The 103,516-nt window shown below is 67.6% G+C and carries 111 protein-coding genes, 1 tRNA gene and 6 pseudogenes (1 of these 118 cut by a window edge); 81 read left to right on the top strand and 37 right to left on the bottom strand.

What is annotated here, in order from left to right:
- The 14 genes from DSD19_RS05090 to DSD19_RS05025 form a co-directional block, all read left to right on the top strand.
- Positions 1-277, top strand: a 277-nt coding sequence (locus tag DSD19_RS05090; RefSeq protein ID WP_133260358.1) for a biotin/lipoyl-containing protein, incomplete at its 5' end; no start/stop codon positions are given.
- 13 nt (positions 278-290) lie between these two features.
- Positions 291-1,439: a sodium ion-translocating decarboxylase subunit beta gene (locus DSD19_RS05085; protein ID WP_207802416.1), complete on the top strand. Its 1,149-nt coding sequence runs from the start codon at positions 291-293 to the stop codon at positions 1,437-1,439.
- Between the two features lie 218 nt (positions 1,440-1,657).
- A complete protein-coding gene (locus DSD19_RS05080) occupies positions 1,658-3,253 on the top strand; it encodes an ABC transporter substrate-binding protein (RefSeq protein ID WP_113668756.1) in 1,596 nt (531 codons plus the stop codon).
- A 112-nt stretch (positions 3,254-3,365) separates the two neighbouring features.
- Positions 3,366-4,373 (top strand): ABC transporter permease subunit, encoded by a 1,008-nt coding sequence (locus tag DSD19_RS05075; RefSeq protein WP_075785931.1) that lies wholly within the window; start codon positions 3,366-3,368, stop codon positions 4,371-4,373.
- Between the two features lies 1 nt (position 4,374).
- The gene (locus tag DSD19_RS05070) at positions 4,375-5,280 is read left to right on the top strand and encodes an ABC transporter permease subunit (RefSeq protein ID WP_075785930.1); all 906 of its coding nucleotides are present in this window, start codon (positions 4,375-4,377) and stop codon (positions 5,278-5,280) included.
- A 4-nt stretch (positions 5,281-5,284) separates the two neighbouring features.
- Positions 5,285-6,265 (top strand): ABC transporter ATP-binding protein, encoded by a 981-nt coding sequence (locus DSD19_RS05065; protein ID WP_075785929.1) that lies wholly within the window; start codon positions 5,285-5,287, stop codon positions 6,263-6,265.
- Positions 6,262-7,221 carry an ABC transporter ATP-binding protein gene (locus tag DSD19_RS05060; RefSeq protein WP_113668755.1) on the top strand — a complete coding sequence of 320 codons (960 nt, stop codon included), beginning with the start codon at positions 6,262-6,264 and terminating at the stop codon, positions 7,219-7,221. Before DSD19_RS05065 ends, DSD19_RS05060 begins: the two co-directional genes overlap by 4 nt.
- A 212-nt stretch (positions 7,222-7,433) precedes the next feature.
- Positions 7,434-8,630, top strand: coding sequence for a Tm-1-like ATP-binding domain-containing protein (locus tag DSD19_RS05055; RefSeq protein WP_113668754.1), 1,197 nt, complete (start codon positions 7,434-7,436; stop codon positions 8,628-8,630).
- The gene (locus DSD19_RS05050; RefSeq protein ID WP_113668753.1) at positions 8,630-9,463 is read left to right on the top strand and encodes a phosphoenolpyruvate hydrolase family protein; all 834 of its coding nucleotides are present in this window, start codon (positions 8,630-8,632) and stop codon (positions 9,461-9,463) included. Before DSD19_RS05055 ends, DSD19_RS05050 begins: the two co-directional genes overlap by 1 nt.
- A 14-nt stretch (positions 9,464-9,477) precedes the next feature.
- Positions 9,478-9,915 (top strand): SRPBCC family protein, encoded by a 438-nt coding sequence (locus tag DSD19_RS05045; RefSeq protein ID WP_113668752.1) that lies wholly within the window; start codon positions 9,478-9,480, stop codon positions 9,913-9,915.
- Positions 9,916-10,327: 412 nt separating this feature from the next.
- On the top strand, positions 10,328-12,082 hold the full coding sequence (locus DSD19_RS05040; RefSeq protein WP_113668751.1) for an alkaline phosphatase: 1,755 nt from the start codon (positions 10,328-10,330) through the stop codon (positions 12,080-12,082).
- A gap of 75 nt (positions 12,083-12,157) precedes the next feature.
- On the top strand, positions 12,158-12,625 hold the full coding sequence (locus tag DSD19_RS05035) for a hypothetical protein (RefSeq protein WP_113668750.1): 468 nt from the start codon (positions 12,158-12,160) through the stop codon (positions 12,623-12,625).
- 6 nt (positions 12,626-12,631) lie between these two features.
- Positions 12,632-13,321, top strand: coding sequence for an ABC transporter ATP-binding protein (locus tag DSD19_RS05030; RefSeq protein ID WP_113668749.1), 690 nt, complete (start codon positions 12,632-12,634; stop codon positions 13,319-13,321).
- Entirely contained in the window at positions 13,318-14,691 is a 1,374-nt protein-coding gene (locus DSD19_RS05025) for an FtsX-like permease family protein (RefSeq protein WP_113668748.1), read from the top strand. Before DSD19_RS05030 ends, DSD19_RS05025 begins: the two co-directional genes overlap by 4 nt.
- Positions 14,692-14,749: 58 nt before the next feature.
- Here the strand turns inward: DSD19_RS05025 and DSD19_RS05020 are convergent, their stop codons facing one another.
- Positions 14,750-15,082 carry a hypothetical protein gene (locus DSD19_RS05020; protein WP_075785920.1) on the bottom strand — a complete coding sequence of 111 codons (333 nt, stop codon included), beginning with the start codon at positions 15,080-15,082 and terminating at the stop codon, positions 14,750-14,752.
- Between the two features lie 290 nt (positions 15,083-15,372).
- On the opposite strand from DSD19_RS05020, the gene DSD19_RS22210 reads away from it, so the two are divergent.
- The 6 genes and pseudogenes from DSD19_RS22210 (at position 15,373) to DSD19_RS04990 (ending at position 18,953) form a co-directional block, all read left to right on the top strand.
- Positions 15,373-15,840 (top strand): calcium-binding protein, encoded by a 468-nt coding sequence (locus DSD19_RS22210; RefSeq protein ID WP_243627696.1) that lies wholly within the window; start codon positions 15,373-15,375, stop codon positions 15,838-15,840.
- A pseudogene (locus DSD19_RS22715) lies at positions 15,828-15,878 on the top strand (hypothetical protein); the annotation flags it as partial. The gene DSD19_RS22210 and the pseudogene DSD19_RS22715, both read left to right, overlap by 13 nt.
- Before the next feature lie 61 nt (positions 15,879-15,939).
- On the top strand, positions 15,940-16,314 hold the full coding sequence (locus DSD19_RS05005; RefSeq protein WP_113668746.1) for a Hint domain-containing protein: 375 nt from the start codon (positions 15,940-15,942) through the stop codon (positions 16,312-16,314).
- 370 nt (positions 16,315-16,684) lie between these two features.
- Positions 16,685-17,506: a cyclase family protein gene (locus tag DSD19_RS05000; protein WP_113668745.1), complete on the top strand. Its 822-nt coding sequence runs from the start codon at positions 16,685-16,687 to the stop codon at positions 17,504-17,506.
- 67 nt (positions 17,507-17,573) lie between these two features.
- Positions 17,574-17,978 (top strand): carboxymuconolactone decarboxylase family protein, encoded by a 405-nt coding sequence (locus DSD19_RS04995; RefSeq protein ID WP_113668744.1) that lies wholly within the window; start codon positions 17,574-17,576, stop codon positions 17,976-17,978.
- Positions 17,979-17,981: 3 nt separating this feature from the next.
- Positions 17,982-18,953 carry a quinone oxidoreductase gene (locus tag DSD19_RS04990; RefSeq protein WP_113668743.1) on the top strand — a complete coding sequence of 324 codons (972 nt, stop codon included), beginning with the start codon at positions 17,982-17,984 and terminating at the stop codon, positions 18,951-18,953.
- A gap of 22 nt (positions 18,954-18,975) precedes the next feature.
- Here DSD19_RS04990 and DSD19_RS04985 read toward each other — a convergent pair whose 3' ends face one another.
- The 3 genes from DSD19_RS04985 to DSD19_RS04975 all read right to left on the bottom strand — a co-directional run bounded on the left by DSD19_RS04985 (position 18,976) and on the right by DSD19_RS04975 (position 21,699).
- The gene (locus tag DSD19_RS04985) at positions 18,976-19,683 is read right to left on the bottom strand and encodes an RlmE family RNA methyltransferase (RefSeq protein WP_113668742.1); all 708 of its coding nucleotides are present in this window, start codon (positions 19,681-19,683) and stop codon (positions 18,976-18,978) included.
- Between the two features lie 79 nt (positions 19,684-19,762).
- Positions 19,763-20,875 (bottom strand): Ppx/GppA phosphatase family protein, encoded by a 1,113-nt coding sequence (locus DSD19_RS04980; RefSeq protein WP_113668741.1) that lies wholly within the window; start codon positions 20,873-20,875, stop codon positions 19,763-19,765.
- Positions 20,876-21,033: 158 nt separating this feature from the next.
- Positions 21,034-21,699 carry a hypothetical protein gene (locus DSD19_RS04975; RefSeq protein ID WP_113668740.1) on the bottom strand — a complete coding sequence of 222 codons (666 nt, stop codon included), beginning with the start codon at positions 21,697-21,699 and terminating at the stop codon, positions 21,034-21,036.
- Positions 21,700-22,203: 504 nt separating this feature from the next.
- Here DSD19_RS04975 and DSD19_RS04970 point away from each other — a divergent pair.
- The 5 genes from DSD19_RS04970 to DSD19_RS04950 all read left to right on the top strand — a co-directional run bounded on the left by DSD19_RS04970 (position 22,204) and on the right by DSD19_RS04950 (position 26,812).
- The gene (locus DSD19_RS04970) at positions 22,204-22,506 is read left to right on the top strand and encodes a virulence factor (protein WP_113668739.1); all 303 of its coding nucleotides are present in this window, start codon (positions 22,204-22,206) and stop codon (positions 22,504-22,506) included.
- A 20-nt stretch (positions 22,507-22,526) separates the two neighbouring features.
- A complete protein-coding gene (locus DSD19_RS04965) occupies positions 22,527-23,456 on the top strand; it encodes a methylenetetrahydrofolate reductase (RefSeq protein ID WP_243627691.1) in 930 nt (309 codons plus the stop codon).
- A gap of 8 nt (positions 23,457-23,464) precedes the next feature.
- On the top strand, positions 23,465-24,415 hold the full coding sequence (locus DSD19_RS04960) for a methyltetrahydrofolate cobalamin methyltransferase (RefSeq protein ID WP_113668737.1): 951 nt from the start codon (positions 23,465-23,467) through the stop codon (positions 24,413-24,415).
- 63 nt (positions 24,416-24,478) lie between these two features.
- Positions 24,479-24,709 carry an N-(5'-phosphoribosyl)anthranilate isomerase gene (locus DSD19_RS04955; protein WP_075785909.1) on the top strand — a complete coding sequence of 77 codons (231 nt, stop codon included), beginning with the start codon at positions 24,479-24,481 and terminating at the stop codon, positions 24,707-24,709.
- A gap of 60 nt (positions 24,710-24,769) precedes the next feature.
- The gene (locus DSD19_RS04950; protein WP_113668736.1) at positions 24,770-26,812 is read left to right on the top strand and encodes an ASKHA domain-containing protein; all 2,043 of its coding nucleotides are present in this window, start codon (positions 24,770-24,772) and stop codon (positions 26,810-26,812) included.
- A gap of 158 nt (positions 26,813-26,970) precedes the next feature.
- Here the strand turns inward: DSD19_RS04950 and DSD19_RS22205 are convergent, their stop codons facing one another.
- Positions 26,971-27,591: an alpha/beta fold hydrolase gene (locus DSD19_RS22205; protein WP_243627688.1), complete on the bottom strand. Its 621-nt coding sequence runs from the start codon at positions 27,589-27,591 to the stop codon at positions 26,971-26,973.
- Positions 27,588-28,322, bottom strand: a complete 735-nt coding sequence (locus DSD19_RS22200) for a hypothetical protein (protein WP_243627685.1) — start codon at positions 28,320-28,322, stop codon at positions 27,588-27,590. The genes DSD19_RS22205 and DSD19_RS22200 overlap by 4 nt, the downstream gene beginning before the upstream one ends.
- Positions 28,323-29,090: 768 nt before the next feature.
- Between DSD19_RS22200 and DSD19_RS04940 the strand changes: the two genes are divergently transcribed.
- On the top strand, positions 29,091-29,846 hold the full coding sequence (locus DSD19_RS04940) for an SDR family NAD(P)-dependent oxidoreductase (RefSeq protein ID WP_113668735.1): 756 nt from the start codon (positions 29,091-29,093) through the stop codon (positions 29,844-29,846).
- Positions 29,843-30,454, top strand: a complete 612-nt coding sequence (locus DSD19_RS04935) for a hypothetical protein (RefSeq protein ID WP_113668734.1) — start codon at positions 29,843-29,845, stop codon at positions 30,452-30,454. Before DSD19_RS04940 ends, DSD19_RS04935 begins: the two co-directional genes overlap by 4 nt.
- Here the strand turns inward: DSD19_RS04935 and DSD19_RS04930 are convergent.
- Complete coding sequence (locus tag DSD19_RS04930) at positions 30,451-32,283, bottom strand: ABC-F family ATP-binding cassette domain-containing protein (RefSeq protein WP_113668733.1); 1,833 nt, start codon at positions 32,281-32,283, stop codon at positions 30,451-30,453. The two genes, DSD19_RS04935 and DSD19_RS04930, sit on opposite strands and share 4 nt — an antisense overlap.
- A gap of 159 nt (positions 32,284-32,442) precedes the next feature.
- Positions 32,443-33,189, bottom strand: coding sequence for a GNAT family N-acetyltransferase (locus tag DSD19_RS04925; RefSeq protein ID WP_108027673.1), 747 nt, complete (start codon positions 33,187-33,189; stop codon positions 32,443-32,445).
- 108 nt (positions 33,190-33,297) lie between these two features.
- Between DSD19_RS04925 and msrB the strand changes: the two genes are divergently transcribed.
- A complete protein-coding gene (gene msrB / locus DSD19_RS04920) occupies positions 33,298-33,723 on the top strand; it encodes a peptide-methionine (R)-S-oxide reductase MsrB (protein ID WP_075785903.1) in 426 nt (141 codons plus the stop codon).
- 62 nt (positions 33,724-33,785) lie between these two features.
- Here msrB and DSD19_RS04915 read toward each other — a convergent pair whose 3' ends face one another.
- The gene (locus DSD19_RS04915) at positions 33,786-34,232 is read right to left on the bottom strand and encodes an outer membrane protein assembly factor BamE (protein WP_243627683.1); all 447 of its coding nucleotides are present in this window, start codon (positions 34,230-34,232) and stop codon (positions 33,786-33,788) included.
- Positions 34,233-34,333: 101 nt separating this feature from the next.
- Between DSD19_RS04915 and DSD19_RS04910 the strand changes: the two genes are divergently transcribed.
- The 16 genes and pseudogenes from DSD19_RS04910 to DSD19_RS04830 all read left to right on the top strand — a co-directional run.
- Complete coding sequence (locus DSD19_RS04910) at positions 34,334-34,942, top strand: DUF177 domain-containing protein (RefSeq protein WP_243627681.1); 609 nt, start codon at positions 34,334-34,336, stop codon at positions 34,940-34,942.
- A 319-nt stretch (positions 34,943-35,261) separates the two neighbouring features.
- Positions 35,262-35,471: a 50S ribosomal protein L32 gene (rpmF, locus tag DSD19_RS04905; protein WP_075785900.1), complete on the top strand. Its 210-nt coding sequence runs from the start codon at positions 35,262-35,264 to the stop codon at positions 35,469-35,471.
- Between the two features lie 27 nt (positions 35,472-35,498).
- Positions 35,499-36,602 (top strand): phosphate acyltransferase PlsX, encoded by a 1,104-nt coding sequence (plsX, locus tag DSD19_RS04900; RefSeq protein ID WP_075785899.1) that lies wholly within the window; start codon positions 35,499-35,501, stop codon positions 36,600-36,602.
- A 2-nt stretch (positions 36,603-36,604) separates the two neighbouring features.
- Entirely contained in the window at positions 36,605-37,576 is a 972-nt protein-coding gene (locus DSD19_RS04895; RefSeq protein WP_113668730.1) for a beta-ketoacyl-ACP synthase III, read from the top strand.
- Between the two features lie 125 nt (positions 37,577-37,701).
- Positions 37,702-38,004 (top strand): integration host factor subunit alpha, encoded by a 303-nt coding sequence (gene ihfA, locus DSD19_RS04890; protein WP_075787578.1) that lies wholly within the window; start codon positions 37,702-37,704, stop codon positions 38,002-38,004.
- A gap of 6 nt (positions 38,005-38,010) precedes the next feature.
- A complete protein-coding gene (locus DSD19_RS22195) occupies positions 38,011-39,042 on the top strand; it encodes a MerR family transcriptional regulator (RefSeq protein WP_243627679.1) in 1,032 nt (343 codons plus the stop codon).
- Between the two features lie 65 nt (positions 39,043-39,107).
- A tRNA-Pro gene (locus tag DSD19_RS04880) sits at positions 39,108-39,183 on the top strand.
- 80 nt (positions 39,184-39,263) lie between these two features.
- A complete protein-coding gene (locus DSD19_RS04875; protein ID WP_113668729.1) occupies positions 39,264-40,346 on the top strand; it encodes a 2'-deoxycytidine 5'-triphosphate deaminase in 1,083 nt (360 codons plus the stop codon).
- Positions 40,347-40,541: 195 nt separating this feature from the next.
- Positions 40,542-42,017, top strand: coding sequence for a nitrogenase iron-molybdenum cofactor biosynthesis protein NifE (gene nifE, locus DSD19_RS04870; RefSeq protein ID WP_113668728.1), 1,476 nt, complete (start codon positions 40,542-40,544; stop codon positions 42,015-42,017).
- A gap of 1 nt (position 42,018) precedes the next feature.
- Positions 42,019-43,413 carry a nitrogenase iron-molybdenum cofactor biosynthesis protein NifN gene (nifN, locus tag DSD19_RS04865; protein ID WP_113668727.1) on the top strand — a complete coding sequence of 465 codons (1,395 nt, stop codon included), beginning with the start codon at positions 42,019-42,021 and terminating at the stop codon, positions 43,411-43,413.
- A gap of 13 nt (positions 43,414-43,426) precedes the next feature.
- On the top strand, positions 43,427-43,870 hold the full coding sequence (gene nifX, locus DSD19_RS04860; RefSeq protein WP_165828044.1) for a nitrogen fixation protein NifX: 444 nt from the start codon (positions 43,427-43,429) through the stop codon (positions 43,868-43,870).
- A complete protein-coding gene (locus DSD19_RS04855; RefSeq protein WP_075785892.1) occupies positions 43,867-44,340 on the top strand; it encodes a NifX-associated nitrogen fixation protein in 474 nt (157 codons plus the stop codon). The genes nifX and DSD19_RS04855 overlap by 4 nt, the downstream gene beginning before the upstream one ends.
- An 88-nt stretch (positions 44,341-44,428) precedes the next feature.
- Positions 44,429-44,638 carry a CCE_0567 family metalloprotein gene (locus tag DSD19_RS04850; RefSeq protein ID WP_075785891.1) on the top strand — a complete coding sequence of 70 codons (210 nt, stop codon included), beginning with the start codon at positions 44,429-44,431 and terminating at the stop codon, positions 44,636-44,638.
- Positions 44,639-44,641: 3 nt separating this feature from the next.
- Complete coding sequence (gene fdxB, locus DSD19_RS04845; protein WP_081382118.1) at positions 44,642-44,935, top strand: ferredoxin III, nif-specific; 294 nt, start codon at positions 44,642-44,644, stop codon at positions 44,933-44,935.
- A gap of 367 nt (positions 44,936-45,302) precedes the next feature.
- Positions 45,303-46,144, top strand: a pseudogene (locus DSD19_RS04835) (IS3 family transposase); the annotation flags it as partial.
- Positions 46,132-46,527: pseudogene (locus DSD19_RS04830) on the top strand (integrase core domain-containing protein); the annotation flags it as partial. The pseudogenes DSD19_RS04835 and DSD19_RS04830, both read left to right, overlap by 13 nt.
- Before the next feature lie 594 nt (positions 46,528-47,121).
- On the opposite strand, the gene DSD19_RS04820 reads toward DSD19_RS04830, so the two are convergent.
- The 3 genes from DSD19_RS04820 to DSD19_RS04810 form a co-directional block, all read right to left on the bottom strand.
- A complete protein-coding gene (locus DSD19_RS04820) occupies positions 47,122-51,882 on the bottom strand; it encodes a hypothetical protein (RefSeq protein ID WP_113668723.1) in 4,761 nt (1,586 codons plus the stop codon).
- 12 nt (positions 51,883-51,894) lie between these two features.
- A complete protein-coding gene (locus DSD19_RS04815; RefSeq protein ID WP_207802415.1) occupies positions 51,895-56,277 on the bottom strand; it encodes a hypothetical protein in 4,383 nt (1,460 codons plus the stop codon).
- Between the two features lie 523 nt (positions 56,278-56,800).
- Positions 56,801-57,082, bottom strand: a complete 282-nt coding sequence (locus tag DSD19_RS04810) for a hypothetical protein (protein WP_133260357.1) — start codon at positions 57,080-57,082, stop codon at positions 56,801-56,803.
- A 423-nt stretch (positions 57,083-57,505) separates the two neighbouring features.
- On the opposite strand from DSD19_RS04810, the gene DSD19_RS04805 reads away from it, so the two are divergent.
- Positions 57,506-58,924, top strand: coding sequence for a TrkH family potassium uptake protein (locus DSD19_RS04805; protein WP_113668721.1), 1,419 nt, complete (start codon positions 57,506-57,508; stop codon positions 58,922-58,924).
- Positions 58,925-58,932: 8 nt separating this feature from the next.
- Here DSD19_RS04805 and DSD19_RS04800 read toward each other — a convergent pair whose 3' ends face one another.
- Together DSD19_RS04800 and ilvD are read right to left on the bottom strand one after the other, a co-directional pair.
- The gene (locus DSD19_RS04800) at positions 58,933-59,928 is read right to left on the bottom strand and encodes an NAD(P)H-binding protein (protein WP_113668720.1); all 996 of its coding nucleotides are present in this window, start codon (positions 59,926-59,928) and stop codon (positions 58,933-58,935) included.
- A 92-nt stretch (positions 59,929-60,020) separates the two neighbouring features.
- Positions 60,021-61,859 (bottom strand): dihydroxy-acid dehydratase, encoded by a 1,839-nt coding sequence (ilvD, locus tag DSD19_RS04795; RefSeq protein WP_113668719.1) that lies wholly within the window; start codon positions 61,857-61,859, stop codon positions 60,021-60,023.
- A gap of 105 nt (positions 61,860-61,964) precedes the next feature.
- Here ilvD and DSD19_RS04790 point away from each other — a divergent pair, with 105 nt between their 5' ends.
- Complete coding sequence (locus DSD19_RS04790; RefSeq protein ID WP_075785884.1) at positions 61,965-62,354, top strand: VOC family protein; 390 nt, start codon at positions 61,965-61,967, stop codon at positions 62,352-62,354.
- Here the strand turns inward: DSD19_RS04790 and DSD19_RS04785 are convergent.
- Positions 62,351-63,190: a quinolinate phosphoribosyl transferase gene (locus DSD19_RS04785; RefSeq protein WP_113668718.1), complete on the bottom strand. Its 840-nt coding sequence runs from the start codon at positions 63,188-63,190 to the stop codon at positions 62,351-62,353. The genes DSD19_RS04790 and DSD19_RS04785 overlap by 4 nt on opposite strands.
- 536 nt (positions 63,191-63,726) lie before the next feature.
- On the opposite strand from DSD19_RS04785, the gene DSD19_RS04780 reads away from it, so the two are divergent.
- The 5 genes and pseudogenes from DSD19_RS04780 to DSD19_RS04760 form a co-directional block, all read left to right on the top strand.
- Positions 63,727-66,330 (top strand): transporter substrate-binding domain-containing protein, encoded by a 2,604-nt coding sequence (locus DSD19_RS04780; protein WP_165828042.1) that lies wholly within the window; start codon positions 63,727-63,729, stop codon positions 66,328-66,330.
- Positions 66,278-66,652 carry a response regulator gene (locus tag DSD19_RS04775; RefSeq protein ID WP_075785881.1) on the top strand — a complete coding sequence of 125 codons (375 nt, stop codon included), beginning with the start codon at positions 66,278-66,280 and terminating at the stop codon, positions 66,650-66,652. The genes DSD19_RS04780 and DSD19_RS04775 overlap by 53 nt, the downstream gene beginning before the upstream one ends.
- A 642-nt stretch (positions 66,653-67,294) precedes the next feature.
- Positions 67,295-67,498 carry a hypothetical protein gene (locus tag DSD19_RS04770; RefSeq protein WP_113668716.1) on the top strand — a complete coding sequence of 68 codons (204 nt, stop codon included), beginning with the start codon at positions 67,295-67,297 and terminating at the stop codon, positions 67,496-67,498.
- Positions 67,499-67,501: 3 nt separating this feature from the next.
- Positions 67,502-67,599 (top strand): annotated as a pseudogene (locus tag DSD19_RS22710) (IS5/IS1182 family transposase); the annotation flags it as partial.
- 30 nt (positions 67,600-67,629) lie between these two features.
- Positions 67,630-68,648, top strand: a pseudogene (locus tag DSD19_RS04760) (IS3 family transposase); the annotation flags it as partial.
- Here DSD19_RS04760 and DSD19_RS04755 read toward each other — a convergent pair.
- The 16 genes and pseudogenes from DSD19_RS04755 to DSD19_RS04685 all read right to left on the bottom strand — a co-directional run.
- Positions 68,614-68,967: pseudogene (locus tag DSD19_RS04755) on the bottom strand (tyrosine-type recombinase/integrase); the annotation flags it as partial. The pseudogenes DSD19_RS04760 and DSD19_RS04755 sit on opposite strands and share 35 nt — an antisense overlap.
- Positions 68,968-69,758: 791 nt before the next feature.
- Positions 69,759-69,950, bottom strand: coding sequence for a helix-turn-helix domain-containing protein (locus DSD19_RS04750; protein WP_113668712.1), 192 nt, complete (start codon positions 69,948-69,950; stop codon positions 69,759-69,761).
- The gene (locus DSD19_RS04745; RefSeq protein WP_113668711.1) at positions 69,947-70,789 is read right to left on the bottom strand and encodes a DNA adenine methylase; all 843 of its coding nucleotides are present in this window, start codon (positions 70,787-70,789) and stop codon (positions 69,947-69,949) included. The genes DSD19_RS04750 and DSD19_RS04745 overlap by 4 nt, the downstream gene beginning before the upstream one ends.
- Positions 70,782-70,955, bottom strand: a complete 174-nt coding sequence (locus DSD19_RS21640) for a hypothetical protein (RefSeq protein WP_165828041.1) — start codon at positions 70,953-70,955, stop codon at positions 70,782-70,784. Before DSD19_RS21640 ends, DSD19_RS04745 begins: the two co-directional genes overlap by 8 nt.
- A 166-nt stretch (positions 70,956-71,121) precedes the next feature.
- Entirely contained in the window at positions 71,122-71,442 is a 321-nt protein-coding gene (locus DSD19_RS04740; protein WP_113668710.1) for a hypothetical protein, read from the bottom strand.
- Positions 71,435-71,686, bottom strand: coding sequence for a hypothetical protein (locus tag DSD19_RS04735; protein WP_113668709.1), 252 nt, complete (start codon positions 71,684-71,686; stop codon positions 71,435-71,437). Before DSD19_RS04735 ends, DSD19_RS04740 begins: the two co-directional genes overlap by 8 nt.
- The gene (locus tag DSD19_RS04730; protein WP_133260356.1) at positions 71,679-72,242 is read right to left on the bottom strand and encodes a hypothetical protein; all 564 of its coding nucleotides are present in this window, start codon (positions 72,240-72,242) and stop codon (positions 71,679-71,681) included. The genes DSD19_RS04735 and DSD19_RS04730 overlap by 8 nt, the downstream gene beginning before the upstream one ends.
- Before the next feature lie 213 nt (positions 72,243-72,455).
- Positions 72,456-73,448, bottom strand: coding sequence for a DUF2303 family protein (locus DSD19_RS04725; RefSeq protein ID WP_113668707.1), 993 nt, complete (start codon positions 73,446-73,448; stop codon positions 72,456-72,458).
- A gap of 26 nt (positions 73,449-73,474) precedes the next feature.
- Complete coding sequence (locus tag DSD19_RS04720) at positions 73,475-73,837, bottom strand: hypothetical protein (protein ID WP_113668706.1); 363 nt, start codon at positions 73,835-73,837, stop codon at positions 73,475-73,477.
- Between the two features lie 86 nt (positions 73,838-73,923).
- Positions 73,924-74,976, bottom strand: a complete 1,053-nt coding sequence (locus DSD19_RS04715; RefSeq protein ID WP_113668705.1) for a transcriptional regulator — start codon at positions 74,974-74,976, stop codon at positions 73,924-73,926.
- A gap of 8 nt (positions 74,977-74,984) precedes the next feature.
- Entirely contained in the window at positions 74,985-75,953 is a 969-nt protein-coding gene (locus tag DSD19_RS04710) for a YqaJ viral recombinase family protein (RefSeq protein WP_113668704.1), read from the bottom strand.
- Positions 75,950-76,144: a hypothetical protein gene (locus DSD19_RS04705; RefSeq protein ID WP_113668703.1), complete on the bottom strand. Its 195-nt coding sequence runs from the start codon at positions 76,142-76,144 to the stop codon at positions 75,950-75,952. The genes DSD19_RS04710 and DSD19_RS04705 overlap by 4 nt, the downstream gene beginning before the upstream one ends.
- 100 nt (positions 76,145-76,244) lie before the next feature.
- Complete coding sequence (locus DSD19_RS22705; protein WP_371412530.1) at positions 76,245-76,544, bottom strand: helix-turn-helix domain-containing protein; 300 nt, start codon at positions 76,542-76,544, stop codon at positions 76,245-76,247.
- Positions 76,544-76,783 (bottom strand): hypothetical protein, encoded by a 240-nt coding sequence (locus DSD19_RS04695; RefSeq protein WP_113668701.1) that lies wholly within the window; start codon positions 76,781-76,783, stop codon positions 76,544-76,546. The genes DSD19_RS22705 and DSD19_RS04695 overlap by 1 nt, the downstream gene beginning before the upstream one ends.
- Positions 76,780-77,058 (bottom strand): hypothetical protein, encoded by a 279-nt coding sequence (locus DSD19_RS04690; RefSeq protein ID WP_113668700.1) that lies wholly within the window; start codon positions 77,056-77,058, stop codon positions 76,780-76,782. Before DSD19_RS04690 ends, DSD19_RS04695 begins: the two co-directional genes overlap by 4 nt.
- Before the next feature lie 335 nt (positions 77,059-77,393).
- On the bottom strand, positions 77,394-77,702 hold the full coding sequence (locus DSD19_RS04685; RefSeq protein WP_113668699.1) for a helix-turn-helix domain-containing protein: 309 nt from the start codon (positions 77,700-77,702) through the stop codon (positions 77,394-77,396).
- A gap of 157 nt (positions 77,703-77,859) precedes the next feature.
- On the opposite strand from DSD19_RS04685, the gene DSD19_RS04680 reads away from it, so the two are divergent.
- The 7 genes from DSD19_RS04680 to DSD19_RS04650 are packed head-to-tail and all read left to right on the top strand — an operon-like array spanning position 77,860 to position 81,390.
- A complete protein-coding gene (locus DSD19_RS04680) occupies positions 77,860-78,057 on the top strand; it encodes a helix-turn-helix transcriptional regulator (protein WP_207802414.1) in 198 nt (65 codons plus the stop codon).
- Positions 78,030-78,497, top strand: a complete 468-nt coding sequence (ssb, locus tag DSD19_RS04675) for a single-stranded DNA-binding protein (protein ID WP_113668697.1) — start codon at positions 78,030-78,032, stop codon at positions 78,495-78,497. Before DSD19_RS04680 ends, ssb begins: the two co-directional genes overlap by 28 nt.
- Positions 78,497-79,081 carry a hypothetical protein gene (locus tag DSD19_RS04670; protein ID WP_113668696.1) on the top strand — a complete coding sequence of 195 codons (585 nt, stop codon included), beginning with the start codon at positions 78,497-78,499 and terminating at the stop codon, positions 79,079-79,081. Before ssb ends, DSD19_RS04670 begins: the two co-directional genes overlap by 1 nt.
- A 12-nt stretch (positions 79,082-79,093) precedes the next feature.
- A complete protein-coding gene (locus DSD19_RS04665) occupies positions 79,094-79,519 on the top strand; it encodes a DUF1064 domain-containing protein (RefSeq protein ID WP_113668695.1) in 426 nt (141 codons plus the stop codon).
- A gap of 3 nt (positions 79,520-79,522) precedes the next feature.
- Complete coding sequence (locus DSD19_RS04660; protein WP_113668694.1) at positions 79,523-80,347, top strand: DUF1376 domain-containing protein; 825 nt, start codon at positions 79,523-79,525, stop codon at positions 80,345-80,347.
- Positions 80,348-80,393: 46 nt separating this feature from the next.
- Positions 80,394-80,753 carry a hypothetical protein gene (locus DSD19_RS04655; protein ID WP_113668693.1) on the top strand — a complete coding sequence of 120 codons (360 nt, stop codon included), beginning with the start codon at positions 80,394-80,396 and terminating at the stop codon, positions 80,751-80,753.
- Positions 80,746-81,390 (top strand): hypothetical protein, encoded by a 645-nt coding sequence (locus DSD19_RS04650; RefSeq protein ID WP_113668692.1) that lies wholly within the window; start codon positions 80,746-80,748, stop codon positions 81,388-81,390. Before DSD19_RS04655 ends, DSD19_RS04650 begins: the two co-directional genes overlap by 8 nt.
- An 85-nt stretch (positions 81,391-81,475) precedes the next feature.
- Here the strand turns inward: DSD19_RS04650 and DSD19_RS21635 are convergent, their stop codons facing one another.
- From DSD19_RS21635 to DSD19_RS04625, 6 genes are all read right to left on the bottom strand, one after another.
- On the bottom strand, positions 81,476-81,643 hold the full coding sequence (locus tag DSD19_RS21635) for a hypothetical protein (protein WP_165828040.1): 168 nt from the start codon (positions 81,641-81,643) through the stop codon (positions 81,476-81,478).
- The gene (locus tag DSD19_RS04645; protein WP_113668691.1) at positions 81,643-81,972 is read right to left on the bottom strand and encodes a hypothetical protein; all 330 of its coding nucleotides are present in this window, start codon (positions 81,970-81,972) and stop codon (positions 81,643-81,645) included. The genes DSD19_RS21635 and DSD19_RS04645 overlap by 1 nt, the downstream gene beginning before the upstream one ends.
- A complete protein-coding gene (locus DSD19_RS04640; RefSeq protein WP_113668690.1) occupies positions 81,965-83,545 on the bottom strand; it encodes a DNA cytosine methyltransferase in 1,581 nt (526 codons plus the stop codon). Before DSD19_RS04640 ends, DSD19_RS04645 begins: the two co-directional genes overlap by 8 nt.
- Before the next feature lie 2 nt (positions 83,546-83,547).
- The gene (locus tag DSD19_RS04635) at positions 83,548-83,730 is read right to left on the bottom strand and encodes a hypothetical protein (RefSeq protein WP_113668689.1); all 183 of its coding nucleotides are present in this window, start codon (positions 83,728-83,730) and stop codon (positions 83,548-83,550) included.
- The gene (locus DSD19_RS04630) at positions 83,727-83,987 is read right to left on the bottom strand and encodes a hypothetical protein (RefSeq protein ID WP_113668688.1); all 261 of its coding nucleotides are present in this window, start codon (positions 83,985-83,987) and stop codon (positions 83,727-83,729) included. The genes DSD19_RS04635 and DSD19_RS04630 overlap by 4 nt, the downstream gene beginning before the upstream one ends.
- A gap of 135 nt (positions 83,988-84,122) precedes the next feature.
- Entirely contained in the window at positions 84,123-84,611 is a 489-nt protein-coding gene (locus tag DSD19_RS04625; RefSeq protein WP_113668687.1) for a hypothetical protein, read from the bottom strand.
- Positions 84,612-84,698: 87 nt separating this feature from the next.
- Between DSD19_RS04625 and DSD19_RS21355 the strand changes: the two genes are divergently transcribed.
- The 23 genes from DSD19_RS21355 to DSD19_RS04520 form a co-directional block, all read left to right on the top strand.
- A complete protein-coding gene (locus DSD19_RS21355) occupies positions 84,699-85,031 on the top strand; it encodes a hypothetical protein (protein ID WP_133260355.1) in 333 nt (110 codons plus the stop codon).
- A 129-nt stretch (positions 85,032-85,160) separates the two neighbouring features.
- The gene (locus DSD19_RS04620; RefSeq protein ID WP_113668686.1) at positions 85,161-86,006 is read left to right on the top strand and encodes a terminase small subunit; all 846 of its coding nucleotides are present in this window, start codon (positions 85,161-85,163) and stop codon (positions 86,004-86,006) included.
- On the top strand, positions 86,003-86,179 hold the full coding sequence (locus DSD19_RS21630; protein ID WP_165828039.1) for a hypothetical protein: 177 nt from the start codon (positions 86,003-86,005) through the stop codon (positions 86,177-86,179). The genes DSD19_RS04620 and DSD19_RS21630 overlap by 4 nt, the downstream gene beginning before the upstream one ends.
- Positions 86,179-87,909 (top strand): terminase, encoded by a 1,731-nt coding sequence (locus DSD19_RS04615; RefSeq protein WP_113668685.1) that lies wholly within the window; start codon positions 86,179-86,181, stop codon positions 87,907-87,909. The genes DSD19_RS21630 and DSD19_RS04615 overlap by 1 nt, the downstream gene beginning before the upstream one ends.
- A 124-nt stretch (positions 87,910-88,033) precedes the next feature.
- Positions 88,034-88,459, top strand: a complete 426-nt coding sequence (locus tag DSD19_RS04610) for a hypothetical protein (protein ID WP_113668684.1) — start codon at positions 88,034-88,036, stop codon at positions 88,457-88,459.
- Positions 88,452-90,746: a hypothetical protein gene (locus DSD19_RS04605; RefSeq protein ID WP_113668683.1), complete on the top strand. Its 2,295-nt coding sequence runs from the start codon at positions 88,452-88,454 to the stop codon at positions 90,744-90,746. Before DSD19_RS04610 ends, DSD19_RS04605 begins: the two co-directional genes overlap by 8 nt.
- A complete protein-coding gene (locus DSD19_RS04600; RefSeq protein ID WP_113668682.1) occupies positions 90,743-90,946 on the top strand; it encodes a hypothetical protein in 204 nt (67 codons plus the stop codon). Before DSD19_RS04605 ends, DSD19_RS04600 begins: the two co-directional genes overlap by 4 nt.
- A 132-nt stretch (positions 90,947-91,078) precedes the next feature.
- On the top strand, positions 91,079-91,534 hold the full coding sequence (locus DSD19_RS04595) for a hypothetical protein (RefSeq protein ID WP_113668681.1): 456 nt from the start codon (positions 91,079-91,081) through the stop codon (positions 91,532-91,534).
- Positions 91,527-92,186, top strand: coding sequence for a Gp49 family protein (locus tag DSD19_RS22010; protein ID WP_207802413.1), 660 nt, complete (start codon positions 91,527-91,529; stop codon positions 92,184-92,186). The genes DSD19_RS04595 and DSD19_RS22010 overlap by 8 nt, the downstream gene beginning before the upstream one ends.
- Positions 92,187-92,226: 40 nt before the next feature.
- Positions 92,227-93,135 (top strand): hypothetical protein, encoded by a 909-nt coding sequence (locus DSD19_RS04585; protein ID WP_113668680.1) that lies wholly within the window; start codon positions 92,227-92,229, stop codon positions 93,133-93,135.
- A 12-nt stretch (positions 93,136-93,147) separates the two neighbouring features.
- Positions 93,148-93,342, top strand: coding sequence for a carbon storage regulator (locus tag DSD19_RS04580; RefSeq protein WP_113668679.1), 195 nt, complete (start codon positions 93,148-93,150; stop codon positions 93,340-93,342).
- 81 nt (positions 93,343-93,423) lie between these two features.
- Entirely contained in the window at positions 93,424-94,533 is a 1,110-nt protein-coding gene (locus tag DSD19_RS04575) for a N4-gp56 family major capsid protein (RefSeq protein WP_113668678.1), read from the top strand.
- 72 nt (positions 94,534-94,605) lie between these two features.
- Positions 94,606-95,061 carry a hypothetical protein gene (locus DSD19_RS04570; RefSeq protein ID WP_113668677.1) on the top strand — a complete coding sequence of 152 codons (456 nt, stop codon included), beginning with the start codon at positions 94,606-94,608 and terminating at the stop codon, positions 95,059-95,061.
- Between the two features lie 76 nt (positions 95,062-95,137).
- Positions 95,138-95,566 carry a hypothetical protein gene (locus tag DSD19_RS04565; protein WP_133260354.1) on the top strand — a complete coding sequence of 143 codons (429 nt, stop codon included), beginning with the start codon at positions 95,138-95,140 and terminating at the stop codon, positions 95,564-95,566.
- Positions 95,567-95,572: 6 nt separating this feature from the next.
- Positions 95,573-96,247, top strand: a complete 675-nt coding sequence (locus DSD19_RS04560; protein WP_113668675.1) for a DUF6682 family protein — start codon at positions 95,573-95,575, stop codon at positions 96,245-96,247.
- 9 nt (positions 96,248-96,256) lie between these two features.
- On the top strand, positions 96,257-96,919 hold the full coding sequence (locus DSD19_RS04555; protein ID WP_113668674.1) for a hypothetical protein: 663 nt from the start codon (positions 96,257-96,259) through the stop codon (positions 96,917-96,919).
- A 7-nt stretch (positions 96,920-96,926) separates the two neighbouring features.
- Complete coding sequence (locus DSD19_RS04550; protein WP_113668673.1) at positions 96,927-98,642, top strand: hypothetical protein; 1,716 nt, start codon at positions 96,927-96,929, stop codon at positions 98,640-98,642.
- On the top strand, positions 98,639-98,875 hold the full coding sequence (locus DSD19_RS04545) for a hypothetical protein (protein ID WP_113668672.1): 237 nt from the start codon (positions 98,639-98,641) through the stop codon (positions 98,873-98,875). The genes DSD19_RS04550 and DSD19_RS04545 overlap by 4 nt, the downstream gene beginning before the upstream one ends.
- Positions 98,876-98,889: 14 nt before the next feature.
- A complete protein-coding gene (locus DSD19_RS04540) occupies positions 98,890-99,849 on the top strand; it encodes a hypothetical protein (RefSeq protein WP_113668671.1) in 960 nt (319 codons plus the stop codon).
- 104 nt (positions 99,850-99,953) lie between these two features.
- On the top strand, positions 99,954-100,436 hold the full coding sequence (locus tag DSD19_RS04535; protein WP_113668777.1) for a hypothetical protein: 483 nt from the start codon (positions 99,954-99,956) through the stop codon (positions 100,434-100,436).
- The gene (locus DSD19_RS04530; RefSeq protein ID WP_113668670.1) at positions 100,433-101,461 is read left to right on the top strand and encodes a tail fiber domain-containing protein; all 1,029 of its coding nucleotides are present in this window, start codon (positions 100,433-100,435) and stop codon (positions 101,459-101,461) included. Before DSD19_RS04535 ends, DSD19_RS04530 begins: the two co-directional genes overlap by 4 nt.
- Positions 101,458-102,162 carry a phage tail tip lysozyme gene (locus DSD19_RS04525; protein WP_133260353.1) on the top strand — a complete coding sequence of 235 codons (705 nt, stop codon included), beginning with the start codon at positions 101,458-101,460 and terminating at the stop codon, positions 102,160-102,162. Before DSD19_RS04530 ends, DSD19_RS04525 begins: the two co-directional genes overlap by 4 nt.
- A 9-nt stretch (positions 102,163-102,171) precedes the next feature.
- Positions 102,172-103,516, top strand: the 5' portion of a protein-coding gene (locus tag DSD19_RS04520) for a hypothetical protein (protein WP_113668668.1). 413 nt of this gene lie beyond the right edge of the window; only the first 1,345 of its 1,758 coding nucleotides appear in the window; it begins with the start codon at positions 102,172-102,174; the stop codon falls past the right edge of the window.

The raw sequence follows: 103,516 nt of genomic DNA, 5'->3' as shown, positions 1-103,516 counted from the left end.
CCCCGCAGCCGCCCCGCGCGCGACCGCCCCGGCCGCCGCCGCCGCCCCCGCAGCCCCGGCCGAGCCCGGCGCGGTGCTGAGCCCGCTGGCGGGCACCACGGTCAGCGTCGCGGTGTCGGTCGGCCAGAGCGTCGCCGCGGGCGATCCGCTGCTGGTGCTGGAGGCGATGAAGATGAACACCGATATCCGCGCGCCGCAGGCCGGGACCGTCAGCGCGCTTCACGTGGCCCCCGGCGCGACCGTGACCGAGGGGCAGGTCCTGCTGGTGCTGTCCTGAGGAGGCGCGTCCGATGCAGCCCGATCCGCTGAGCGCCCGGCTCGAAAGCCTTGTCGGCATGACCGCCCTGCCCGATGTCACCTGGCAGATGGCGGTGATGTGGCTGATCGTGGCGGGGCTGTTCTACCTCGCCATCTTCCGCAAGTTCGAGCCGCTGCTGCTGGTGCCCATCGCCTTCGGCGCCCTGCTGGCGAACCTGCCGACCGAGGGGCTGGTGAACCCGCCCGGCGACGGCGTGGCGGGGGGGCTGTTCCATTACATCTCGCTCGGCGTCGATCTCGAGCTGTTCCCGCCGCTGATCTTCCTGGGCGTGGGCGCGCTGACCGATTTCGGGCCCCTGATCGCCAATCCGCGCACGCTGCTTCTGGGGGGCGCGGCGCAATTCGGGGTCTTCGCCACCTTCCTCGGGGCCACGCTGATCGGCTTTTCCCCGCAGGAGGCAGGCGCCATCGGCATCATCGGCGGCGCCGACGGGCCGACCTCGATCTTTCTGGCCAACAAGATGGCGCCGCATCTCCTGGCCCCCATCGCGGTCGCGGCCTACAGCTACATGGCGCTGGTGCCGCTGATCCAGCCGCCGATCATGCGCGCCCTGACCACCGAGGCCGAACGCAAGATCCGGATGCAGTCGCTGCGCCCGGTCTCGCGGCTGGAAAAGCTGATCTTCGCCGGGCTGGTGACGGTGGTGGTGATCCTCCTGGTGCCCGCGGCCTCGGCGCTGATCGGGATGCTGATGCTGGGCAATGTGCTGCGCGAAAGCCTGGTGACCGAGCGTCTGGCCAAGGCCGCGCAGAACGAGGTGATCAATGTCGTGACGATCCTGCTGGGCACCTCGGTCGGGATCACCATGACCGGCGAGCGGTTCCTCAATGCCGACACGCTGAAGATCCTCGGGCTCGGGGTGATCGCCTTCGGGATCGCCACCGCCGCGGGCGTGCTGATGGCCAAGGCGATGAACCTGGTCAGCCGCACCAAGATCAACCCGCTGATCGGGTCTGCCGGGGTCTCGGCGGTGCCGATGGCCGCCCGCGTCAGCCAGATCGAGGGCCAGCGCGCCGACCCGGGCAACTATCTTCTGATGCATGCCATGGGCCCGAACGTGGCGGGCGTGATCGGCACGGCGGTGGTCGCGGGCTATTTCATCGCCCAGTACGCCGGTTGAAGCAGAGGCCTCTTGTCGCAGGCGGGGCGCTGCCGCCCCGCCGTTTTCGCTGGCCCCTTGCCAACCGGCGGGCAATCCCGCCTGCCTTTGCGTCCGGCCCGGCAAGTTGCCGTTGACCGCCCGGCCGCAACCGGATTTGCTGTCGGGGCCTTCGACAACGAACAGATCACCGGCATGACTGATGGGACAGGGTGCCGGGATCCCATGAAAGGTACAAAATGACCCTACACACGTTTCTCACCACCTCGGCGCTTGCGCTGACCATGGCCACGGCCGCCGCCGCGCAACAGACGCTGGTCTATTGCTCGGAGGGCTCGCCCGAAGGGTTCGACCCGGCGCTCTATACCTCGGGCACGACCTTCGACGCCGCCGGACAGGCCGTCTATGCCCGCCTCGTCGAGTTCAAGACCGGCACCACCGAGGTGATCCCGGGGCTTGCCGAAAGCTATGACATCTCCGAGGACGGCAAGACCTACACCTTCCATCTGCGGCCGGGCATCAAGTTCCAGACCACCGATTTCTTCACGCCGACGCGCGACATGACCGCCGATGACGTGATCTTCAGCTTCATGCGCCAGCTCGACCCCGAGAACCCCTTCCACGACGCCTCGGGCGGCACCTTCGAATATTTCAACGCCATGTCGATGCCCGACCTGATCGAGAGCATCGAAAAGGTCGACGACCTGACCGTCGCCTTCAAGCTGACCCGGCCCGAGGCCCCCTTCATCGCCAACATGGCGATGGATTTCGCCTCGATCATGTCCAAGGAATATGCCGATCAGCTGCTGGATGCGGGCACGCCCGACATGCTGAACCAGCAGCCGCTGGGTGCCGGCCCCTTCGCCTTCGTCGCCTATCAGAAAGACGCGGTGATCCGGTACCGCAAGCATGAGGGCTTCTACCGCGAGGGGCTGCCGAAGCTCGACAACCTGATCTTCGCGATCACCCCCGACGCCTCGGTCCGCTACCAGAAGCTGAAGGCGGGCGAATGCCATGTCATGCCCTTCCCGAACCCCGCCGATGTCGCGGCGATGAAGTCCGAGGACGGCATCACCGTGCAGGAGCAGGAAGGCCTGAACGTGGGCTACATGGCCTACAACACCCAGCAGCCGCCCTTCGACAATCCGAAGGTGCGCCGCGCGCTGAACATGGCGATGGACAAGCAGGCCATCATCGACGTTGTGTTCCAGGGCTCGGGCGAGATCGCCAAGAACCCGATCCCGCCGACCATGTGGAGCTATAACGACGCGGTCGAGGACGATGCCTACGATCCCGAAGCCGCCAAGGCGATGCTGGAGGCCGAGGGCGTCACCGATCTGTCGATGAAGGTCTGGGCGATGCCGGTGCAGCGGCCCTACAACCCCAACGCCCGCCGCATGGCCGAGCTGATCCAGGCCGATTTCGAGAAGGTCGGGGTCAAGGCCGAGATCGTGTCGTATGAATGGGGCGAATATCTCGACCGCTCGAAAGACGTGGACCGCGACGGCGCGGTGCTGCTGGGCTGGACCGGCGACAACGGCGACCCGGACAACTTCCTGGCCACGCTGCTCAGCTGTGACGGCGTCGGCGGGGCGAACCGGTCGCAATGGTGCTATCAGCCCTTCGAGGACCTGATCCAGAAGGCCAAGACCCTGCCGACCCAGGCCGACCGCGCCAAGCTTTACGAAGAGGCTCAGGTCATCTTCAAGGAGCAGGCCCCCTGGGCCACCATCGCGCATTCGAAGGTCTTCATGCCGATGCGCGACGAGGTGCAGGGCTACAAGGTCCACCCGCTCGGGCTGCACATCTTCACCGAGGTCAGCCTCGAAAATTGATCGCAGATTGATCGAAAAATAGGCGGCGGGGCTTTACAAGCCCCGCCTCTCAGGGCAATGGGCGCGGCCATGACACACGCCCGCCCCCAGAGCTGACACGGGTTTTCCCAACATGCTCAAGTTTTTCCTCGCAAGACTTCTCACCTTCGTCCCGACCTTCATCGGGGTCACGCTGATCTCCTTTGCCTTCATCCGCGTCCTGCCCGGCGATCCGATCATCGTCATGGCGGGCGAACGCGGCCTGTCGGAGGCCCGCTATCAGGAACTGCGCGAACAGTTCGGCTTCGACCAGCCGCTGATCGTCCAGTTCTGGGACTACCTGACCGGTATCCTGCACGGCAATCTCGGCATGAGCTACGTCACCAAGAAGCCGGTCTGGGACGAGTTCTTCGCCCTCTTCCCGGCCACCGTCGAGCTGTCGCTCTGCGCCATCGTCATCGCCATCTGCCTCGGCATCCCCGCGGGCGTGATCGCCGCGGTGAACCGGGGCAAGTTTTTCGACCGGGCGCTGATGTCGACGGCGCTGGTGGGCTATTCGATGCCGATCTTCTGGTGGGCGCTGCTCTTGATCATCGTCTTCTCGGGCAACCTGGGCTGGACCCCGGTCTCGGGCCGGATCGACCTTCTGTACTACTTCCCCGACACGACCGGCTTCATGCTGATCGATTCGCTTCTGTCGGGCCAGAAGGGCGCCTTCGCCTCGGCGGTCGATCACCTGATCCTGCCCTCGATCGTGCTGGCGACGATCCCGCTGGCGGTGATCGCGCGGCAGACCCGGTCGGCCATGCTGGAAGTGCTGGGCGAGGACTATATCCGCACCGCCCGCGCCAAGGGTCTGGCCCCGATCCGGGTCAGCGGCCTGCATGCCCTGCGCAACGCCCTGATCCCGGTGGTGACGGTGATCGGGCTTTCCGTCGGCGTGCTGCTGGCGGGCGCGATCCTGACCGAGACGATCTTTTCCTGGCCCGGCATCGGCAAGTGGATGGTCGACAGCATCTACCGGCGCGACTACCCCGTCGTGCAGGGCGGCCTGCTGCTGATCGCCGGCATGGTGATGATCGTGAACCTGATCGTCGATCTGCTTTACGGCGTCATCAATCCCAAGATCCGGAAACGCTGACATGGTTGACGCGACCGCCGATGCGCCCCGCGCACCCCATCACCGCCCCGGCCGCCTGAAGGAGTTCTGGCGCTATTTCCGCGAGAACCGCGGCGCCGTGATCGGGCTTTACGTCTTCGCCTTCTTCGTCGTGCTGGCGCTGGGCGCGGACATCTTCGCCCCGCACGACCCGACCCAGCAGTTCCGCGACCACACGTTGCTGCCGCCGTTCTGGACCGCCGAGGGCAGCTGGAGCTTTCCGCTGGGCACCGACCCGCTGGGCCGCGACATCCTCTCGCGGCTCCTGCACGGAGCGCGCTATTCCTTCTTCGTGGGCCTCGTCGTCGTGGTGCTGGCCGCCTCGACCGGCATCCTGATCGGGCTGGTCGCGGGGTTCGCGCCGAAATGGCTCGACACCGTCATCATGCGGCTGATGGACATCATCCTGTCCTTCCCCTCGCTTCTGCTGGCGCTGGTGCTGGTGGCGATCCTCGGACCCACGCTTCTGAACGCGATGATCGCCATCGCCGTCGTGCTGCAACCCCACTATGTGCGCCTGACCCGCGCCGCGGTGATGAGCGAGCGGACCCGCGACTATGTCACCTCGGCCAAGGTCGCGGGCGCGGGGCTGGGGCGGCTGATGTTCATCACCGTGCTGCCGAACTGCCTGGCGCCGATCATCGTGCAGATGGCGCTGAGCTTCTCGAACGCGATCCTCGACGTGGCGGCCCTGGGCTTTCTGGGCATGGGCGCGCAGCCGCCGACGCCCGAATGGGGCACGATGCTGGCCGAGGCCCGCGAATTCATCCTGCGCGCCTGGTGGGTCGTGACCTTCCCCGGCCTCGCGATCCTGATCACTGTGCTGTCGATCAACCTGATGGGCGACGGGCTGCGCGACGCGCTCGATCCCAAACTGAAGCGGAGCTGATCCCATGGCGCTCCTGTCCATCCGCAACCTTTCGGTGGAGTTCTCGACCGCGGGCGGCCCGTTCCGGGCCGTCGACGGGGTCGATGTGACCGTCGACACGGGCGACATCCTCGCCATTGTCGGCGAAAGCGGGTCCGGCAAGTCGGTCTCGATGATGGCGCTGATGGGGCTTCTGCCCTGGACCGCGCGCATCACCGCCGACGAGATGAGCTTCGACGGCACCGACCTGCGCCGCCTGACCGCCCGCCAGCGCCGCCAGGTGATCGGCCGCGACATCTCGATGATCTTCCAGGAGCCGATGACCTCGCTGAACCCGTGCTTTACCGCCGGGTTCCAGATCAAGGAGACGCTGCGCCAGCACCTCAAGCTCGACCGCCGCGCGCGCCATGCCCGCGCCATCGAGCTGATGGAGATGGTCGGCATCCCCGATCCCGAACGACGGCTGAACGCCTTCCCGCACCAGCTGTCGGGCGGCATGAGCCAGCGGGTGATGATCGCCATGGCGCTGGCCTGCCAGCCGCGCCTGCTGATCGCCGACGAACCCACCACCGCGCTGGACGTCACGATCCAGGCGCAGATCCTCGACCTGCTTCAGGGCCTGCAGCAACGCACCGGCATGGCGCTGATCCTCATCACCCATGACATGGGCGTCGTCGCCGAGACCGCCCAGCGGGTGCAGGTGCAATATGCCGGCCAGAAGGTCGAGGAACAGCCCGTCCGCGCGCTGTTCGAGACCCCGCACCACCCCTATACCGCAGCGCTTCTGGCCGCCCTGCCCGAACGCGCGACCGAACGGCGGCTGCCGACGATCCCGGGCGTCGTGCCGGGGCAGTTCGACCGGCCCGAGGGCTGTCTCTTCTCGCCGCGCTGCCGGTTCGCCGACGACACCTGCCGCCACAGCCCCCCGCCGGTGCAGCCGCCCGCGCTGGGGATCGCCCGCTGTCACTATCCGCTCGACACCGCCGCCACGGAGGCCGCCCGATGACCGCACCTGTCGTCGTCGCCGATCACCTCGCCCGCCATTACGAGGTCGGCGGCGGGCTCTTCTCGAAGCCCGCCACCGTCAAGGCGCTGTCCGAAGCCAGCTTTTCGATCGCGGCCGGAAAGACGCTGGCGGTCGTGGGCGAATCCGGCTGCGGCAAGTCCACGCTGGCGCGTCTGGTGACGCTGATCGAGGAACCCACGGGCGGCGCGCTGACGCTCGATGGCAAGGCCGCGACGCCCGAGAACTGGCGCGGGCTGCGCTCGACCGTGCAGATCGTGTTCCAGGACCCCTACGGTTCGCTCAACCTGCGCCACCGGATCGGCACGATCCTCGAGGAACCGCTGAAGATCAACCGCCCCGACATGTCCGCGAAGGACAGGTCCGAGAAGGCGCGCGAGATGATGCGGCTGGTCGGGCTTCGCCCCGAGCATTACGACCGCTTCCCGCACATGTTCTCGGGCGGGCAGCGGCAGCGGATCGCGGTCGCCCGCGCGCTGATGCTGGAACCCAAGCTGCTGGTGCTGGACGAACCCGTCTCGGCGCTGGATCTGTCGATCCAGAGCCAGGTGCTGAACCTGCTGCTCGATCTGCAGGAACGGATGGATCTGGCCTATCTCTTCATCTCGCACGACCTGTCGGTGGTCCGGCACGTGGCCGACGAGGTGATGGTGATGTATCTCGGCCGCCCGGTTGAGTTCGGGACCAAGGAGGACGTCTTCGCCAATCCGCGCCATCCCTATACCAAGGCGCTTCTGTCGGCGACGCCTTCGACCGAACCCGACCCCGCGCGGCAACGGATCAAGCTGCAGGGCGAGCTGCCCTCGCCGCTGGCGATCCCCGCGGGCTGTCCCTTCGCGCCGCGCTGCTGGAAGGCGCAGGACCGGTGCCGCCAGGACCGGCCCGAGCTGACCGGCGCCCCCCATGCCGCGGCCTGCTTCTTCCCCGAAGGCCTCTGACCCGACAAAACGGCGATGCAGAGTCCGGGCGGGCGACCGCACCCGCCCGCTCAATTGCACCTCGCGCGACATTTTCACCTGGCGGCCGCCGGGCGGCCCCGGCGCGCCCGGCATCGCTTGGAACGTCCGGACGGCTATGTTAACCATTTGACAATCCGAACGGATGAAGCCCGGAGGTGGGACGGCCTCCCGGCAAGAAAAGGGAGAACGAGGTGGCGAAAAAGGTATTCGTCGTCGGCACTTTCGACACCAAGGGCCGCGAGCTTGCGCATGTCGCCGGGCTGGTGGCAGATCAGGGGCTGGAGGTCGTCCAGGTCGACCTCTCGACCTCGCCCGGGCATCGCAGCGGCGCCGATGTGACCCCGGCCGAGGTGGCCGCCTGCCATCCCGAGGGGACGGGTGCGGTCATGACCGGAGATCGCGGCACGGCCGTTGCCGGAATGGCGGCGGCCTTCGAGGCCTTCGTCGCGACCCGCGCCGATATCGGCGCGATGATCTCGCTGGGCGGGTCGGGCGGCACGGCGCTGGCGGCGCCCGGGATGCGCGCCCTGCCCGTGGGTGTGCCCAAGCTGATCGTCTCGACGCTGGCCTCGGGCAATGTGGCGCCCTATGTCGGCCCCTCCGACATCACCATGATGCCTTCGGTGACCGACGTCGCCGGGCTGAACCGGATCTCGCGGGTGATCCTCGGCAATGCCGCCCGGGCCATCGCGGGCATGGCACAGGCCGCGCCCGAGGCGGCGGGCGACGACCGCCCCGCCGTCGGGCTGACCATGTTCGGCGTCACCACGCCCTGCGTCACGCATCTGACCGACCGGCTCGGGGCCGAGGTCGACCCGATCGTCTTCCACGCCACCGGCACCGGCGGACAGGCGATGGAAAAGCTTGTCGATTCCGGCATGATCTCGTCGGTCATCGACACCACGACGACCGAGATCTGCGATCTGCTGTTCGGCGGCATCCTCGCCGCGACCGAGGACCGGCTGGGCGCCATCGCCCGCACCGGCATTCCCTATGTCGGGTCCTGCGGCGCGCTCGACATGGTCAATTTCGGACCCCGATCTTCGGTCCCCGACCGCTATGCCCACCGGCAGTTCTATCAGCACAACCCGCAGATCACCCTGATGCGGACCACGCCCGACGAATGCCGCCAGATGGGCGAATGGATCGGCGCCCGGCTGAATGCCTGCAAGGGTCCGGTGCGCTTCCTGCTGCCCGAGGGCGGGGTGTCGATGCTGGACGCGCCGGGCATGCCCTTCGAGCTGATCGACGCCCGCAGCGCGCTGTTCGCGGCCCTGGAGGCCACGGTCGAGCAGACGCCCGACCGCCGCCTGATCCGGTTGCCCCACAACATCAATGACGCCGCGTTCTCGGACGCGCTGTACATCCACTGGAAGGAGATCGCCTGATGGCCCGGTTCGAACGCAAGGATCTGCTGGAGAAATTCCGCGGCATGATCGCCGAGGGCCGCCCGATCATCGGCGGCGGCGCGGGCACCGGCCTTTCGGCCAAATGCGAGGAAGCCGGCGGCATCGACCTGATCGTGATCTACAATTCGGGCCGCTACCGGATGGCGGGCCGGGGCTCGCTGGCCGGGCTTCTGGCCTATGGCAATGCCAACGAGATCGTGGTCGAGATGGCCCGCGAGGTGCTGCCGGTGACGAAGACCACCCCGGTTCTGGCGGGCGTGAACGGCACCGACCCGTTCTGCAACTTCGATCCGTTCCTGGACCAGCTGAAGGCCATCGGCTTCTCGGGCATCCAGAACTTCCCGACGGTCGGGCTGATCGACGGCACCTTTCGCCAGAACCTTGAGGAAACCGGCATGGGCTACGGGCTCGAGGTCGATCTGGTGGCGCTGGCGCGCGCCAAGGACATGCTGACGACGCCCTATGTCTTCGACACCGATCAGGCCCGGGCAATGGCCGAGGCGGGCGCCGATATCGTGGTGGCGCATATGGGGCTGACCACGGGCGGCGCCATCGGGGCCGATACCGCGATCTCGCTGGAAGACAGCGCGGTCAAGGTCCAGTCCATCGCCGAGGCCGCGCTGAGCGTGCGCAAGGACATCATCGTGCTGTGCCATGGCGGGCCGATCTCGATGCCCGAGGACGCGACCTATGTGCTGTCGAACGCGCCCGACTGCCACGGCTTCTACGGCGCCTCCAGCATGGAGCGGCTGCCGACCGAAACCGCGCTGATCGACCAGACGCGGCGGTTCAAGACCATCACCCGAGGCTGACAAGGGAGGACATCATGGCCAGGGCCTATGCCAGCGCGGTGATCCCCGCGCCCATCGAGAAGGTCTGGGAAATCCTGCGCGACTTCAACGGGCTGCCCAGCTGGCACCCGGCGATCGAGCGCAGCGAGATCGAGGACGGCCGCAGCGCCGATGCCGTCGGCGCGGTGCGGTCCTTCCATCTGGCGGGCGGCGCCGGGCATGTGCGTGAAAAGCTGCTGTCGCTGGACGACAGCGCGTTCACGCTGAGCTACAGCTTCGTCAAGCCGGCCTTCCCGGTCGAGAACTACATCGCCCGGATCGCGCTGTTCCCGGTCTCCGAGACCGGCGAGACCTTCGCGCTCTGGGAAGCGGTCTTCGACGAGGCGCCGGAAGACCGGGGCAAATACGGCCCGGTGATTTCCGAAGGCGTCTTTGCCGCAGGCTGGGCCGCGCTGAAACGCCACCTCGCCTGATCGTCGCTGCGGTCGGCGGCCCGCGCCGCCGACCCGCCCCCTTGCCGGGCCGCCCGCGCCCCGGTCGGACCTGATCCCCCGCTCCCGCCGGACCGCCCCCGGACCCGATCCCGACCGCTCCGGCGGGACCGGGCGCAAAGGTGCGGCCGATACCCCTCCCCGCCTGCGGTGCCGCGTCCCTTGACCGGTCACGGCCCGGACGCTGACAGCGGCCCGGACGCCCGACGCAAAGCGGCCGGACCTTCCCCTTGGGGAAGGTCATGGCCCGTGGCGTCATCGCGTCGGGATGCCGCCTCTGCCCACACAGGCCGCGCCAGCGCGGACCTGCCGGTTTGTCACAAGACCGATACATGCCGTCGTTAACCGGACCGCGAGGGACCACCCCCTTCTTCCTTCCACAGCAGAGGTACCCATGCGAACTCTTCTTACAGCGCTCGCCGCCAGCACGATTCTCGCCGGTGCGGCGCAGGCCACGGCGGTCTATCCGCTCGACCGGGCGACGATCCTCGTGTCCTCGCCGTTCGACTTCAAGGTCGAGCTGGACGCGGTGCATCCCGAGGCCGACATTTCCGTGACCGTGAACGGCAAGCCCTATGCCGAAACCTTCGGCACCGCCGCCGAGTATGTCGCCGAAGAAAAGGGCGCCGATGACGCCGTGCTGGGATCGGCGCTGATCCTGCGCGATCTGGCCCTGGCCGAGCCGGGCAGCTACACCGTCGAGGTCAAGGCCGGCGACGAGACCAAGACCGTGACCTGGGAGGTCTACACCACCCCCGAGACGCCCAAGGCTAAGAACATCATCTTCTTCCTCGGCGACGGGCTGTCGGTCGCGCACCGGACCGCGGCGCGGATCATGTCGCAGGGCATGACCGAGGGCAAGGCGGACGGCCGTCTGGCGATGGACGATCTCGACCACATGGCCTTCATCGGCACCTCGTCGACCCATTCGATCGCGACCGACTCGGCCAACACGATGTCGGCCTACATGACCGGCCACAAGTCGCGGGTGAACGCGCTGGGCGTCTATGCCGACCGCACCGCGCCGACCCAGGACGACCCCAGGGTCGAGACCATCGCCGAGGCCCTGCGCCGCACCACCGGAAAATCCATCGGCGTCGTCACCACCTCGGAACTGGAAGACGCGACGCCTGCGGCCGTCGTCTCGCATACCCGCAAGCGCAGCGACAAGGCCGATATCGTGGGCATGTTCTACGACATCCAGCCCGAAGTGATGCTGGGCGGCGGCTCGGCCTATTTCCTCAAGTCCGACATCCCCGGATCGAAGCGGAAAGACGACAAGGACTATGTCGCGATGTTCCGCGAGGCGGGCTACACGCTGGCCACCAGCGCGGCCGAGCTTGACGCGGCGCGCGGCTCGAACAGCGGCAAGCTGCTGGGTCTTTTCCATACCGGCAACATGGACACCAAGCTTGACCGCAGCTTCCTGCATCAGGGCTCGGTCGGCAAGTTCCCCGACCAGCCGGGCCTGGTCGAGATGACCCGGACCGCGCTGGACGAGCTGTCGAAGAACGAGGACGGCTTCTTCCTGATGGTCGAGGGCGCCTCGATCGACAAGATGTCCCACCCGATGGACTGGGACCGCGCCGTCATCGACACCATCGAGTTCGACCAGGCCGTGGCCGCCGCGCGCGCTTTTGCCGAAACCCATCCCGACACGCTGATCGTCGTCACCGGCGACCACACCCATGGCGTTTCGGTGATCGGCACCATCGACGACGACAAGCCCGGCGACGAGATGCGCGAGAAGGTCGGCACCTATGACGCCGCCGGCTTCCCGACCTACACCGATGCCGACGGCGACGGCTATCCCGACAAGATCGACGTGTCGCGGCGGCTGGCGATCTTCTCGGGCAACTTCCCCGACTATTACGAAACCTGGCGGCCGAAGATGGACGGCCCGTTCGAGCCGTCGGTGAAGAACGAGAAGGGCGAATACGTCGCCAACGAGGCCTACAAGGACCTCCCCGGCGCCGTGCTGCGGATCGGCAACCTGCCGAAATCGGCCGATACCGCGGTCCATGCGGTCGACGACGTGGTGCTGCAGGCGACCGGGCCGGGCGCCGAGGCGTTCAAGGGCTACATGGAACAGTCGGACGTCTACAAGGTTCTGGCCGACGCCTTCGCGCTGGGCACCGTCCAGAAATGACCTGACGCGGGGCCTGTCCGGGCGGAACACCGTCCGGGCAGGCCCCATTCCTTTCCCCTGCCCCGGAAGACCGCCATGACCGACCCCGCCGCCCCCGACCGGACCCGCAGGCTGTGCCTTGCCGCCCTGCCCGGTCTCATGTTTCTGACCGCCCCCCGCCCGGCCGCCGCCGAAACCCCGCTGATCGGCTTCGACGAGCTTTACAGCGCCTTCAGCCCGCTGGGCCTGACCTTTTCGGACAAGGTGATCGCGCTGACCGGGCAGAGGGTGCGCATCCGGGGCTTCATGGCGCCGCCGCTGAAAGCGGAATCGAATTTCTTCGTGCTGACCGCGATCCCCATGGCGCTGTGTCCGTTCTGTTCGACCGATACCGACTGGCCCGACAACATCGTCGTGGTCTATCTCGACCGCAGCCAGACCTTCGTGCAGCCCAACCAGACCATCGAGGTCACCGGGCAGCTCGACCGCGGGTCCTGGGTCGATCCCGAGACCGGCTTCGTCAGCCAGCTGCGCCTGCGCGACGCGCGCTATTCCAAGGTCTGAACCGCCATGTTGGGTCTTCATCTGTCGTCTGTCGAAGTCGCCTATCCCGGCCTCGCCGCCCCGGTGCTGCGCATCCCCGATCTGGACATTCCCGCCGGTGCCCGCGTCGCGGTGACCGGGCCCTCGGGCTCGGGAAAATCGACGCTTGTGAACATCGTCACCGGCCTCGCCCCGCCCGGCAGCGGCTGCGTGCTGTGGGACGGCACCGATATCGCGCGCCTGCCCGAAGGCGCCCGCGACCGCTGGCGCGGCGCCAATATCGGTCTGGTGATGCAGGATTTCCACCTCTTCCCGGGGCTCTCGGCGCTTGAGAACGTGCTGTTGCCCGCGCGGCTGTCGCGGGTCGCCGATCAGGCCCTGAAGGACCGCGCCCGGACGCTGCTGGCCGAGGTCGGTCTGGACCGACCCGGCCAGCCGGTCGAGACCATGTCGCGCGGCGAGATGCAGCGCGTGGCGGTGGCGCGGGCGCTTCTGCGCGCCCCGGGGGTGATCGTCGCCGACGAGCCCACCGCCAGCCTCGACCCGGAGAACGGCGCGGCCATCGGCGCGCTGCTGATCGACCTCGCCCATCGCTCGGGCGCCACGCTGATCGTGGTCTCGCATGACAGCCGCCTGACCGCGCGGCTCGACCGGGTGCTGAGCCTCTCCGGCGGCGAGATCCTGTCCGACAGCGGCTGCGAAGGAGCCCGGCAATGATCCACTTCGTTCTGGCCGACCTGAAACGGTTTCGCCTCGGCTCGGCGGTCATCGTGCTGCTGATCGCGCTGGCGGTGGCACTGGGAACGACCGTCACCCTGCAGGAACGCGCCCTGCGTCTGGGCAGCGCGCGCGCCTCGGAAAAATTCGATCTGATCGTCGGCGCGCCGGGCAGCGCCACGCAACTGGTGCTGTCTTCGGTCTTCCTGCAGCCCGCGGCGCTGCCGCTGATGCCGGGCGACACGCTGGTCGCGCTGACCGAAGACCCGCGCGTGGCCTGGGCGGCCCCCATCGGCTTTGGCGATTTCGTGGCGGGTTTTCCGGTGATCGGCACCACCACCACGCTGATCGAGATGACGACGACCGGCTTTGCCGAAGGTCGCGCCTTCGCCGCCGAGGGCGAGGCGGTGATCGGCTCGGCGGTCGATCTGGCCCTGGGCGACACGCTGGTTCCGACCCATGGCAAGCAGGCCGAGGGCGGCCATGCCCATGCCGGTATCGCCTATCGCGTCACCGGGCGGCTCGACCCTACCGGCACCCCCTGGGACCGCGCCGTTCTGGTGCCGATCCAGGCGGTCTGGCATGTCCACGGGCTTGGGCACGAGGCGCATGACGGGCACGACCATGAGGCCGAGGGGCATGACGAAGAAGCGCATGACGCGGATGGGCATGACGAGGAGGACCACGCCCATGCCCATGCCGCCGGCGAAGACCACGCCGAAAACCATGGCGACGATCACGGCGACGCCGATCACGACGATCACGACAGCCATGACGCCCCGGCCTTCGACCCCGATGCGCCGCTTGACGAAACCTGGGCGGCGGGCGAGGCTCCGGGCCTTCCGGCGATCCTGGTCAAGCCCCGCAGCATCGCCGATGCCTACCGCCTGCGGCAGGACTACCGCGCGACGGGCGACACGCTGGCGGTCTTTCCGGCTGAGGTCCTGACCGGGCTTTACGCAATGCTGGGCGATGCCAAGCGGGTGCTGGTCGCGGTCGCGGTCGGCGCGCAGACACTGGTCGCCGCGGCGCTGTTGCTGGTGACGGTGATCCAGGTCGGCCAGCGGCGGCGCCAGATCGGGGCGCTTCGGGCCTTCGGCGCGCCGCGCGGGGCGGTCTTCGGCATCGTCTGGCTGGAACTGGCGCTTTTGTTCGGGACCGGCATCCTGCTGGGCCTAGGGCTGGGCTTTGCCGCGACCGAGGGTCTGTCGCGCGCCTTTGCGGCCGAGCGGGGCTTCCCGCTGCCGGTCGCCTTCGCCCCGGGCGACCTGCTGGGCTTCGGTCTTCTGGTGCTGGGGGCGGCGGGGCTGTCGGCGGTCCCGGCCTGGCTGGCCTATCGCCAACCCCCGGCGGCCGCCCTGCGCGACTGAGCGGTCGCGCGCATCGCGGCGCAGGGCGCCGGATCTGCCGGGGCGTCCTGCGCGGCGATCAATGGGAATCGCAGCCCTCGCATATCCGGCTCCGCGCTGTGCCCGGGTCCGCCTCGACCGGTTCGGCCCCGGCCTGGGGCTTTGCGGGGTCCGGGCGCGTCCGGGCGGTTTCGCCGACCCCGAGATCGGGCGGGGTCCCGACAAAGCGATCGGTGTCGTCCTCGGGCTCGTCCCGCAGCGCCACGACCGTCACGGCGGCGCCGCCGCCGACCATACCGCCCAGCCAGTAACACAGCAGAACGGTCGCCCATCCACTGTCCAGCAGCAAGGCGCCCGCCAAAGCCGAAAGCGCTCCCGCAGCAATCGAGGCGAGTGTGAAAAGCACAAGCATTGCCGTCTGCATCTCCTTCCCGCACCGATCGAGGCGAACACCGGAGCGGATGCGGTATCTCCGGAACGTAAGATAAAGGACTAACTCCCGCAAAAGGCGATTTGTTTCAATATATTCGCGCGCGATCTGCAAGCGGATTCTTGCCGTAGGATCGCCCGGCCGCGGCAAGGCTCCGCCGTCCGGCGCCCCGCCGGACGCCGTGAGGAAAGAGAACGTTGAGCGAACCTGTCAAACCCGTTTTAATACGCCCCCGCCTACAAGCGGGGTGGGGACCAGCGGAGGACGGACGCGTGGCGACACTCGACGGCGACTGGACCGGCAACAGCCTGACGGGCACCGACGGGCGCGATCTGATCGAGGGGCACGAGGGCAACAACACCATCCCGGGCGGCGCGGGCGACGACACCATCGACTGCGGATCGCAAGGCGACACGATCTTCGGCGGCGACGGCAATGACGTACTGACGGGCGGGTCCGGCGACGATCAGTTGCTTGGCGCCGCGGGCGACGACGCCATCGTCATCACCCCGACCGAGGACAGCCGGATCTGGACGCTGAGCATCGCGGGCGGCGACCGGGACGACCGCATGGCGCTGGACCGGTCCTTTTCCTGGAACGATGCCGTCACCGAAGACCAGATCCGGACCCGCCTGGTCGGGTCCGACAGCTACAAGCCGCCCCCGGTCCCAGCCTGCCCTGCTTTGCCGCGGGATCGCGGATCGCCACGCCGAAGGGGCCGCGCCGGATCGACCGGCTGAGGCCCGGCGATCTGGTCGAGACGCGCGCCAACGGCCCGCGCCCGGTCGGACGCCTCCTGCGCCGCCGCGTCGTCCCGCGCGAGATGGCGGCCGCGCGAGATGGCGGCCAATGCCGCGCTATGCCCGGTGCGGATCGCGGTCGGCGCGCTGGGGCCGGAGCGGCCGGACCGGGCCATGTTGCTGTCGCGCCAGCACGGGGGTCCGACGCAGGCGCCCGACGGGCGCGAGGTGATTGTGCGCGCCCGCCATCTGGCCGAGAAACTGGGTCTGGCCCGCCTGCAGCCCGCCCGGCGCAGGACCCCGCTGCTGTATCTGCATCTGAACCTCGGCACGCATGAGCTTGTCTGCGTCGACGGGATCTGGAGCGAGACGCTTTGTATCGGTCCGGAATTGCGGCGAAGCGCCGGGCCGCTCCGGCGCCTTTTCGGCACCGCCCCCTGCCCGCGATGGCCCGCCGTGTGCGTCCTGTGCTGACCCGCGCCCGGCCCGCCTGAGGGCGCGGCAAGGCCCGACCGGGCCTCGGATGCCTCGGCATCGAAGGCAGGGCCCTGTCCCGGACCTTCTGCGCGATGCCCGCCGGGTCCAAGCCTTCGGCCGGACCTACACCACGCTTTTCGCCCGCCCCGCCCCGCGCCCGCGCCCGCGTCGTGGCCTGCCCGTGCCCCACGCAGGAAACGCCGGACAGCGCCCAAGCCGCGCCGGGACATCCGTTCCGGGCCGCAAACCGGCATCAAACCCCAGCTTCCCGGCAGAGCAGCGTGTTTGACAGTTTTGCCAGCAGCTTACTAAGCTCTGCCCGAGGGTCGGCGGGACGGCTGGCCCCGGGAACAGGGAGATTTCCAACATGTGCGATATCTGCGTGATGACGGCGGTCAAGGACCGCATGCTGTCGCGGCGCGGCTTCTTCGCCGGGGCGGCGGGGGCCGGTCTGGCGGCGGCCGCCGGGCTGACCGCCTCGGCGCCCCGGGCGCTGGCGCAGGGCCATGCGGCGGTGACCGACATGACCCATGAGCTTTCGGCCGACTTTCCCACCTTCTTCGGCGAACAGCAGTTCTTCTGGGACCAGAAGTTCAATTTCGCCGAGCACGGCTTCAACCTGGCCGAATACCGCGTGAACGAACATACCGGCACCCATATCGACGCGCCGCTGCATTTCTCGGCCGATGGCGCGGCGGTGAACGAGATCGCGGTCGAAAACCTGGTGGCGCCGCTCTGCGTGATCGACATCGCCGCCCGCGCCGCCGAGGATGCCGACACCACCCTCACCCCCGACGACATCCGCGCCTGGATCGCCGCCCATGGCGAGATCCCGCAAAATGCCTGCGTCGCGATGTTCTCGGGCTGGGGCGACAAGGCCAGCAGCCCGGGCTTTCGCAATGCCGATGCCGAGGGCGTGCAGCACTATCCGGGCTTCCACGCGGAGGCCGCCGAGATGCTGATCGAGGAAACCGCTGCGGCCTCGATCGGGTCCGACACGCTGTCGCTCGATCCGGGCAACTCGCCCGATTTCGCGACCCATTACGCCTGGCTGCCCTCGGGGCGGTTCGGCATCGAATGCCTCGCCAATCTCGACCGGATGCCCGCGGCGGGCGCGACGCTGGTAATCGGCGCGCCCAAGCACAAGGGTGGCACCGGCGGGCCCGCGCGGATCTTCGCGCTGGTCTGAGCTTGTTTTCCCGCCGCTCCCGCGCCCCTGGCCCGGAGCGGCCCCTTCCCCAACCCAAGGAGACCCGATGGCCACGGTGAAGATCTGGAGCGACGCGGAGGCAGAAGCCGACCCGCGCGTCAAGGCGGTGTTCGACGACATCCGCGCCACCCGCAAGACCGATTTTGTGAACAATGTCTGGCGGGCCCTGGCCAGCCAGCCCGCGGTGCTGGAAACGACCTGGGCGCAGGTCAAGGCGGTGATGGCGACCGAAAGCCCGCTCGACCCGCTGACCAAGGAGCTGATCTACATGGCGGTCTCGGTCGCCAATGGCTGTTCCTATTGCGCCCATTCCCATACCGCCTCGGCCCGCGCCAAGGGCATGACCGAGGCCCAGTACCAGGACTTCCTCGCCGTGATCGGGCTGGCCTCGCAGACCAATGCCCTGGTCACCGCGATGCAGGTGCCGGTCGATCCCGAATTCGAGGTCTGAGCCATGGACAAGGCCATCATCGCCCGCGCGCCGGGCGGCCCCGAAACGCTTGACTGGGTCGACTGGACCCCGCCCGCCCCCGGCCCCGGCGAGGTGCTGGTCCGGCACGGCGCGGTCGGGCTGAATTTCATCGACACCTATTTCCGCTCGGGCCTCTATCCCTGGCCGGGCGAGATCCTGATCCCCGGCAGCGAGGCGGCGGGCCGCATCGAGGCGGTCGGCCCCGGGGTCGAGGGGCTCACGGTCGGCCAGCGCGTGGCCTATACGACGCGCACCGGCGCCTGCTGCACCGCGCGGGTGCTGCCCGCCGACCGGCTGGTGCCCCTGCCCGATGCCATCCCCGACGAGATCGCGGCCTCGATCATGCTGAAGGGGCTGACCGCGCAGTACCTGATGACCTCGAGCTTTCCGGTCCGCGAAGGCCAGACCGTGCTGGTCCATGCCGCGGCAGGGGGCGTCGGGCTTCTGCTGGGGCAATGGCTGGCGGCGAAGGGCGTGCGCGCCATCGGCACCGCGGGCGGGCCCGAAAAGACGGCGCTTGCCCGCGCCCATGGCTATGCCGAGGTGATCGACTACCGCGCGGGCGACTTCGTGGCGCCGGTGATGGCCGCGACCGACGGGCTTGGCGTCGACGCGGTCTATGACAGCGTCGGACAGGACACCTGGCGCGGCTCGCTCGCCTGCCTGAAACCGCGCGGCATGTTCGTGAGCTTCGGCCAGTCCTCGGGCCTGCCCGATGGCTTCCGCCTGCCGGATCTGGCCAAGGGCAGCCTGTCGGCGACGCGACCGGTGCTGTTCGATTTCATCGCCGATCCGGCCGAGCTTCGCACCCGCGCGGCCGAGCTGTTCGCGGCGGTCGCCGAGGGCACGCTGACGCCCCGGGTCGGGAAAACCTGGCCGCTGGCCGAGACCGCCGAGGCCCATCGCGCGCTTGAATCCCGCGCCACCACCGGGGCGACGGTGCTCTTGCCGTAGCTTGTGCGCCGGGCTCCGGGGATCAGCCCCGGAACCCGGTCGCGACCACGAATTTCTCGGAACTGTCCGACCGGCTCGCGGGCGGCTTGACATTGGCGACCTTGGCAAAGCGCTGCTTCAGCAGGGACTGCAACCCGCTCTCGGCCCCGCCCGCCAGCACCTTGGCGACGAAAGTGCCGCCATCGTCCAGCACGTCGAAGGCCAGAGCCGCCGCCGCCTCGCAAAGCGCGATGATCCGCAAGTGGTCGGTCTGCTTGTGACCCGACGAGGCCGCCGCCATGTCGCTCATCACCACATCGGCGCGCCCGCCGAGCCAGCCCTTGACCAGCTCGTCGGCATCGTCGGCCAGAAAATCCAGCTGATGCAGATCGGCCCCGGCGATGGGCTCGACCTCCTGCAGATCGACCCCCAGCACGGTGCCGATGGCCTTGCCCGATTTCTCGCCCAGCGCATTCACGCGCTTGACCGCCACCTGGCACCAGCCGCCCGGCGCACAGCCCAGATCGACAACCCGGGCGCCCGGCACCAGGAACCGGTACTTGTCATCCAGCTCGAGGATCTTGAACGCCGCGCGTCCGCGATAGCCCTCGGCCTTGGCGCGCTTGACATAGGGGTCGTTCAGCTGCCGTTCCAGCCAACGCGTCGACGAAAGCCGGCGCCCGCGCGCGGTCTTGACCTTGACCTTCAGGTCGCGCTGTCCGCGCCCGCTCGATCCCTTCTTCTCCGTCATCCCGGCCTTCGTTCTTCTTCTTGGCAAAAATACCCAGACGCGACATCTGCCCCAGCCGGGCCGCCGCGGCAAGGGCGCATCAGAAGGGGCCCTCCTCCAGCACCCCGTCCGCGCTCATCTGCGCGTAAAGCAACCCCTCGCGCAGCCCGCGATCGGCAACCGACATCCGGTCGGTCGGCCAGACCCGCATCAAGGCCTGCAGGATCGCCGCCCCCGACATGATCAGCGCATGCCGGTCGCGCCCGATCCTCGGATCGGCCCGCCGCCCCTCGGGGCCAAGCTCCAGATAGCGGCGGATCACCTCGTCGATCTGCCCCGACGTCATGCGAAGCCCGTCGACCTTGGTCCGGTCGTAGCGCCGAAGACCCAGATGGCTCGCCGCCACGGTCGTCACCGTGCCCGAGGTGCCGATGATCTGAAAGCCGGCCTTGGTCTGCTCGGCGGCATAGGGCGAGAAATTGGCGAGGTTCTCCTCGAAGAACCAGCTCATCAGCGCGAACCGCGCATGGTCGTCCTCGACGTCGTCGAACTGTTCCTTCAGCGTCGCGACCCCCAGCGGCACCGAGATCCAGTCGACGACGCGCGCCGCCGGAAACGGCCCGGTCTCGCTGTGAAAGCCCGCATGCAGCCGCATGATCGCCCGCGGCCGGTCGGCGCGCGGCACCATCGACAGGTCGATCCAGACCAGCTCGGTCGAGCCGCCGCCGATATCGACCACCAGCAGCTGCTCGGTCTTGGTCGAGACCAGCGGGGCGCAGGACACGACCGCCAGCCGCGCCTCTTCCTCGGGCTGGATGATTTCCAGCCGCAGCCCGGTCTCGCGCCGCACCAGCTTGATGAACTCGCGCGCGTTGACGGCGCGGCGGCAGGCCTCGGTCGCCACCAGCCGCATGCGTTCGACCTGGTGCTTTTCCAGCTTGCCCTTGCAGACCCGGAGCGCCTGGACCGTCCGCGCGATCGAGGCACGGCTGAGCCGACCCGACCCTTCCAGGCCGGTGCCCAGCTGGACAGACTTGGAAAAGCTGTCCACGACATGGAACTGACTGCCCTTCGGCTGGGCAATCAGCATACGACAACTGTTCGTTCCGAGATCCAGAGCCGCGTAAAGCGCTGCAGGATCGGGCGGAACTGGCGCGGGGGTCTCTACCGCCTTGGGAAACGCGCCCGCACCATTCGGACGCTTGGGCGCCATAGGATCGCCCTCCAATCGAGTTGGATGCAGGGTAACGGGCCGGGGGCGTTCGTGCAATGGCGCAGATCGCTCCCGGGCGCCGCCATCCGCCCCTCCCGTCCCGATCCGGGGGGACGACCCCCGCCTCCGCGACGATGGCCGCGCGAAGACGGGAACGGTCAGGACCGGCGGCGCGACACCGCCCCGAAACCGGCCATCGCGGCCAGCAGGAAGGCAGCACTCGGCATCAGGGGCACCGGCAGCGGATCGTCAGGCCGGACGCCCGTACCGCCCCCGATATCCTCGCCGCCCGTTCCGCCGTCTCCACTTTCGCCGGACCCGTCGGCTGCGGGGTCAGAACGATGCCGCCCGCCGGTGCCGCCGCTGACAGCGCCGGGGGCCGCCCAGGGCAGTGCCGCGTGACCGTCCGGGCCGCCGCCCCGCCGTCCCGAGCCCAGGGGATCGGGCCAGAACGCGGTGTCGGTCCCGGCATCGGCCCGGGCAAGGAGGGTGGGCCGCGGCGGGAAGTCCCGCGCCCCCGCATTCGCGGCCAGCACAGCGGGCATCATCAGCGCACAGGCAGGCGTCACCCCGGCCGCGGCATGGCGGCAAACGCTGACGCCAAGCGGAATGGCCACCTCGGCCGCAGCACGGCGGTCGGCCGGGCCGTAGCCCCGCCGGACGGGCGTGCGGTCGACAATCAGCAACGGATGCCCGGGCACCGCGCCCGCGACCATCATGCGCCCGCCGTCCGGCGCCAGGGTCGATGCCGGGGCCATGCCGCCCGCCAGCGCCAGAACCAGCCCCGCGACCGTTCCGATTGCCCCTGCCCGATCCGCTTTCATTGTTCTGTCCTTTTCCGCCGGCTGCCACTGCGCCGACCCTTTGCCAAGACCCCGGAGCGGCCGAATTTTCCGGCCTCGGCCCGCGACACCGAAATTATGGCGCAGCCCGGATCTCCTTTGGACCAGAAAAAGGCGCATTCTTTTGAGAATTTCAAGCAATTCCGAGATATTAACCATTTTTTCCGGTTGACCCAAGGACAGTTCCAGCATCGTGCGCCGATTGTCTCCACATCAACCGGGACCAGTGCCGCGCCCAGAGGCGCCCGCGACAGTGGATGTCCGTTTCGGGCCTCCGCCGCCCGTTCCGTCGGGTCATCGGCCCGGGACCGCCCCGACCCTGCCACCCGAACGCGCCGAAACCGGGCGGGAGGGGGGGGGCACGAATGGGGCCGGACCGACGCGCGATCCGGGCCGAGGTCGCAACGCGCGTCCATCCTGTCGAAATCCGCCTCCGGCGCGGCCCGGGGCCGGATTAGAACCGACTCAGGCAAGAAAGGGAATCGGATGCCCGAGCTCGTCATCGTCTACTGGCGCGACATACCGGCGCAGGTGATCGTGGGCCGGGGCCGCCGGGCCGCCAAACGGGTGCTGCCCGAGCGGTTCGAGCAGGCGATCGACCGCTGTGCGATGCAGGTGGGCGCCAGGGACAGCGACGCCTACCTGGCCGAATGGCGCCGGTCCGAACCCGTCGCGTGTGACGGCGACCCCGACGCCCTGGCCGAAGCCGAGGCGGCGCGGATCGACACCGACTACGATGCGGGCCGCCTGAAGGATCTGATTGCCGCTGCCGGCTGGCAACGGGCATGAACAGGCTGCGGGAGAGGGTGATGGCACTGCTGGACTTCAGAAAAAGCGACAGGGTCGCGCAAGGGGCCGCGGGCACGCGTGCCGGGCCGCTGGCCGAGTTCGTCCGCGGCTATTCGATCGAGGTCATGCCGAAGACGGCCGCCAGGATCGCCGATTTCCGCGCGCTGCTGCCCGCGGGCACCCGGGTCTACATCGCCCATCTCGACGGCACCCCGATCGAGGACATGGTGGCGACCGCCCGGCGCCTGACCGACGAGGGCTTTGCGCCGATGCCGCATTTCGCGGCGCGCTCGATCCCCGACATCGCGACGCTCTCGGACTGGATCGCGCGCTATGCGGGCGAGGCCGGGGTCACCCGGGGGCTGATCCTCGCGGGCGGCATTTCCGAACCGCGCGGCGATCTGCATTCGTCCATGCAGCTTCTGGAAACCGGGCTTTTCGACAAGGCGGGCTTCACCGATCTGCATGTGGCGGGCCACCCCGAGGGCAGCCGCGACATCGATCCGGACGGGTCGGACCGCAACATGATGGCGGCGCTTGGCTGGAAGCAGGCCTTTGCCGCACGCACCGATGCGCAGATGGCCATCGTCACCCAGTTCGCCTTCGACGCCAGGCCGGTGACGGCCTGGGCCAGACGGGTGCGGGCGCAGGGCGTCGACCTGCCGATCCATATCGGCGTCGCCGGCCCAGCCAAGCTGCAGACCCTGGTCAAGTATTCCATCGCCTGCGGTATCGGCCCGTCGCTGGCGGTTCTGCAACGGCGCGCGCGCGATGTCAGCAAGCTGGTGCTGCCCTTCACGCCCGATGCCTTCCTGTCGGATCTGGCCGCCGCCGCCGCGCGCGACCCCGATTTTCCCATCCAGAACGTGCATTTCTTCCCGCTCGGCGGAATCGCGACCAACACCCGGTGGCTGGCCGAGCATGGCCTTGCCCCCACCCAGGACGCCTGAGGAGTTCCATGACCCGTACCGTGCTCGAGTCCAAGTCCAAGACCGTCGTGATCGGTTTCGACGAACCGTTCTGCGTGATCGGCGAACGCATCAACCCGACCGGCCGCAAGAAGCTTGCGGCCGAACTGGAGGCAGGCGATTTCTCGACCGTCGAGAAGGACGCGCTCGAGCAGGTGGCCTGCGGGGCCATGGTGCTCGATGTCAATGCCGGGGTGGTCTACAACTCGAACCCCAACCCGAACGAGACCGAACCGCCGCTGATGCGCCGGATCATCGAACTGGTCCAGGGTCTGGTCGATGCCCCGCTCTGCATCGATTCCTCGGTGCCCGCGGCGCTGGAGGCCGGTCTTGCCGCGGCCCAGGGGCGGCCGCTTCTGAACTCGGTCACCGGCGAGGAGGAACGGATGGACCGCGTCCTGCCGCTGGTCAGGAAATACAACGTGCCGGTGGTGGCGATCTCGAACGACGACACGGGCATTTCCGAGGACCCCGACGTGCGCTTCGAGGTGGCCCGCAAGATCGTCCAGCGCGCGGCCGATTTCGGTATCCCCGCCCATGACATCGTGGTCGATCCGCTGGTGATGCCGGTGGGGGCGATGGCCAGCGCCGGTCAGCAGGTCTTTGCGCTGGTGCGGCGCCTGCGCGACGAACTGGGCGTCAACACCACCTGCGGGGCCTCGAACATCTCCTTCGGGCTGCCCCATCGCCACGGCATCAACGCAGCCTTCCTGCCGATGGCGATCGGCGCCGGAATGACCTCGGCGATCATGAACCCGGTCCGGCCAGTCGAGATGGAGGCGGTGCGTGCCGCCAACCTGCTGATGAATCACGATGCCAACGGGGCGGAATGGATCCGCTTCTCGCGGGTGCTGGACGCGGTCGCCGAGGGCGCAAGCTTCGCCGAAGCCTCGCAGGCGGCGGCCGCCGAGGGCGGCGGGCGGCGGCGGCGGCGCGGCTGAGACCCGCGCCGGGCATAGAAGAGGTAAGGGGTTTTTAACCATGATGGCTGCAGACTGGGACGCATGGACTTTGCCGCCCGCCGCTCGGTTCCCGACAGCTGGATCGCCTCGGTCTTCTCGGCCCAGGCGGTGGCCAAGGGCGGCGTCGTGCGCCGGTCGCGGCGCTGGGTCGAACGCGAGATCGGCATGGAGCGTTTCGTGGCCGAGGTGCAGCTGCGCGGCTTTCACCTGGTCGAATGCGGCGGGCAGCTTATCGTCATCTGCAACCCCCATGGCTTGCGCGTCATCTGCTGACACCGCCGGCTGGCCACCCCGCGCCCGATTTTTCGCAGAAAAATCGCGGCCCCGGCCCCGATGAGCCGCGAGATGCCGCGCGTCGTCTTCACGCCCTCCGGCAAACGCGGCCAGGTGCCCGCCGGAACCACGGTCCTCGAGGGCGCCCGCCAACTGGGCGTCGATCTCGACAGCGTCTGCGGCGGTCGCGGCATCTGCTCAAAATGCCAGATCTCGCCCGGCCGCGGCGCATTCCCCAAACATGGCCTGTCCGTCGCCGAGGATGCCCTCTCGCCGCTCAACGACGTCGAGCGCCGCTATGACGAAAAGCGCGGCTTGGCGCCGGGTCGGCGGCTGGGCTGTCAGGCCCGGATCCTCGCCGATGTCGTGATCGATGTCCCGCCCGAAAGCCAGCTTCACCGCCAGGTCGTCCGCAAGGCCGCCGAGGTCCGCGCGGTCGAGACCGATCCGGCGACGCGGCTCTGCCTGGTCGAGATGGCCGAACCGGACCTGCACGCCCCTTCGGGCGATCTGCAAAGGCTCAACGCGGCCCTTGCCGATCAGTGGGACCTGCCGCCCGCCGCCTGTCCGCTCTCGGTGCTGTCGCGGCTGCAACCCGCGCTTCGCAAGGGCGGATGGACGGTCACCCTCGCGCTCCACCGGGGCGCCTCGGGTCCCGAGATCCTCGACATCTGGCCGGGCTTCTTCGAGGCGCCCCTCTGCGGTCTGGCCATCGATCTCGGCTCGACCACCATCGCGCTGCATCTGACCGATCTGGCAACCGGAGAGGTGATCGCCTCGTCCGGCGCGATGAACCCGCAGATCCGCTTTGGCGAGGACCTGATGAGCCGGGTCTCCTACGCGATGATGAACCCGGGCGGCGCGGCCGAGATGACGGCGGCCGTCCGCGCCACGCTTGACGGTCTTGCGGCCGGGATCGCGACCGAGGCCGGGATCGACCCGCGCTGCATCGTCGAGGCGGCGCTGGTCGGCAATCCGGTCATGCATCACCTGCTGCTGGGCATCGACCCGGTCGAGCTGGGCCAGGCGCCCTTCGCGCTGGCCACGTCCGAGGCCGCGACGCTTCCGGCGGCCGCCCTCGGCATCGGGTCGATCAATCCCGAGGCGCGGGCCTATCTGCTGCCGCTGATCGCGGGCCATGTCGGCGCCGACGCCGCCGCCGTCGCGCTCAGCGAGGCGCCCGAGACCTCGGACGACCTGACCCTCATCGTCGATGTCGGCACCAATGCCGAGATCCTGCTGGGCGACCGGACCCGGGTGCTGGCCTGTTCCTCGCCCACCGGCCCCGCCTTCGAGGGCGCTCAGATCAGTGCGGGCCAGCGCGCCGCCCCCGGCGCGATCGAACGGGTGCGGATCGATCCCGAGACGAAGGAGCCGCGGTTCCGGGTCATCGGCTGCGAGCTCTGGTCCGACGATCCGGGCTTTGCCGCCGCGCTCGGCCCGGCCGGGGTCACCGGCATCTGCGGCTCGGGCATCATCGAGGCGGTGGCCGAGATGCGGATGGCAGGCCTTGTCGATGGCTCGGGCCTGATCGGCTCGGCGGCCCAGACCGGATCGGACCGCTGCCGCCCCGAGGGCCGGACCCAGTCCTATCTGCTGCTGGCGGGCGCTGCCACGGGCGGGCGCGACATCGCCGTGACCCAGGGCGACATCCGGGCGATTCAGCTTGCGAAATCCGCGCTTTACGCGGGCGCGCGGCTGCTGATGGACCGCCGCGGCGTCGACCGGGTCGACCGGGTCGTGCTGGCCGGGGCCTTCGGCGCGCATATCAGCCCGCTGCATGCCATGGTGCTGGGCATGATCCCCGATGTGCCGCTCGACCGGGTCCGCTCGGCCGGAAACGCGGCCGGGACCGGCGCGCGGATCGCACTGTGTTCGGTCGCGGCACGCCGCCTGATCGAAGAGAACGTGCGCCGTATCGAGAAGGTCGAGACCGCCATCGAGCCCCGCTTTCAGGACCATTTCGTGGCCGCGAACGCCCTGCCCCATGCGTCGGACCCGTTCCCCGAACTGGCCCGCATCGCGCCGCTGCCGAGGGTGGATTTCAACACTGGCGGCAGCCGGGGCGAGGGCGAGGGCCGACGGCGGCGGCGGCCGCGCTAGGCGCGGCGCCCCTCAGATCCCCTGTTCGTCCAGGAAGGTGCGGACGCGCGCCATGCAGGTCTGCCAGGCCGGTTCGAAATCGACCAAGACATGGTTCCGGCTGGCCAGCGGCACAAAGGCCGCCCCCGGGATCCAGGCCGCGATCGGCCGCGCCTGCTCTACCGGAATCCTCTGGTCGCTGGGGCGGCGTGCAGCACGATCGTCGCGGCCTCGATCCGCGCCGGCCGGTGGCGCATGTCGATGTCGCCGGACGCCTCCTGAAACCCCGCGGCATTCTCGGCCGAGGTGGTCAGGCGCTGAAACTCGTCGAACCAGGTCAGCTCTTCGGGCGCGGCTTCGGGCATGAAGGTCCGGGAAAAGTTGTGCAGATAGGCCGACTTGCCGGTGCCCCGGCCCAGCCGGGTCAGCGCGCGCACCGCCTGGCGGCGCGACATTTCCTCGGCGCTGGCATGGTGGCGCCAGCCCGAGGCATAGGCTCCGAGCAGGACCAGCCCGCTCACCCGGTCGGGATGGCGCGCGGCATATTCGATGCAGACGGCCGCGCCCTGGGAAATGCCCGGCAGCGGAAACCGCCCCGGATCCATGCCATCGACCACCGCCTCGAGATCCTCGACGAAGGCCGAAAGGCTCAGATCCTCGACCTTCCAGTCCGACAGGCCGCAGCCGCGTTCGTCAGAGCGCACGAAGGTGCGCCGGCGCGCGATCTCGTCGAAACAGGCGCCCCAGATCGGAGTGTTCCAGTCGTGTTCGATATGGGTCAGCCAGTTGGCCGCCTTCACCGGCGGCGGACCGGCGCCCACCGTGGCTCAGGCGATCTTGGTCCCGTCCCGCACCCGGCAAAGCCGATGCGCCGCGCGCGCAGATGGACCCGGCGCCGGGGCGCGCCGACGGACGGGACGGCCTTGGCAGACCCGTCATCGGGGGCGGCCTCTTCCCGGAGCCGCAGCCATGTCTGCACGGCCCCGCGCGGCGCGTCGGGAGGGCGGGCCAGACGCCCCAGAACCCCGGCCCGAATCACCGCGGCATCCTCGCGCTCGGCCGCCAGCCATGACGCGAAGGCCGCGTCGCCCGCCCCGTCGAGCCTCGTCGAGCCCCGTCGGGCCCCGTCGAGAAGATCCTCGCCCAGCCGCCGGGCGGCATCCTCCAGTTCGGCATAGCTGGCCGCAGCGTCGCTTAGGCAAGTGCGGATCGCGCGCAGATCGACGTTCAACCCCGCTCCGTCAAAGGCCACCCGCTCGCGGCCGGCGATGATCCGGGGACGGACGGCGGAATCGACCGCCTTGCGGATCCTGGTCAGCGCCCAGCGGAGCGCCGCCTTCGGGTTGGCGGGCAGATCCCAGAACAGCTCGCACAGCTTCTCGCGCCGGTATGGCCGTACGGTGGCCATCAGAAAGGCCGGAAGCGCCCGCGACTTCCGCGACCTCGGCCCCGGCACGCCGATGGCATCCCGGCGAACCCTGAGTTGGCCGAACAACGGGATCTCGATCGCCTGATCCTGCGGTGGGGCCATCGCGCCCCTCAGTTCCCCATGGCCAGGTCGGTCTACCGGGAAATGCAGGGATCGCCGGAAAACAACGGCCGCGCGGTCCCGGAAACACGGCCGCCACCACGCCGGGCACACCGCCCTGCCCGGATGCGTTGCGCAGCCGACAGGGGCCGAAGGAAGCCCCGGTCGGCGGATCGCGTCAAACGGGGCGCCGGTGGCTGCGGGACGGCCCCGGCCAACAAAGGAACCGACAGGGCGACCAGTCTCGAACCCCGCGGCAATTTGGTCATCGTTGTGATGGGAGGAACGATCGACGCCGCCGCGTGCGGACCGCCCGGCGACGTTCCGGTCGAGAGGACGATCCGGCTGCGCCCGGATTCTGGTGGACGTCTCGCCGGGCGCCCGGGTCCTGCGCGCGGGCATTCGCGGGCGCGCGGCGGCCGCGGCCCTGATGCGCGGGTACCGCGGAAAGAGGCGGGTCGTCGTCGGCACCGGGTCGCTCGGTCAGTTGTTCGCAGTGGCAAGACAAGCCTTGCCGGCGAGAGTTCAACCCGGGATTGATTCGTGGCTTTCTGATTTTATTTCAGTTATTTAGGGGCAATCTCCAAGACCTCGCGTCACCTCCTGCCCCGCCGCATCCGGCCGGACCGGCATGGCACCGCGCCGGACCCTGCCCTTCGGCGAACGCCGCCCGGCACCCGGCGCGTCCCTTTGACGACCCGCCGTCGCGGCCGCCCGGCACTGGACAAGCCCCGCAGGCGGGCGCTAGCTCTGAGACAAACGGAGGGGCGGATGCAGATCAGCGAAACGAGGGCCATCGTCACCGGTGGCGCGTCTGGACTTGGCGCGGCGACGGCGCGGGCGCTTTGCGCGGCCGAGGCGGCGGTGACCATTCTGGACCGGGATACCGACCGCGGCATGGAGCTGGCTGCCGAAATCGGCGCGGGCTTTCAGCCGGTCGACGTGACCGACGAAACGTCGGTCGAACAGGCCGTGGGCGAGGCCTCGGCGCAGATGGGCGGCATCACCGCCTGCATCAGCTGCGCGGGCATCGCGACGGCCGAGCGCACGCTGGGCCGGTCCGGGCCGCACGGGCTGGAAAGCTTTCGCCGCACCGTCGAGATCAACCTGATCGGCAGTTTCAACGTGCTGCGGCTGGCTGCCGCCGAGATGGCGCAGAACACCCCCGATGACGACGGCTGCCGCGGGGTGATCGTCAACACCGCCTCGGTCGCGGCCTATGACGGGCAGAAGGGCCAGGCCGCCTATGCCGCCTCGAAGGGCGGTATCGCGGCGATGACGCTGCCGCTCGCGCGCGATCTGGCCGGGCTGAGGATCCGGGTGATGGCGATCGCGCCGGGGATCTTCCGCACCCCGATGCTGGAGGGGCTGGGTCAGGAGGTCATGGACGGGCTCGCCGCCGATGTGCCGAACCCGCCCCGGCTGGGCGACCCGGCGGAATACGCAGCCCTTGTGCTGCATATCCTGCAGAACGGCTACATGAACGGCGAGGTGATCCGGCTGGACGCAGGGCTGCGGATGAGATGAGCCCGCGGCAGACCCGCGTCACGCCCCTGGGCGAGATCGTGGCCGACCCGGCACGCGGTCTGTTCATGGGCAACCGCGGCTGCCTGCACGATGCCGACGGACGGCTCGGCCGGGCGCGCTGGCGCCACAAGGCCTGGATCTGCTGTCTTTTGCAGTTTCGCGGCCGTCACCGCCCGGTGATGACGCCGGGGCGCTATACCGAGCTTTTCTTTCTGGACGAGGCGGTGGCGCTGGCGGCCGGGCACCGCCCCTGCGCCGAGTGCCGCCGCGCCGATTTCCGGCGCTTCGCCCTGGCCTTCGGGGTCGGGACGGCGGGCAGGCTCGATGCGGCTTTGCATGCGGCGCGGCTTTGCCCGTCCAGCCGGGATCAGCGGCGCCACACGGCCCCGGCTGCCGCCCTGCCCGACGGCGCCTTCGTGCTGCTGGAGGCAACCCCGCATCTGATTCTGGGAAGGGTCGCCCTGCCCTGGAAGCCTTCGGGCTATGGCGCGGCCCGCCCCCGCCCCGTTGGAGAGGTCACGGTTCTGACCCCGGCGCCCACGGTCGCGGCACTGGCGGCGGGCTATCGGCCGGTGCTGCACCCAAGTGCCGCCGCCGGACCGGGCTAGCCTGCGTTTTCGGCCTTTTCGGCCAGCTCCAGCCAGTCTTCCTCGGCCCTGGACAGGGCCTCCTGCCGCGCGACCAGCGCCTCGGTCGCCTTGCGGAACTTGACCGGCTCGCGGGTGAAGAGATCGGGGTCGTCGAGCAGTTCTTCAAGCTTGGCGATCTCGGCCTCCAGCCGCGCGATCTCGGCCGGAAGCGCGTCGAAGCGGTGCTTTTCGGTATAACTGAGCCCCGGCGCCTTCTTCGAACGGGGCGGCTCCGGTTTGGTCTGCGCGGCGGAGGGTTTCTCGGCGGACTTCCCGACGGTCCGCCCGGGGCCGGTGGCCTCGGCCCGCTGCGCCCGGTAATCGCTCCAGCCGCCGGCATAGACGACCGCGCGGCCATCGCCCTCCATGGCGACAGTCGTGGTCGCGACGCGGTCGAGGAAATCGCGGTCGTGGCTGACCAGAAGAACGGTGCCGTCGAACTCCGACACCAGTTCCTGCAACAGATCGAGCGTCTCGACGTCGAGATCGTTGGTCGGCTCGTCCAGCACCAGCAGGTTCGATTCGCGGGCCATGATCCGGGCCAGCAAGAGCCGCGCCCGTTCGCCGCCCGAAAGGGACCGCACCGGCGCGCGGGCCTGGGCGTCGTCGAAGAGGAATTCCTTGAGATAGCCCACGACATGCTTGGGCTGGCCGCGCACCAGCACCTGGTCGGCCTTGCCCGACACCCGCATCTCGGGATCGCCGGTCAGGCTTTCCCAAAGCGTCATGTCGGGATCGAGCGCCGCGCGATTCTGGTCGAAGACGGCCATCTGCAGATTGGTGCCAAGCCGCAGCTCGCCGCTGTCGGGCGCCAGCTCGCCGGTCAGCATCTTCAGAAGCGTGGTCTTGCCGACACCGTTGGGTCCGACCAGAGCCACCCGCTCGCCGCGCTGGACGCGCAGCGAGAAGGGCTTGAGGATGACGCGATCGCCGAAGTTTTTCGAGATCTCGGTCGCTTCGATCACCCGCTTGCCGGATTTGGGCCCCGCCTCCAGCGCCATCGCCGCGGTGCCCTGGCGGCGGATCATCGCCGAGCGGTCGTCGCGCATGGCATGCAGTGCCCGCAGGCGGCCCTGGTTGCGCTTGCGGCGGGCCGAGATGCCCTCGACCGCCCAGCGGGATTCGGCCTTGATCTTGCGGTCGAGCTTGTGGCGGGCCTCGTCCTCGTCGGCCCAGACCTTGTCGCGCCAGTCCTCGAAGTCGGCAAAGCCGCGATCCTGGCGGCGGACCTCGCCCCGGTCGATCCACAGCGTGCCCCGGGTCAGGGCGCGCAGGAAGGCGCGGTCGTGCGAGATCAGCACATAGGCCGACCGGGTCTCGGCCAGCTGGGCCTCGAGCCAGCCGATGGCCTCGATATCGAGATGGTTGGTGGGCTCGTCGAGCAGCATCAGGTCGGGTGCGGCGGCCAGCAGGCGCGCCAGCGCCGCCCGCCTGCGCTCGCCGCCCGAGGCGGTGGCGGCCGGGGCGGAAAGATCGAGCTTGAGCCCCTCGGCCGCCATCTCGGCGCGATAGCCTTCGCCCGGGGCCAGCGCCGCGGCGGCGAAATCGCCCAGCGTGGCATAGGCCGAGAGGTCGGGCTCCTGTTCCATATAGCCCACCGAGGTGCCGGGCGACAGCACGCGGGCGCCGGAATCGGGTTCGACGAGGGCGGCCATGACCTTCATCAGGGTCGATTTTCCCGAGCCGTTGCGGCCGACCAGCGCCACCCGGTCGCCCTCCTGGATCACCAGATCAAGCCCGGCAAAGACCGGGCCTCCCCCGAAGGTGAGCGAGATCGACGACAGCTGAAGAAGGGGTGCGCGGGCCATGGGCGCTGGGTATGATGCCGGGTTGCGCCGGTCAAGCGGCAGAAGAGGGAAACCCCGGTCGGGGCGGGGCGGGCAAAATTCTTCGGCGAAGAATTTTTGGCCCCCGGGGCGGCGGCGGTGGGGACCGTTCACGGAATTTCGTGCGAAATTCCGCGCGCGCTATCCGGCCGAGGCGCGCAGCAGTCGCTTGCGGGCGGGGGGAATCGCCCGGATTTCGAGCCCGGTGAAGACATGCAGCGTGTTGAGATCGCGATCGACCACCGCATGGTCCGATACCCAGCCGCCCATCACCAGATAGCTGCGCAGGAGCGGCGGCATCCCCAGCATCGCCCGCCGGGCGTCGGGCTGGCGGCGCCGCAACATCTGCCCGAAGCGGAACACGTTCGGCGCCTTGACGCGCGGCAGCCAGCGTTTCGGCGCCAGATGCCGGTCCTGCAAGAGCGCGAAGGCATCCATGTAGGTCTCGGCCTCGGTGCCCTTGAAGGACGAGCAGCCGAACAGCATCTCGACCTTCTCCTCATCCACGAATCGGGTCATCGCCCCCCAGGCCACGCGCAGGATGTCGGGGTCGCGCCAGGCCGGGTGGATGCAGAACCGCCCCATCTCGACCATCGGCCCGTCGAAGGTCTCGAGCGCGGACAACTCGTAATACTGGGCCGAATAGCTTTGCCCGATCTCGGCCCCGCCCTTCAGCGGCAGCAGCCGGAAGCAGCAGACCAGCGTGCCGCTGCGGGTCTCCTCGACCAGCACATGACGGCAGACGGCATCGAAACAATCCGCATCGGCCCCTTCGGGATGGGTGTCCGTGGCGCGAAAGGCCAGATAGCGCAGACGCTGCGCGGCGAGGATATCGGCCGGGGTTTCGGCCAGCCGCGCGGCATAGCGGCCCTTGCGAAGTGACAGCATCGTGACGGCTCCACGGGACTGGCGGGACTGGATCGCCCGCCTAGATATTGTCCGAAGGCCGATAGCACACAAGATGTGACGAAACCCTGACAGGACCCGCGAGACCAAATGACCCAGAAAGTTTCCAAACCCGATTCCGAATGGCGCTCCGAGCTGTCGGACCTCGCCTACCGGGTCACCCGCAAGCACGCGACCGAACGCCCCTTTTCGCATGACGACTTTCCGAAGGCGCCCGGCACCTACACTTGCGTCTGCTGCGGCGCCCCGCTTTTCGCGCAATCCGACAAGTTCGACAGCGGCACCGGCTGGCCCAGTTTCACCCGTCCGGCCAGCCCCGACGCGGTCGGCGAGCGGAGCGACCGGAGCCTTCTGATGAAGCGCACCGAGGTGCATTGCCTGGCCTGCGCGGCCCATCTGGGCCATGTCTTTCCGGACGGCCCCGCACCGACCGGGCTGCGCTACTGCATCAACGGCGTGGCGCTCGACTTCACGCCAGACAGCAGCGGCGACGGCAGAGACACCGACGCGGACTAAGGTCAGAGCCAGGTGGCCCCGGGGGCTGCCATTCCGCGTCCCGGTCGGGACGCGGTGTGCGCTCAGCGGTCGCCGATGATGTCCTCGGCATTGAACTGGCCGATATTGCCCAGCATCTGCCGCAGGAACGAGACGCCCTTGATGTTGCTTTCGGTCACGCGCCGGTTCAGGGCGATCACGCGGCCGTCCTCCAGCCCGAACCGTTCGACATTCTCGACCGTCCCGGACTTGTCGAAGGAGATCGCCACGACCTGACGGTCGGTCTCCTTGGGTTCGCGGAAACCGACCGTCTCCCAGTCGCTTTGCACGTAATACCACGCATCGTCGCGCATCACGCCGCCTATCGTCGGCGGTCCGACCAGTTCGGCCACGCTGTCGCGCGTGTCGACACCGACCGTAACCCCGGCGAGATCCTCGTCGGACGGAGCATAGCCGTGGCTGCGCTGGATCGGAGAGCAGGCCACAAGGCCCGCAGAGAGAATAGCGGCCAGCACCAATCTGGCGTGCACTGCCCGGGGCCTTGCCATCGCAACCTCTTGTCACAGGGGTTTTTCACTTCTATCCCGCTTAGCAGATCGTATGCCCCGGGTTCAAGAATGGAACGTGAACCATGGCCAACACACCTGAAATGCCCAAAGGCACCGTCCCGCCCCTGCGGCTTGACCGTCGCGCAGGCCGCGACCCGGTCGCCTTCACGCTGATCCCCGAACCCGCCGAGCGCGCCGAGCTTGCCGGCCGGCTTGGCCTGTCCGCGCTGAAGAAGCTGCGCTTCGCGGGCCAGATCCGGCCCGAAGGCGCGCGCGACTGGCGGCTCGAGGCCGAGCTTGGCGCCACGGTGGTACAGCCCTGCGTCGTCACGCTGGCGCCGGTGACCACCCGGATCGACAGCCCGGTCCTGCGGCTTTACCGCGCCGACATGCCGTCCCGGCCCGAGGGCGACGAGATCGAGATGCCCGAGAACGACAGCGAGGAGCCGCTGCCCGATACGCTTGACCTGGCGCGGGTGTTGGAAGAGGCGCTGGCCTTGGCGCTGCCGCTTTATCCGCGCGCCGAGGGGGCCGAACTGGGCGAGGCGACCTTTGCCGCGCCCGGAACGGCGCCGATGCAGGATGCCGAGGTCAAGCCCTTTGCCGCTCTGGCCCGGCTTCGCGACCGTGCGGAGGGCGAAACCGCCGACGGCCCGGACGGCGAGACCGGCGGAAGCGACAGCGGAGACTGATCGGGGCGGACGGGTTTTGCCGCGCCCTGCCCGGGCCTGCGACCTCGCCCCGCCCCTTTGGGCGCGCTGCGGGGCCGGTTTCGGGATCGACTGCAGGGTCGGCGTCGGGATCGGGACGCCCCGGTGTCGCAAGGCGACGGAAAATCGCGCCTCGCGCCTGAAAGACAGGGCCAGAAAGGGGCTTGCGCCCGTCCAGAATCGCAGTATGTTCCCGGCCTCGCTTGCACGATGGATCGGACGCCGCGCCAAGGGCGCTGAGAGACGCGCGTTCCCAACGAAAGAACACCGGGCCAAGGCCCCTCCAGACCGAGGTTGAGACATGGCTGTCCCTCAGAATAAAGTCACGCGGTCCCGCCGCAACCAACGCCGTTCGCACGATGCGCTCGTCCCGGGCAACCCGGCCGAATGCTCGAACTGCGGCGAGCTGAAGCGTCCGCACCACGTCTGTGCGGCCTGCGGCCATTATGACGACCGCGAGGTCGTGGCCCAAGCCGACGAGATCGACCTGGACGAAGAAGACGCGGCATAATCCGCCCCAAAAGGCGCGCGTCTCTCCATGACCGAAGAGCATCTCCAGGAGCTGCGCGCCGCCCCGCGCACCGTGATATCGGTGGACGCCATGGGTGGCGACCGCGGCCCTGCGGCTGTTGTCGCGGGCATTGCCTTGTCCGCAGCCAAAAATCCGGACATCCGCTTTATTCTGCACGGGCAGCGCGACGAGCTTGAAAAGCTGGTCGCGCGTCGCAAGCCCCTGCGCGGGCGGGTGGAGATCCGGCATGCGGATGGCGTCGTCACCATGGACGCCAAGCCCAGCCACGTGATGCGCCACGGCCAGGACACCTCGATGTGGTCGGCCATCGACTCGGTGCGGCATGGCGAGGCCACGGTGGCCGTGTCCTGCGGCAATACCGGGGCGCTGATGCTGCTGTCGATCATGCGGCTCAGGAAACTGCCGGGCGTGAACCGGCCGGCCATCGCCTGTCTGTGGCCGTCGCGCAATCCCGGCGGCTTCAACGTGATGCTCGATGTCGGCGCCGATGTGCGCGCGGACGAGCGCGACCTGCTGCAATATGCGCTGATGGGCACCTCTTATGCCCGGAACGGGCTGGGGCTTGACCGGCCGCGGGTCGGGCTTCTGAATGTCGGCACCGAAGAGAACAAGGGCCGGGCCGAGCTGAAGGCCGCCCATGACCTGATCGAGGCTGCGGCCGAAGAGGCGAATTACAGCTTCGTCGGCTTCGTCGAGGGCGGCGATATCCCCTCGTCGAAGGTCGACGTGATCGTGACCGACGGCTTCACCGGCAATGTGGCGCTGAAGACCGGCGAGGGCACCGCCAAGCTGCTGGGCGATTTCATGCGCGAGGCCTTCACCGCGACGCCGCTGTCCAAGGTCGCGGCCCTGCTGGCCTATACCTCGCTCAGGCGTCTCAAGAAAAGAATGGACCCCAGGCGCGCCAATGGCGGGGTGTTCCTCGGGCTGAACGGAACGGTGGTGAAATCGCACGGCTCGTCGGATGCGACGGGCGTGTCGGCCGCGGTCAAGCTCGCCTTCGAGCTGGCGCAGTCGGGCTTCACCGAACGTCTGGCCGCGCGGGTCGCGGCCAGCAATGCGACAGGACCGGAGGCGCTCCGGGAACTTGCCGGCGGGCGTAAGGGGTAGGAATGGGTACGAGGGCGATCGTCCGGGGTGTCGGGCATTATCTTCCGGCGCGCGTTGTGGAAAACGCCGAATTCGAGGCGACGCTCGACACATCGGACGAATGGATCCGCTCGCGCTCGGGGATCGAGCGGCGGCATTTCGCGGCCGAGGGCGAGACCACCTCGCAGATGGCCATCGCCGCCGCCCGGGCCGCGCTGGACGATGCCGGGCTCGGGCCCGACGACATCGACGCCATCGTGCTGGCGACCTCGACCGCCGATCTGACCTTCCCCTCTGCCGCGACCATGGTGCAGGCCGGGCTGGGCATGACCCGGGGCTTTGCCTATGACGTGCAGGCGGTCTGCGCGGGCTTCGTCTTTGCCATGGCCAATGCCAATGCGATGATCGCCGCGGGCCTGGCCCGCCGGGTTCTGGTGATCGGCGCCGAGACCTTCAGCCGGATCATGGACTGGACCGATCGCGGCACCTGCGTTCTGTTCGGCGACGGCGCGGGCGCGCTGATCCTAGAGGCGGCCGAGGGCACCGGTGCGGCCGAGAATCGCGGCATTCTCGCGGTCGATCTCAATTCCGACGGACGCCACCGCGAGATCCTCTATGTCGATGGCGGGGTGTCGACCGGCACCACCGGACATCTGGTGATGCATGGCAAGGAAGTCTTTCGCCATGCTGTCGAGAAACTGGCCGACACCGCTCATTCCGCGCTGGACAAGGCCGGGCTGACCGGGGCCGATGTCGACTGGCTGGTGCCGCATCAGGCCAATCTGCGGATCATCAAGGCCACCGCGCAGCGGCTGCACCTGCCGATGGAGAAGGTGATCGTCACCGTCCAGGACCACGGCAACACCTCGGCCGCGTCGATTCCGCTGGCGCTGTCGGTCGGGCGGCGCGAAGGCCGGATCAAGGATGGCGATCTGGTCGTGACCGAGGCGATCGGCGGCGGCCTTGCCTGGGGATCGGTCGTCCTGCGCTGGTAGGCGCGCTTCGCGTGCCACCTTCGCCCATCGCGTCAAGTTCCCCGTATTGACACTGAAAATCAAATCTACCTAAGGTTTTGGCAACCAAGGGTTTCAATAGTCGCTGTCAGAGAATGGGGGAGATCATGGCAGGCAACACGCTGACGCGCATGGACCTGACCGAGGCGGTATTCCGCGAGGTCGGTCTGTCGCGCAACGAATCCGCTTCGCTGGTCGAGAGTGTGCTGCAGCACATGTCCGACGCGCTGGTCCGGGGCGAGACGGTCAAGATCTCGTCCTTCGGGACCTTCTCGATCCGCTCGAAGGCGGCGCGGGTCGGGCGCAACCCCAAGACCGGGGAAGAGGTGCCGATCCACCCGCGGAGGGTGCTGACCTTCCGGCCGTCGCATCTGATGAAAGACCGCGTGGCGGCCGGCAACAAGGGCTGACCGGCATTGGCCACGGACAAGTCTCCCGAGGCCTTTCGGACCATCAGCGAGGTATCGACCTGGCTGGATACCCCGGCCCATGTCCTGCGGTTCTGGGAAAGCCGGTTCACCCAGGTCAAGCCGGTCAAGCGGGCGGGCGGGCGACGCTATTACCGGCCCGCCGACATGCTGCTGCTGGGCGGCATCAAGAAGCTCCTGCATGAAGACGGGATGACGATCCGCGGCGTGCAGAAGATCCTGCGCGAAGACGGGGTCAAGCATGTCGCGGCGCTGTCGCAACCGCTCGACGACGAGGAAACCGTCGATATCGCGGGCGCCTTCTCGGACACCGACGAGCCGGACACCGAAGCGCCGATGGCGCTTGATGCCCAGGCCGAAGCGGCCGAGGTGCTGCCGATGCGGCGGCGCCCGCCGCCCGAACCGGACGAGGCGATCCTGCCCGGGCTCGAACTGCGGCGCCCTGCGCCAGCACCGGCCCCTGCACCAATCCCAGCTCCGGCCCCAGCACCAGTCCCTGCACCGGCCCCTGCACCGGCCCCTGCACCGGCAGGGCGCCCTGCCCCTCCGCCCGACATCGCCGATGCCCCCTGGCCCCGGCAGGACCCGGAAAGCGCCGCGGAGGACCTGGCCGAATCGGACGCCTGGGCCTCTCCGCCGCCGATGGCGGAGCCTCTGCCGCAGCCGGCCCGGGACCCCGAGCCCGCGGTCGAACCGGACCACGCCCCCGAGCCGGAGGCCCCGATCGACCTCGCGCCGGCCGAGACCGACCGGCCCGCCGACGCCGCCGACACGCCGGAACCGGCGCCCGAACCGGAACCGGAACCGGACCCCGAGCCGCAACCGCTTGGGACCGATCTGCCCGGCGCAGACCCCGAAGACGACGACCCCGCCTATGCGGCCACGGCCCAGCCCGTCCGCAGCCAGCTGCTGCAACCGGGGCTGCGGCGCCATCTTGCCGCCGATCCCGAGGCCGCTCGCGGTGCCGTCGACCGGCTGAACGACGTCGCCCGGAGGATCGGGGCCGTCTCGCAGGACTGACAGCGCTTTCGGGCGGGATTTCTGTCTTGCCCCCGCCGTCAGACATGCTAAGAAGCGCCCCACGTCGGGCTATAGCGCAGGTGGTAGCGCGTCCGTCTGGGGGGCGGAAGGTCGCAGGTTCAAGTCCTGCTAGCCCGACCATTACCCTCACCCGCCCGCGCCCTCAGGGGTTGCGGGCGGTTGTGTTTCAGGGGCCCCGCGCCGGGCCGAGGAGGGGATCCATGACCGCACCCGGCGTGCTGCCCGCACAGCAAATCCGCCATCTGATCGAGACCGGCGCCATCGGTCTTTCGGCCCCGCTCGATGCGGGCCAGGTCCAGCCCGCCTCGCTCGATCTCCGGCTCGGGGCCAGGGCCTACCGGGTCCGCGCCTCGTTTCTGGCGGGCGAAGGCCGCAGCGTGGCCGACCGGATCGCCGATTTCCAGATGCACGAAATCGACCTCACGCAGGGCGCGGTGCTGGAAAAGGGCTGCGTCTATGTCGTGCCGCTGATGGAGCGACTCGCCCTGCCCCCGGGCATCCAGGCGGTCGCCAATGCCAAAAGCTCGACCGGACGGCTCGACCTTCTGACCCGCACCATCACCGATGGCGGGGTCGAGTTCGACCGGATCCGCGCGGGCTATCGCGGTCCGCTTTACGCCGAAATCTGCCCGCGCTCGTTTTCCGTGCTGGTCCGGCCCGGCCAGCGGCTGAACCAGATCCGTTTCCGCGCGGGTCAGGCGGTGCTGTCGGACGAGGACTTGCGCGCGCTCGATGCCAAGGCGCGTCTGGTGACCGGCGGCCCCGCGGTGATCGACGAGGGCCTCGGTTTTTCGGTCGATCTGAGGCCCGCCGAGGGCGGCCTTGTCGGCTATCGCGCCAAGCCCCATTCCGGCGTGGTCGATCTCGACGGCATCGGGGCGCACGATCCGGCGGAATTCTGGGAGGAAATCCGCTCGACCTCGGGCCGGATCATCCTCGATCCGGGCGCCTTCTATATCCTCGTCAGCCGCGAGGCGGTGCATATCCCGCCCGATTACGCCGCCGAGATGGCGCCCTATCTGGCGATGGTGGGCGAATTCCGGGTCCATTACGCAGGCTTCTTCGATCCCGGTTTCGGGCATGACGACGCCGGAGGCGCGGGCTCGCGCGGCGTTCTTGAAGTGCGCTGCCACGAGGCGCCCTTCGTGCTGGAACATGGCCAGATCGTCGGCCGCCTCGTCTACGAACGCATGTCGTCCCGGCCCGATGCGCTTTACGGCCAGGGTATCGCCTCGAACTACCAGGGCCAGGGCCTGAAACTGTCCAAGCATTTCCGGATGTAGGCCCCCTGTCGGAGACCCGACAAAACCCGACGCAAGCCCGCCATCCCCCGCAGCGCGCGCCCCTTCTTCTTGGCTTAAATACCCAACTCGCGCCCTCGGACACCCTTGAAACGCTGGCCTCTCGCGCGCCCAGCCCGGTCCGGCCCGATCCTGGCACGCTTTCTGCTTCCGTCAGCATGAAGCAGGGAGACCCGGATGTCCGACGCGCTCAAGCAAACCGTGCAGGAAGCCTTCAACGAGCCCGGCTGCGCCACCAACCGCGCCAAGTCGGCCGAGGCGCGCAAGAAGGGCTGCGCCAAGCCGCTGACCCCGGGGGCCGCAGCGGGCGGCTGCGCCTTCGACGGCGCCATGATCACCCTGCAGCCCATCGTCGATGTCGCCCATCTGGTTCATGCGCCGCTGGCCTGCGGCGGCAATTCCTGGGACAACCGCGGTTCGGCCTCGTCGGGCTCGATGCTGTACAAGACCGGCTTCACCACCGATCTCAGCGAACTCGACATCGTTCTCGGCAAGGGCGAGAAGAAGCTGTATGCCGCGATCCGCGAGATCGTCGAAAAGCACAATCCGCCCGCCGTCTTCGTCTATGCGACCTGCGTCACCTCGATGATCGGCGACGATATCGCCGCGGTCTGCAAGGCCGCGACCCAAGCCTTCGGCACGCCCGCGATCCCGGTCGATGTGCCGGGCTATGCCGGATCCAAAAATCTCGGCTGCAAGCTCGCGGGCGAGATGATGTACCGCCATGTGATCGGCACCATCGAGCCCGAACACACCACCGAGTGCGACATCAACATCATCGGCGACTACAACCTGAACGGCGAGCTCTGGCAGATCAAGCCGCTGCTCGACCGGCTCGGCATCCGCATCCTCGGGTCGCTGGCGGCCGACGCGCGCTACCGGCAGGTGGCGGTGATGCACCGGGCGCGGGTCACGATGCTGGTCTGTTCGCATGCGCTGATCGGGCTCGCGCGCAAGATGGAGGAAACCTGGGGCATCCCGTTCTTCGAGGGGTCCTTCTACGGGGTTTCGGACACCTCCGAGGCGCTGCGCACCATGTGCCGGATGCTGGTCGAGCGCGGCGCGCCCGCCGATCTGATCGACCGCTGCGAGGCGCTGATCGCCGAGGAGGAGGCCAAGGCGCGCGCCGCGCTTGCCCCCTACCGGCCGCGCGTCGCGGGCCGACGGGTGCTGCTTTACACCGGCGGGCATAAAAGCTGGTCGGTGGTCTCGGCGCTGCAGGAACTGGGGATCGAGGTCGTCGGCACCTCGGTGCGCAAGGCCACCGAGACCGACAAGGCCCGCGTCGTCCAGATCATGGGCGACGAAACCCACATGTACGAGAACATGGCGCCGAAAGAGATGTACGCGACGCTCAAGGCCGCCAAGGCCGACATCCTGATGTCGGGCGCGCGCAGCCAGTTCGTGGCGCTGAAGGCGCGCACACCCTGGATCGACGTGAACCAGGAAAAGCACGAACCCTATGCCGGCTACATGGGCATGGTGGATCTGGTGCGGGCCATCGACCGGTCGGTCAACAATCCCGTCTGGGAAGATGTCCGCCGCCCCGCCCCCTGGGACGACCCGCGCCCCGCGACCGGGCTTCGCCTCGCCGCCCAAGCCGACCCGGCCCCGGGTCCCGTCAATGACCCAAAAGATTTCGAGGACTGCTGAGATGGCCCGCCTCACCCGACCCCGCCGCGCCTTGTCGACCAACCCGCTGAAATCGAGCGCCCCGCTGGGCGCCGCGATGGCCTATCTGGGCATCGAGGGCGCGGTGCCGCTGTTTCATGGCGCGCAGGGCTGCACCGCCTTCGCCATGGTCCATATGGTGCGGCACTTCAAGGAAGCGATCCCGCTGCAGACCACGGCGATGAACGAGGTCTCGACCATCCTCGGCGGCCCCGACCAGATCGAGGAGGCCATCGCCAATATCCGCAAGCGCGCCCATCCCCGCTTTATCGGTATCGCCTCGACCGCGCTGACCGAAACCCGCGGCGAGGACGTGCCGGGCGAGCTGCGCGAGATCCTGGCCCGGCGCAAGGATTTCGGCGATCTGAAGGTCGTCTATGCCTCGACCCCCGATTTCGAGGGCGCGATCGAGGATGGCTGGGCCGCCGCCGTCGCCGCCATCGTCGAGGCGCTGGTGCCGGAAGGCGACCCCGCGCGCTCCGAGACGGTCGCGCGTCAGGTCAATGTCCTGCCCTCGGCCAACGTCACCCCGGCCGAGATCGAGGAGATCGACCGCCTGATCCGCGCCTTCGACCTGACCCCGATCTTCCTGCCGGATCTGTCGACCGCGCTTGACGGCCATCTGGCCGAGGACTGGTCGGGCCGCTCGCTGGGCGGGACCCGGCTCGACGCGATCCCGGCCATGGCGAAATCGGTCGCGACCTTCGCCATCGGCGAAAGCATGCAAGGCGCGGCGCGGCTTCTGGGCCAGCGCGGCCATATGGAGGTGCAGGTCTTCCCCTCGCTGACGGGGCTGCGCGCCGTCGACAGCTTCGTCCAGGCGCTGATGGCGCTGGCGGGAACCGCCGATGCGCCCGACGCGATCAAGCGCGACCGCGCCCGGCTGCAGGATGCGATGCTGGATGCGCATTTCCAGACCGGAGGCCTGCGCTATGCCATCGCCGCCGATCCCGACCTCGCCTATGCGCTGAGCTCGGCGCTGGCGGGCATGGGCGCCGAGGCGGTGGCCGTCGTCACCACCTCGGGTGCCAACCCCATCGTCGAGCTGATCCCGGCCGAAGAGGCCGTCCTGGGCGATCTCGGCGATCTCGAGGCCGGAGCGCGGAAGGGCGAGGCGAGCCTTCTGATCAGTCACGCCCATGGCCGCCACGCGGCCCAGGCGCTGGGCCTGCCGCTGGTGCGCGCGGGCTTTCCCATCAACGACCGGCTCGGCGCGCAGGATATCTGCCGGGTCGGCTATCGCGGCACCCGCGCCTTCCTCTTCGAGGTGGCCAATGCGGTGCTGGCCCATCCGCACGCTGTGCGCCCCGAGGATTTCGGCGCCGCCCCCATCGACCCGGAGTTCGACCATGACCGCCCGCAGACTGCGCCTCATTGAGCCGGAGAAAGACATGACCGACAGCGAGATCCCGCTGAAAATCGCCATTGCGACCAACGATATGGAGCGTCTCGACGCGCATTTCGGATCGGCCGCGAAATTCGCCGTCTACGAGGTGACGACCACGTCGTCGCGCCTGGTCGAGGTGCTGGAATTCGATGTCGTCACCGACCAGAAGGGCGGCCATGACAACCTCGACGACCGGATCACCCCCAAGGTCGAGGCGCTGACCGGCTGCGCGCTGCTGTTCGTGCTGGCGATCGGCGGGCCGTCGGCCGCCAAGGTGGTGCGCGCGGGCATCCACCCGATCAAGCGCAAGGACCCTGAGCCCATCGCCGAGGTCATCGCCCAGACCCAGACCATGCTGAAAGGCTCGCCCCCGCCCTTCCTGCGCAAGGTGCTGGGCCGGCCGCAGACCGATTTCGCCTCCGATTATGCCGAGGATTACAGCGAATGAGCACCGAGGCCGACACCCTGCCCCGCGGCGGCGCGCTGCCGACCAGCGAATACCTGACCCAGCTGATCGCGGTGATCCGCGCCGAGGACACCCATGGCAGCTGGGACGGCAAGCCCGATGCCGAGATCCTGGCCGATTTCATCGTGACCAAGGAAGAACGCCGCGAGATCCCGATCATCTGCGACCCCGATCCCGACGTGCTCTGGCGGGTCGAGCGGTTCTATGACGCGGTGGCCCTTCTTCTGGAACGCCGGACCGGCGCCCAGGCGGCGCAGATGTCGCGGATCACCCATGAGGGCTTCGGCCGGATCGTGCTGATCTCGGGGCGGCTCGTCGTGCTGTCGAAACATGTGCGCGACATCCACCGCTTCGGCTTCGAAACCTTCGCCAGGCTGGCCGAAACCGGCGAACAGCTGACGGCGGACGCGGCCGACATGGTGGCGCGCTTCCCCGAGGCCGCCCGCGCCTGAGCCGCGACGACCGGCTCGCAACCCCCATGGCGCCCGACCCCGGCCGGGCCGCCGTTCCGTTTGTGCCCCATCACCCCGAGGACAGCCGATGAGCCTTGAAGAGCTTGAAGCGAAGGTCAGGAAACTGTCGATGCGCGCCACCAACGCCAAGATGAACCTGCACGATCTGGCCGAGGAGCTTCCCGTCGACTGGACGCGCATCCCCGAGGTCGCCGCCGAAACCCATCAGGTCTTCAAGGACCTGGAAGACGCACGCAACGCATTGAAAGCGGCCCGGAAAGCCGCAGAGGAGGCCTGAGCCATGCCGATCACAGCCACGACCCGCGGCGGCACCGAATACATCCCCGAATTCCTGATGGCGATCGATCAAGGCAAATGCATCGGCTGCGGCCGCTGCTTCAAGGTCTGCGCCCGCAGCGTGCTGACCCTGAAGGGCGTCACCGACGAGGACGAGATTGTCGATCTTGACGACGAGGAATTCGAGGACGAGATCGAGCGCAAGATCATGGTCATCGCCGATGGCGACGATTGCATCGGCTGCGGCGCCTGCGCCCGCGTCTGTCCCTCGGGCTGTCAGACCCACGCCCCGGCCTGAGCGGCCCGCCCCCATCGCCGACCGGCCCCGCGCGCCGGCTCCCCTACCGGGGGCGGCTCGCCTCTTGTCGGGGACCGGTTTGACCGTTCAGCCGGTCCGATACCGATGGTTCACGAGGTCTGATCCCGGAAGACCCCGGCAGTCCACCGGTTATCCGGGATGGCCCGGCGGCGCCCGGCACAAGGTCAGCGGCGTCTGCGGCGCTGCCACCATGCGTGGATTGCGGACCTCGCGACCCTGCGGCCTTCGGGAAATCTGCGCGATAGCTCTGCCGCAATATCGTCGAACGTCATCCGGCCGATGCGGCTGTGACCCCCGATACCTCGTCCATCTGATGCTCGAGTCCGGCCCAAGGAGAGGACCGGACATGACGAGATCGAAATTCACGGAAGAGCAGATCATCGCGATCCTGCGCGAGCAGGAGGCGGGCGCGAAGACGGCCGAGGTCTGCCGCAGGCACGGGATCAGCGGCGCCACGTTCTACGCCTGGAAAGCGAAGTTCGGTGGCATTGAGGAGCCGTCCGAGGCGAAGCGTCTGAAAGCCCTGGAAGACGAGAACGCCAAGCTTGAGCGCCTGCTGGCCGAGGCATGCTCGACAAGCGGCGGGCGTGTTGCCTGATCGGGGCGGATAGGTCTTCGGTGCGACACCGGCGCCCGGATGACCGCGACCTGCGCGAGGTGCTACGCGGGGCCGCCGGGACGCATCGGCGGTTCGGCTGTCGCCGCCTGCATGTGATCCTGCGGCGTGACGGCCACGTGCTGAACCGCAAGCGCACCCGGCGGCTCTACCGGGAGGAGGGGCTTTCGGTGCGCCGACGCCGAAGCCGAAGCCGGAAGCGGGCCATAGGAACGCGAGCGCCATTGGTGACCGAAGCCATGGCGAACGCCCGCTGGTCGATTGATTTCGTGCAGGACCAATTTGCCAATGGCCGCCGATTTCGCATCCTGAACGTGATCGGCGACGTCACCAAGGAAAGCCCGTCGGCCGTGGCCGACACCTCGATTTCAGGCCAACGCGTCGCACGGGAACTGACGGCGCTGATCGCTCGGCGTGGAAAGCCCGGCGTGATCGTCTCGGACAGTGGAACCGAGTTCACATCGAATGCGATCCTGGAACGGGCCGGGAAGATGCAGATGAGATGGCACTACATCGCCCCCGGCAAGCCCATGCAGAATGGGAACTGCGAGGCGTTTAACGGCCGGATGCGGCGGTGGCGGTCCTGCACAACGACGTGCTGCCCTTATACCGCGCCCTGGACCTGCCAGTGAAGGCGGTGCTGACCGAGCGAGCCATTGAAGGCGCCATTGGTTCGAGCCCAATGGCGAGCGGCCGCGAATTCTGCGGCACCGAAAAGCACCCCTACGAGCTCTATCTCGACCTCAACGCCATCGAGCACCGCCGCACCAAGGTCCGCACGCCGAAGACCAACGGGTTCGTCGAGCGCTTCAACGGCACGGTGCTGGAGGAGGTCTTCCGCGTGAAGATGCGCGAGACCTTCCACGAGACCGTCGAGGCGCTCCAGGCCGATCTCGACGCCTGGCTCGTCCACGACACCACCGAGCGCCCGCATCTGGGTTACCGAAACATGGGGAGCTACGTGATGTCGATGTGCAGATCGCCGGGCTCGTCGGCCTTGATGCTGCCATGCGCGGGCTTGGATGCCTTCGGCTTCGGCGCCCGCAGGTTGCCCGGGCCGTGGCGCCGGAGGCAGCGGTCGAGGCCCGAGCGCGAGACATGCGGCTTGAGGAATGCACGCACCACGGCGAGCAGATCGTCGAGCGGCAGGAGAAGCGCCTTGCGCAGCGCAACGGCAACGTTCTTCGCTGTGATCGGTCCACCGGATCGATCGTTTCACGCTCGAACCCTGTGCCGGCGCCAGCGTCGTCTGCAAGCGGTGCGGCGTGTGGCTCCGGGCGTGGACATCGTCGCGCCCCCGCCACGTCCAGACCGTCCGCTCGGAGATCCCGGAGCGCTCGGCAACCAACCGCGTCGGTTCGCTGCTTGCCTGGATCGCTCCCCGGACTTCGGTGTCGTGGTGGCCTGCCTGTGCAGAGAGACCAGCATGCACCCATCCCTTCCCGAGCCTCGCGCAGGATCGACCTTGCCATGAACAGGGCAGACCGGCGCGGGGCCATGTGATCATCCGGCATGGACCAGATAGCCCCCGACGGCCCCGAAGCGGACCTCAGCGGACCAGCAGGGCCTCGGGGTCGAAGGTTTCGGCGAAGACCAGCCGTTCCTCGATGATCCGGCGCGGAAAGAGCCGCCCGCCATGCCGCTCGTTGACGGTGTTGTCGGAATAGAACCGCTCGAACTCGCGGACCAGAATGCGGCGCGGTCCCGCACCGCCGGGCAGCGTCACGGTGGCGTCCCAGAAGGCGGGGTCGGGAAGGAACGGGTCGATCGGACGGGTCGGCGTGACCAGATCCCCGATCGCGCCGCCCATCGCGGTGCCCAGCGCGCGGCCGATGGCCAGACTGCGGTCCTCGGCGGGCGGCAGGGTGACCCGGCCACCCGCAGCCGGCGCGACGACCCGGCCCCCGGCGGGTCCGGGCGACACGGTGGCCGAGAGCGCCCCCGTCCCCGCGGGGCGGTCAAGCGACAGAACCCCGTCGCGGGCCGCGGACAGCCCCCCCGGCGCGAAGACCGGGCCGATGCCGCCGTCTTCCTCTTCGCCCACGACATGGTCGTGCAGCACCTGCACGTCTTCCCAGGCCAGATCGCTGTCGATCCCGTCCTTCTGGCGTTGCAGCACGATCTCGACACGGTTGCGGCCGGTCTCGAACGGCCCGTTGACGAAGGACACGTTCTGAAAGGCGGAATCGCGGTCGAAGCGGATCGGGCCGCTTTCCGGGTCCGGCCCGTGCAGGCTGACCGACAGCACCGAGCCCGTGCGCGTCGCCCGCACCCGGCGGCGGGGCAGCACCTGGGCAAACTCGGCCAGAACCACGCGCGAGATCCTGGCCCCCGGCATCGCATTCGGCTGATAGCGCACCAGCGCCAGCCGCACGAAGGGCATGTAGCTCGACCCGGGCGACAGCTCGATATCGCAATACCAAAGCCGCCGGTCGTCATCCCAATGCACCCGATGCCCGACAATGCGAACAGAAGGATCGCCCGGACGCGCTTCCCGCAGCGCCAGCGTTTCTGCGGTCACCCGGGCCGGAAAATCCGCATCGCGGATCGTCTGTTTGGGCGCCGGGCTTTGCCAGAGCGGATCGGTCCCCCATTGGGTGACGAGCTTTTCGAACCGTTCCGGGATTTCATTGAAATTGCCGCCATTGCGGTGAAGGACCACCCCCAGAAGCTCGCCATCGCCCGAACTGAACCAGGGCCGGTCCAGCCAGACCCGAAGCCCGTTGCCGGTGCGGGTCGCGGTATAGCCGGTCGCGCCGGTGCTGCGGCTCCAGCGGAAGGTGGGCACGACATAAAGCAACCGCGGGTCTTTGGGCGGGGCCGAGGCCAGCACCCGGGTCTGGGCAGTCGAACCGGCCGGATCGGGCAGCACGGGCGCCCCCATGTCGTCCTCGGGCGGCAGGGCCATCGGCTCGCCCAGTGCAACCGGCCCCAGCTGCGTGACCAGATCGGTTTGCCCGTAAAGCGCGGGCGGCAGGTATTCGCGGAACCGGGTCGTTGCGCGCATCCGGTAGGCGATCAGCCGGAACCGGGTGTCGCCCAGATCGTGCACGTCGCCGCGCTTGGCCTCGGGGTCGGTCAGCTGCGCCGAGACGGCTGTTGAAAGCACCAGAGCGTTGGGGTGGTTCTCGGCCAGCCGCACCTCGCCCAGCTGGCCGCGGAAGGCGACACGCTCGGGTCGGGGCTTGGCGATGTCATCGACCCATTCCTGCCAGTCGGCCTCGATCTCGATCTTGCCGGTCGAGGGACCGTGCAGTCGCACCTGACGGCAATGAAGCCGCAACTCGCGGTCGCCCCTGCCCCGGCTGGTCGTCATCTGGATCATCTCGGGGCGGCAGACCGGCGCCTGGGTGGCATGGACCAGCGTCAGCGGGCGATAGGGCGTCATCAGCCAGTTGGTGCCCATCGCCGCGGCCTTGCGGCAGGCCTCGGCGGCCTTGGCCGATTCTGTCCAGTGCGGAATGCCGAAGCTGTCCAGATGCCGGGGCGAGACGAAGCTGGCATAGAAAAGCCGCACGATCCGGCCCTTCTCGACAAAGAGGGTCAGCTCGCGCTTGTCCTCGTCCCAGACCGGCAGGCCTCTGTCGGGGAAATCGACCGCACAGGGCAGGTCGCTGTCGGTTTCGGCGCGTTCGGCCAGAACCAGACGGAACCCCGCCAGATCGGGCCAGTCGCCGCCATGCCGGACCAGCAGGATCAGCCGCTCGCGGTCGTCGCGCACGACCCGGGCGCTGGGGCCAAGCACCATCTCGTCGTCGATCCCCGGCAGCGTATGGCCGCGCGCCGCCCGGATCGAGATGCCGCCCGCCGCCCCGTCGGGCAGATAGGGTGTGGTCAGCGCGGCCTCGCGGTGGATCACATATTGCCCGCCCGCCATCCGGTCGCCCACAGGGTTGTCAGCCGAGGGCAGCGCGGGCGGCACGGCTGCCGTGGTGGCGATGGCCCCCAGCGTCTGCGGCGTGATCAGCTCGACCTGGGCGCCGGGCAGCGGGTCGTAAAGCGTGCCCGCCTCGCGCGCGGCGATGGCGTAGCCCTCGCGGATGCGCTGCCAGTCGCCGAAGAACGGATCGAAGAAGCCATGGGTCTCGCATTGCTGCTGCGAGGATTTGGGCGGCACCAGATGGCGCTGGTTGGTTTCGGTATAGGCGAAATCGGCCGAGGCCGGTTCGGCCGCCGCCGCCTGGAAATCGGGATCGTTGAGATATTCGCCGGTCGTTGCGTTGAAATTCGACCGGATCACCAGCCGTTCCAGTTGCTCGCCTTCGCTCAGCCTTTCGCGCTGGACCAGCACGGGCGGATCGACCGGCTCGAAGCGCCAGTAGCCGACCGCGTCGCTGGCCTGTTCCAGATCGCCCAGCGAGGGGTCCTTGAGCCCCAGCGAATTGCCCGCCAGATCGACGACCCGCGCCCGCAGCCGGTACAGCGCGCCGAAGCGCAGGCGCGGCAGGCTGCCCTTTTCGGCGGCAAAGATGACGGCCAGATCGTTGCCCTTTTCGGCGGTGTCGGTGACATCGGCGGGCAGCTCGGCCTGCAGGTTGTCGTCCTCGCCGGTTTCCGACCGGATGGTCTTGCCCGGACGCGGCGCGGCCAGGCTCCAGCCCGACCAGCGGAACAGGCTTTCATGCAGGTACTGTTCGTCCGCGTTGTCGGGATCGCCCGACACCGAATGGCCCGAGACATAGCCCTCGTCGGGCGGGAATTTCAGCTGCTCGCCGGTCGAGATCACGCGATAGTCGCCGACCCGCGCCTGCAGGCTTTGCCAGGGGCCGGGATGGACCCGGTCGGGCACCCGGGCCACGTCGATGCGATAGCCCCGATGCACATCCTCGGCGAACAGCACCACCTTGTCGGCATTGCCCGCCGCGATCTCGGCATTCTTCAGATCGGCCGCGGCGGCCAGCTGCGCCAGATCGGTTGCGCGGCCATGATGCGACACGCCGATGCCGCCGGACCGCAGCGCCGCCACCCCCTGCCGGTCGGGCGTCGTGTAGGTCACCTCGCCATGGCTCTGGCGCAGGCTCAGGCTGCGGGCCACGAGGTTCTGCGCGGTCAGCGCAAAGTTCACCGTCTTCAGCGCCGCGCCATCGGGATCGACCTGATAAAGATCGAAAAGGCCGGGCTTTTCGTCCTTGGCCACCTGCCAGCCATCGTCGCTGTCCTCAAGCCGCAACAGCCCCGCATCATGCTGCGCGCTGCGCGGGCGTGGCACGAACCGGTCCTTGCGGGCCAGCCAGGCGGTGCGGGGCGTGGCGTCCTTGCCGGGCGCGGGCCCGTCCCATTTCAGCACCAGCTGCATCTGCCCGATGCCGGTGCCGCCGCCCGCCGCGATCCGATCGTCGACCGCCTTGCCGGTGTCGAGCACGCAGTCGATCACCAGCCCAAGGCCGCGTTTCAGATCGCCGTAATCGGCATAGGAGGCCACGATCCGGTGGAAGTCGTACTCCGGCGCGGGCGGTGGCGGGGTCACATCCTTGAAATCGGGTCGGCGCTTGAGCTTTTCCAGTTCGCTCGCGCGGGTCCGGCGGTAGAAGCGGTCGGCCTGATAGAAGGTGTATTCGTCCGCCGAGGTGAACTGTGCCATCACCCCGGCGGCCGCGCCCGCGGCGGCCGGCGGCACCCAGTCGGGCGGCAATGCGCGGCGCGGGCGGCTTTCGGCCGCATCGGGCGTGCCGGTCTCGCCCTCGACGCCGGGCCCGGGCACGGCCATCGGGAAGACCGACTCGGGCGAGAAGACAGAGCGGTCCAGGAGCTTGTCGATATCGTCGCCGAAGAAGCGCGAGAATCCCGGCAGCGGCACCTCGACCGAGCGGTCGCCGAAATTGATGATCTGGGTGCGCGTCCCGAGATCGCCCAGCATGCCCTTCAGCGCGGGATCGGCATCCTTCCAGGGCAAGAGAACCGGGTGTTCGTCGCCCGACTGCGCCGCGAGCCGCCCGTAATGGCGCCGCGCGAAGGCCAGCACGTTGCGCACCGCGTAAGACCGCAGGTTGACCCGGCTCATATCGGTATAGACGAAGCCCGCGACCGGGGTCTCTTCGGTGAAGAAGCGTTTCCACAGGTCGCTGTCGGGTTTCGAGACCGGCGTCAGACGCACCAGCGTGCTGCCGATCCTGAGACGAAAACTCGCCCGCGCCAGCGTGGCGGGCCAGTCGAGCCAGGGCTCGTAGGCTTTCAGCACCTGTTCATCGGGCGCCTGCGGCGTCAGACGGGGCGAGACCACAAGGCTGACCCGCCACTTGCCGTCATGCTCTCCCCCGTCGGCCATGCGGCCATAGGGCAGGACGGTCCAGACCAGAAACTGCTCTGCCATGGTAATTCCCCCTCAGCCGAAGGCCTCGACATAGTCGCGCCAGGCATAATCCACCCCGGGCCCCGAGATCGCCGCCAGCTCGTCGGCCAGCAGCAGGGTCGCGTCGAAGCCCATCATCTCGCGCAAGCTCGGGTCGCCGTTCGAGCCCGCGAATTTCTTCTGGCAGCGGATGGTCACGCTGCCCGAGAAGAACAGCACCGACACCTCGATCGTCAGCTGGGCCATGCCCACGCACTTGCCCGACGAGAATTCGTAGCGCAGTTCCAGATACAGCTCGAGCGAGGCCGAGATCAGCCCCAGCACGCTGACATGGCCGCCAAGCCGGAAATACCCGGTCAGCGAGGCGTCCTGCATCTCCATCCGGTAATAGAAGCCCGCCATCACCTCGACCCCGCCCGAGGCGACGCCGAAATCGACCGACAGCGAGGCGCCGAATTCCAGGGCCGCCTCGAGGATCTGTACGCCCCTCGGGTCGATGGTGACGCCGAAGAAACCGCCGCCGCCGAAGCAGTAGACCGTCAGGCAGAAGGGCTGTTCGCGGGTGCAGAAGTTGAAGGCGACCGACAGCGGCTGGCCAATGAAGGGCACGGTGAAGCCCGCGCCGAGGCTGAGATTGTTGATATTCAGCACACCGACGCAGATCGAGGGCAGCGCGATGTCGAACCCCGCATGGATGCCCTGCGGGGTGATGTCGAGATAGGGCGGGTCGGAAAACCCGTCGAGCGGGATCAGGTCGCGCAGGGTCTCGACGAAGGACAGAGGCCCGACAAAGCGGATGTCGTCCAGCACCACGTCGACATCCATCTTGGCGGCGCTGTCGACCGCAAAGACGATGCGGTCGAAGTTCAGTTCCAGGAAGGACGCCTTGCCGATCAGCACCAGATCGAAGCGGTTCAGAGAACAGGTCACCGCGATCTTCGGGCTGGAACTGCCGTTCTTCTTGACCTTGCCCTCGACCGCGACGACGAAGCCGCGCTTGTCGTTGGCGCGAAAGATCTCTTCGCCCGCGGCGGCGGGCCAGTTGCCGATTTCGGGCGCCCAGTCGAAGCGGATGGTCAACTCGTCCCCGGTCAGCGCCTCGATCAGCCTGGCCAGATCGGCCGCCGCCTCCAGCACTTCGCGCACCGCGCCCAGCGCGGTCAGGATCGCGGTCTTGGGCGCCGCGCCCAGAAGGTCGAAGTCGCGGATCGCGGTCTCGAACGGGCCGAGCGCCGCGATGACATCGTTGATCTTCGCTTCCAGCCCGGCCCCGTCGGACAGCAGGTTGGCCAGCACCGTCGGGTCGCCGACGATGGCGTCGAGCGCGTCCCAGAGGTCCCTGGCCGTCGAAAACAGCGCGGCACTGTCCCCGACCGCTTCCAGCAGGGTGTCGAGACCGGTCGCGAAGGCCCGGATCTGCTGGCGCAGATTGGCCGGAATGGCATCGCCCTGCGGTCCGTTGACGATGGCCAGAAGCTCGGCGATCCGGGTCTGGATCGTCGCGATCTGACCGGGCAGCGCGGCAAAGTCGGGCGCGGCGCCGATGCCGTCAAGCGCCTGGTGCGACAGGCTTTCCAGCGTGGTCCCGAGCCCCGCGATCAGCGCCTCGATCTCGGAGAGCTTCGCCAGCGCGGCCTGCAACGCGGCCGGGGCCACCTGCCCCTGCTGACCCAGATCGGCGATTTTTCCGACCGCCTGGGCCAGCCCGCCCGCCCCCTGCCCCAGCACCCCGCGCGGCAGGTCGTAGGTCAGCCCGAAAAGCTGGACCAGCGCGCCGATGAAGCTTTCGACCTGGGTGCCGGCCTCCGAGACGAAGCGGGGCACCTTCTCGCCCTCGCCCGCAATGTCGGTCACGGCCTTGATCAGTTCGCCCAGCGGGATGCAGCCGAACAGAAGCGGCAGCGGCAGGTCGCTGACCGAGATCGGGAACCCCGCCCCGGGTTCCATCTGCCCGTCGAGAAACTGGGTCACGTCTGACATCACCGGCCCGGCCATCCGCGAAAGGGCGCGCGGGCGCAGGTTCGGCTGGACGAACCCGCCCGACTTGTCGCCCTGGGACGAGAAGTCGAGCATGCCCATATTGGGGCTTTGCACGATGTCGGCGAAGACCTCGCCCACGTTGCGCTGGCCCACCGGCGCGCCGGCACCGGCGGCGAACCCGAATTGCAGATAGCGCGCGTTCCAGCTCAGCCGGTTGGTGCGGGTCGAGCCGGTCAGCTGGTTCACCGGCCCCAGCCGGGCCGTCGTCTCGACGATCTTCGGCAGGAACAGGGCGCGCGACAGATCGCGGCTCCAGGCCTCGATGGTTGCGTTGCGGGTGGGCTGCTGGCCCGGCCCGCCGCGCTTCGGCGCCTCGGCGCCCAGCACCATCTCCTCGACCTCGACGGCGGTGTCGCCGGACCTGGCCGAGGTGGCCAGCGCCACGCGCTGGAAATCGAAGGGCACGGTATGGCGCTGGGGCCATCTCGCGTATTCCTCGGCGGCGGTCGCGGCATTGAAGGCGGCGGCGGGATAGTCCGCGTCCAGCCGTTCGGTCACCGGGTTGAAGATCCGCGGACAGGACACGGTGTTGTCCATGAAGATCATCGGCAGATCGAAGAGCACCCGGTTCCCGTCAAGGTCGGTGCCCGCGCATTGAAACCGGAACGGTTCTCCATTGACCGAGGGCCAGAAGAAAAGCTGGCCCGCGTTCGACACGTCGGTATCGGCCGGATCGTCCAGATCGGGGGTGCGTTCTGTCAGGATCTCGATTTTCGAGAACGGGAACTGGCGCGCGAAATTGACGGTGTTGTCGGTGCTTTTGGCGGCATGGAACAACGCGTCATCGAAGGTCAGCACGCGTTCGCGGATGATGATGAAATAGCGCTGGCGCAGATAGGCATGCTGGCTGCGGTCGTAGCCGTCCTGCGAGCCGGGCGTTTCGAAACTGCGCTTGTGAAACTTGCGCTCGGTCACCTTGACCAGCGAGACCCGGCAGTTCAGCGGGCACAGACAGCCGCGATAGACGACCTTGACGTAATGGTCGCGCCCCATCGCGCCGCGATGCACCCATTCCTCGACCGACAGGCCCGGCGGGTTCCACGACCCGCGCGAATCGAGCCAGCCGCCCAGCGAGGACAGCATCATGAGGTTGGTGTCGACCGGTTCCGGCGTGTAGCCGGTGACCGAGAAGTTCGAGGACAGATGCGCGATCTGGAAGCGGTCGAAATCGTCGAGCGGCATCCGGAACGGACGCCCGCCCGGCACCGGCAGCGCGTCATTGGGCTGGCTTGGCGGTACCCCCGGCGAGCGTGTGGGCCAAGCCTGTCGTATCGGCGGGTTTGCGGCCTCGGACCCGGAACCCGAACGCGCCCAGACCGCGCGGATGGTGCGGGCCGGATCGGCATAGGGCGGCGGGATCTCGGTACCGTCCGACCCGGGCGTGACCATCCGCGTGTGCCAAAGCTCGACATGGGCGGTCGAGGCCGACAGCGCGGGGCGCGTCGCATGGCGCCATTTCGCGCCCCCATGGGGCGACACGATCAGCCGCCAGGGCATCTCGATGGCGGTGGTCGTCGCGGTCGGGTTGCCGGGCCGCGGTTTCGCGCCGCCCGGGGCCACGATCACCCGGTCGGGAATGCGTTCGAAGACCGCCGCGTTGGCGCTGGCCTGACGGGCCCGCAGCGTGGTGATGTCGCCGCCCTCGCTGGCGGCCAGGCGGAACGAGGACGCCACATGGCCGGCCAGCTGCGCGCGCGCCTTGACCGACAGCGCATTCAGCGCGCCGTTACGGATCAGGTCGGTCAGCGGCAGGAAAACGCCTGGCTGGCTGCGCGGCCTGGCATTGCTGGCCACCGACAGGGTCAGCGTCTGGCAGGCCGCCAGCACGCCTTCGAGCGTATAGTCGATCTCGAAGCCCTCGGGCACCAGGAAGGACAGCCGCGATTCATCTGCGATGCGGGCCCGGATCGGCGGCTCGCGCAGCGCCTCGTCGGCGGCCGGATTGGCGGGCTCGGGTTTGGGCTGGTCCTTGGGATTGGCGTATTTCGGTTCCGCCGGAACCGGCTTGCCGATCCTGGGCGGCGGCGGCTGGAAGAAGGTCTCTTCGGTCACCGTCTGGGGCGGGAAATGCAGGATCAGCCGCCCGGTGCCGCCCGCCGTCTTGCGGAGCTTCGGCGGGCTGCCCGGCACGATCTCGCAATTGCGCAGCTCGATCCGGAGGGCCAGCAGGTCGTCGACCCGAAGCGCGGGCCGACCCGGCCGGGTCTTCTCGAAGATGTTCTTGATCACATCGGGCGCGCGCGGGATCAGCACCAGATCGTCGATCGCCGCGTCGATGGCGGACACGATGGCGCCTCGCGAGGTGATCGCCTGAACCGGAATGGACGCACCAAGAGAGAGCCCGAAAATCGAGCGCAACGAGGGGCGGACTGCCATGGCAAACCCCAATGGATTATATACTTAATAGAAACAAAATTAGCCCATATGGGCGATTCTGTAAAATACTATTACGCGGCACGGTTGAAAGCGGCGCTGACCGGGCTGTTGGAAGCAAGCTCAGCCCGCGCCCTCCCCACGCGGATCGGTCGGAGCGATGACGCAACGGCAGGCACCGCAGGCGCCGCGACCGCGACCGGGCGACGCCCCCGGGAACGCCACCCGGCATGCGCTTCAGCCAGACCCGCGGGCCGCATCCCGTCGCACCCCGCGGTCCCCGGCCCATCGGGGTCCATTGGGACGGCAGCGTCACGCGGAAGAACGGTGCGGCCGCCCTGTCGGCGGTCTCGGCCGGGTGCGGGGTCCTTGCCGCGACCGGCGCCAGGGATTGCAGATAGGCGACCAGCGCCGCGCCGTCCGCGTCGGTCAGCCCGGGACAGGAGCCCCAGGGCATCACCGGCGCCAGACCCCGCCCGTCGGGCCGGATCCCCGCGCGGATCGCGGTCAGGATCTGATCGGCGCTTCAGTCCCCCAGCCCGGTCGCGTCAGGCGTCAGGTTCGGCGGCCAGAAGATGCCAAGCCCCGGCCTCTCGAACCCGACCGTGCCGCCCGGGAGCCCGGCGGAAAAGACCGGCACCCCGTCGGCGCCGCGCGGCATGTGGCGGCCCGCGCAATCCATGATCCGTGCCAGATAGGTGCCGCGTTCGATCTTCGCCGCATCCGCCGACGCGGCCCCGCCGGTCGCATGGACGGACGACGCCGAAAGGCCGACGCAAAGCGCCAGCGGCAATGGCAAGACTTTCACGATGTCTTCGCCCTGAGCCCCGGGCCGAAGCGGCCGCCCGCATGTCGCGGCGGCGTCCCGAACCGGCGACGCAGGAATGCGCGCCCCTGGCGGCCTGGCCAGAAGGGGGTCTTTCGCTTGCGCGCCTCTGTGCCCTTGCGCCCCGCAGGAGCGTCCGGCCACGAGCCCTCGGCGCCCCCTCCGTCCCTTGTGCCAAATACGACCGCCCGAGCCCGCCTGGCCCGACGCCCGCGGCCGACGATGAAAGCAGATTGTCTGGATGATCTAGGCGCGAGATCCGGGCGCGCGACTGGCCCGCCGCAGGTCTTGCGGGAAGCCGGTTTCTTCGCAGCCCCCGCCTCCGGGTCCGGCCCGCAAGAGCCGGTGTCGGGCATCTGGAAATCCCCCGCCCGGAATGGCAATGTCGCGCAAAGGGAATCCGGTTTGAACGTCGTCTTCTTTGCCAACGGGCTTGTGCTTGGGCTGCTGGCTCTGATGTCGGCAACCGTGGCCCTTTTCTATCCCGAAACGCGTGGGGTTTTCGCCGAGGCCACCTTTCAGCTGGGGCTGACCGGCACGCTGATCGCGGTCGCCTCGCGATCCTCCTTCGAGGCGCTGCGCCTGCCCCATGCCTTCATGCTGACGGCCTCGGTCTGGCTGGTCGCGGCCATCGGCGGGGCGGTGCCGCTTTATCTGTGGAAGCTCTCGGCGGCGGATGCCTTCTTCGAGGCCATGTCGGGGATCACCACCACCGGCTCGACGGTGATGACCGGGCTCGACGGCACGCCCAAGGGCATCCTGATGTGGCGCGCGCTGTTGCAGGCGCTGGGGGGCGTCGGCTTCATCGGCACCGGCATCGCGCTTTTGCCCGTCCTCAAGGTCGGCGGAATGCAGCTTTTCCGCACCGAAAGTTCCGACAAGGGCGAGAAGGAGCTGCGCAACGCCACCCAGTTCGCGGCGGCGACGCTGCTGGTCTATGTCTCGCTGATGACGCTTTGCGGCGTGCTCTACCGCGCCGGGGGGATGAGCCTGTTCGACGCCGTGACCCATGCCATGACCACGCTGTCGACCGGGGGCTATTCGACCCATGACGCGTCCTTCGGGTTCTTCGCCAACCCGTTCCTGCAATGGACCTGCACGCTGTTCATGGTGCTCGGCTCGGTGCCCTTCTCGTGGTACATCCGCAGCGTCTATCACGGGAAATTCCGCAGCGAGCAGGTCGGCGCGATGCTCAAGACGCTGGCCGCGGTGATCCTGCCGCTGTCGCTGTGGCTGGGCCTGACCTCGGACATGCCGTTCCTCGCGGCGCTGCGGCTGGTGGCCTTCAACGTGGTGTCGGTGGTCTCGACCACGGGCTATGCGACGACCGATTACACCACATGGGGTCCGGTCGCGGTCTGTTCCTTCGTGATCCTGACGGCGGTGGGCGGCTGTACCGGCTCGACCGCGGGCGGGGCCAAGGCGATGCGCTGGGTGATCGTGTACCGGCTGGTGCGCGAGGGTATCCGGTCGGTCCGCTACCCGCACGGGGTCTATCGCATCCGCTATGAGGGGCGGGTCATCGACGAGGACATCGTGTCGAGCGTGATCGGCTTCTTCTCGATGTACGCCCTGAGCTTTGCGGTGATCGCGAGCCTGCTGACGCTTGTCGGGCTCGATGGCGCGACCGCGCTGAGCGGCGCCATCACGGCACTGGCGAATGTCGGCCCGGGCGTCGGCGACATCATCGGGCCGGCGGGCACCTTTCAGCCGCTGTCGGACAAGGCCAAGACGATCCTGGCCATCGGCATGTATCTGGGGCGGCTCGAGATGCTGACCGTTCTGGTTCTGCTGACGCCGCGCTTCTGGCGCTCGCTGGCCTGAGGCGCGGCTCAGAACGCCGCGTGTTCGGCCAGATCGGCGCGGTCCTCGCCGCTCACAAGCCGCGCGTAATAGTCGTAAAGCCGGTCCGATCCGTATTCGGGCGTGGCCTCGGCCTCGTAAAGACCCGTCTCGGGGTTCAGCACCAGCATCGACTCGGTCCCGTAATAACGCCCGATCCGCGCGAATTCGGCCTTGTCGCGGAACCGGGGGATAACCCGGCCCAGCGTCGAGAGGATGGCGATGATCGCGTCCATCATCGCCACCGGCACCTCGCGGAATTTCGGCTCGCGCCCCAGCAGGCGGAACAGTTCCTCGCCCTGATCCCGGGGCGTGATCGCGGGCCCCGGGCCGCCGATGGGCAGAACCCGGTTCTGCAAGGCCGGATCGTCCAGGCAGTCGGCCATGAAGCGCCCCAGATCGGCATCGCTGATCGGTTTGCAGGCGGTCAGGCGCCCGTCGCCGAAGACAAGGAAGGGCTTGCCGGCCTTGACCCGCTCGACCTGGCCCGAGAGCGACTTGAAGAAGGCCGTGGGGCGCACGATGGACCATGTCAGGCCCGAGGTCTTCAGTTCGGCCTCGAAGGCCAGCTTGGCCTGCTGGAAGGCAAGGGTCGGCTTCTGCACGCAGATCGCGGACAGAAGCACCGCCTGGCTCACCCCGGCGGCGCGGGCCGCCTGCAGCGCATCGGACTGCGCCTTGTGGTCGATGGCCCAGGCATCGCGCGGCGTGCCGGTGCGCGAGGCAAGGCAGGAGACCAGCGCATCGAACCGCTCGCAGCGGAACCCGTCGCGGGCCAGCGAAGCGGGATCGGTGACATCGCCGGTGCGGACGGTGACCCCGGCGGGCAGCCCGCGCCCCGGATCGTCCCCGGCGCGCGGCCGCACGAAACAGACCACCTCATGGCCCCGCGCCAGCAGCGCCTGGGCGGTGGCGCGGCCGATGGTGCCGGTCGCGCCCAGCAGAAAGACCCGCCGGGGCCGGGGCGACAGCGCGGTATCGGTCATGGTCTCGGCTCCTTGGCAGCTGATCTGGCGCAGAGCCTAAGGCCCTGCACCCGCTGGCGAAAACGAGGCGCGGCGTCGCGCCTCTCTGCCGATTATTCCGGAACGATCCGGACCGCGCCCTTGTCGGCCGAAGCCGCGAAATGGGCATAGGCTTTCAGCGCCTGCGAGACATGGCGCTTGCGCGGCGCAGCCGGTTTCCAGCCTTTCGCCTCCTGCGCGGCGCGGCGGGCGGCCAGCTCCTCCTCGGAGACCGCGAGGTTGATCGACCGGTTCGGAATGTCGATCTCGATCAGATCGCCGTCCTGCACCAGACCGATGGTGCCGCCCGAAGCCGCCTCGGGCGAGGCATGCCCGATCGACAGCCCCGACGTGCCGCCCGAAAACCGCCCGTCGGTGATCAGCGCACAGGCTTTTCCCAGGCCCTTCGATTTCAGATAGGAGGTCGGGTACAGCATCTCCTGCATGCCCGGCCCGCCCTTCGGACCCTCATAGCGGATCACCACCACATCGCCCGCCTCGACCTTGCCGGTCAGGATGCCCGACACGGCAGCGTCCTGGCTTTCATAGACCTTCGCGGGCCCCGAGAAGACGAGGATCGAGTCATCGACGCCCGCCGTCTTCACGATGCAGCCGTCGAGCGCGATATTGCCCTTCAGGACCGCAAGTCCGCCATCCTTCGAGAACGGCGTCTCGACCGAGCGGATCACGCCGCCTGTCCGGTCGGTGTCGAGCGAGGGCCATGTCGCGGACTGGCTGAACGCCTCCTGCGAGGGCACGCCGCCGGGGGCCGCCAGGAAAAGCTCGCGCGCCTCGGGATCGTTCGACCGGCCGATATCCCATTTGTCGATGGCCGCGCCCAGCGTCGGTTCGTGCACCGTGGCGCAGTCCCGGTCGATCAGCCCGCCGCGGTCCAGTTCGCCCAGGATCGCCATGATCCCGCCCGCGCGGTGCACGTCCTCGACATGGACATTGGCGGTGTTGGGCGCGACCTTGCACAGGCAGGGCACCTTGCGCGACAGCGCGTCGATGTCGTCCATGGTGAAATCGACGCCCCCCTCCTGCGCGGCGGCGAGGATATGCAGCACCGTGTTGGTCGACCCGCCCATCGCGATATCAAGCGCCATGGCGTTGCAGAACGCGGCCTTCGTCGCGATCGAGCGCGGCAGCACGCTGGCATCGTCCTGCTCATAGTACCGCTTGCACATCTCGACCGCACGGCGGCCGGCTTTCAGGAACAGGTCCTTGCGGAAGGCATGCGTCGCCAGCGTCGAGCCGTTGCCGGGCAGCGACAGGCCCAGCGCCTCGGTCAGGCAGTTCATCGAGTTCGCCGTGAACATGCCCGAACAGGACCCGCAGGTCGGACAGGCGGCGGCTTCGATCTTGGCCAGATCCTCGTCCGACACCTTGTCGTCGGCGGCCGCGACCATGGCGTCGATCAGGTCCAGCGACACCACGCGCCCGTCGCCCAGCGTGACCTTGCCCGCCTCCATCGGCCCGCCCGAGACGAAGATCGCGGGAATGTTCAGCCGCATCGCCGCCATCAGCATGCCGGGGGTGATCTTGTCGCAATTCGAGATGCAGATCATCGCATCGGCGCAATGCGCGTTGACCATGTATTCCACGGAATCCGCGATCAGTTCCCGCGAGGGCAGCGAATACAGCATCCCGTCATGGCCCATCGCGATGCCGTCATCGACGGCGATGGTGTCGAATTCCTTGGCGATGCCGCCCGCCGCCTCGACCTCGCGGGCGACCATCTGGCCCAGATCCTTGAGGTGCACATGGCCCGGCACGAACTGGGTGAAGGAGTTCACGATGGCGATGATCGGCTTGCCGAAATCGCCCTCCTTCACGCCGGTGGCGCGCCAGAGACCGCGGGCGCCGGCCATGTTGCGGCCATGGGTGCTGGTACGGGAACGGTATGCGGGCATGTCGTGACTTTCCGGCTGGCAATTCTTCGCGGTGACGAGTGCGCCCTGCGCGCGAAAAAATCAACCTTTCATTGGGCGGGGCGGCCATGGCAGAGTGGCGCCGCAATGATTTCCGCGCTCGATCATCTGGTGCTGACCACCGCCAACGAAGAGGCCTGTCTGGCCTTCTATGTGGAGGGTCTGGGCCTTCGGCTGGAAACCTTCGGCGCGGGGCGCAAGGCGCTGTGCTTCGGGCGTCAGAAGATCAACATCCACGTCAAGGGCCACGAGTTCGAGCCCAAGGCGCATCTGCCGGTGCCGGGCGCGCTCGATCTGTGCTTTCTGGCCGACCGGCCGCTTGACGAGGTGATCGCGGCGCTGGCCGCGCGCGGCCTCCGCCCGGTCGAGGGGCCGGTGGCGCGCACCGGGGCGACCGGGCCGATCCGGTCGATCTATCTGCGCGACCCGGACCTGAACCTGATCGAGATTTCGGAACCCGCCTGCCCCCCCGCCTAGCCCGCCTCGTAGACCAGCTCGATCTCGGCCGGAAGCGCGTGATAGGGCGCCGAGGTGACCAGGGCATGAATACCGCTTGTCGCGTAGGCCGGGGCGGCCTCGGCGGGGATCGGCCCGGCGGCCAGGACCTCGCCCGGCCAGCCCGGTCCCAGCGCGCGCAAGGTGGCGGCGACCGCATCGGGCGCCATCCGGGTCAACAGAAGGATGTCGGCACCGAAGCCCGCGGCCTCCAGCGCCTCGTCGCGGTCGCGCACCTCGACCGCGACCCGCGCGGCTGGCGCCGCCAGCCGCCGGCCCGCGATCCGGTCGGTCAGCGTCTCGGCGCCGCCAAGCGCGCGGCATTCGGCCAGCACCAGCGCCGCATCGGGCTGCAGCGCCGGGTGGATCGCAGCGCCCCCCGCCGCCACGGCCTTCAGCGCCAGCGGCCGCGCGCCGGGGATGGCCTTGCGGGGACAGGCAACCGCCACCGCGGGATTGGCCCGGCGCACGGCCTGAACGATGCGCGCGGCGCTGTCGGCGACACCCGAGGCCCATTCCAGCAGGGTCTGCACCGCCTGTGCGGCCCGCACCAGCGCCTCGGCCGGCCCCCGCGCCGCGATCAGCAGATCGCCGGGCCGCACCCGCGTTCCGCTTTCGGCGGCAATATCCGCGGCACAGCCCAGCAGCGCGAACATCCGCGCGGCCTCTTCGGTGCCGCAAATCGTACCGCTGCGTCGGGCCCGCATCGCGACCGAGGTCATCCGGCCCGGCCGGTCCGGCCCGCTGCCGACAGAAAGCGCGGCGGTCGTCTCCCGTTTCAAGAGGCAGGCGAGGGCTGTATCGTCAAGCAGCAGCATCTGGGTCCGATCCTTCCGTTGCGCGGCATCGGGGCGTCGCTCGGTCCGGCGGACACCGGGCGTCGCATCCCCGTTATATATCAAAAGTTCATATCGAAGACAAAGCACGTCGCGTGCCAAGTTATAAAATACTGTTTTTAAATATTTTTATTTCCGCTCGGTCGGGGGCCGAACACGACTTGTCGGATTGACAACACAGGCCGGGCCGCAAGCTGCGGCCAGATTGCCCGCCAGATTGCCCGCCCGGTTTCCGGCCCGATTTCCGGCCCGGAGGGACCGTGAATCCCCCACTTTGGAATGCGGAAACTCTTTGCTACCATGGCCCGGTTAACCTAACGGCAAGACGTGTTGCCTAACTCTGGCGGATGGAGAGAAGGTCGGAGACCAAATTGGAACGTCGGGATTCAGGTTCGGCGATCTGGCGAGGCGCGTGGGCACTTGTTGCGGGGCTTCTTTGTCTCGTAGCCTGTCTTCCGCCCCCCCTGTCCGCGCAGACGGCCCAGCAGACCGCCCCCGCAGCCGCGTCGGCGCCGATCGTGGCGGGATGGCTCGAGAATGCCCCCTTCGGCCAGATCGGCGACGATGGCGAAGCGACCGGGTTCTCGGCGGCCGTGGTCCGGGCCCTGTCCGAAACCATGGGCGTGCCCGTCGAGCTTCGGCGCTTCGACGGTCTTCAACCGCGGATCCGGGCCCAGATCGACGGCGAAACCACGCTGATGACTGCCATCGCGCGCCTTCCCGCGCTGGAAGCAACCAACCTCTTCTCGAAACCGGTCGGGCGGACCGAGGTCCGGCTTTTCATCCGCATCGAGAACAACGCCAACCCGGAGTTCGTGACCCCGGTGAACAAGCGCATCGGCACGGTCCGGCAATTTGCGGGCTCGGGGTCGTCCGAGGTGCTGGACCGCAACCGGCCCGTGGTCTTCGAGAACGCCGATGCCCTGCTGATCCGGCTTCTGTCGGGCGAGATCGACGGCGCCCTGCTGGCCGAGGACTGGATGGCCGGGCTGGCCCATGGCGTCCGGCTGGACAACCGGATTGCCGCCGTCGGACCGCCCGTCAAGCCGATCGAGCGGGTCATCGCCATCCATAAAAGCCGCGCCGATCTGCTGGGCCCGATCAACGCCGCCATCGACACGCTCGAAGCCAACGGAACGCTCGCCGCTTTGCGGCGGCAGTGGTTCGTCGATCCGCCGCCGCCCCTGCCCGATGTGCTGACCGTGGGCGTCGTGAACCTGCCCCCCTTTTCCCAGGTCAATGACGACGGATCGACCACCGGCTTTGCGGTCGAGGTGATCCGCGATCTCGGCAAGCTGCTGGGGCTTCAGCTGCAATTCGTGCCCGTGCCGCCCGAGGTCTGGGCCAAGGGCCCGCAGGGCAGCATCGACATCCTGCCCCTGGTCGGCATCACCCCGGAACGCAGGGAGAGAATGGATTTTGCGCTGCCGATCCAGGCCATCGATATCGGCGTCTTCGTGCGCAGCGACAGCCGGGACCTGTTCGACGGGTTGGCCAATGCGCGGGTCGGCGCCTGGGGGGCCGGGGTCGCGATCGCGGTCGCCCGCCGCCATTCCAGCGACGTCCGGCGTTTCGAAACCTATGCCGAACTGGTAACGGCGCTGCTGGACGGCCGGATCGATGCGATCGTGGTCGAAAGCACCGCACTCCGCCGCACCCTGTCCGAGATGCATCGCGAGGACCGGGTCGTTCAGGTCGACTATCCGCTGGAAACGACCTATCTGGCGCCGGCACTGCGGCGGGGCCTGCCCTCGATCCGCGAGGCCCTGAACCTGGTGATGCCCGGCTATCTGGCCTCGCAGCGCTATCAGGATCTGCGCGCCGCCTGGCTCGATCCCCGGGGGTTCTGGACGGAAGGCCGCGTACTGTCGCTGCTGGCCGCGATCTGCGGCGTGGCGGTTCTCGCGCTGGGCTATATCCCGTTTCAGCGCCACCGCATCCAGCAAGAGCGCCTGCGCTTCACCGCCAATATGATCGAGCGGATTCCGCTGGGTATTCTGACGGTCGCCCCGAACGGCCGGATCGAGTTCGCCAATACCGCCGCCCGCGCGATCAGCCCCTCGGGCCCGGAGCTGATCCGCGAAGGCGCGGTCTATCGCGAGGTGGTCAGCGCGCTGATCGAGGCCGATGCCGCCCATTGGGGCACCAAATCCCCCGCCGCGCTGGCCGCAGGCCTGTCGGGTCCCGCCCTGACCGACGGCTATTCCTACGAGTTCCGCACCACGTCGGGGCAAAGCTACCGCTGGTCGAGCTTTGCCCTGACCGGCGGGTCGATCCTGGTCATGGTGCTGAATGTCACCCGCGAACGCAGGCACCTGGCCGAGATCGAGACGCTGAACGCCGAGCTGCGCGACCAGATCGCCATTGTCGAGCGGACCAATTCGGAACTGCGCGATTTCGCCTATGCCACCTCGCATGATCTCAAGTCGCCGATCAGCACGCTGAGGCTGATCGCCGACGCCCTGACCGACTCGATTGTCGGAAAGCTCCCGGAAGACGATGTGCAGCTGGTGACGGACATGAAGGAAATTCTCGAACGCATGGGCCGGATGATCAGCGACGTTCTGGACTACACGCGCGCGGTCGGCGGCGAGGCCACAGTCGAACCGGTCGATCTGTGCCAGGTGGCGGCCGACGTGCTTCAGGACCTGACCGCTGACATCGCCGCCAGCGGCGCCGAGATCCGAGTCGGGGCCCTGCCAGGCCTCGTGGGCAATTCGCGTCAACTGCATCAATTGTTGCAAAACCTCGTCGGTAACGCGATCAAGTTTCACCGCCCCGGAGTGCCGCCCCGAATCGAGATAGAGCCGGTGGCGGCGCCGGACGGAATGGTCGCGTTTTCCGTTTCGGATCGGGGGATTGGGATCGACCCGAAATTCCATCGCCGGATCTTTCAGGTTTTCACCCGCCTCAATGACACCGAATTGTATCCCGGCAGCGGACTGGGCCTTGCCATTTGTCAAAGAGTCAGCCTCAATCATGGTGGACGCATTGTGGTACAGTCCGCACCCGAGAATGGCAGCTGCTTCACGATCTTCCTCAAGGAGAAGAACGGTGATCAACACGCTCATGATGGTCGACGATTGCCGGTTCGAACGGAAGATGGTAAAGCGGCTTATTAATAAAACCGGCCTCGTCGACAGGATGCTTGAATTCGGCATGGCCGAGGACGCGATCCATTTCCTGCGCGCCCCGGATTGCCCCAAGATTGACGCCCTCATTATCGACATAAACATGCCGCGCATGAACGGGTTCGAGTTTCTCGAAGAAATTGCCGAGGACTGGCCGGATCATCTGAAGGGGTCAGTGGTGGTCATCCTGACCAGTTCGGAATGCGAGGCCGATGTCGAGCGGGCGGAAAGTTATCCCGTCGTACGCAGCTTTCTGCGAAAACCGATCGGCGAAGCCGAAATCGCCCGGCTCGACACGCTGGTCAATTCCTGACGCGTCGGCGCGCCTCGGTCCCCTGCCCTTTCCGCGGCCCGGCGGCCGTCGGGCGGCCGTTGCCACCGGCACTCCGGGCAAGCACCGCGCGGGGCCGGTGCCAGGGGCACGAGGCGGGACCCCGCTCCTGTCGGCCAAGGGGGCACGCACGGCCCGAGTCGGAATCGCAACCTTTGATGCCCGGCCCCACTGCCTGCCGCGCCGAGACGGGAGTGCGCCCCCGGCGCGCCGCCCTGCCGGTTCCGCGCCCGTGTCGGCAACGATCCGTCCGCAACGAAACGACCTGCGGGATCGTCCCCGTCGTTGACACAAGACAGCAGGAGCAAACGATAGTGAAGCGGACGCCCGGCAGCCTACAGGTCCCCCGCGTCCATGGGGCGAGAAGACGGTTGTCTGGCACATGACGTAGCTTCGGCCCGACGCGGCTCGCGTTCTTTGCATCCTGTGCATGTCCTACGTCCACCTTCACGTCTTCACCCTTCCGGGGGCAGGTTTTCGCGTCGTGGATATCATCCTCTTGGATACGTTCGGACGATCGAGCGTGCCGCTTCTGTCCACACTCTCGGACTATTTCATGGTCAGTTTCTTCGCGAAACGGTCCTATGTCGCCGCCGCGCTCGTCCGCGCGCGCTGCTTCTGCCGATGGCGATCTGGAACCTTGTCGCCTGTGTCCTGCCCGGCGTTACCTACCCGCCACGGGATGCCCTGCTGGCCGCCACGGACCAGTCGAAGCTGGTCTATCCGAGCTTCCTGCGCGACCTTTTCGTCATGTCGCTTCTGACGCCGCTTCTGGTTCTCGGCTTAAGGAAAGCCCCCTGGATCGTCGGCGCGGTCATCCTGGCGTAATACCTGTCGGGCTGTCGCCGCATCGCAACCCGCTACGACAGATGCGCGAAGACCTTCCTCTCCGCTATGCCCTCGCCGCAACCGTCATCTTCTGGCTTTGAGGGTTAATGAGTCTGGAGCCTAGGGGCACCTCACAGATCAAGCAGTGGAAGGATCGGCTCCTCGAAAGCGTTGCTGACCTGTTCGACGACAAACCGGGAAGCAAGGAGCCGGAGATCGACGTCACGTCGCTGCGCGCGAAGACTGGCCAGCTCACGCTGGAGACCGGTTTCTTAGGGGGAACGCTCGCCAAGGCCGGTCTGTTGCCGAGCGCGAGGAAATGACGGACCGCGCGCACAGGCAGAGCCTGACCCGTCAGGCCGAGCTGCTCGGGATCAGCCGCGGCAGCCTCTACTCCGCGCCTCGCCCGACCGGCGCGGAGAACCTGCGGCTGATGCGCCGGATCGACGGGTGGCACATGGACTTCCCCTTCGCGGGCAGCCGGATGCTGAAGGGGCTGCTGGGCCAGGAGGGCTTCACCACCGGTCGGCGGCATGTCGCCACGCCGATGAAACGGATGGGCATCGAGGTCCTCCATCGCCGGCCCGGCACCTCGAAGCCGGCGCCGGGACACAAGATCCATCCCGACCTGCTCCGAAAGCTGGCCGTGCCCCGCTCCAACCAGGTCCGGGCGATGGACATCGCCTATGTGCCCATGGCCCGGGGGGTCGTCTGCCTGACGGCGGTCGTCGACTGGTTCAGCCGCAAGGTTCTGGCCTGGCGACTGTCAGTCGCGCTGGAAACCGGGCCCTGCCTGGAGGCGCTGGACGAGGCCATGGCCCGATACGGCGCGCCGGAGATCATGAACACGGACCAGGGTAGCCAGTTCACGTCCATGGACGTCATCAAGGCAGTGACGGACGCCGGCATCCAGATCAGCATGGATGGCAAGGGGGCCTGGCGCGACAACGTCTTCGTCGAGCGGCTCTGGCGCGGCGTCAAATACGAGGAGGTCTACCTGCGCGCCCATGAAGGCGTGACCGCCGCCCGGGACGGGCTGGCCTGCTATCTGGCGTTCGACAACACGAGGAAACCGCATTCATCGCTGGACGGGCGGACACCCGGTCTGGCCTATCTCACCCCGCCACGGGCAATCCCGGTCGCGGCATAACCGAGCGCGAAATCCAATTGGGAAACGGCTCGAAACTGTTCAAACGAACCGAACCACCTCTGTCGTGGACATGCAGATCCTCGACAGCCGACGCAGCCCGCAGCTTGCGCCAGTTCGCATCAAGCCGACCGGCTGTCATGCCAGACACCGGATCCATTCGCGGCAGCTTTTGCAGAAGATCCACCGCCGCGCGGGTCAACGGAACGTCGCGGAAATGGCCGTTCTTGGTCATGGGCAAATGGGCAACCCGGGTCTTCGGATCGGTCCTTTCCCAGGTCAGACCGCAGATCTCGCCCGCGCGCATTGCCCTCTCGCGGCCGAATCGAAAGGCATGAAAGGCGCGCGCCCGACCGGATCAGATCCGGCCCGGCGACGACGGCCAAGCGCTTCATCTCATCATCCGTTGGCAGGCGGTTGCGCGGTTGAGGGTCCGGCGGGCGGCGGAAGTCCCGCACCGGGTTCGATTGCAGCAGCCCCAATTCACGGCGCGCGAACTCGCACACAGCGCTCCGCAATGACAATTCGCGGTTGACCGACACCGGCGCCACGTCAAGCAACCGGCGGTCGCGCCAGTCCGCGATGCGCTGGGGGGGAGCGCGCTCAGGCGGACCTTGGCCAGGTCGTCGCGCCCGAGGCGCTTCGGCCTGACCACCTCCCACCTTTCGCCCCGCTTGGTCGGGCTGACCTCCTGGGCATCGCGATCCAGAAGCATCCCGAAAGCTTGATCGGCCGCGATCACGCTGGCATTCATGATCAGGTGCTCCTGCCGCACGGCCCAATCCTGGGCCCCGCGCGTGGTCGCAAATGCTTTGGACCGCCGCTCGCCGCGACGCGCGACCTGTGCACGCCAGCCGTTCCCATGCCGTGTGATGCCGACCATTTGCCCACCGTGCGCAAATTGTGGGTAATACAATGCCCAACCATGCGCGCCAGATGCAACCGCATGCCCCTCAAATATATCAAAAGTCTTTGATTTCACGCGGTTTCGCGCAGGCCAGATTCAGCGGCGCGCGTATTTGGTGCGGGTGGTCCGCACCATTTGCCATTGATTTTATTTCCTTTTTATCACCATCACCTGTCCAGCATACCATCTAGCATACCATCCGGTTTTCATTGACCCCGGGCCTCAAGCCAGTTTTCCAGGTCCTCCCGGCGGATCAGTCTGATGTTCCCGCACTTGCGGGACGTGATGGCTGGCCCGGCCTCTTTCAGCCAGCGATGGAAGGTTGTGCGGCTCACGCCGAACATCTTCTCCGCATCCTTCGGTCGGACGTAGATCGGTTGCTGCGTGCGGTCGGTCATTTCTGTCCTCCGAAAAGCGGCAGCGCCGGGTCGCGGTTCATCCACAGCACCTCGGTCCGCGGGCGGGCGCCATCGGCGAAGGTCGGCCGCTCGATCCGGTGCCAGCCCGCCAGCGCGCGGTCGTAAAGCGGCGAGGCATAGCCCGACAGCACCACCGCACCTTGCAGCGATCCCAGCGCAGCCAGCAGATCGGCATGGTCGGCCTCGGTCATTTCGTGCGTGTAATCGGCGCCAGCATCGCGGGTTTCGGGCAGATAGGGCGGATCGAGATAGAAGAGCGTCGACGGCCCGTCCTGCGCCGCGATCAGGTCGAGCGCCGGCCGGCATTCGATGACGACGCCGCGCAGCCGCTCGGCCACCTCGCGCAGCACCGGCGGGAACCGGCGCCAGTTTTCGGGCGGGGTGGTCCCGGCGCGGATGCCGCGACCGCGAAAGCCCGTCTTCTGGTGTCCGCCGCGGCCGCAGGCCCCAGCGTTGGAAAAGCCCATGTGCGAGCGCAGGAGCAGGCGAAGGCTGAGGTCAATCTCGTCCTTCGGTATCATGCCCGGGTCCTGGGCGGCATCGAACTCGGCCCGGGCGAAGGGCATCAACTCGACCCGGCGGATCAACTCGTCAGGGTGATCGCGCAGGATGCGGAAAAGGGCGACCACGGCGCCGTCGAGGTCGTTATAGACATCGAGCGCGGCGCGCGGCTTGCGCAGCAGCACCGAGGCGCCGCCTCCGAAGGGTTCGACATAGCAGTCATGCGGGGGAAACTGGGCGACGATCCATGGCGCGAGGCGCCATTTGCCGCCGTGCCAGCGCAGCGGCGGGCGGGAGACGGCCACGTGCTCAGCCATCTTCCCGGTCCTCCAGCATATTCATGGCAATCCATTGTCCGAGCAGATAGGGCCACCCCGCTGCGGCAATGACGGATGCCAGCCACGAGTCGCCTTGCGCGCGCGCTCCGCCGTAGACCTCCTCAAAGCCTCCGATCCAAATGAGGAAAGCCATCCACCAGACCATCACATTCTCCTAAGGCCGCTGGACGCGAGCAGGGCGAGGATCGCCATGCCGCCATGCCCGTGGTGGGCTATCAGCCCGACTTTCGGCTCTTTGGCCTTCGCCTCAGCCATTTGCTTCCGCTTCTTTGCGGCCTTACGCGCCGCCGGGCGTGCGTTCTTTCGGGGCATCACTCGCCCGCCTGCCTAAGCACGACGCGAAGTCGGGCAATTGCAGCAGGATCGGCCCGCCAAGCATGCGGGTCATCCGACCGCCCCTCGGCGGCGAGCAGGTGGATGTCGATGGTCTCTTTCGGGTCGAGCCCCGCGCCGGTCGCGGTCATGATCTCAATGCCCATAAGGATGTCCCGCAGCCGCTCGATCTCGGCCGCGGCTTCGTGCTGGATCGTCGGCGCCTCAAACTGGCGCCAGCCGAATTCCGGCTTTCCGTTGGGCAGGTGCGGCCCCATCGCGTACTTTCCGCGCAGGCGGTCAACCAGGCTGTCAGGCATCGAGCTTCCTCCCGGTTTGGCCCCAGAAATCCCGGCAGGCGGCGATGGCGTTCTGGCTCGAAATCTCGATTGCCTCTTCCGGGGGCGTGCCCATCCGCATGGAAATCAGAACGAATGCGCACATGAGGTCTGTCGCCGCAGTGGCGTGATCGCCCCCGGTATTGGCGGCGTTCACGGCGGCCGTCATGACCAGCGCCTCGATGCGAGCCATGATCTTCGCGGTGTCGGAAGCGGGATCAGGCATTGGCCGCCTCCTCCTGCCTGAGCGCGGCCCGATCCAGCCTGTCGATCTCGGCAGCGATCAGGGCGCCGGCGCGCACGAGGTCCTTCCGTCCTCCGGTGGGGCGAAACAAGTGCGCCTGAAACGGCCACGTCTTGCGGATAGCGTCCTGCGTCGCCTGATCGAGTAGCGCGGAAGGCCCCAAAGTCCCGCTGACCGCGTAGGCCGCAGCCGCCAAAGACATCTCGAATTCGTCGTGCGCGTCGTCGTGCTCTGGCGTCCAGCCCTCCACCTCGATCTGCCTGCGGCGCTCGTCGGCAATGGCTGCTACACCGTTGGTCTGGATGCCGCGCAGGGCGGTCAGCACCTTGGCGTCGACCGCCGCCATCGCCTCCTCGGCGGTCTGGAACCCGCCGTTGAACGTGCCCTCGGCGATGCGTTGACGCTCACCGGCGAAGACCCCGTAAGCGAACCACGGGCCGCCGTCGAGCCATCGCTCGACGCGCAGTTGCCCAAACAGCGGGCCGTCGGCCGTGCAAGCCATTTCGTGGATTTGCCATTGCAGGATGCCCATCACCAAGCCCCCGGTCCGTTGGCGACCAGCGCCGCCGACATGCCGACAAGCGTGCCGAACAGCGCGGCAAGGCCCAGAATTCCCAAGACGGTCTTCATCTTTGATCCCTCAAAACCTGAACGCAGTCGAGCTCATGCCCGTCCGCTGAAATCGCCGCTCCGATGTCGATCTCACCGGGGCGGCGGATGCTCTCTTTGTGAAAATCGAGCCGGTGGGCGCTTACGCGGCCTCGGGCGTACCGGCGAAAAGCGGAAGATCCGTCGCTTCCATGGCGGTGTTCACGGCCTCGTCCAGCGCATCGTCAAAGGCGCTCTCCGGGTCGTAGAGCGAGAGGATGAACTTCACCGTCGCGCCGGATTTGCGGTAGCGGAACCGAACCGGGACGCGGTAGAGGGCGCCGGATTCGAACACCGGAATGGCGAGCATGAAGAGGTTCGGCAGGGCGATGGGCTTGCCATCCACATCCTTGTGCTCGTTCACGAACTGCACCGACTGCTCGCCGGTGTCGCGGTTCGTCCGCACCTCCAGATTGCTGGTCTCGTAAATCTGGAAGCTCTTGGAGAGATCGAGCAGCCGGGACAGTTGCGCGAACCGGCCTTGGATCCGCTGCGCGATGTCGAGCATCCGCTCTTCCCAGGGCTCGGACGGCTCCACGGTGCCCGGGTTCATCAGCGAGGGCGTCGGATCGAGCACATCCTTGGCGTGCTCCTCGATCAACTCGCCCAACTCGTCCTTGTCGAGGCCCTTTCCCGAGATCGCGGTCCAGAACTTCCACTCTTTCGAGAGCGGGAACCGGTAGACGCCCTGGTGCGCACAATGCCGCGCCGAGGGGTCGCCCAGGGCGCCGACATCGGCCGCGCCAGCGGCATGGTAATCGGCAATGCAGGTCAGGCTCGGGCGCTGAGGGTCCGGGTTGACGTAGAGAACAGAGGTTTCGCCCTTGAAGCGGTTGGCCCAGCCGATCAGGCTCTCCAGCGTCATGTGCGTGGCGATGCCGCGGCGCCGGGTCGGCTTGATATATTCCAGCGCCGCCCGGTGGGCGTCCGTCAGGTAATGCAGGCTCTGCCCGGTCGGCACGGACACGATGACCGGATCGCGCAGCGGGTTCGCGTCAGTCGGCCGGGTGATGTCCTGCACGTTGCAGAGGTCTTCCATCGTCTCGCGCATGGTCTGCGCGATGTTGGCGGCTTCTTTGGTAATGGTTTCGACCATGTTGGTTGTCCTTTCGATCCTGAGATTTACTCGCTGCCAGCGGTGCGCAGTTCACGGTGCCCACCGGCATCGCGCACCTCCATCCGCATCTGGTTGGGGTTGGACGGCGTGACGAAGCCGTCCGCGGTGATCCACGCTGTCGTGGAAGCCTTCGGCTCCTTCGGCTTCCTCACATCGAGGTCGCCGGTAATCTGCAGCGTGCATTTGCGGTCGAGCTGATAGTTCAGCTTGATCGTGAGGGACCCCTTCGGGGCGCCGCCATATTCGCGCTGGTGGGTCAGAAGGGCCTGGATCAGGTTGCGGTTCTCTTCGAGCAGGCCGGAGAGGAAATCGCCTCCGTCGAGCAGAGAGAGGACCTGATCGAGCGTGCGCAACTCGGGTGTGCTCATTGGTCTGTCCTTTCAGGGATGGGTGCCCCGGACCGGGGGAGGAACCGGCCCGGGGCGGAAGCGCCGGATACGCCCAGAATCCGGCGCTACTTCGTGAGCGACTCGCGCTCATCGGCGAGCTGCATGATGCGGTCGTAGGCGTCAGGGTCAGCGTCGCGCAGTTCCAGCAGGTGGTTGGTGTAGGACCCCATGACCGCCTCGACATCGGCCGGGCCGGATACCGCGTTCAGATCGCGCGTGATGGCCTCCGCCAGCGTCGGCGCGCGGTCCTGGTTGTCCTGCGCATTCTGGGCGGCGCGGAATTCCGTCAGGCGCTCGCTGTACCGCGTGCGCGCGACCTTGCGATCCCTCTCGTCCGTGATCTTGGCCGCGTCTGCCGCGGTTCCCTTCAAAGCTTCCTCGTCGTCGGCGGCATTGATCGCGGCAAGCACGGCTTCGAGCGTCGGCCCGGCCGATGTCGAATCGGCTTTCTTCTGCGCCACCTTCCGCTGCACGGCCGCTGTCTTGGTTGCGGGGGCCGCCCCTTCGCCTCCGGCGTCCGGGGTGATGTCGCGCATGTCGGTCGGCATGTCGCGGACTTCCTCAGCGATCGGCATGCCCTTGAGAACGTCGGTGAAGAGATCGCGCAGGCAGAAGCCGCGAGCGCGCATCTGGCGCATGCGCTTGGTATAATTGCGCCACGGTCCATCCTTTCCGGCAAGGCCGGCCTTCTTCGCGTCCTCCTGGCTGAACGACGTGGTGCGCTCTTCGCCGTTCACCCGCTTCGCGTAACAGAAGGCGACAGGATTGTCCGTGTCGCTGTTCTCTTCCCACTCCTTGAACGCGACCATGAGGCCGGAGGAGCGCACCAGGGCGAGCACGGCATCGCCCCACAGCGACGGCCTGCCGTTGATCGGGGCGATATTTTGCATCGCCTGCATCGGCGAAAAGCCCAATTCCATGCCCCACTGGATGGCGACGAGCACGTTGCCGGGCTTGCCCTGATAGTCCTTCGGGACGATGGAGCTGTTGGCGAGAATCTCGGCAAGCTGCAGAGCCTGCTCGAGGTTCTTCGGGGTGAGCCCGCCGAGGGAAACGGGGCCGCCCTCCTGCGTCGAGATCGACGCCAGTGTGGGCGCGTGTGCGGTCTGGGTGTTCATGGTCAGGTTTACTCCTTGGCAGCTTTCGCGAGACGCAGGACGCGGGTCTCGCTCTTGGTCGAATAGAGCGCGGCAATATCGGGGTGATCCGCGCGGAGCGCCTTCACGTCGATCCGTTCAGCCTCTTGGGTCTTCCAAGTGGCCACCTTGTCGCCAGCGTGGAGCAGGGTTTCGGCGTCACGGAACTGGCGCATCAGATCGAGGGCGCAGGCGTCGGCCTCCTTCTCAAGGGCCTTGATCTGCTCCTTGACCTCGTTCATGCGGCGGGCGCGCAGAAGCGTCGAGTATTCCACGTCGACGCTTGTCCCGGCGATGTGCCGCGCCCAGCGTCGCTTGGCGTCGGCAATGGTCTGCGGGTCGGGCGCGGCCCGGGTCTCGACGTGATCGCGCCAGAAATCGTTCGCGGCTTCCAGCAGATCGGCGATCAGCGTGTCGTCGCGCCCGATGGTATAGACGCGATAGTCGTTGCCGCCGATCAGGACCGCCAGATCCGCGACCGCCGCGCCGGTGATGCCCATGTACCATTGGGTCTGGATCAGATAGTATTCCGGCACCTCGTCGGACCCCGGATCTCCCCAATCGGCGGCGGCAAAGCGGTCGGCGGTCTTGCATTCCAGGAGCCGGTCGGTGGTCAGGCGCCCGTCGATCCAGCGGACATTGCCGCGGATCGCAGGGTTCACGACGGCGCGGTCGATATTCGCCGCGGCGATGGGCAGTTCCGGGTGGATGAGGCGCTGGTTGACGCGCTGCACCTTCTGACCGGTGCGCTTCGCGTATTCCTTGGCCACGACATCCTCAAGGACGGTGCCCCAATACTGGAATTCGGTTTCCTCGGAATCCTCGGCCTGGCCGGTCTTGTCGAGCCAGACATCGTAAGGCGTGGCCCAGCGGGACAGCCCGACGATGGCCGCGATGTCGGAGCCACCGATGCCGGTGCGGCGCTCGGCGAGCCAAGCGGTGCGGGTTTGGACGTTCATGCTGCCTCCTGTCGGGCTTTGGTGTGGGCGGCCATGTGCAGATGGCCGGAAAGCACCCCCAGCTCTTCCGCCGTCAGATGGTCGGAGAGGTTCACGGCCAGCCAGCGCACCAGAAGGTGGCGCGGGGCGGCGGTCAGCGCATTGTGCAGCGTCCGGTGGAGCGCGGCGCGCTGTTCCGTATTGAGGGCCATCAGACCCCCCCGCCGCTGTTCATCGCGTCGAGCAGCCGCGGCACGGCAAAAGGAGCCGCCACCGCGAAATAACCGACAAGCGGCAGCACGAGACGCGCGGTCATGCTGCGTCCTCCCATGGAAACATGACGCCATCATCCCGCTGAGCCATGTATCCACGGCCGCGAACGGTCGTGATGACGACGCCACGGTTGCGTGTCTTCCCGCGCAACCGCCAAATCAGGTCCGTCACGGCACTATCTCCACGCGCTTCGCTGCACATGCCAAAGAGGCGCGCGTGGATACGCTCCATTGCGACAAGCCAGCCCTCGCTTTCCAAGAGAATTTGGAGGAGGTCCTGCTCTCGCGGAGTGAGGAGGTTCGGGGCGTCTGGCCAGAAAGGGGACCGAAGGGCAACCATCATGCCGCCCTCCCTGCCACGCGATCTTGCAGGCCAAGCTGGGCCTCTGCGGTGACCTCAGTGATAGCCGAGGCGTCCAAATCGAGGCGGAACACTCGGGCAGGCCGGTCCTCGTCAGCAGCGACGGCGAGCTGGTCCAGCGCGTCGTCCCATGTCGCAGCGGGATCGGGCGCGCCGATGCCGGCGGGTCCGAAGTCGGTCATCACCAGCCAATAAACGCCAGACCAGCCCGCGCTCATGCCGCCGCCCCTTCCTCGACCATCGTCCAGGTGGGGCGCTCGGCGCGCTCAATGGCCCCAGCGCGGAAGGCGAGCGGCTCGCGCCCCAAGATCAAGCGCACGCCCCTCTCTTCTCCGAACCGGGTTTGAAGCCGGTGACCTGCGAGCGGGCTGTCTTCCCCCATGGCCACGAACAAGTCGGAAACAGTCTCGATGCGAGGCAGATCGACGAGAACAAACGGCACTGCCGGCCTGGTGATCTGCGCATGCGGCTGGAACCAAATCTGGAAAATCATGCTGTATTCCCTGCAAAATGTGTCGCAGTCGGCGCGCGCCGACAATTGCGACATTGACACTGTTAGTCACATTTTGCAACAGGTAACATCAATGAACGCGGCACTTGGGGCCATGGGGAGCCCATATCGGAGCGCGTAGATAGCGGCTTGCGCCGAATCAGTGCCGCCTTCCGGTGTCGGCGCAGCCCTACGAATGACACTTTTTTTGAGGGACGATATGTGCGACGAAAATCATGCGCGCGCCGCCCAAGCGACGGCGCAGGAGCAGGACCAAGAGTTCCGCAGGCTCATAGAGGAAATGGGGCCGGAGGGGCGCTCCAGGTTCGTCGAGGCCGTTACTTGCGGTGGTGATCCGCGTGGATCGTCCGCGCCAGGTCGAGCCAACCCTGACGGCGCTCTGGGGATAACCGCCGAAAAGCCTCGATAAGCTCGTCTTCCTCGACCTGTGATGGGGCCTCAAAATCAACAAGCGAGGCCGCGTCCACATCGAGAGCGCGCGCGATGTCGAGCTGCCGCTCCGATGTGAGCTTTCGCCTCCCGAGCTCCAGTTGCGTCAGGTAAGAGCGGGAAATCCCCAGCTTGGAAGCAAGTTCACCTTGGGTAATTCCAGCCGCTTCGCGGGCCTCTCGTATCAATATTCGCATCACGCCTCACCGTGGGTGGAAATGCCAGTAACTATTACAAGCGCCCCGCCGGGTTAAATAGTCTGTTCAGCCAAGCCACATGTTGACCGGGAATGCGTAATGTTACATATAGTGACATATGGCAAACCCGTTAAGATCCTTCATCGAAAAATATCCTGTGACGCTGACGCAGGGCCAGTGGGCCGCGCGCATCGGCATCAGCCGCAGCTACCTCTGCCTGATCCTGTCCGACGAGCGAGAGCCGGGCAAGCGAACCATGGAGAAGATCAGGGCGGCGACGGGCGTGCCGATTTCCGCATGGTTTGAACCGGAGCCGCAGGAGGGCCAATGTCTAGCGTCAACAAGGTCATCCTGATCGGCAATCTGGGCCGCGACCCAGAGGTGCGCAGCTTCCCATCGGGCGGCAAGGTCTGCAATCTGCGGATTGCCACCTCAGAGACCTGGAAGGACGGCAACACCGGCGAGCGACGCGAGCGCACCGAATGGCATTCGGTGGCGATCTATTCCGATCCGGTGGTGCGGTTCGCCGAGCAGTATCTGCGCAAGGGCTCGAAGGTCTATATCGAAGGCCAGCTCGAGACCCGCAAATGGCAGGACCAGTCCGGCCAGGATCGCTACACGACCGAGATCACCCTGCGGCCCTACAAGAGCCAACTGCTCTCGCTCGACAAGCGCGAGAGCAATGGCGAGGGCGGCGGCTATGGCGGGGGCTACGGGGGCGGTGGGGGCTATGGAAGCAGCGCGCCCAGCGGATCGGCCTATGGCGACCTCGAAGACGACGAGATCCCGTTCTGATGCCTGCCCCTTCCGCGAAATCCCTCTTTCGGGCGACCAAGGCCAAGCGCCCGCGGGATGCCCGGCAGATCGCGGCCTTTCCAGATTTGCCGGATCAGCGCGCGCCGGCGCGCGATGTCCGCCGCGCGGACGACTTCTATCCGACCGGTCAGCCCGAGGCCATCCGCGCGCTGCTGGCGGCCGATGGCGACTGCATCGCTGCGCTGGGGCGCGTCTGGGAGCCCGCCGTGGGCGATGGAGACCTTGCCCGCGAGATCGAGGCTTTCGGCGTGCCGGTTCGGGGCGGCGACATCGTTCAGCGCAAGCACGCCATCACCTGCCTGGGCGATTTCCTCGACACGACAGAAGCGGCGGCGCCCGCGATCATCACCAACCCGCCCTACGACAAGATCAACGCCCGCGACGGGCACGGCCGCTGGCTACGGCACACGCTCGCCCTGCCCGGCTGGGAGTATTGCGCGCTGCTGCTCAAGCGCGCGGATGGGACCGGCGCGATCCGCGCTCGCGCCCCGGCCTCGGGCCGCACCCGGAACCGTCGTTTCGCTGGCTCGACCGCGCCGACTTTCGCCAGCCCGATCTCCTGATGGAGGCGGATGATGGCTGACGTTGCGAAGATCACGGTGCAGGAATACCGGGCGCTCCTGGCGCGCAGTCGAGAGGGCAAGGGGAAGGCGAAGTATCGCAACAGGCGCACCCGGCGCGACGGGATCGAGTTCGACTCGAAGCTCGAAGCGGACCGGTATTCCGAACTGCGCCTGATGGAGCGCGCCGGGGAGATCACGGATCTGGAATTGCAGCCCTGCATCCCCCTGATCGGCCCGAGTGGCGAGCCGGTGCGCGGTGAGAACGGCCGCGCGCTGACCTATCGAGGCGACTTCGGCTATGTCGCGAGCGACGGCCGGCGCGTGATCGAGGACGTGAAAAGCAAACCGACAAAGACGGCGGTCTACCGGCTCAAGAAAGCGATCCTCGCCGCCCAAGGGGTCACCATCACCGAGATCCAGCGCCAGGACGTGGGGTGAGCCATGCGTCACGGGGCTTCCTGGTATCCGAGATACCCCAAGGATTTTGTGGAGGGATGCATCGGCCTCACGGCGCGCGAAATGTGCGTCTATTGTCTCGCGCTGGACAAGATATATGCCAGCGGCGGCCAGATCGAGTTCGACGCGAAATGGATCGGCGCGGAGATCAAGGACATGGGCCCGGCCTCAGTGCGCCGCACAATCGAGGCGCTGATCGCGAAGGGCAAGCTCGACCTGACCGAGGATGGCAAAATCTCCAACCGCCGGGCCCGAGAGCTATGCCGCACGCGCGAAGAGGTGTCCAAGACCAACCGAAAGAACGGCCGCAAGGGCGGGCGTAAATCCGCGGCGTCTCGGCGGGCGGCCGAGCCCGACATGTTCGACATCGAGGACGGCGAGGAAGAACCTGCCGCCCGGCCGCGCCAGCTGGCCCCGGCGGCTCGGTCAGAGCCCGAGGTGCTGCCGCCGGGCTGGGGAGAGACGCTGCGCGATCGCGTGATCCTCGCAATGGGTTTCCGCGATCCGGCGGCGGCCATGACGGCGGGCGGGCACATGATCGGGGACCGAACGGACGCCTTGGTCATGGAGCGATGGAAAGCCGACCTGGGCCTTTCCGAGAACGACATCGTGGAGACGGTGCGCGACGCATGCCTCCGATGGGATCCGAATGACCCGCCACGTTCTTTCTCGGCTTTCACCCCAGCGATGAAGCGATGCGCCCGGGCACGAGCCGAGCCGATGAGGATTTCACCAGCCCGAGGGGGGGAGCATGATGCCCGAGCACCTACCATCAACGACCCGTTCATCCGCGGTTTCTGCAGCGACTGACCGGCCGATAGATGAGGAGCGCTGGCTGAAAGGCCGCATTTCCACGATGCTGACGCATTATGGCTTCACCCCGCGCGATGAGGCCGTCGGGAAATCAATGGCCAGCGACTGGCTGGCCGTCCTGGAGCCGTTCTCCCGCGAGGAGATCGAGGCGGCCTGCCTGTCCTATCTCCGCGACGTTCCGGATCGACGACCGACGCCCGCCGCGATCCGCCTGATCATCGTGACGGCCCGCGCGGCCGAGCACCGCAGGCGCCACGGGGCCGCGCATAACATGGAACAGGATCGGGCGGATCGGGAGCGGCGGGCGCAGCGGCCGAGCCCGGAACGCGCGGCCGAGCTCCTGCGCGAGACGGGGTTCGGGCACCTGGTCAAGCGGATCCCCACCGGCGGCCCGGATGATTGAAGGGATCAAGGGGGGGCGCCGCAACAAGGCGCGGCTGACCTGCGATGCCTGCGGCGCCGAGGATACCGTAGTGGCCGCCTATCGGCGGATCGGGGGTGGCCCAAAGGCGCAATGGGAGCCTGACGCCGGGCAGGTTCGAAAGAAGATCATTGCCCAGGGATGGGCCGTCGTGAAGGGCAAGGAGATTTGCCCGACATGCGAGGCAAAGCGCAAGGAGAATGACATGGCCACGACCACCAACACGGCGTCTCGACCGAGCGAGACCCCGCCGCGCGAACCGACCCGCGAGCAGAAGCGCGAGATCATGTCGATGCTGGAGACGTGCTACGACACGGATGCCCAGCGGTACCGGGCCGGAGACACGGACGAGACCGTCGCCGATGTTCTCGACGTCATGCCGGGGTGGGTGGCGCAGCTCCGCGACGAGTTTTTCGGCCCGGCCGGCGGCAACGAGGATATGGCCGCGCTTCGCGCGCAGGCCGAGACATGGCTCAAGGACAGCGCGGCGGCTATGCAGGTGATCGCGCAGCAGGCCCAGGTCATCGAGGAGAAGCGCGCAGAGGTCCGGGCGATGCTGGAGAAGCTCGCGGGCATTGAGCGGGCGGTCGGCCCGCGCGTGATGGCGAGGGCGAAATGATGGAGGGGCGTGATCGAGCGCCGCCCACCTGCGCTCCAAGAAGAAAGGCGGGGCCTGAACCCCGCCTCCCCCCAGCCCGGGAGCATCATGCCCCGCGCAGGCGTTCGCTATTCCGCTGGCTCAAGACCCGCCGCAGCGCGGACACGCGCCTTGAGGGCCTGACGACGTGTAAGGATCGCGGATAGCAGGCTTCGAGCGTCTCGATGGTGCCCTTGATGCGCAGATCCGTGCCTTTCACATAAGGGGTCTGCATCAGGCGTCCTTCCCCGCGCGGATGTGCAGGTGCGCCTCGCCGATCACCTCGCCGCCGAGCGCGCACAGCGCGCGCCAGTTGGCGAGCTGCCCCTGGCCGATCTGACCGGCAAGGGCGCACAGCACACGCTCGATTTCGGTGGCGGGGCTCTCCTGCCCCTCGCGGTGGCCCATCCCGATGCTGAGCTTTATTTCGACGGTCTCGGTCATGTCGGTTCCTTTCTGTCCGAATTGGTTCTGGGCAGAGCCGTTCTCACGGCTCGTCAGGCAGGCCATGGCCAGAGTGACCTCGGCGGTGAACCGGCCGGTGGCGATCAGGGTGTCAGGCATTGGTGGCCTCCTCTGTCTGCTTAGGCACCGCCAGGTGGGCACAATTGGCGGCGATGATGGCGGCGGCGACGGGCGGGCAGACCGAATTGCCGCACATGCGGGTTTGTTCGGTCTTGGTGAAGGCGCGGCCGTCCGGGGCGGTGTCGATCCGGTAGCTCTCGGGGAAGCCCTGGGCGCGGAACATCTCGCGCGGGGTCAGCATGCGCATGCCGATATCGGCGATGGCATAGCTCGCGCCGTCGATCTCGACCGTCACCAGCCCAAAGGTATCGCGGGTCGAGAGCGTGTGCAGCGGCGTGCCCGCGGCCTGGCCGGTGCCCGCGCCGTAGTATTTCTGCAGGAAGGCCGCGACCAGCGCACCATGCCCGCCCCCGGCGCAGAGCGTCGGCACGGGCGCATCGAGGGGCTGATCGCGCCGCGTGGTGCCGTGCAGGCTCATCAGATGCGCGGCCACGATCTGCTGCTGCGTGCCGCGGGTGGTGAGGGTGGAGAGCGGGGCCCCGGCCGGGCGGCCGGCATGGCGCTGCATCCGCGCCCCGGCATTGTGCTGGGCGAGGAAGGCCGCGACCAGCGCATGCTTGGCGCCGCCCGCGACCACGGTGCCGAGCGGGCGGTCGAGCCCGGGCACGCGCGGCGCCTGGCCCGGCCGCTCGCCATAGCCGGTCTGGATCAGGGTCGGCACGACGAGGGCGTTCTGGTCCTTGGCGCTGGCGGTGACGGTGTGCAGCGGGTCGAAGCCCGAGCGCACCGCGCCGCCCTGCTGGGCATAGGTCACGAGGAACGGCTCCTGCGCCTCGATCACGTAGCGCATCACGCCGCGGGCGATGCGGCGCAGGGTCGGCTCTTTCAAGGGTCGCACCGCGCGCAGCCCGTGCCGGGCGAGGATCTCGGCCGAGCTGTCGAAGATCGACGGGCACGGCAGCGACCAGTCGACGATCCCGGCGGCGGTCCGCCAGGGGGCGCGGCGGCCCGCCTGCACCTCGGGGCTGTCCGGGGCGCCGTGGGTCGGCGCGGGCCAGACGATGGGGCGGCCGTCGCGGCGGGCGATCAGGAAGAGCCGCTTGCGGATCGTGGGCGCGCCATAGTCGCAGGCGCGCAGCTCGCGCCACTCGACGCGATAGCCGAGGCGGCGCAGCTCGCCGACCCAATGGCGGAAGGTCTGGCCGCGGCGCTCGGGACAGGGGCGGTTGGCCTCGGTCAGCGGGCCCCAATCGCGGAACTCCTCGACATTTTCCAGCGCGATCACCTCGGGCCGGACCCGGCGCGCCCAGAGCACGACGACCCAGGCCAGATCGCGGATGTTGCGGGCGACCGGCTTGCCGCCCTTGGCCTTGCTGTGATGCTTGCAGTCGGGGCTGAACCAGGCGAGCCCGACACGGCGACCGCGGCAGATCTCGGCTGGATCGACATGCCAGACATTGGAATTGAGATGCCGCGTGGCCGGGTGGTTGGCCTCATGCAGGGCGAGCGCCGCGGCATCGTGATTGATCGCGACATCGGGGCTGCGGCCGAGAGCCATCTCGATCCCGGTCGAGGCCCCGCCGCCGCCCGCAAAGCTGTCGATGATCAGCATCGTCAGATCTCCTCATCGCCGTCGCGCTGGTCCGCGAGCCAGCGCAGTTGCGCAATCCCGGCTTCGAGCCCGGCGTCGCAGGTGCGGCCGTTCACGGTCACCTCGCCGGTGACCGAGGCGAAGCCCGCCCAGAAGGCGTCGCGGTCTTCGATGCCGGCGGCTCTCTCAAGATCCCCGATGGTCATGCCGCCACCGCCTTCATGCGCCAGTCGCGGCCGAGCGGCGTCGCAATCCCCTCGCCCGTGGAGCAGGTCCCCCACGCCATGAAATGCGCGCGGCCATCGTGCTCTTCGGCAAAAGCGCGGACCTCGGGCATCGCGTCCTGCGCCTCCCGATGGCTGGAATAGGGTCCAGCCACGAGGTAGGTGCGCGGGCCTTCGATGGCCGAGACATAGAATTGATCGTGGTCGGGGTTGGTCTCCGCGCGGAAGATGCGGGGCATGGTCTCTGTCTCCCGTCAGTAGCGATCCGCGATCCAGACGAGGATCGAGACGCCGATGATGTTGAGGATCACGCACGCCAGCACAGGGCCAGCGTGCTGGGCGAGAAAGTCGATGAAGGTGAACCCGGCCATGGGTCAGGTCTCCTCGCGGTCGCCCATGAGGATGCGAAGCATGTCGGGGTGTTCGTCGGCGATCACCCCGAGCAACGCACGGAAAGCCTCTCGGCGGTTCTCGGGCAGCTGGCGATTGCTCATGAGAATGTCGCTGATGATCGTGGAGAGATCGGCCTCGAAATTCGCCCGGATCGCCTCCTCGCGGCTGTCATGCGCCGCGCCCATCTTGTCTTTCCAGACAGTCGCCTCTTCCGGCTCCTCCGCGACGTAGGGGAGCACCCGCGGGATCACGTCGATGGCCCAATGCGGAGTTGCGGGCGACAAATGCGCCCGGATTGCACCCTCGGCATTATTGCGCGTCGGGAAAGCGGTCGCCGATTGGCGCGATGGCGCCCAGTGAGGAATGTCACCGGGCAAGAGCACGAGGTAGCTCTCGCTCCCGGCATAGATCGCGACCCCGGCGGTGAGCCTTCGCGGTCTTTTCGTGATGATGAAGCCATTTGAGGCCATGCCAGCGTCCTTTCGTCATGTCTTCGCCAGGGCAGCCTGCCCTCTGTTTCTATTTGTAACATGTTACATTGCCATGTGGCAAGTGCGATGGCGGCGCAGGTCACGCGAAAACGGGCAGAAACGGACGAAAAACGCGCCGTTTATCGCTGGTTTTCATGCCCACATGCCAATTTAATCAGTCACTTAACCCAAGCGACTGGTTCAAGCGGTCGCTTGAGCGCCGCCGTGCCTTTGCAGAAATCCCGTTTTTTTGAGCCAGAATCCTTTATCTTCAATAACTTGGCGCAAGCGGTCGGTTCGGCCGGATTTCGCGCCCCAGGCGGAAAAACCGGCGGAATCTGGCAACAAACGGCCCGTTTTTTCTCAGATTTTGAGCCCCGACCTTTAAATTTCAGGGGCTTAGGTGAAGCCATTACATAACATAGGGGAGCGAGGAGAGGATCGACGCGCGCGCGAGAGGCGCCCCACCAATGATGGCGGCAACCCCTTGGCGAGAGGGATCATCTTGATGTACACATGTGACCATCAGCGACATCGGGATCGGGCAGGATGGCCGGGGGAAAGGCAAAAGCGAAAGGTGGACGTGGATCGCAGGGCACGAGCCGGAAGCCCCAGCCGAACCGCGACGTCTTTCGTGACCGATACCTCGTGCATGGCAACGCCACTCAAGCCGCAATCGAGGCCGGATACTCGGAGCGGAGCGCGGGATCGACCGGCCACAGGCTGCTGAAAGATGCTGAAATGCAGCGGCAGATCGAGGAGGCCCGCCAGAAGCTGGCTGAAAGCTCCCAGATTGAGGCGCAGGAGGTCATCCGCCGCTTCTGGGAGATCGCCACCGCCGACCCCAACGAGCTGACCCAGCATCGCCGTGGCGCTTGCCGCTGCTGCTACGGTATCGACAACGCCTACCAGTGGACCACACCGCGCGCCTACGAGCGCGCCAAGGTCGCCAAGGCCCAGGAACTCGCGGGGCGCGGCAAGGACGTCGACACGCTTTTCAACGCGCTGATGGATCAGCCCGAGCTTGACCCGCGCATGCCGCTCGATGAGGGCGGCTACGGCTACGACATCAAGCGTGACCCGCACCCCGATTGTCCCGAGTGTCACGGCCTCGGCGTCGATTACGTCCACCTCGCGGACACGCGCGAGCTGACCGGCGCGGCCCGGCTGCTCTTCGATGGCGTGAAGGAGACGCGCCAGGGCATCGAGGTCAAGACGAAGGACCAGATGAAGGCGCTGGAGAACGTGGCGCGGCACCTGGGCCTCTTCAAGGACAAGACCGAGGTCAGCGCCTCGGCCGAGCTGCTGGCGCTGGCCCGCGCGCTCTGCGCCGGGTCAGAATCGCTCACGCCGGGCATGCGCTTCGATCCGGACGACGAGGGGGGCGCCTCATGAGCACCCTGCCCCCGAAATCCGTGACGGGCCGCCACCGCACCTGGACCGGGCGCATCGTCTCACGCGAGGAATGGGAGCGGCTGTCGAATTGGGACCGCTACGGCCCCCCGCCTGGCTACGTCTTCTGCGCCATCGCGCGGCGCTGGATCCACCCCAGCGAGCGGAAGCCCTGATGTCCTCGCCAAAGGCCGCCCCATTCCTCGCAAAGCCGGTGCTCGGGCTGCCTGCACGGGCCGGGCTGCCGGATCTGCCCCGGCCGCTGCCGCTCGATTTCGTGCCCAAGACCGATGGCGAGCTGCTGGCCGCCTGCCACGACGTCCGCTGGCGGCTTTTCTCGGGCTTCCTCTACAAGATCATGACCAAGGAGGACGAGCACCAGGAGGGCGCCGTCGTCCCTTTCCGCCCGAATTTCGCCCAGCGGGACTTTCTGAACGCCCTCCACTACCGGAACGTCATCGTGAAGGCCCGGCAGCTGGGCTTCACCACCATGTCGAGCGTCGTTTTCCTCGATCACTCGATCTTCACCGCCGACCAGCGCAGCGTCATCATCGCTCACACGCTCAGGGACGCGGGGCGCATCTTCCGCGACAAGGTGAAATTCGCATACGCCCGGCTGCCCGATCCGCTGCGCGAGATCGCACCGTTGGAGACGGAGACCGCCGAGGAACTGCTCTTCGCGCACAACAACTCGGCGATGGAGGTCACGGTCTCGGCCCGGTCTGGAACCGTGAACCGGCTGCACGTCTCGGAAATGGGCAAGATCGCAGCGAAGAACCCCGGAAAGTCCACCGAGATCATCACCGGCTCCTTCCCGGCGGTCCCGTCGAGCGGGATCGCGATTGTCGAATCCACGGCCGAGGGCCCTGAGGGGGATTTCTTCGACCTCGCCGCCGCGGCCGAGAAGAGATCGAGGGACCCCCGGCCGCTCGCCAAGAGCGAGTGGAAGCTGCACTTCTACGGCTGGTGGCGCGACCCGGGATATGTCGCGGACCCCGCTGGCGTGCGGATCACCGGCAAGGATCACGAGTATTTCGACCAGGTGGAAGTCGAGCAGGGCTGCAGGCTCTCCCTGCCCCAGCGCGCATTCTACATCGGCAAGCGCGATCACGAGCAGGCGGGCAATGTCGCGCGGATGTGGCAGGAATATCCCTCCACCTTCAAGGAAGCCTTCCAGCGCAGCACCGAGGGCACATTCTTCGGCCCGCAGATGGCAGCGGCCCGCGCCGCCGGGCGCATCGGCATCGTGCCCCACATCCGCAATGTCGCCGTCCACACCTGCTGGGACATCGGCGCGGGCGACGGCACCGGCATCTGGTGCTTCCAACAGATCGGGCTGCAAAAGCGCTTCCTGCGCTACATCCAAGGCTGGGGCGAGGGCTATGGCTTCTACGTCAAGCTCCTGCGCGACACCGGCTGGCTCTTTGGCATCCACCTCCTGCCCCACGACGCCCTGCAAAAGCGCCAGCAAGGCAGCCGGGTCGCCTCGCCGCTGGTGATGCTCAACGAGATCGCGCCGGATTGGGATTTCCACATCGTCCCGCGCGTCGACGACTTCACCCACGGCATCAAGATCACGCGCGAAGCCTTCCAGGATTCGTGGTTCCATGAGGACCCGGCGTGCTGGGGGGACGACGACGAGGTGAACCCGCCAGACTGCTCCAGGGGCCTCGATCACCTGCAGCTCTATCACAAGAAATGGAACGCCCGCATGGGCGCCTTCTCGGAAGAGCCCGAGAAGCTGGACGGCCACTCAGAGGCCGCCGACGCCTTCCGCCAGCACGCCCAGGGCTGGGACCCGGCCCTGTTCTCCGGGCCGAGCGCGCAGCGCCGCCGCGACGGCGACTATCAGGACGTGGGCGGACGCGACCGCCACGACAGACCGCAAGGGGGCATGGCAGTATGATCCCCCACCACATCCCGCTCACCACGGCCGGAAAGATCCGGGCCCTCCAACCACATTCGGAGGCCCCATGATCCTGTCACCGCACACCGGACAACCTATCCCGCATGTCGATCCGAGCGCCCCGATGGCGATCATCGACATCGAGCGCCGCGCCTGGGAGGCCGAGCACGGCGATCTCACCGTGTTCGGCACATGGCTGCTGACCAACGGCCGTCCCTCCATGGTGCTGCTGCCCACACGCCGGCAGACCCGCGCCAATGCCGCGATCCCCTGCCTCGTCCCGCTCGACATCGCATGGATGTGGGATGAGCACACCGGCGACCCGGCGCATTGCGCGCGCACCTCGATGCAGTTCACCGCGGCCCTCGGCTTCAACGAATGCGACCCGCGCAGCGTGATCTTCGTCACGAGCTGCATCCGCGAGCACCTGGGCGACCTGCTCCGGCAGCCCCCGGCGCCGCAGAGCGATCGCGAGGTGGTGGCCGATGCCATCGCCGTCGACATCGACACCGGCAAGGCCCGCGAAGCGGAGATCATGACCGATGTTTGATCCCGAGACCGACGACAATCCGGCCTATAGCGGCCAGATGACCTATGGCGGCCCTCAGCGCAGCCGCGATCCGCTCGACCGGGTGGACACCAGCGGCGCCCTCGCCATCAACGTCAGGCGCAATTCCAAGCTCGACAGCGAGCATGTCGAGGTGCTGTGGAGGCGGCTCATGGGGCACTATACCCGCGAGCTGGAGCGCCAGGGCGACAACCGCGTCGAGATGGGCGTGGATGAGGATTTCTACGACAGCCGCCAGTGGACGGAGCAGGACGCGGCCATCGTGCGGGCGCGCGGGCAGGAGCCGCTCACCTACAACGTCATCGCCACATCCATCGACTGGATGCTCGGGACCGAGAAGCGCGGGCGCACCGATTACAAAATCCTGCCGCGCACCGAGGACGGCGCCAAGGCGGCCGAGCACAAGACCAAGCTGCTGAAATACCTCGCTGACGTGAACCTCGCGGAATTCCACGTCTCCGACGCCTTTGCCGACATGGTGAAGGTCGGCGTGGGCTGGCTCGAATGCGGCATGCAGGACGAGACGGACGGCGAGCCGATCTATGAGCGGCGCGAGAGCTGGCGGAACATCCTCTTCGACAGCATGGCGAGCGAGCGCGACCTGAGCGACGGCCGCTACATGTTCCGCTCGAAATGGGTCGATCTGGACGAGGCCCATGCCCTCGCGCCGGAGCGCAGGCACATCATAGACCTCGCGGCCAGCGACGTGATCGACTTCATGCGCTCGCTCGACGGCACCGGTGACGATCAGATGGACGCCGCCGAGATCGCGGCCTCCCAATCCACCATGGTCGGGGCGGATCGCCACCACTCGATCCGCGAGCGCGTGCGCCTGATCGAGGCATGGTTCCGCATCCCGGTCGAGGACCGGTATGTGAGCGGCGGACAGTTCGGCGGCGAAATCTTCGACCCCCGCAGCCCGGGTCACCAACAGGAGGTGGCGACGGGCGCGGCCAAGGTGATCCGCAAGGTGCGCATGCGCATGCATGTCGCTCTGATGTGCGAGGCGGGCATGCTCTTCGTCGCCCGCAGCCCCTACCGGCACAACCTCTATCCCTTCACGCCGATCTGGTGCTTCCGCAGCGGCCGTGACGGCCTGCCCTACGGCTATGTCCGCCGGATGCGCGACCCGCAGAGCGACGTCAACAAGCGGGCGTCCAAGGCCCTGTTCATCCTCTCCACCAACAAGGTAGTCATGGACAAGGGCGCGGTCGATGACATGCGCGAATTTCGCGATGAGGTCGCGCGACCGGACGCGATCATCGTCAAGAAACAGGGCTATGAGATCGACCTGAATGTCGACCGAGAGCTGTCGGCCGCGCATCTGGACCTGATGTCCCGCTCGCTCATGATGATCCAGCAGATGGGCGGGGTCACGGACGAGAACCTCGGGCGGGAGACCAATGCCAGCTCCGGCCGGGCCATCGCCCGGCGCCAGGATCAGGGGGCGCTGGCGACGGCGAGCGCCTTCGATAACTTGCGGTTCGCCCGCCAAGTCCACGGCTCGAAGATGCTCAGCCTCACCGAGCAGTACATGACGCAGCGCAAGCAGTTCCGCATCACCGACATGAGAGGCAATGCGTCCTTCATCACGGTCAATGATCCGCTGCTCCCCGCGTCCGACATCGTGCGGACCAAGGCCGATTTCATCATCTCCGAAGACGACTGGAACGCCACGATCCGACAGGGCCAGGTCGACGAGCTCTTGGCGGTCATGGGCAAGCTGGCGCCCGTCTCGCCGCAGATCGTGCTGGCGATGCTCGACCTCGTGGTCGAGACCATGGACATCCCACAGCGCGAGGAGTTGGTGAAGCGGATCCGGCAGGTCACCGGCATGGAAGACCCGGACGCCGACCCGAACGATCCCGATCCCGAGGCAAAAGCGCGGCGTGCCGCGAAAGAGGCCGAGTCGCAGTTCCAGCAGGCCATGGCCATGGCCGAGCTCGCTGAGAAACAGGCCAGCGCGGCCGAGAAACAGGCCAAGGCCCAAAAGGCGGGCGTGGAGACCGCCAAGCTGGTGGCCGAGGTGCGCCAGATCCTCGCAAACACCGCGGGCACCAATGTCGAGACGCAGGTCCGCGCCCTCGAAGCCGCCGCGGTCATCATGAAGGGCGCCAACCTCGCGGGCGCGGCCGACACCGTGCTCCGCGAGGCGAACTATGCCCCCGGCTCCGGGCCGCTGCCCGGCCAACCCGGTCAGGGCGCGCAGATGCCGACCGGTCCGCTCCCGCCACAGCAACCCCAGCCGCAACAGATGGTGCCCGCATGACGATCCCCACCACGACCGAGCCGCTGGCCTGCCCGACGGATGAGGCCCGCGACGAATGCGTGCTCGCCGCCGTGCAGGCCGGGCACCGGCCCAGCGTCATCGCCGAAATCCTCGACGTCCCGGCCGAGGAGATCGCCGACCTGCTAGCCCTCCACCTGGTCGAGGCGCTGGCCGAGATCGCCGCCAACGACCGGACCTGACCCATCAAAGGAGAGGCAAGATGCTGCGAAGCTTCCACATGCTCGAACACTTTCGCGACCAGCTGCGGAGATACCGCGATTACCGCGCGGAAGAAATCTGACCCAACCACCTGTCCCACAAGAGGAAAACCCATGGAAAACCAACGGACGACTTCGCTCACGATCAGGCGGCACGGCAACGGCGGCTACTCGGTCACGCCTGTCAGCGCTTCCGATGAATCCCGCGCGTGCTCGACCTTCGCCGAAGCGGTCGATGCGATCGCCGACGCCTTCGGGCTTGGCGTCGTCCACACGAGCGACGAGCGCGATAACTACGACGCCTTCCTCGAGATCTACGTCTACGGCGCCAAAGCGGCCGAGCCCGAGGCGGCCAAGCAGGCGTGTGACTGCGGCATCTGCGCGGGCGCCCGAGACATGGACGAGGAGGAGTGCGCGGAGGCGCAGGCGCCCGACCGGCCGCCCCGTCCTGAGGAAATGCCGCTGTCCGAGCACTTTCAGATGGTGCTCAAGAGCGGCGTCGATGCGGATGAGACCTTCAAGGCATTCGTGAAGCGCCTCACCAACTGTGAGGAAAAGACCGATGCCTGAGGCCCCCCGCATCACCCCCGAACACCTCGAAAGCCTGATCGTGGACGAGCACTACCACGTGCAGCCCGACACCACGCTGACGATCTGCGTCCTGACCGTGCGCAACGGGTTCACCGTGACGGGTGAGAGCGCCTGCGCAGCGCCCGAAAACTTCGACCCCGAGCTGGGCCGCCGGATCGCCCGTCAAAACGCCGTCAACAAGCTCTGGCCGCTGGAGGGCTACTTGCTGCGCGAAATGCTTGACGGCCCGCCCTGTGTCGTGACCGACACGCTCGTCGCGCGGATCGCACATGAGGTGAACCGGGCCTACTGCCAGCACATCGGCGAGAGCCAACCGAGCTGGGCGAACGCGCCGGAATGGATGGTCGAAAGCGCCCTTGCCGGCGTGCGCGCGCACCTCGACACCGCCCGCTCCCCGGAGGAAAGCCACGCCCTCTGGATGGACCACAAGCTCCGCGAGGGCTGGAAGTGGGGGCCGGTGAAGGATCCGGCGGCCAAGGAACACCCCTGCCTGGTGCCCTATGACCACCTTCCGCCCGAGCAGCGCGTGAAAGACCTCCTCTTCGCGGCCGTCTGCCGCGCCATCAACGAGCATGCGGGGGATGGCTTCATGCTGATCCGCCGCTCCGATCCGGCCAACGAACCGGCCTGATCCCCAGAATTCCAGCCGCATGACGCAAGGAGACCAGATCATGCCCCCCGAATACGACAAGGACCTGCTGACCCCCGAAGAGATCGCCGCGCTCGAAGCCGACGAGGGCGCGGAGATCGACGGATCGGCCGCGCTCGATGAAGAGGTCCATCCGTCCTGGCGTCCCGCGAAGGCCGGGGCCGACGATGATGACGACGATGGCACCGTCGAGGACGAGGACGAGGACGACGACGACGGCGCCCCGGACGGCGCCGCGACGCCCGGAAACGATGCGGCGCCCCCCAAGATCGAGATCCCCGACGATCACCCCGGGCTGGCCGGGTTCGCCTCCAAGATCGCTGACATCGAGGCCCAGCTCGACAAGATCGTCGAGGACTACGACAACGCCGACCTGACCAAGGAGGAATATACCCAGCAGCGGGCGCAGTTGCTCAAGGATCAGCGCCAGGTGGCGGGCGATATGGCCGTCACGCGGCACAAGATCGAGCAGGACACCCGGGATTGGAACGACGCGACCGGCGCCTATCGCAAGGCGTATCCCGATCTCTGGGCTGGCGGGAATGTCACGCAAGGCTTCGACCGCATGGTCCGTTTTGTCACCGGCTCCGAGGCCTATGCCGACATGACCTATGCGCAGCAGCTTGAGGAAGCCCACCGCCTCCTGCAGCACGAAGCGGGCCGCACCAAGCTCGAAGGCGTGCCGGAGATCAAGGAGAAGAAGCACCGCCGCCGCCAACAGGTCGATCCCGCAGCCGATCCCACCGGCAAGGAACTGCACACCCCGCCCACCACGCTGGCCCGGGTGTCCGCGTCCGACATCACCGACGCCGACGACGGAAAGTACGCCGCGCTGGAGCGCGTGATGCGCACAGGAACGCCTGAAGAGCAGGAAGCTGCGCTCGCGAAACTCTCCCCGGACGAGCGCGATGCGTTCTCCTCGGCGATGTAAGGGGGCGCGACCATGCTGATCCGCAAGCTGAAAGCCTTTGACCGGCTCGAAATCGGGGACGTGACGATCGAGGTGAAGCGCGTGACGGGGGACAACCTGCGCCTCGCCATCGAGGCCCCCGATGAGCTCGTCATCCGCCATATCCAGGCCGCCGGGGCGCCCAACAGCGCCACGGGAAGCCCCGCAGCGCCGGGGGCTTCCGCGTAGGTTCCACATGTGGTATGGTCGCCCTGCGATGAGCGCATGATGTGCTCATGCAGGTGTAATCGACCCGCATGAGGAACCATCATGACGCAAACCATCATCCCTTTCGGCGACCCGAAGGCCCAGAAAAAATGGTCCTCGAATCTCGCCGTCGATGTCCTGCACAAAGCCTACTTTAGCCGCAAGTTCGTCGGCGTCGGCGACAACAACATCATCGAGCAGAAGACCGAACTTGAATCGGACAAGGGCGACCGGGTGTCGTTCGACCTGTCGGTGCAGCTGCGCGGCCGTCCGGTCCAGGGCGACAACCGCGCGAAGGGCACCGAGGAAAACCTGCGCTTCTTCACCGACGAAGTGATCATCGACCAGACCCGTCACCCGGTCTCGGCCGGCGGCAAGATGACCCGCAAGCGCACCGCCCACGACATGCGCAAGATCGCCCGCAACCGCCTGGGCGACTATTGGGCCAAATATCTGGATGAACTCATGTTCATCTACCTCTCCGGCGCGCGCGGGATGAACCAGGACTATATCGAGCCCGAGGATTTCGAGGGCCACGCCAGCAACCCGATCCAGGCGCCCGACGCCGATCACCAGCTCTATGGCGGCACGGCATCGTCCAAGCAGACGATCACCACCAACGACAAGATGAGCCGCGAAATCATCGAGGTCGCATCGACCAATGCCCGCATGATGCGCGCGCAGAACCCCGATACGGCCAACATGGTCCCCGTCGTGATCGACGGCGAGGAACACTATGTCATGGTCATGACCCCGTTCCAGGAACACGACCTGCGCAACGCGGTCTCGGCCAATGGCGGCTCGTGGTTCGAGATCCAGAAGGCCGCCGCGGCAGCCGAGGGGGCCAAGAACAAGATCTTCAAGGGCGGCCTGGGCATGATCAACAACGTGGTCCTGCACTCCCATGAAAGCGTGATCCGCTTCGACGACTACGGCGCCGGCGGCGACCTTCCGGCCGCCCGCGCGCTCTTCATGGGCCGCCAGGCGGGCGTGATCGCCTATGGCACCCCGAAAGGGTCGCGGTTCTCGTGGAAAGAAGAGCTCGAGGATTACGACAACGAGCCCACCGTCGTCGGCGGCACCATCGTCGGTATGAAGAAGGCCCGCTTCAACGGCAAGGACTTCGGCGTCTCGGCCGTCGACACCTACGCCAAGGATCCGAAAGCGGCGTAACGCGGGACAACGCCCGGCTCCAGACGTGGCCGGGCCTCCTTCACAGACCGACAGAAACAAGGGACCGCCCCAATGACCATGTTCAAGACCCCCTATGCGAAGGGCCTCCTGACGCCGCCCACGCCCTATGTGGCCGGTGCCGAAATGGTGGCCATCTACACCTTCGCCTTCACCAAGGCCTATTCCGCCGCGACGGACATCATCGAACTCGGGCCGCTCCCGGGCGGGGCCAAGCTCACCGGCGCCACGCTGATCGGCGATGGCCTTGGCGCGCTCACGGCCGATGTCGGCCTCATGACCGGCGAAAGTGGCGCTCTGGCGGACAGCGAGGGCAGCCAGCGTGCGCTGACCACCGCGCTGCTGTTCGACGCGGCCAGCGTCAACGACAACGAGTCGAATGCCACCCTCGGCGCCTGCCTTGGCATCCCGGCCGAGATTGCTGCTCGCGGCATCGGGGCCACGCTCTCGGGCAACGTGGCCGCTGGCGCGGCAAAGACGCTCACGCTGCTGCTGCGCTACACCTTCTAGGTCGGCGCACAGAGGGGCCGCCGCTGGACAGGGGGCGGCCCCATCACCCTGTCCAACGCTCCATGAGGCAATCCCCATGCTCATCCGCTCCCTAATTTCCGACAAAGGCAAGCCCAGCCGTACCGTTACGTTCGGCCAGGTGACCTATGCCTTCCGCCCGCCCGTGGGCTGGACCGGCGACGGAACGCCGCCGCTGGTTTGCGACGTGAACGATCCCGAGCACGCCAAGCGCCTGCTGTCGATCACGGAGGGCTTCGAAGCGGCCCGGGGCGCCGAGCAGCCCGCGCCCGCGGCGCTGGACAATGCTGGCGGGGGTGACGACGCCCAGAAGGGCGTCCCCAGCGATGCCGCGCCGGAAGCAGTGGACGATCTGACGCCGCTCGACCGGGCCAGCCTCGCGTTGATCTTCAAGAGCCACTACGGCGAGGAGCCGCGCGCCAACATGCGCGAGGACACCCTGCGCCGCCGCATCCGCAGCGCCCGCGAGATCGAGCAGGGGGAATAAGCCCCAATGGCCACCGCAAAAGACGTCCTCTCCCGCGCGCAGACCATCCTTCAGGATGCCGGGGCGACGCGGTGGCCGCTGCCCGAACTGCTCGACTGGCTGAACGACGCCACCCTCAACATCTGCACCGTGAAGCCAACCGCTTGCGCGGCCTTCGTCAGCCTCGATCTCACGCCCGGCACCGAGCAGGCGCTCACGGAAGAGCAGACCCAGATGCTCAAGCCCGTGCGCAACATCGCGGCCAGCGGCGGGCCCGGGCGCTCGGTCACCATTGTCGATGCCGCCATGCTCGACGCGCATTTTCCCGCCTGGACCGATCCGGCCGTCATGCCCGCCACAGACGAGGTGCGCCACGTCATCGTGGATGTCGTGAACCCCACCAGGTTCCGGGTCTTTCCACCCAACACGGGGGCCGGAAAGATCGAGGCGCATGTCGCCCTTCGCCCCGCCCCGATCCCGCTGCCCGCGAACAGCGGCAAGCTCGACAGCTACGGCGCGGAGATCGGGATCAGCCCGGTCTATCTCGACGCCATCGTCGACTATGTGGTCTCCAAGGCCTTCTCGAAGGATGCCGCCACCGCAGGCGCCGCGACGCGCTCGGTCGCGCATTTCCAGCGGTATCAATCCGCGCTCGGCATCCGGCAACAGGTCGAAAACACGGCCACCGCGAATAACGGATAGGAGAGCGTCATGGCGCTTCCCACCATCAATCTCGCCGCATTCCTCGATCTGGTGCGCCCCTCGGCCCCGTCCGCGCCGGATCCCGTGATCGTCGAGCACCTGCGCCTCGCCGCGACGACGTTCTGCACGCGCACGCGCTGCTGGCGCGACACCCACACCGAGACCATCACGGCACAGAACCAGTCGATCAGCCTGCCGCCCTATGCGACCATCCTCGAGGTCGAGAGCGCGGTGCTCGACGGCGTGCTGCTGATCCCCGCGATCCACGCCGATTTCGACCCGGCCGATTTCACGGCGGCGGGCGGCCGGCCGAAGTACCTGACCCAGATCGCGCCGAACACGCTCACGATCCTGCCTTTCGCCGCGGGCGGCACCTTGCTGCTCACCGCGTTTTGGACGCCCCGGCCCGGACATGAATTCGCTATCGGGGCCAGCAGGCAGCCAGAAAACGCCTTCAACCAAGTGCCGGAATTCCTCTATGTGAACCACTCCGCGACCATCGTCGCCGGCGCCCTGGCGTCGCTGCTGGCACTGCCGAACCAGCCCTGGACGAGCCCGGACCTCGCCATGATGAAGGGCGCTGCATTCTCAGCGGCTTGCGACGATGCGTTCGCGCTCCACCTTCGCGGCCAGCAGCGGGCGCCGCTTCGCACCAAGGCGCAGTTCGTGTGAGGCGCAAATGCTGACCATTCGCACCTCTCATGGAGAAATCCCGGTCCTTAATAATCGGCTGCTGCCGGAAGGCTTCGCCGCCCACGCGGAGAACACGCGGTTCGAGACCGGGACGCTCATGCCCTATCGGCGGGCGGCCCTCGCGCACCAGTTCGATGTCGCCACCAAGACCGTGATCCGCCACGGCGGACAGTGGATCGGGCTTCCCTTCGAGGCCGATGTCGCCCCGGCGCCGGTGGCCGAGGACCGCATCTATTTCACCGTCGACGGCGCCGCGCCGAAGATGCTGGCCGATGGCGTCACCTATGACCTCGCGCTGCCGCCGCCCGCCACGGCGCCGACGATCAGCACCAGCGGCACGACCGACCCGGCCGAGATCGAAGACATCGGCTATGCCTATACCTTCGTCACGTCTTTCAACGAGGAAAGCGCGCCGTCCCCCCCGTCGTCCCCCGTGGAATGGTCGGACGGCGTGACGGTCACCGTTGAGGGCTTTGCAGAGCCTGCGGCCGGGCGCGGCGTCGACCGCATCCGCATCTACCGCTCGCAGACCTCCGCGCTCGGCGACACCTCGCTCTATTTCGTCAAAGAGCTCACCCTGCCAGCGTCCAGCTGGGACCATGATCTTGAGACCGATCCGATGCAGGAGATCCTGCCTTCGGTCGATTTCGACATGCCGCCCGACGATCTCGCGGGCCTGACCGCCATGCCGAACGGAATGATGGCGGGCTTCACCGGAAAGCAACTCTGGTTCTGCGAGCCGTACCAACCGCACGCATGGCCGGCGAAATACATGCTGACGTTGGACTACCCGATCGTGGGGCTCGCCTCCTTCGGTTCCGCGCTCGCGATCATGACCAAGGGCACGCCATATCTGGCGCAGGGGACGGCCCCGGAGACCATGGCCATGGAGAAAATGGAGGCGCTTCTGCCCTGCGTTTCCAAGGATGCCATCGTCGATCTGGGCTATGCCGCCGTCTACCCGTCATCGGATGGCCTGGTCATGATCTCGCCGCAGGGCGCGCGGATCATCACCGGGAACCTCTTCCTGCCGCGTGAATGGCGCCGCCTCTCCCCCGCCACCTTCTTCGCCGCGCAGTACCGGGGCCTCTATGTCTTCGCCTACCTGGCCGAGGACATCCCCATTGCGGACGCCCAGGCGCCCGGAACCGATTTCACCGACATTCCGCTTTGGGACTGCGGCGGGCCAAGCACGACGGAGGGCGTCATCATCTACGATGGCGGATCGCCCTTCACCGAGGCCAAGCACCGGGCGCTTGGCATCATCAATGCAGGCGCCGAGCAACCCGAATTCGTTCGGGTCTCATCCGATGTCGCAGTCTACCCAGCCTCGCTCTATTTCTCGGTCGAAGACGAGCTGATTTACACGCTCGGGCAAGACGGCGCGCTCTACGAATTCGATTCCGCCTATGGCGCGCCATCCCGCTATACTTGGACGAGCCCCGAGTTCCGGCTTCCATCCGTCACGGGCTATGCCGGCGTCTATGTCGAGATCGAGAACGCAGAGCTGCAGCCGAAGCTCACGGTCGAGGTGTTCGCTGGCGGCAAGCTCATCCACACGCGGGATGATGTTGGCGATGGCCTGTTCCGGCTGCCTAGCGGGTTCAAGGACAGGACCTGGCAGGTCACCTTGAGCGGAAACGCGGAGGTGGCCGCCTGCCACCTCCTCGAATCCTACGACGAGATCGCGGGGGGGGCATGACGTATTTCAACGCGAGCACAGACATGCCACGTATCCGCCGCCTGCTCGAGGCGGTCGAGGAGCTGCTCGGCTGGCGAGGCCGCCCGGACAGAACCGCCGTGCGCAATGCCGATGTCGCCCGGATCGTCGAACGGGCCATTGCGGAGATTCGCACCGACGTTTCCGGCAGTTTCACCACGACAGACGGCAAGACCGTGACGATCACCAAGGGCATCGTGACCCGCGTCGAATAGGAAGGAGTCCATCCATGAGCGTTATTTCGGCCCGCATCCGCATGCGCCGCGGCCCCTCCGCGTCCTGGGCCGCTGCGAACCCGATCCTGCTCGACGGCGAACCCGCCTTTGAGACCGACACCGGTCTTTTCCGCATTGGCGATGGCGTCACGCGCTTTCTCGACCTGCCCGCCGCCTCGGTCAGCGACACCTTCGTCTCCAGCACGGTCAGCGCGGCTATTGCCGCGATGAAATCGTCGGCTGCCTCTATCATTGGAAGCTGGACGTTCAATGTGGGCGTCAAGCTCCTGTCCTGGCTCGACATCGGCCCCTCGTCCGAGTGCCGAATCGCCTATTCGAAAGACTACGACGTGCTCGATATTGTCGGGAAGCTTGGTGAGCCTGGAGAGAATACGACTGCGTTGCGAGTGCGGTCGAGATATTTTCGCATTATGAACACCGATGGGAACAAGTTCGCAGCGACGTTCGATTCCGATGGTGTTTCGGCACTCCGCTTTAACGGCTCCCAGAAACTTGCAACCGGCCCGAGTGGGGTCGACATCTCAGGGGCTATCGCCGCAGATTCAGCCGCCGGGGCTATGCTGGACAACACAGACGGGCTCACATCGAATTCCCCGTCGCGCCTGCCCACCGTTCGGGCGGCGCGCGCCTATCTCGATGAGCGCACCCTCACGAAAGCCATTGCCTGGGCGGTCGTGTCAAATAGCGACAGCGACCTCACGGTTTTGGAAAGCAGGGGATTTTCGGACGACACGCCACCGGCTCGGACAGGGACCGGAACGTATGCTTTTGTGTTTGATGCACCGCAAGCGGACACCAATTATCACGTCGATCTTTGCCCGGTCGGGACGGCCAATGTCGCTTACGGCCTTCAGTATAAGTCGGCGACCGGGTTCACCATTCAGACTCGGAGCGCGTCTCAGGCTGGCCTTCTGAACGTTGCGTTCACCATCGAGGTCAGGAGATTGTCCTGACCCGGTGGCAACCCAGCGGGATCTAGCGGTTTAACACCGCATGTGGTAGCCTTGTGGTCAGATCGCGCATGATGCGCGAGCCCATCACCGATACGGGGGCTCCCATGCGTGACCAGAATACCGCGTTCGACAGCGAGGCATGGCGCAGGCTTCGCGACGAGAAGCTGATGGAATGGATCTGCGACGAGTTCGCCGTGCAGTTCATCGTCACGTTCAGCGATGTCTGTGAGGTCTTCGATGATCTCTGGGATGGCGACAAGCCTGTCACCCGCGACGATCTGAGCCGCACTCTCTTCAACTGCCTCGCGGAGATCCCGATCAACCCGTTCTTCGATCGGTTCAAGCAGCAGCTCGTGCCGATCATAATCACCGGCATCAACGCCTGGCTCGATGCCAATGCCCTTGAAAATGGAAACAGGAACGACCGCGTGTTCGCCTACGTGCTCCGCGACTGGTACATGGAGCTCATCGCCTTCGTCATCTACCTGACCCGGGGCCGCGACCACATGCGCCGGGTCAGCCTCGATGTGCGCGAGTTCTTCACGCATCACGAAACCCTCGAAGAATACATGGGAGATTTGGCATGAGCGGCGGCGGAAGTTCGGCCCCAGATCCAGATCCGAACATCGGCAAGGCCGCCATGATGTCGGCCGAGCTCGGGCAGGACTATTTCGCGTGGATGAAGGACCAGGCGAAGACACCGAACGCCTGGGCGAAAGAGGATCGCGCGCGATACACGAGCAAGTTCCTGCCCTTGCAAGACGCCTATATCGAGAAGGCGCAGGCGGGGCCGGATTATGCCGGCGTGGAGGGCGATGTGCGCCGCGCGCGCGCGGATGCCACGGTCGGCTTCGAAAACGCGCAGGGGCAGGAAAGTCGGCGGCTCGCTGCGATGGGCGTGAACCCTGCATCTGGTCGGTTCGGCGAAGCGACGCGGCGCAGCGAGCTGACGCAGGCCCTGGGCACCATCGGCGCAGGCAACGCGACCCGGCTCGCTTCCCGGGCCAGCGCCGAAGCCGAGGCGGACGTGCGCGAGTCGAACGCGATCAATCTAGGCTCCGGCCTCGCGGTGAACCCGGCCACGTCGATCGGCCTCTCCACCGGCGCGATGTCCTCCGGCGTCTCAGGCGCCATGCAGGGCTATGGACAGCAGGGGCAGCTTCTCAACCAGGACTACCAGAACCGGGTTTCGGCGTGGTCCGCGAACCAGGCGAGCCAGGATTCTATGTGGGGCGGGCTCGGGAGCATCGCGGGCTTCATGATGTCCAACCCGGCGATCCTGTCGTCCAGGGACTACAAGACCAACAAGCGCCCGGCCCGCGGCATCCTCGAACAGGTCCGCGAAATGCCGGTCGAGGAATGGTCCTACAAGGAAGGCATCGCCGATGGCGGTCCCCATGTCGGCCCCTATGCCGAGGACTTCCATGCCGCGACCGGCAAGGGGGACGGCCGGTCGATACCGGTGGTGGACGCCATCGGCATCAGCATCGGCGGCGTGCAGGAGCTGGACCGGAGACTGCGCCGCCTGGCCCGTAGCATTTCGGCTGCCGATGGTGGCGCGCGCTCCGGTACCGCCCCCACGCCCAAGGGCATTTCAGGGGCGGCCGCATGAGCGGAGCGGGCGCCTTTCTGAGCGGAATGGGCCAAGGCCTCTGGACCGGGCAAGGGCTCAACCAGAACCGGGCGATCCTTGAGGCGCTCGATCGCGGCGGAGACCGTCAGCCGCTGGCGAACAGCGGCGTCGCGCGGTCCATCTTTGGCCCGGGCGGCGGCTCGTCCGCCCCGGCCGCTGGGGCTGGCGTCCTGCCCGACATAGAGACGGGCGAAATCCCGCAGGATCGCATGGCGGCCCGCGCCGCGTTCAATGATCGGCTCCGCGAGCTGGGCCACCCGGAGCATGTGATCGAAGGGCTTGGTTGGAACATCACTGACGAATCCACTTGGGATTTCGGTGCCCATGGCGACGGCGGCCAGAGCTTCGGGGCGGTCCAATGGTATGGGGACCGACGCGACGCCTATCTCGGGTTCGCAAAGGATCGCGGCGTGGACCCGACCGATCCACGCGCGCAGGCCGATTTCGCGGACCACGAGTGGCGAACCTCGCATGCCGACGCCTACAAGGCCGCGCTCGACGCAGGCGATGCCTCCGGCGCCGCGCTGGCGTTCCTGCATCGCTACGAGATCCCAGCGAAGCAATATCGAGATGCACGCGACGCGGCCTATCGGTCCCGCCGCGCGCCCGCCGAGCCGTCAGCCGAGCGCGGCATCATCGACGATCCCGCCGAGCGCATTCTCGGCGCCTTCTATCGGTAAGGAGCACACATGTCCGGTCTCGGTTCCTTCATCCAGAGCGCGTTCCAGGGCTATACCTACGGCCAGAACCTGCAGGACCGCCGCCGCCGCCGGGACCGTGAGGATACGGTCTGGGCGCAGCAGGATCAGCTCTTCGAGTGGCAGCAGGAGGATCGCGAGTTTGCGCGGGCCGAACGCGACCGGGCCGCCGCCGCCGCCGCGCGCGAGCGCAGCATCTTTGCCGATGCGGCCGAGGCCGCGCGGCTCGGCTACCAGCAGGAACAGGCGGGCATGATCGACGCCACGGGCGATCCGAGCCGCCCGCGCCCGCGCCCGGAGAACGCGATCGGGACACCGCCGCAAACCGAGGTGGAAAGCCCGCGCGCCCCGGACGATGCTGCGCCGGGCCTCGCCTATGCCCCGCACCAAATCTCTCCCGACTATTACGACCCGCGCCGCGGGGCCGATCCAACCGGCGCCAGCCGCCCCTCAATGGAGAATGCCGCCAATCTGGCCGCAATGAACCAGCCCGCGCTTCCGGGGCCGGATCGCCCCGCAATGCCCGCCCCGGCCCCGCGCCCGATTGCCGCCGCCATGGATCAGGCGCCGATGCCGCGCCGCGGGCTCGATGTCGCGCGCTACCAGCAGCGCCCGCCGCAACCGACCGGTCTAGCTCGCCAAGCGCGCAGCCTAGCCATGGGCATGGCCGGCCAGAACCCGGCCGCAGGATCGGCCTCGGCAATGCGCGCCGACCTGCCCCCGCGCGCGCCGGTGCAGGATGCCCCCCCGCGCCAGATCGCAGGCTTGCAGCAGCCGCGTTCAATCGCACCGGATTCCGCCCCGCTCCTGACCCCGGACCCGCAGCGCGCCGCCGCGCCCCGGCCCGCAAGGGCCGGGGCTGCCCAAGCCGCGCCCGTCATCGACGTTGAAGGCAAATCCACCTCCGACCTCGACGCACAGGCCCGCAGCGCGCCGCCCGAGGCTGGCGGATCGCCCTCCGTCGCGGTTGCCAAAGAGGCCATAGCAGCCAGCACCGAGAGGGGTGTGATCGGGCCGAACGACAGGCCCAGCCTCAGCGACGCGCAACAGAGACAAGCCAAGCGCAGCTTCATGGATCACTACCTCTCCGAGGGGGTGCCCAAGATCGTGGAACACTACCTCTCGACCGGTCAAATCGAGAAGGCACAGGCGTTCGAAAAGTGGGCGCAGTCCAAGGAGGTCGAGGGACAACTCCAGTCGTGGTCTCAGGCGGTTCTGGCCGCCACGCTCGGCGATGAGGACGGGTTCCTCACGAGCCTTGCGGACACCTACAACCAGGTGAATGACGGCTACGAGATCGTGCGGGACCGGTCCGGGTTTCTGCGCGACGCCAAAG

This window comes from Rhodovulum sp. BSW8 (genome assembly GCF_003314725.1).
In the GTDB taxonomy this organism is placed as follows: domain Bacteria; phylum Pseudomonadota; class Alphaproteobacteria; order Rhodobacterales; family Rhodobacteraceae; genus Rhodovulum; species Rhodovulum visakhapatnamense.
This window is presented reverse-complemented; position numbering and strand designations above follow the sequence as displayed.

Excerpts from the sequence above, each read along its gene's own strand:
- DSD19_RS04995 (WP_113668744.1), top strand. The coding sequence starts at position 17,574 with ATGGCCACGGTGAAGATCTGGAGCGACGCGGAGGCAGAAGCCGACCCG.
- DSD19_RS05085 (WP_207802416.1), top strand. The coding sequence starts at position 291 with ATGCAGCCCGATCCGCTGAGCGCCCGGCTCGAAAGCCTTGTCGGCATG.
- DSD19_RS05035 (WP_113668750.1), top strand. The coding sequence starts at position 12,158 with ATGACCGACCCCGCCGCCCCCGACCGGACCCGCAGGCTGTGCCTTGCC.
- DSD19_RS04770 (WP_113668716.1), top strand. The coding sequence starts at position 67,295 with ATGGCGATCTGGAACCTTGTCGCCTGTGTCCTGCCCGGCGTTACCTAC.
- DSD19_RS04910 (WP_243627681.1), top strand. The coding sequence starts at position 34,334 with ATGGCCAACACACCTGAAATGCCCAAAGGCACCGTCCCGCCCCTGCGG.
- DSD19_RS04560 (WP_113668675.1), top strand. The coding sequence starts at position 95,573 with ATGGCCACCGCAAAAGACGTCCTCTCCCGCGCGCAGACCATCCTTCAG.
- DSD19_RS05050 (WP_113668753.1), top strand. The coding sequence starts at position 8,630 with ATGGCCCGGTTCGAACGCAAGGATCTGCTGGAGAAATTCCGCGGCATG.
- DSD19_RS04555 (WP_113668674.1), top strand. The coding sequence starts at position 96,257 with ATGGCGCTTCCCACCATCAATCTCGCCGCATTCCTCGATCTGGTGCGC.
- DSD19_RS04705 (WP_113668703.1), bottom strand. The coding sequence starts at position 76,144 with ATGGCCCTCAATACGGAACAGCGCGCCGCGCTCCACCGGACGCTGCAC.
- DSD19_RS04785 (WP_113668718.1), bottom strand. The coding sequence starts at position 63,190 with ATGCTGCTGCTTGACGATACAGCCCTCGCCTGCCTCTTGAAACGGGAG.
- DSD19_RS04620 (WP_113668686.1), top strand. The coding sequence starts at position 85,161 with ATGGCCGGGGGAAAGGCAAAAGCGAAAGGTGGACGTGGATCGCAGGGC.
- plsX (WP_075785899.1), top strand. The coding sequence starts at position 35,499 with ATGACCGAAGAGCATCTCCAGGAGCTGCGCGCCGCCCCGCGCACCGTG.
- DSD19_RS04745 (WP_113668711.1), bottom strand. The coding sequence starts at position 70,789 with ATGGCTGAGCACGTGGCCGTCTCCCGCCCGCCGCTGCGCTGGCACGGC.
- DSD19_RS21630 (WP_165828039.1), top strand. The coding sequence starts at position 86,003 with ATGAGCACCCTGCCCCCGAAATCCGTGACGGGCCGCCACCGCACCTGG.
- DSD19_RS04970 (WP_113668739.1), top strand. The coding sequence starts at position 22,204 with ATGCCCGAGCTCGTCATCGTCTACTGGCGCGACATACCGGCGCAGGTG.
- DSD19_RS04685 (WP_113668699.1), bottom strand. The coding sequence starts at position 77,702 with ATGCGAATATTGATACGAGAGGCCCGCGAAGCGGCTGGAATTACCCAA.
- DSD19_RS04545 (WP_113668672.1), top strand. The coding sequence starts at position 98,639 with ATGACGTATTTCAACGCGAGCACAGACATGCCACGTATCCGCCGCCTG.
- DSD19_RS04580 (WP_113668679.1), top strand. The coding sequence starts at position 93,148 with ATGCTGATCCGCAAGCTGAAAGCCTTTGACCGGCTCGAAATCGGGGAC.
- DSD19_RS04985 (WP_113668742.1), bottom strand. The coding sequence starts at position 19,683 with ATGACGGAGAAGAAGGGATCGAGCGGGCGCGGACAGCGCGACCTGAAG.
- DSD19_RS04615 (WP_113668685.1), top strand. The coding sequence starts at position 86,179 with ATGTCCTCGCCAAAGGCCGCCCCATTCCTCGCAAAGCCGGTGCTCGGG.
- DSD19_RS04725 (WP_113668707.1), bottom strand. The coding sequence starts at position 73,448 with ATGGTCGAAACCATTACCAAAGAAGCCGCCAACATCGCGCAGACCATG.
- DSD19_RS04820 (WP_113668723.1), bottom strand. The coding sequence starts at position 51,882 with ATGGCAGAGCAGTTTCTGGTCTGGACCGTCCTGCCCTATGGCCGCATG.
- DSD19_RS04720 (WP_113668706.1), bottom strand. The coding sequence starts at position 73,837 with ATGAGCACACCCGAGTTGCGCACGCTCGATCAGGTCCTCTCTCTGCTC.
- DSD19_RS05020 (WP_075785920.1), bottom strand. The coding sequence starts at position 15,082 with ATGCTTGTGCTTTTCACACTCGCCTCGATTGCTGCGGGAGCGCTTTCG.
- fdxB (WP_081382118.1), top strand. The coding sequence starts at position 44,642 with ATGCCGATCACAGCCACGACCCGCGGCGGCACCGAATACATCCCCGAA.
- nifN (WP_113668727.1), top strand. The coding sequence starts at position 42,019 with ATGGCCCGCCTCACCCGACCCCGCCGCGCCTTGTCGACCAACCCGCTG.
- DSD19_RS04775 (WP_075785881.1), top strand. The coding sequence starts at position 66,278 with ATGATGGTCGACGATTGCCGGTTCGAACGGAAGATGGTAAAGCGGCTT.
- ssb (WP_113668697.1), top strand. The coding sequence starts at position 78,030 with ATGTCTAGCGTCAACAAGGTCATCCTGATCGGCAATCTGGGCCGCGAC.
- DSD19_RS22010 (WP_207802413.1), top strand. The coding sequence starts at position 91,527 with ATGCCTGAGGCCCCCCGCATCACCCCCGAACACCTCGAAAGCCTGATC.
- DSD19_RS04625 (WP_113668687.1), bottom strand. The coding sequence starts at position 84,611 with ATGGCCTCAAATGGCTTCATCATCACGAAAAGACCGCGAAGGCTCACC.
- DSD19_RS04690 (WP_113668700.1), bottom strand. The coding sequence starts at position 77,058 with ATGATTTTCCAGATTTGGTTCCAGCCGCATGCGCAGATCACCAGGCCG.
- DSD19_RS04935 (WP_113668734.1), top strand. The coding sequence starts at position 29,843 with ATGAGCCCGCGGCAGACCCGCGTCACGCCCCTGGGCGAGATCGTGGCC.
- DSD19_RS21640 (WP_165828041.1), bottom strand. The coding sequence starts at position 70,955 with ATGGTCTGGTGGATGGCTTTCCTCATTTGGATCGGAGGCTTTGAGGAG.
- DSD19_RS21355 (WP_133260355.1), top strand. The coding sequence starts at position 84,699 with ATGGCGGCGCAGGTCACGCGAAAACGGGCAGAAACGGACGAAAAACGC.
- DSD19_RS05075 (WP_075785931.1), top strand. The coding sequence starts at position 3,366 with ATGCTCAAGTTTTTCCTCGCAAGACTTCTCACCTTCGTCCCGACCTTC.
- DSD19_RS04525 (WP_133260353.1), top strand. The coding sequence starts at position 101,458 with ATGAGCGGAGCGGGCGCCTTTCTGAGCGGAATGGGCCAAGGCCTCTGG.
- DSD19_RS04895 (WP_113668730.1), top strand. The coding sequence starts at position 36,605 with ATGGGTACGAGGGCGATCGTCCGGGGTGTCGGGCATTATCTTCCGGCG.
- DSD19_RS04645 (WP_113668691.1), bottom strand. The coding sequence starts at position 81,972 with ATGCCTGACACCCTGATCGCCACCGGCCGGTTCACCGCCGAGGTCACT.
- DSD19_RS04570 (WP_113668677.1), top strand. The coding sequence starts at position 94,606 with ATGACCATGTTCAAGACCCCCTATGCGAAGGGCCTCCTGACGCCGCCC.
- DSD19_RS04965 (WP_243627691.1), top strand. The coding sequence starts at position 22,527 with ATGGCACTGCTGGACTTCAGAAAAAGCGACAGGGTCGCGCAAGGGGCC.
- rpmF (WP_075785900.1), top strand. The coding sequence starts at position 35,262 with ATGGCTGTCCCTCAGAATAAAGTCACGCGGTCCCGCCGCAACCAACGC.
- DSD19_RS04940 (WP_113668735.1), top strand. The coding sequence starts at position 29,091 with ATGCAGATCAGCGAAACGAGGGCCATCGTCACCGGTGGCGCGTCTGGA.
- DSD19_RS04540 (WP_113668671.1), top strand. The coding sequence starts at position 98,890 with ATGAGCGTTATTTCGGCCCGCATCCGCATGCGCCGCGGCCCCTCCGCG.
- DSD19_RS04990 (WP_113668743.1), top strand. The coding sequence starts at position 17,982 with ATGGACAAGGCCATCATCGCCCGCGCGCCGGGCGGCCCCGAAACGCTT.
- DSD19_RS04660 (WP_113668694.1), top strand. The coding sequence starts at position 79,523 with ATGCGTCACGGGGCTTCCTGGTATCCGAGATACCCCAAGGATTTTGTG.
- DSD19_RS04585 (WP_113668680.1), top strand. The coding sequence starts at position 92,227 with ATGCCCCCCGAATACGACAAGGACCTGCTGACCCCCGAAGAGATCGCC.
- DSD19_RS04740 (WP_113668710.1), bottom strand. The coding sequence starts at position 71,442 with ATGCCTGACAGCCTGGTTGACCGCCTGCGCGGAAAGTACGCGATGGGG.
- DSD19_RS05030 (WP_113668749.1), top strand. The coding sequence starts at position 12,632 with ATGTTGGGTCTTCATCTGTCGTCTGTCGAAGTCGCCTATCCCGGCCTC.
- DSD19_RS04640 (WP_113668690.1), bottom strand. The coding sequence starts at position 83,545 with ATGCTGATCATCGACAGCTTTGCGGGCGGCGGCGGGGCCTCGACCGGG.
- DSD19_RS04980 (WP_113668741.1), bottom strand. The coding sequence starts at position 20,875 with ATGGCGCCCAAGCGTCCGAATGGTGCGGGCGCGTTTCCCAAGGCGGTA.
- DSD19_RS05005 (WP_113668746.1), top strand. The coding sequence starts at position 15,940 with ATGGCGGCCAATGCCGCGCTATGCCCGGTGCGGATCGCGGTCGGCGCG.
- DSD19_RS04670 (WP_113668696.1), top strand. The coding sequence starts at position 78,497 with ATGCCTGCCCCTTCCGCGAAATCCCTCTTTCGGGCGACCAAGGCCAAG.
- DSD19_RS05000 (WP_113668745.1), top strand. The coding sequence starts at position 16,685 with ATGTGCGATATCTGCGTGATGACGGCGGTCAAGGACCGCATGCTGTCG.
- DSD19_RS05040 (WP_113668751.1), top strand. The coding sequence starts at position 10,328 with ATGCGAACTCTTCTTACAGCGCTCGCCGCCAGCACGATTCTCGCCGGT.
- DSD19_RS04875 (WP_113668729.1), top strand. The coding sequence starts at position 39,264 with ATGACCGCACCCGGCGTGCTGCCCGCACAGCAAATCCGCCATCTGATC.
- DSD19_RS04665 (WP_113668695.1), top strand. The coding sequence starts at position 79,094 with ATGGCTGACGTTGCGAAGATCACGGTGCAGGAATACCGGGCGCTCCTG.
- DSD19_RS04925 (WP_108027673.1), bottom strand. The coding sequence starts at position 33,189 with ATGCTGTCACTTCGCAAGGGCCGCTATGCCGCGCGGCTGGCCGAAACC.
- DSD19_RS04930 (WP_113668733.1), bottom strand. The coding sequence starts at position 32,283 with ATGGCCCGCGCACCCCTTCTTCAGCTGTCGTCGATCTCGCTCACCTTC.
- DSD19_RS04595 (WP_113668681.1), top strand. The coding sequence starts at position 91,079 with ATGGAAAACCAACGGACGACTTCGCTCACGATCAGGCGGCACGGCAAC.
- DSD19_RS04610 (WP_113668684.1), top strand. The coding sequence starts at position 88,034 with ATGGCGATCATCGACATCGAGCGCCGCGCCTGGGAGGCCGAGCACGGC.
- DSD19_RS04695 (WP_113668701.1), bottom strand. The coding sequence starts at position 76,783 with ATGAGCGCGGGCTGGTCTGGCGTTTATTGGCTGGTGATGACCGACTTC.
- DSD19_RS04650 (WP_113668692.1), top strand. The coding sequence starts at position 80,746 with ATGATTGAAGGGATCAAGGGGGGGCGCCGCAACAAGGCGCGGCTGACC.
- DSD19_RS04565 (WP_133260354.1), top strand. The coding sequence starts at position 95,138 with ATGCTCATCCGCTCCCTAATTTCCGACAAAGGCAAGCCCAGCCGTACC.
- DSD19_RS22200 (WP_243627685.1), bottom strand. The coding sequence starts at position 28,322 with ATGGCCCCACCGCAGGATCAGGCGATCGAGATCCCGTTGTTCGGCCAA.
- DSD19_RS04635 (WP_113668689.1), bottom strand. The coding sequence starts at position 83,730 with ATGACCATCGGGGATCTTGAGAGAGCCGCCGGCATCGAAGACCGCGAC.
- DSD19_RS04955 (WP_075785909.1), top strand. The coding sequence starts at position 24,479 with ATGGACTTTGCCGCCCGCCGCTCGGTTCCCGACAGCTGGATCGCCTCG.
- DSD19_RS04655 (WP_113668693.1), top strand. The coding sequence starts at position 80,394 with ATGCTGACGCATTATGGCTTCACCCCGCGCGATGAGGCCGTCGGGAAA.
- DSD19_RS05065 (WP_075785929.1), top strand. The coding sequence starts at position 5,285 with ATGGCGCTCCTGTCCATCCGCAACCTTTCGGTGGAGTTCTCGACCGCG.
- DSD19_RS04630 (WP_113668688.1), bottom strand. The coding sequence starts at position 83,987 with ATGCCCCGCATCTTCCGCGCGGAGACCAACCCCGACCACGATCAATTC.
- DSD19_RS04600 (WP_113668682.1), top strand. The coding sequence starts at position 90,743 with ATGACGATCCCCACCACGACCGAGCCGCTGGCCTGCCCGACGGATGAG.
- DSD19_RS04790 (WP_075785884.1), top strand. The coding sequence starts at position 61,965 with ATGATTTCCGCGCTCGATCATCTGGTGCTGACCACCGCCAACGAAGAG.
- DSD19_RS04715 (WP_113668705.1), bottom strand. The coding sequence starts at position 74,976 with ATGAACACCCAGACCGCACACGCGCCCACACTGGCGTCGATCTCGACG.
- DSD19_RS21635 (WP_165828040.1), bottom strand. The coding sequence starts at position 81,643 with ATGCAGACCCCTTATGTGAAAGGCACGGATCTGCGCATCAAGGGCACC.
- nifE (WP_113668728.1), top strand. The coding sequence starts at position 40,542 with ATGTCCGACGCGCTCAAGCAAACCGTGCAGGAAGCCTTCAACGAGCCC.
- ilvD (WP_113668719.1), bottom strand. The coding sequence starts at position 61,859 with ATGCCCGCATACCGTTCCCGTACCAGCACCCATGGCCGCAACATGGCC.
- ihfA (WP_075787578.1), top strand. The coding sequence starts at position 37,702 with ATGGCAGGCAACACGCTGACGCGCATGGACCTGACCGAGGCGGTATTC.
- DSD19_RS04975 (WP_113668740.1), bottom strand. The coding sequence starts at position 21,699 with ATGAAAGCGGATCGGGCAGGGGCAATCGGAACGGTCGCGGGGCTGGTT.
- DSD19_RS04960 (WP_113668737.1), top strand. The coding sequence starts at position 23,465 with ATGACCCGTACCGTGCTCGAGTCCAAGTCCAAGACCGTCGTGATCGGT.
- DSD19_RS04815 (WP_207802415.1), bottom strand. The coding sequence starts at position 56,277 with ATGGCAGTCCGCCCCTCGTTGCGCTCGATTTTCGGGCTCTCTCTTGGT.
- DSD19_RS04710 (WP_113668704.1), bottom strand. The coding sequence starts at position 75,953 with ATGAACGTCCAAACCCGCACCGCTTGGCTCGCCGAGCGCCGCACCGGC.
- DSD19_RS04850 (WP_075785891.1), top strand. The coding sequence starts at position 44,429 with ATGAGCCTTGAAGAGCTTGAAGCGAAGGTCAGGAAACTGTCGATGCGC.
- nifX (WP_165828044.1), top strand. The coding sequence starts at position 43,427 with ATGACCGACAGCGAGATCCCGCTGAAAATCGCCATTGCGACCAACGAT.
- DSD19_RS04735 (WP_113668709.1), bottom strand. The coding sequence starts at position 71,686 with ATGCCTGATCCCGCTTCCGACACCGCGAAGATCATGGCTCGCATCGAG.
- DSD19_RS04855 (WP_075785892.1), top strand. The coding sequence starts at position 43,867 with ATGAGCACCGAGGCCGACACCCTGCCCCGCGGCGGCGCGCTGCCGACC.
- DSD19_RS05045 (WP_113668752.1), top strand. The coding sequence starts at position 9,478 with ATGGCCAGGGCCTATGCCAGCGCGGTGATCCCCGCGCCCATCGAGAAG.
- DSD19_RS05080 (WP_113668756.1), top strand. The coding sequence starts at position 1,658 with ATGACCCTACACACGTTTCTCACCACCTCGGCGCTTGCGCTGACCATG.
- DSD19_RS04530 (WP_113668670.1), top strand. The coding sequence starts at position 100,433 with ATGAGCGGCGGCGGAAGTTCGGCCCCAGATCCAGATCCGAACATCGGC.
- DSD19_RS04535 (WP_113668777.1), top strand. The coding sequence starts at position 99,954 with ATGCGTGACCAGAATACCGCGTTCGACAGCGAGGCATGGCGCAGGCTT.
- msrB (WP_075785903.1), top strand. The coding sequence starts at position 33,298 with ATGACCCAGAAAGTTTCCAAACCCGATTCCGAATGGCGCTCCGAGCTG.
- DSD19_RS04550 (WP_113668673.1), top strand. The coding sequence starts at position 96,927 with ATGCTGACCATTCGCACCTCTCATGGAGAAATCCCGGTCCTTAATAAT.
- DSD19_RS04750 (WP_113668712.1), bottom strand. The coding sequence starts at position 69,950 with ATGACCGACCGCACGCAGCAACCGATCTACGTCCGACCGAAGGATGCG.
- DSD19_RS22705 (WP_371412530.1), bottom strand. The coding sequence starts at position 76,544 with ATGGTTGCCCTTCGGTCCCCTTTCTGGCCAGACGCCCCGAACCTCCTC.
- DSD19_RS05025 (WP_113668748.1), top strand. The coding sequence starts at position 13,318 with ATGATCCACTTCGTTCTGGCCGACCTGAAACGGTTTCGCCTCGGCTCG.
- DSD19_RS05070 (WP_075785930.1), top strand. The coding sequence starts at position 4,375 with ATGGTTGACGCGACCGCCGATGCGCCCCGCGCACCCCATCACCGCCCC.
- DSD19_RS04950 (WP_113668736.1), top strand. The coding sequence starts at position 24,770 with ATGAGCCGCGAGATGCCGCGCGTCGTCTTCACGCCCTCCGGCAAACGC.
- DSD19_RS04575 (WP_113668678.1), top strand. The coding sequence starts at position 93,424 with ATGACGCAAACCATCATCCCTTTCGGCGACCCGAAGGCCCAGAAAAAA.
- DSD19_RS04605 (WP_113668683.1), top strand. The coding sequence starts at position 88,452 with ATGTTTGATCCCGAGACCGACGACAATCCGGCCTATAGCGGCCAGATG.
- DSD19_RS05060 (WP_113668755.1), top strand. The coding sequence starts at position 6,262 with ATGACCGCACCTGTCGTCGTCGCCGATCACCTCGCCCGCCATTACGAG.
- DSD19_RS04800 (WP_113668720.1), bottom strand. The coding sequence starts at position 59,928 with ATGACCGATACCGCGCTGTCGCCCCGGCCCCGGCGGGTCTTTCTGCTG.